Origin of the sequence: Terriglobus saanensis SP1PR4 (assembly GCF_000179915.2) — a bacterium.
GTDB classification, from domain to species: Bacteria; Acidobacteriota; Terriglobia; order Terriglobales; family Acidobacteriaceae; genus Terriglobus; species Terriglobus saanensis.
On sequence record NC_014963.1, the window covers coordinates 3,451,514 to 3,566,856 of the forward strand.

Sequence of the window (115,343 nt, forward strand, 5' to 3'; positions counted from 1 at the left end):
GCACTATGTTTTTCAACCAAATGTCATCAGCAAAAAGGGAGAATGTTCATGCAGCATATCAAGGTAGAGTGTGGCTACTGTCCACCTGAAAACAAGAAGACTCAGTTTCACGGAACTCATCAGGACTGGGAGATGCATCCGTCGTGGATTGCAGGAGTAGAAGCCTTGAATGCCTATGGTGACTGGGTAAGCTCAGTTGTTTTGCCCATCGCGTTCCAATGGATCGAGGAGCATAAGCCAGAGGTTTATGCTACGGTGCCAGAAGATGTCAAGGACGATGTGGGAGTGGCGATTGCTGCCGCCTTTAAGCTAGTAAAAGAGCTTTCAGCCTACCAAAATGGGATGAAAAAGCGGGCGGCTTATGAAGCGGCCGTGGCCGATGGGACTTGGAATCCGTCAAATACGAATCCAGTGTGGACCGGTATTGTGAAAAAGGTAAGGACTGAGACGGAAGAGGCATTCGCAGAGCAATCATCGCTTCTAGGTGATACACCCCGATAGCAGGTACCTGAATCGTGGCATTCATTGGTGAGGGAATGTAGTGGATTGAAGCTGCATTCCCTCCCAAGGTCCAGCATGCCAGAGAATCTCAAAGCGAAGCACCTACAAACCATAGGTAAGAAACTATCCTTAACAAAATGGCATGTTGGGTTCAGCTGAGACGACGCAATTGCGCCCACTGCTTTTGGCCCGATAGAGAGCTGTGTCGACGACTCGAATCACAGCCTCATACTCATGGTTCGATGTGAAGTTCGAGGCCACGCCGAAGCTTGCAGTCACCTCCAGCATTGTCTCGCCATCCATGATACGCGCCGACTGCACAGCCAGGCGCAGTTCTTCGGCGCGGCTCAGCGCGCCTTCTATGCTGCAACCTGGCAGGATCAGTAGGAACTCCTCGCCGCCGTAACGTCCGCCCCAGTCGTGGGTGCGCAAAGAACTCATAAAGATTGCGCTGAGCTCTTTCAGTACCAGGTCTCCCACTGGATGACCGAAGGTATCGTTGACCTTCTTGAAATGATCCACATCAATCAGGATGACGCTGAGTGGCACCTTTTCGCGGCGCGAGCGTTCCAGCTCCTGGCGCAATCGCTGAACGATGATGCGATGGTTCCAAAGACCGGTCAAACCGTCGTGCTCGGCATAGTGACGTATTCGCTCACTTTCACGCATGAGTTCCACCTTCTCCTGTCTCAGTTTGTCCTGACGACGCTGGTCATCGCGAACGCTGTTATAGACGGCATAGACGATGGCGACAAGGAGGGATGCTCCGACGAGAGTGCGGAGAGAGATTGCGCTGCCACCGATCGTGAAGAGTGGCGAATCGATGCTGGACGCGATGGGCCAATGGGTAAATTGGCGGCCCTGTTTAACCGCGTTCCTAAAAACGAGAAGCATTTCATCCAGGAAAGCCGTAATAGCTACCAGCCAGCGGGTCGAGTCAAGTGTTTTGCGATGGAAAAGCGCATAGCCGGCCAAAATCAGAGGAAAAGCCTCAAGCAGAGTATAGAGAAAGGCCGATATAGCATCGGCGGCCTGGACCATTCCGCTCCACTGCGATCTCCAACTCAAGGCAATCAGTACGCCATCCAGAATTCCGTTCGCGAGGCAAATGCAAGCAAGGATGCGGGTGAGCCGGGTTATCGCACTATTTTCATGGAGAGAGAGAAGCCAGACAAGCAGAAACCAGAGTGATACATCCCGTATGGAGGATAGGACTTGTGCAGCTCCCATGGCCACAACATAAGACCAGTGGAGATGAGCGTTCAGGAGCAGCAGATTGGCCGGTGAAACAATGGCAAAGCCTGTCATCCAGAATAGGAGCCACCGAGTAGGATTTCGCAACCAGAGGAGAAGACTCAAACACGCAACCAGGGCACAGAGGAGGCTATCCCCAAAAACGAATTGCTGGCTGCGCAGCCACTGATAGTCGAGCGCAGCCCTAGCGGTCGCGATGGCTGCGGGACTTCCGATCAGAGGGGCTGACTCAAATCCCCCTGCATCACCGAAATCATCGGAAAGCAGGGGGGCCTTCCAAACGCGCACGGCCAGAACGCCGCGCGACATGTCGCCAAGTTCAAAAACTTGCGCCGACTGAGAGTAGTACCAAACCGGATGGGAGTCGAGCTTGCCGTTACGTCCAATGAGTGAACCGTTCCAATAAATTTCATATGCATCTTTGACATGCGGCACCAAAAGCGAAAACTGCGGAGCGATACCAGGGGCTGGGGTGAGCGAGATGGAACACCGGTACCAGGCAAAGCCTGTGTAGTGGGCGTGACCCTGCTTGCCCCAAGGGCGGTCCGCACGAAGTTGCTCCCAGCGAGAACTGTCAAAAGCGGGAGTCGCCCATGCCGGATCGTCTCCTGGATGGAACTGCCAAGGGCCGTCGAGGCTGGCTGTTCCCTTGCCGAGGCCCTCGATAACGATGGCAGAGATTGGCGTGGTCTCTGCTCCAGCCTGTTTCGCCTGTGAAAAAAGGGCACCGAAGGCAAACACAGCAAGAGCAACGATGCGGGCGAACAAGGAAAAGCATGCAGGCATGTGCTAAGCATACAAATCGCGTTCAGCTTTGCGCGATAGAGAAATTTCGATTCCAGAGCTAAGTCCTTGAAATCTTACAGACCATAGCCATCCTCTGACGGAGAACCTTGCTGCAGAGGACCCTGTTTGAGCTCTCCAGCGTTATTCCCAGACCATCCGGCGACAAAACGCCAAACATTAAGAAAAACAAATTTTCATGACGAGGTTTTTCGTTGTCCTGCGCATATATAGGCAGAGACCAACTTTGATGATTAACCAAGTCACCACTATGCCCGACAGTTTCCATAACGAAGTATATGCAGAAGACGTTTCTCTCCTATCAGCGACGGTCGCCAAACAAAAAAATATTGGTTTGCTGCATTACCGAACTTCCCTCTACAGCTACGCCATGTCGCTGACCCGCAGTCGTGAAGACTCCGAAGACCTCGTCCAAGAGACCTTTGCACGCGCGATTCCCGGTCAGAAGGACCTGCTGGCCGAAAGTAATATGAAAGGCTGGCTCTTTACGATTTTGAAGCACATTTGGTTCAACGAACTCAGGCGCCGACGGAATGCTCCTCAGAGTATTTCAGCTTCACCGGATGCAGATATCTTTGACTCCATTCCTTCCGATTCGCTTGGACCGAGCGAGATCTATATGAAATTATTCGAACGAAAGCAGGTCCAGGAATCCATTCAGGGACTTTCCCCGAGACTGAGGGAGATCATCGTCCTAAGAGAATATGCAGAACTTTCTTATCGAGATATTGCCGCCGTTCTAGGGTGTCCTATGGGTACCGTCATGTCGCGCCTCACGCGCGCCAGGCAGAAGCTTCAGGTCTCATTGTCCGCAATGGCGTAAGCGAAGTGTGACATTAAAGACAACCTCATCGCTGCGGGCCGCCTCAGCGATGAATCCTCTTGGCAAGGTTTGTAGATCTTCTACGAGGGCATGCAAACCTTGCGAATTACGAACTGCGCTTCAGCAAAGCCTGCGCCTGATGCAGCCGGATTTCAACCCGCCGTGCTTCACGGGTGCTCTCGGGGGAAGCAGCGCCTCGCTGTTGCCATTTCCTCCAGATTTGGCTGCTTTGTTCGTAGGAATAGATTGCAGCCTGAACTTCAGAAGTGCGAGCTGTGCCGGATCCAGCTATCTCTCTGGCTTTGCTCAGATGTACGTCCCCCTGAGTCCGCAGACACAAGCTTACGTTCCTCAATACAAGCAGGCTGGGGGAATTCCTGTCATATTGTTGAAGGAGTGGCGACGCATCTTCCGCATAACGGGTCGCTTCCGTTAGATTGTGCGCTTCAAGTTCCACGTCGGCCAACCTGCAGTATGCCCCCATAAGATGGATGAGCCCATGCGAGCTGAAGTTCGCCTGCTCCGCCCGTATGCGAGCATTGTCTTTGAGAAGATTCATCTGCTCGGCGCGCTGTGCATCCGGAAGTACTTCGGCGAGGGCCTCATCGAGTATTGAGATACGGTGCTGAAGTTCTGCCCCATATGCTGGCTGGAGAGTTTTCGTAAGCGACAAAGCGCGCTGATACCACAAAGCAGCATTTGCCGGATTGTTTTGCCTTTCCGCATCTGCCATTGCGGAAAGTGCAGAGATTGTGGTGAAGCTTGATTGGATGTCTTTGGAGTCATGGGAATCCAGCAACTTTGAAAGAGCAAGGGTCTTTTCCGCATAGACTTTTGCCTGCTGACTATCTCCTATATTGATGAAGTCTCTTCCGGCGAGAGTGTTCACCATGGTCCGGTAAGAAAACAGAAGTGTTCCGCGAGCTCTGGAAGAGGGAAATGCCTGAGACAGTTCCGAAGCGATGGAAGCAGCAGTTTGCGTTTCCTCCAGACTTTCCTTGTACCGGCCAAAGTCATTGAGCGCATCCGCCGTACGGAGGTGGAGGTCCGCCAGCAAAAGGTCGTGGTCCAATTTCCCGTTCGGTTGACCGCCAAGCACCTTAAAGCCCATTTCGAAATCGGTGAACGCTATATTCGGCTCCAGACGCCACATGGCCGCATCACCCATACCGGAGTAGACCATCGTCAGCGTTCGCTCACGCTGTGTTGAACTCGGATCCTGCCTCCAATATGGGTAGGCGAGAGACAAAGCCCTTGCATACGTTTTAGTAGCGCCTTCAACGTCTTTTTCGAATGTTTGAATGTATGCGATGTGCAGCAAAGCTTCCACAAGCGCCGCCGTACTCTCGGCGCTATGCAATCTCGCATCTGCCTTTTCTGCAAATTGCAGCGCGCTTTGGTAGCTCTTGATCGCCTCGTCTGTACGACCGAGATTGGACACAGAAGGCAGACCCTCTATATCGCCGACACGGATATGGAGGGAGGACATGGCGAGGAGCAACCGCGGGTCGCTCCCCATGGTTATCTCTAATTGGTTCAGGTACGCAAGGGCGCGCCGGGAGATTGCAGCACGCACCTCGGTAGAGCTTCCGCTCTGCTGAGCATTTTCAGCCATGCTGCCGATGGTGCTTTGCGCCAAGCTGCTGATCTCCTGCACACGGGCCTCTGCGGCGCGCGATCTCCACCTGTAGCCAGCATAGGATGCGGCCAACATGGCGATACATAGAAAAATGCTCACCAGTGTGCCTTTGTGCCGGATGCAGGCTTTGCGCAAGACATAGAGGAAGGTCGCCTTTCGGGCAAGCACGGGCCGCCCCTCGAGGAACCGCTGCAAGTCTTCGGTGAGATGTTGGACAGACTTGTATCGTCTTTCTGGCGCTTTCTCCATCGCCATGAGGACAATCCGGTCCAGATCACCGGAAAGTTCACGCTTGAGCCGCGTGGCAGCCACAACGGCACTGGGTTTGCGTACCGTCTCTTGGAGAACAGTCCGTTCCGCTTCCGCAGGGGTGAGACGCTCCAGGTCGTAGGGCCTGACATCTGTTAGTAACTCGTACAGCAGCACACCCAGGGAGTAAATATCAGAAGCTACGGAGAGTGGTTTACTCTGGAATTGCTCAGGACTAGCGTAGCTGGGTGTGAGCCAGAGTAATGTCTTTGGATTTGCCTCTCCGGCGCCGCTCGATACCGAAGGTCCGAGCGTTTTCGCGATGCCGAAGTCAATCAGCTTCGGATGACCGTCCTTCGACACAAGCACGTTTTCCGGCTTGATGTCGCGATGCAGAATCAACTTCTGGTGAGCGTGATACACCGCGCCGCAAACGGCACTGAAGAGATCCAGACGCTCCGGGGTGGAAAGCTTGTGTTCCATGCAGTACGTTGTAATCGCCTGACCTTCCACGTATTCCATGACAAGGAAGGGATGCCCCTCCAAGGTCTCGCCGCCGTCCAGAATCGTTCCAACATTTGGGTGGTTGAGCGTGGCCAAAATCTGGCGTTCTTCCCGGAAACGGCGCGATACTTCGGGGGTGGCGTACCCTGCACGCACTGTTTTAATGGCAACGATCTGGGAATACTGATCATCGACACGCTGCGCGAGGTGGACGGTACCCATTCCGCCCGAGTTTAACTCTCGCAGCAGCAGATAGGGGCCCAGCCGTGTGCCGGTAGAAGTGGAAGCGCTACTGCCTTCAGAGGCAAACCAATCGTCGAACTGGTGCCGGACAGTTGCATCGAGCACGCTGTCTGCATCCGCCTCCGCGCGCAAGAGAGAAAGAACTTCAAGGATCAGAGATTCGTCTCCGGCCGCGGCAAGCCGCACAAAGTCCTCTTGATCCTTCTTCGGTCGCTCAGTCGCTTCGAAGAAAATCTGTTCGATCGTTTTCCAGCGAGCATCCATCATGTCTTTGCGTGCTTTCCACTCAACTCAAGCCGCAACCATGCCTGGCCCAGACGCAGCTCCCGACTAACGGTCGCCACGGAGATGCCTTCCACCAGAGCTAGCTCCTCATTGGTCATACCGCCAAAGTACTTCTGTTCGATGATGCGTGCCTTCCTTGGATCCAGTGAGGAAAATCGTTCCAATGCTTCATGCAAAGCCAGCAGATCCAGGCGTGGGCCGTCTTGCGCCACAATCTCCGGATGCAAGGTGACTCGTTCCCCGGCCTCACGCTTTTGTGCCATTCGCTTGCGCGCATGCTCGATCAAAACTCGCTTCATCGTGATCGCGGCAATGGCATAGAAGTGCGCGCGGTTTTGCGCGATGAGGGTTGTTTGTTTGGAAAGCCGGAAAAACGCTTCGTGAACAAGTGCACTTGGCTCCAACGTCCGCGCGTAGGACTCATTACCCAGACGGGCTTTGGCTGCTCGTACAAGATCGTCGTAGATTAAAGGCGTGAGTTCGTGAAGTGCGGCCGGGTCTCCGCCTTTCCAACGGGAAATGAGATTCGTCACCGAAGGTTCTTTCGTGTTCACATTCGCCTCACTGGAAGACATTGCGCTATACCGCCCGGAGATCATTGCACTCGTGTACGCATCGAGGCTTGACAGGTGCTGAGCAGCAAAAGTTCGTAGTCAGATTTCGCGGTGTTCTGCGCATATCCCAGTGGAGACCTCACATCGCGGACGCAACTGTCCTATTCCATTATCCCTTAAAGCAATTCCTTTTCCGCATCCGGATCCCCAGGCGAATGCCGTCGCCAGAAGCGCCTTGTGGGGCAAGATTTTCGAAGGCGTAGTAGCTCAAAAGAGGCTTGTCCTGCCTCGTGACACGGAGTATGCTTCGCAACTTACTACTCCACAAAAGCAGGCACACCGTGAAACGGCCAATTGCATCTCAGTCAAAGAAGCATTTTTCGCGAGAGTGAGACGAACCGATGGTTGACCTGTACAAGTTGCAAGATCCCACGAAACAATATCCGAGACCCAAATTTAAACGTCAGCCCCAGAACGTACCGGGCCTGGCGAAGAATATGACTCCCCGCCCCGACCATGGAGAGGAAAGCTATCGCGGAAGCGGCCGCTTACCCAACCGAAAAGCCCTTGTTACCGGCGGCGACTCAGGTATCGGTCGTGCTGCTGCGATTGCCTTTGCTCGCGAAGGCGCAGATGTCGTCATCAACTATCTTCCCAGCGAAGAAGCCGATGCGAAGGAAGTGATTGCGCTGATCGAGAAGGAAGGTCGTAAAGCGTTCGCGATCCCTGGGGACATCAGCAACGAAGCCTTCTGCAAAAGGCTCATTGCTCAAGCTCATAAGAAGTTAGGCGGCCTCGACATCCTTGCTTTGGTCGCGGGCAAACAACACGCGGTGGAGAAGATTGCCAACATCAGTACGGCCCAGATGGAGCAGACGTATCGCGTGAACGTGTTCGGATTGTTTTGGCTCTGCAAAGCTGCGCTTCCGCTGATGCCTCCAGGCGGTTCAATCATCACAACTGCATCGATCCAAGCGACGCATCCGAGCTCGTCGCTGTTGGACTACGCTCCGACAAAGGCCGCTATCCTCGCATTTACACGCGCGCTCGCGAGGCAGGTCGCCGAAGATGGCATCCGGGTCAACTGCGTTGCGCCTGGGCCTGTCTGGACACCATTACAAACCAGCGGTGGCCAGCCGGATAAGAAGATTCCTGCCTTCGGATCTGAGACGCCCATGAAGCGTCCCGGACAGCCAGTAGAGATGGCACCGCTCTATGTTCTCCTTGCGTCGCAGGAATCGAGCTATGTAACGGGCGAAATCTACGGAGCGACGGGCGGCTTAGAGATCTCGTAATTGTTTGCCGGGCACAATCGCCATCAAACGCCGTGCGTGGCGTTGTTTCTCGCTTCGCTCCTGGTTTCCTCTGTAATCCGAAGGCTCATTACATCTCTCCTTTGCTGCCGCTCACACGAAGCAGACATGTCGCCACCAGGGCGGTCCAACCCGTCTGGTGGCTCGCACCAGTACCCCGGCCAGTGTCTCCGCAGAAGTATTCGCTGAAGAGAACCAGATCACGCCAATGTGGGTCATCGATATAACGTCGCTCGTCTCCATGAGAAGCCCGCCGACCAGACTCGTCGCGTGTAAAGAGACCTACAAGACGCTTCCCTATCTCCTGCTGAACCTCAAGAAGCGTTAGAAATTTTCCGCTGCGGGTGGGGCACTCTACTTTAAAAGCATCACCGTACACGGCGTGGTATCGCTCCAGCGCATTCAGCAGCAGAATGTTGACCGGAAACCAAATAGGGCCGCGCCAGTTGCTATTGCCGCCAAACATGCCGCTGTCTCCCTCGCCGGGAAGATACTTGATGACAAGTTTGTGGCCTTCGAGTTCGATTTCATATGGGTGCTCGTCATGATATTTCGATAACGCACGAATGCCGTGATCTGAAAGAAACTCCGTCTCATCCAGGACACAGCGAAGTATGCGCAGCAACCGTTCCTTAGGCACAAGTGCAAGAAACTTTGAGCCTTTAAACTCCGGGTCTTCGGACTCAACATCGGAGACGTAACGCGAGAGTCCGGGGCTGTTCTTGAGGAACCAATGCAGACGTTTGCTGAATCCCGGTAGCTTTTCTATCTGGTCTTGCTTCAGCAGACAGATTGCGTAGAGCGGCACAATGCCGACGATAGAACGAATCTTCAACGCGATCGGCTCCTTGCCTTTTCGTTCAAGTCGATCGAAGTAAAAGCCCTGTTCCTCGTCCCATAGGCCGCCGTCACCCCCATCATTGATGGCGTCAATGATGGCGACATAGTGCTCGAAGAATTTGCTGGCGATGTCCTCATACGCGGGTCGCGTTTGTGCCAGTTCGAGCGCCATCGTTAACATCGCGGCGCAATACAGCCCCATCCATGCCGTGCCGTCGGCCTGATTCAGTGTCGCTCCGTTCGGCAGAGCCATGTTGCGGTCGAAGACGCCGATGTTATCCAACCCGAGAAATCCGCCCCCAAAAAGGTTCTTACCGTTTACGTCGTTATGGTTCACCCACCAGGTAAAATTCAACAGAAGTTTTTGAAAGGCACGCTCCAGGAAGTCGACGTCTTTCTTCCCTTCCTTGCTTTTGGCATCGATCAAATACACATGCATTACGGCCCACGCGTGCACTGGTGGATTCACATCTCCGAAAGCGAACTCGTAGGCTGGCATCTGGCCGTTCGGGTGCATATACCATTCACGCAACAGCAACAGAAGTTGGTTTTTAGCGAAGGTCGGATCGATCTCCGCCATCGGGATCATATGGAACGCGGTATCCCAGGCGGCAAACCACGGATACTCCCATTTGTCGGGAATCGAAAGAATGTCGCGACAGAAGAGATGCCGCCACTGCGCATTCGGTGCATCGAACCTTTCTCTCGGTGGCGATGGCTGCGCCGGGTCGCCCTCAAGCCAGCGTTGCGACACGTAATAGTAGAACTGTTTGCTCCAAAGCAGGCCGCCATAAGCTTGACGTGCAACGTTGCGCTCATCTTCGTTGTAAGCGCTTGGCAATCGAGCAGCGTAGAACTGATCGGCTTCTGCCAGACGTTGACAAAAACATTCGTCAAAGGCTGACGAATCTATCGGTGCGGGCTCATGCTCATCTTCGCGAACAAGGCGCAATCGAAGGACGCGCGTCTCTCCTGCTTCGAGCTTCATGCGAAAGACAAACGCCACCTTGGTCCCGACGTTGTCCCGATTGACGGCGGCAGCATCACCACCCACCAGGTAACGATCGAACGCATCCTTCGTGAAGCCTTGCTTGCCCTGAAAATTATGGTCGAGTCGTCTTATATTTGTATCGTTCTCGGTGAATAAGACCTCTTCGGGCATCTCATTCAAAGGAATAAATCGATAGCGGCCCAGAGTCTTGTGGTTCGCAACAATCGTGTGCGGCTCTGCTTCTTTCAGCCGCATCCATGGACGTGTTTCTTCGCCCGGTTCAATGTTTCGCCATGACCAGTTATTACGCAAAGTCAACGTCGGTGCCACCGTTAGAGTCGCTGCGTCCGGACCACGGTTTGAAATGGTCAGCCGTATGAGCGTGTCCTCCGGAGCGGCTTTGGCATACTCCACCTGCATATCGAAGTAGCGCTCTTCGTCGAAGATGCCCGTGTCGAGGAGTTCATACTCCGAATCGGCATACGTACGATCACGATTCGTCGTTACCAGGTCGTCGTACGGGAAGGCTCGCTGTGGATACTTGTAAAGAGCCTTGGCATAGGAGTGCGTTGGTGTTGCATCGAGATAGTAAAACTGCTCCTTAACATCTTCGCCATGATTGCCCTCAGAGTTGCCAAGGCCGAAGAGGCGCTCCTTTAGGATGGGATCCGCGCCATTCCAGAAAGAAGTGGAATAGCAGAGGCGGCACTCTCGGTCCGTCCAGCCAAGGAGTCCATCCTCGCCCCACCGATAGGCACGGTAGCGGGCCATATCGTGTGTGAACGCCCAAGCATTGCCGTCTGCGGAATAGTCTTCTCTGACCGTACCCCACTGGCGTTCCGGCAGATAGGTTCCCCACCTCTGCCAGTTTTCTTCCCGAGTCTCCGATTTCCGGAGACGTTCCTCTTCCTCACCGAGCTTCATGCCACTTCCTCCTCTATTGATCCAGCCAATTCTCCGCTAACTTTGATTGGATGCATATCTTACAGCGCGCGGAGCAACTTAGAATCGATGCTCAAACAGGGGGCCTGGGCCTGCGACGAGGTGGCTCGCTCCACACAGAAATGCTCGAGCATGAATAGAAATTTATATTTCGAAAGAGGAATACCGGCACCTGGCATGTGTTAGTTAATCGTACGTGTCTTGTTCCTCTAAAATTACGTCGAACGTAAGCCAAAAGAACTACAAACTGTTCGCCAATTTTGCCGTGAACCTAATGGGATTGTCATAGAATTCTTGCGAACCGTTCGATCGGTGCAGAGTGCCCGAGCGGTTCACGAGTGATCCACTGCAATCCCCCCTTCGCATACTCAGAGAATCGTAAGGAGGTTTATCGTGTCCTATCTCTCTTCATTTGTAAGCCGCGCGGCCGCACTCTCAGGCTGCATTTTCATGTTGTCGATCTTCCAGCCGAAGATAAGTCATGCACAGGCGGGAGTATTCACCCAGCATAATGACCCTTTTCGCGATGGAGTGAATGCGAGCGAGACCATCCTGACTCCTGTCAATGTCAACACGACGACATTCGGAATCGTCGCTAAGGTCCAGTTGGACGATCAAATCTATGCCCAACTCCTCGTGGACCCTAGTGTCACCATAGGCGGTGTTAAACGCAATGTGCTCTATGCAGCCACAACGAATAACAGTCTCTATGCACTGGACGCCAACACGGGCGCACAGATCTGGAAAGTAAACCTGGGCACTGCTTTCACGGTGAGCAATAACGGTGCCACCTGCACAGACATGCTTGGCTCGGCTGGCACCATAGGCACGCCCGTGATTAACACAGCAACGAATGCCATTTATGTCGTGGCCCAAACCTGGGACGCGACCACCAGCACCTCTACCCATAAGTTGCATGCGCTCGATCTCTCCACGGGGGCCGAACATACGGGCAGTCCGGTGGTGATCCAGGCAACTGGATTCAACTCCAGAGCGGAGCTTCAGCGTCCGGGCCTTTTATTTGCGAATAATAACATTTATATCGCCTTTGGATCGCACTGCGACCAAGGCACTTATAAAGGATTTCTGTTTGCCTACAACGCCACCTCTCTGGCCCAGATTGGAGTCTTTAATGCAGCTCCAACGACGAATGGCAATGCGTTCTGGGAGGCGGGAACTGGTCCGACGAGCGATGCTGCTGGCAATATCTACAACGTCACAGGCAACGGCACCTTTGATGGAGTGACGAACTTCAGCGAATCGCTTCTGAAGTCCGACGCCAATCTGAACCTGCTCGATTGGGGGACACCCAGTGATTTTTCGCAACTAGACGCGGCCGATCAGGATTTCAGTTCCTCCGGCGCGGTGTATATCCCCGGTAAGAACCTTGTAGTAGCTGGGGGCAAAGACGGCGTGCTCCGCGTCTTCAATGCGGCCAATCTCGGCCATCTCGGCAACAACCTGCAGAATATTCAGGCGACGTCTTCTCATATCCACTCCATCATTTACTTCAATAACAACGCTATTATTTGGGGACAGAATGACTTCGCAAAGATATTTCCTTTCACAGGTTCCACTCTTGCAAGCGCGCCAGTATTTACTGGAACCACGCAGGCAGTCGGCCATCCCGGTGGAAGTTTGTCGGTATCCGCAAACGGAGTTACAAACTCTATTCTCTGGGCCTCCACCAACACCGGTGCAGGACCCGACGGCCAGGGCGCCTGGCACGCTTCGGTCGCTGGCATTTTGCACGCCTATGCCCTCTCCAGTACAAGCATGACTGAGATCTGGAATAGTCAGTTGAATGCCACGCGTGACACGTGCAACTTCTATGCCAAATTCAATGCACCCACGGTTGCGAACGGGATGGTCTACCTGGCTAGCTTCGGAACTGCTCAGACAAAATCAGGACAGGTCTGTTTTTACGGTCTGCTTCCGAACTCTCCGGGCGCGAACCTGATTCCCGATGGTACTTACTTTGTTCAAAGTATTCAAAGCAATCTGGTTCTCGATGTCCCAGGGCTTTCGACAACATCTGGCACGGTGGTGCAACAGTACACACTGAACAACGGAAAGAATCAGCAATGGAAGCTCAAGAATCTTGGAAACAATGTCGTCACGCTGACCAATGTCACGAGCAATCTGGTACTTGATGTTGTTGGAGCTTCCAAGGCGAATAGCGCTTTGGTCGATCAAGCTACTTTAGTAGCCAACCAGACTTCCCAGGAGTGGACGGTCACCGCAACTACGAGTGGCTCATTCGTATTGACCAACAAGAACAGTGGGCTGGCACTGGATGTCGATGGAGGAGGCGTCACCGTTGGCGAGCAGATTGACCAGTTCCCTTACAATAATCACACTTGGCAGCAATGGAGGTTTCTCCCTCTCAGTGCAAGCGTGAGCGCTGTTCAGAAATAACGTTCCGACTACGGACGAAGCCTGACATATGTGCCAGGCTTCGCCAGCACTTTCCAGAGAGAACCTCATGAATTTTTCACGCAGAGATTTTCTCGCCACAGCAGCCATCTCTTCAGCCGCTGTTGCCCTTGGATCTCAAGGCGATGCCCAATCTGTTCCGCCCAATCATGATCATGACCAGACGCTTCATAGCCATCCGAAGCCAACTCATCCTTTCGTGCCAAGGTTGCCCGCGCTCCTTTGCACGCAGGCGGGGACAATAGGAATCGACGCTGCCTTCGAGATGCTGAAGCAAGGGAGTGACACGCTCGACGCCGCGTTGCATGTCACAAAGACTCAAGAGGACGACCCCAATGACTATTCCACGGGCATTGGAGGACTTCCTAACGAAGAATGTGAAGTTCAGCTAGACGCTTGCTGTTTGCATGGACCAACACGTCGAAGCGCAGCCGTAGGGGCGGTAAGCAAGATAAAAAACGCTTCTCTTATGGCACGCGCGGTCATGGAGCGAACTGGATATTCTTCTCTCGTAGGTCTCGATGCACAACGCTTTGCGATCAGCCAGGGATTTTCAAAGGAGAACCTGACTACTGAGCGTACGCGCAGGATGTGGGCTGTCTGGAAGAAGATTCAGTCCCATCCGGAATTGCCAGGTGAAGGTATCTTTGATCCGAACTGGCCAACAACCTTCAGGAAGACACACTTCCTTCCTTCTTCGCCGCAGGACTTAAATCAGTTGATTCGCAAGTTGGAGCCGCTTGCCATTCAAGTAGGTCTCGGGCCTCAATTTACCTGGCGTGCCATTTTTGACGCTCTGCTTCCGGTGTCGACGCCTCTGTATGTCTCCACTGTGAATCAAAAGAAAGAGATTTCGAGCGCAGCCACCACGAGCGGAGTTCCGTGGAGGCTGGCGGGAACAACTAGCGATATTGCGATGATTGGAGCTGGTTGCTATCTGGACCCAGAGGTTGGCTCAGCGGGGAGCACGGGAAGCGCAGAAGCAAACATCAAGATAGCCGGGGCCCGAACGATCGTGGAAAATATGCGCAGAGGGATGTCACCGGAAGAAGCAGGCATGGATGCGCTGCACCGCATTGTGCATTGGTATGGGAGCGACATGACTGCGCTCCGTTTCGTCGAGATGGTGTATTACATTCTGCGCAACGATGGAGTCTATGCGGGCGTCTCGCTCTGGCGCGGTGACAGGACTGGCAACCTGCGGCAATTCACAATCCATGACGGATCGCGTCGCACGGAAGAGTGCAAGTTCTTATTCGATAGCAATCCGTCTAACGGCCAAGCGATCTGAATGCTCTGGAACCCCTCTGCAATTTGGGATCAAGTCTCGTCAGTGTCGCAACCTGTCCGGTAATACGCCAATCTTACCGGACAGGTAACTCCACATCACCAATCAAAGCTAGAAGAGCAGTTTTGCTGCTAGTTGAAGCTGGCGCGATGATCCGGCTGTACTTGTTATTTGTCCAAAGCTCGACGCGGTCGTGAACGCCGATCCAGACAATGTCAGGGAGTTATTCGAAAGCGGAGGGGCAAGGTTAGGGTGGTTGGGGAGATTGAATGCCTCGGCGCGGAATTGGAACGCAGATCCTTCTCGGATCCGGGTCAACGCGAAGTTTTTCACCAGCGAGAAGTCCAGTTCGTTAAAGGAAGGCCCTGATACAGAGTTGCGCTGCTCGTTGCCAAACCGCGTGCCTGCAATCCCTGTAGTGTTTACCGGTACGGCGAAACACGACTGATTAATGTACTTGGCCCAGTTCCCCTTGTTGACCGGGTTGCCGCCGCTACACCCAGTGCCCGTAACACGGTCTGGAAAATCAAGAGGCGAACTGTTTCCCAGGCCGAGTGTGTCACCACCTATGACGACGGTGAACGGGGATCCAGACGAGATCTGGTAGATGCCACCAATCTGCCAACCGTTGACTAAGTAGGAAGCAAAGTTATGGCTCTTGATGAGATCGGGCGATGTCCAGACCGCATTCGCAACGAAGACCAGAGGGATATTGAAGTCGGACACGCCCCGAAGTTGATGGAAGAGGAACCCATTCACCGAGTTGGAATATGGAGTGCCGGAGGTGATCGACGAGCTACCATCGACGCTCTTCTGCCAAGTGAAGGAGCCTTGCCACTGCAGACTTTTGCCGATGCGCTGCTTCAATTCGACCAGCAGACCGCTGTAGCTGCTGTCCGAGAACCATCCACTTCCATAGATGGTTCCGAAGGCCTGATTCGGCTTCTTAGTCGCATTCGATGACGCCAGACAGCTGATATTGACAACGGTTGCGGTCCCGCATGGAAAGACAAGGCTCCCTGGTGTATTCACTACTGGCTGCGGTACATTCGCATCCGACGTGGTCAGTCCCTGATGAACTCCATGCGAGCCGACATAACCTACCTTGAAGCTCATCTTGGCTGGCAATTCCTGTTGAAGGGCCAGGTTGTACTGCTGCATGTAGTTCCGAGGCGGATTGTATTGAATGTAGGCAACGGTCGGCTTGGCTGTCCCGGCTCCGTTGCGGATGTAGTTCCAGGCGGTGGTTGGGAATGGATTGGCTGACCCCGAAGGCAATGTGGAACTGCTTAGATTGATCTGATAGGGAGCCTGCTGACCAAGTTGCAGATTGAACTCCCAGGTAAGCGGGAGCACATCAAAGATGCCGTAGCCACCGCTGATGTTCGTCTTACCGTGGGAGAAATCAGGACTATAAGAGAAGCCAACTCTAGGAGAGAAGTTTTTGCGGGTTGGATTCTGGAAGAGCGGGTCCCCCAGGAACTGTGTGGTGCTGGTGAGATCGCGGATGTTGGCTAGACGTCCATTCTCTGCAGTCAGCACGCTCGCTGGCTCGTAGCGCAGACCTACGGTGACATTCAGGTTACGAGTCACCCGCCAGGTGTCCTCTCCATAGGCACCGAATACGTTCTGGCGAAGATTGATTGGCACCGGATTGGTTGTCGTCACTGTTCCAGTAGAAGGCTTGTTGGTAAGAAAATTAGGGAGCGAAGTAAAGCTGAAGTTCCCGTAGTTATAGTTGGAGAAGGTCATGTTCGAATAAATTCGCTGGTACAGGAAGCCGAATTTCAAGGAGTGCTTACCCTTGATTAGGAACGCGTCGTCGGTGAACTGTGGTGTGCTGAATCCGTAATGCACCGAGGAACCACCGATGACTCCTCCAGTGAAACCGGTGAGTGAGGTGACGCTGATCAGGGGAGCACTAAGACCCGGGGCAGGCCCCAGGCTCGCGTCGGAGCCGAGAGGGTTCGCTCCTGGAATCTTCACGAGCGACGAGGCGGTTTCGTAGTTTGCGCCCATGCGGAACGAGTTATAGAACGAGTTAGAGAACACATGATTCTCTGAGATCGAAAGCATCTGCCGCTTGGTTGTGCTCTGCTGCTGGTTCACATTCACAACATCGGGCTGTACCGTTGAGCCTTTGTCCCAGAGATAGGTCACGTATAAAGAATCCTTCGCAGAAAAGATCTGATCTCCGCGAACCGTGAAGAAGTTTTCGGGCGTGACTTGCTTTGCCGGGAAAACGTACTGACCTGTGTCGCCCGTAATGATGCCGTTCGGGAGGGCCCAAAGGGGCAAGTAGGGTTTGATGGAGGCATCCACCGTTACTGGAGCAGCGGTCACCAGCGCACCGGTGCGCGCCTGGACCGTAGGTACATTCGCGACGGACGTTGAGCTGCTCACATTGCGGAAACCTTCGTAATTCCCGAACAGAAAGGTACGATTCTTCACGATGGGGCCGCCTGCAGTGGCTCCGAATTGGTTCCGGTGCAAGGGCAGTTTCGACTGATCGAAGTAGTTTCTAGAATCGAAGACATTGTTCCGAACGAATTCATACACCGAGCCATGGATCTGATTGGTGCCTGCCCGCGTGATGGCGTTGATGACAGCGCCAGCCGAAAGGCCATAGGAGGCGGAGTAATTACTGGAGATGATCGAGAACTCGCCGATCGCATCTGCACCCAGCGTAAGTCCTGCCGTGCTACCAGGCGTCGAGTTGGCATAATCGTTCACGTTGATACCGTCCAGTCGATAGCTGTTCAACTGAGGACGGCTGCCAGCAATGGTAAGTTGTTGACCGAATCCGCGATTGCCGCGGCTGCTGGGATTGCCCGCCGCTGGCTGGCTGCGCACAGAGGCTGTTCCGGGCTGCAAGGTTGCGATCTGCGTCCAGTCACGGCCGTTCAGAGGCAGTTCCCGAATCGTCGAGCCCTCCACCACGGTGCTGATCGCCGAGTTGCCGAGTTCCACGCTGGAACCAGTGTCTTCAACCACAACGGTTTGATCTGCCGAAGCAACTTGCAGCGTGAAGTTGATCGTCGATTGCTCGCCTACGCTGAGGGAGACACCCTTTCGGAGTTCGGTACGAAAGCCGTTCGCCTCCACATGAATTTCGTAAGGGCCTGGAACGAGATTGGGCGCCGAGTACTCACCGGAGCGATTCGTAGCCAGTGAGCGTGCGACGCCCTGAGAGATATTTGTGAGAGTGACCTTTGCACCCACGATGACGCCGCCACTAGAGTCTTCCAATTTTCCGGAGACCGTGGCGCCCACCACTTGAGCACCAGCTGACGAATGCAAAGTACATAGGATTATGAATAGTCCTGCTAAGAACATCAGAACATCGACTCGAAACATCTTTCGCATCGTCGGCCTCTCAATAGGTACTGATTTCGTGAAATGGTGGTGCGCCCTGTAGAGACCGCAATCGGCTCAGAAACAGTCCACAGTACTAATATGAGTATTGAGAGTGGATATTATCCGCACAAAATACACTTGTCAATTAGATTTTTGAATAGACTGTGAATGAAGTCTAAGCTACATAAAATGAAATATTTAGACGGATTTCAACATTGTTAGAGGTAAAAAACGAGTGAACGCTGCGGAGCGATATCCGCGCTCAGTTCTGCGCTTTTTCAGAAAATTTTACGAAATAAACTGCTCAAAAATTATCAGATCTCGTATCAGGCTGCCCGGATCGTGATTTGTCTTCGCGGCGATCCATAATACAATCACATCCATTCAGAGAGACGGGATACCGTTCTCCGGAAAGATGGAATGACCAACAAAATGCGTAGCCGAAAAGCTGCGCATCGTTTGCTCTCGATCATTGCTGGTTGTTTTCAAATGCTGCAAGAACGCGACTCGCGATCGCTATGTCCTGCACAGCTACGCCGGTAAGGTCCGCGATCGTAATATCCTGTCTGTTCTGGCGACGCAGAGTTTCATTTTCAATCATCTCGCCTATCTCCGTCAGGTCATGGATCGCGATCAAATTGCGCGCCAGAGCAAACGAAGAATCTCCATAGGCCGAGCATTGGCTCCGACTATCCACGATGCGGAGTTTTGCCAGAGCGAACAACTGTGGGTCCAGTTCCTGCTTTTCGCCACCGTCGGCGCCGACCGCAGTGATATGTGTTCCCGGCGATACATCGCCAGCAAAAAGAAGGGCCTCCGTGGATGCCGTTGTAGTGATGATCAATTGCGAGTTTCTCGCAACGTCCTTCACCGTGGGACAGACCTCAATCTCGAACCCATCTACATGGAAGGCGCGCGCTCGGTCATTAGATCTCGCCCAAAGTTTTACTTTGCGGCAGGAAGTGATACTGCGTAGATATTCGAGTTGAAGCTTTGCCTGAATGCCAGCGCCAACCATTCCAATACATTCGATAGGAGAAGGCGCAAGATATTTTGCTGCCACCGCACCTGCGGCAGCGGTGCGAACATTCGTGAGGTAGCCTTCGTCCTGAAGAATTACGAGCAGCTCCCCCGTCAGGCGGCTAAAGACCAGAACCACTCCGTTACTCGAAGGAAGACCAAGTCCGGGGTTATTCCAAAAGCCCGTGGCTACCTTAATCGTAAAGGTAGTTCCATGCTTCAGATAGCCATATTTGATGTGGCAATCGCCCGGGGGATCTTTGAACAGCATTTCTCCGACAGGGGGCACAACGGCCTCTCCACGAGAGTACGCAACGAATGCTTCCTCCATCGCAACGATGACATCTTGCGGGTCAAGCAGCGCCTCGATCAGGGCACGTGAATAGACTTTTGCCATTAGATCGCCTTACGAGCACGCGCAGAAAGATTACCGCCGCAGATAACAATGGCTACTGTCTTGCCAGCATAGTTTTCCACGGTCTTGATAAAAGCGGCTAGAGCCACGGCAGCTGCGCCCTCGATGATCCAGTTCTTTTCTCTATAGGCCAGACGCATCGCATTGAGGATCTCTTCCTCGGTCACCAAGACCATCGAATCCACGACACTGCGAGCAACTTCAAAGGTGATTGAGCCTTCCTCAACGCCGCCAGTCGTACTTTCTGACAAGGTGTCCTTCTCTTCCATCGAAAGAATATGACCGGCCTTGAGCGATTCATACAGCACGCGAGATCCCTCTGGCCAGCAGCCAACCACCTCCGTACGTGGCGAAGCATATTTCAGATAGGAGCCTATGCCGCCGATCAAGCCGCCGCCGCCCACGGTGACAAAAACAGCATCCAGATCTGGAATTTGCTCCAATAATTCCACGGCAACGGTACCCTGACCTGCCAGGACGTCCCAATTGTTATAAGGCGAGATGAAGATACGACCGGATTCGGACGCGTGTTCGCGGGCTGCGAGCTCTGCATCTAAAGGCCCCGCGCCCACACGGCGAATACGCGTGCCATACCCTTCGATCCGCGTTGTCTTCTCCGGTCCAACCGGCATTGAAACAAATACTTCAGCCGAAACGCCTGCTTGTTTCGCTGCAGAGGCAATACCCAGGCCGTGGTTTCCATTCGATGCCGTCGTCACTCCCTTGACTCTCTCATCGTCAGTGAGGCACAAGATCCTATTGGTGGCTCCACGTAGTTTGAAAGAACCCGTCTCCTGGAGGTTCTCCAGCTTTGCAAATACTTTCGCGTTGCTTCCCGAAAACAGGTTAGAGATATCTTCGATTTCGGTGCGTACGACCGAATCCTTGATGCGGTTATACGCCTCGACCACTCGAAGGCCACGGGATTCCCTGCCAAGGTCCAATGTTGGATCTACTGTTGCCATAGAAGCCTTCCTTTATGAGCGCGCGTCGGGATCGGATTTTTAAATGTGTGTTCTTAAGAGAGCAGCTGCGATTAATCTCTTGCAAGCGTCAATAATTGTTCTTTATATCACAAAGACCAATTTTATGCTTTCCTATAGGGCTTCCTGAGAGGCCTTGACCCAGGCATTATCTTCCGCACAGGGATTGAGTTTCGAATTGTAACCATTGATCGAAATCGCGGCCATGGTGTAAATTGCATTTATTCGATCTAAAGTTCAATTAAATCCATCACGTCCATAAAATATGGAGCCATGGAATTGATTTTGCCGTCGCAACACGTTGCATTTGAGCATGTCTAGCGGTCACGTTTCATGAGGGGAAGAACACCGATGCTGCAATATGTTGCCAAGCGGTTGCTGCTGACTCTCCCCACGCTTTTTCTTGTATCGCTCATCGTCTTCACGCTCATACGGCTCGTTCCAGGCGATCCGGCTCAGGTGCTCCTCGGCGACGATATGAATAAAGCATCGGTCGCCGCGATGCGCGAGGAGATGGGACTGAATCGCCCTCTGCCAACACAATACGTCACGTGGCTGTCGCACGGGATTCGCGGCAATCTCGGCGTGTCCATCAGCACTGGCGAACCGGTCACAAGCCTCATCTTTCAGCGCTTCCAACTGTCTGCGGTAGTAGCTTTGGTCGCTGTCATTCTGGCTACCTTGATCGCCATCGGTGCAGGCATGATCGCGGCATGGAAACAAAACAGCTCGATCGATATAGCCGTTGTAGGCGCCGCCTCGCTGGTTCTCGCAATCCCAAGTTTCTGGCTTGGCCTTCTTCTGTTACTGGTGTTTGGTCTCAAATTCGGTTGGCTGCCGGTCGTGGGTTACATTCCGTTCGCTGAAGACGCATGGCAATGGGCGCTCTTTCTTGTGCTTCCCGTCCTCACGCTTACGATCGTCGAAAGTGGCGTACTCACCCGCATGATGCGCGCTTCCTCACTCGACGTCCTGAAGATGGAGTACGTTACACATGCACGAGCCAAGGGCCTTTCCGAACTCAGAGTTCTTACCCGCCATGTCTTCCCAAACGCCTTCGCTCCAACATTGACATTGGTCGGTCTTACGCTTGGTCAACTGATCGGCGGCATTGCAGTCATCGAAACAGTCTTCACTTTGCCTGGCCTTGGCCGCCTCATGGTCGACGCGATTATGGCGCGCGATTATCCAGTCGTTCAGGGATGCCTTCTTTTCACAGGCCTGGTTTATGTCGTGATCAATCTAGTGGTGGATCTCTGCTATCCCTTCTTCGATCCTCGTGTGGCGGCCAACTGATGCGTATTGGCCGTCATCACTTCCGCCTCAATGCACTCATTGGCTGTATTTTTGTTGGGATACTTCTGCTGTCCATTGCTGTAGGTTTCGCATGGATGCCGTATGATCCGATCGCAATCGACCTCGACCACACGCTGGCACCGCCATCGATGGCCCATTGGCTAGGCTCTGATGAGTTCGGCCGCGATGTTCTCAGTCGCGCCATGTTGGGCGCGCGCATCAGCGCCTCGATCGCCTTCGAGGCGACTTTAGGTGCCCTCGTCATCGGCGCGGCCCTGGGTATCCTCACCGGCTTCGTTCGTGGCTGGACGGATCGTCTCGTCATGATGGTCAACGATGCGATGCTCGCGCTTCCAGGAATTTTGCTTGCTCTCGGTTTGATCGCAGTGCTTGGCTCTGGTCGAAGCAGCATCGTTCTCGCCCTTACGCTCGCCTATCTCCCCTCGGTAGTCCGGGTGATCCGTGGAGCCGTCCTGTCTATTCGTCAGCGAGAATACATCGAGGCTTCCCAGGTTGCCGGAAACAGCACGCTTTACACCATGGGGCGTCACGTTCTACCCAACGTTTTACCGCCGATTATCGTATTGGGTACGAGCGTCTTCGGATGGGTGGTCTTATCGGAGAGCGCCCTCAGCTTCCTTGGCGTTGGCGTGCCGCCACCAGCGCCAACCTGGGGCGATATGCTCTCCTCCTCTCGGCCGTACATGGAAAATGCCACATGGCTCAGCATCGTGCCGGGCCTCTGCATCGCTTTCACATTGCTTGGGATAAACCTCTTTGGCGATGCGCTGCGCGACTGGCTCGATCCTCGAAACAAGGAAAGTGCATGAACGAGACTACGACGGGCCCGCCCCATCTCCTCGAAGTGGAGAACCTTTGCATCGAGACAGCTCCCCGTCACGGTAATCCACGCAGTCTGCTAGAAGATCTCTCCTTCCACATGGTGCCGAATGAATTCCTCGCGATTGTGGGCGAATCGGGCAGCGGCAAGACCATGGCCGCCCGCGCGATTCTCGGGCTCCTGCCCCCGGGAGTTCGCTTGGCCGCAGGCGCTATTCGTCTTGGTGGCCGGGATCTTACACAACTCACCTTGCCTCAACTACGCGCCGTGCGGGGTTCACAAATCGGCATGGTCTTCCAGGAGCCAATGGTTTCGCTCAACCCCGCACTCACGGTTGGCCACCAGCTCGCCGAAGGGCTGAAGTTGCATCGCGGTCTAGGCGCCGAAGAGACCCGCGAACTCTGCGTGAAGATGCTCTCTCGGGTCCGCATCACCGATCCAGAGCGCTGTCTTAAGTCCTTCCCTCACGAGTTTTCTGGAGGCATGCGGCAACGAATCATGCTGGCATCGGTTCTGTTGCTGAAGCCGAAGCTCCTGATTGCGGACGAACCCACCACGGCGCTCGATACGCTTAGTCAGCGCGAAATATTGGAGCTCATGGTCGAGCTTGCCCGCGACAACGGAGTCGCAACCCTGCTCATCACACATGATCTTGGGCTCGTCTCGCGTTACTCCGAGCGGGTGATCGTCCTCGAAAAGGGCAAGCTCATCGAAAGTGGTGATACGAGCCAAGTATTGACGCAACCAGCCCACAGCTATACGCGGCGTCTCGTCTGCTCGCGACCTCAGCGTTCGCAGAATAAGCAAGCACCTGCTCCTGACCGCGAAGTCCTTCTTCAAATAGACCAGGCCTGCATCTCCTACCCTGGTCGGCCAGGTCTCTTCGGACCCAGCGCTGTGAAGCCAATCGTGCACAACATAGACCTGACACTACGCGAAGGTGAAATTATGGCGCTCGTGGGCGCGAGCGGATCCGGCAAGACCACGCTTGGCCGTGCAGTGATGGGACTCAAGGGTCTTGACTCAGGAGCGATCCGCTTCGATGGCAAAGATATCGCGAAATTATCCAGAAAAGAGATGCGGACCTTCCGCGCCCAGGCCCAACTTATCTTCCAGGATCCCTTCTCTTCTCTCGACCCACGCATGCGCATCGACGACATCATTGCAGAACCCTTACGCCATGCACCTGGAACGACTGCGGAACATTTTAGAAGAGTCCAGGAAGTTCTCTCCGAAGTAGGTCTGACCGACTTCGGTAACCGGTATCCCCATGAGATGTCGGGCGGCCAACGGCAGCGAGTCGCCATCGCCCGTGCCATCGTCTCGCGTCCGCGCCTCGTTGTCGCTGACGAGCCAGTCTCGGCACTCGACATGACCATCCAGGCGCAGGTGCTCGCCCTACTTCAACGCCTGCAGGCCGATTACGGATTTGCCTGTCTCTTTATCACGCACGACCTTTCGGTCGTGGAACAGGTTGCCAACCGGGTCATCGTAATGTCTAACGGACGCATCGTCGAGTCAGGCCTTGCCGATGAGGTCTTGAGAAACCCTCAGCACGGCTACACGCGCGCCCTGCTTGCAGCCACCCCAAGCTTGCCGCAATTGACCTACACAGAGATCAGTTTGCCTTGAAGATCCGGATCCTGCCTCGCTCCTGAGTTCACGTTCACTCTCCGCGATACAGTAATTCTGTCTCCTGCAAACCGGCATACGACCGTATCTCGAAAAGTTGTTTCTGGAAAGATCCAGTTCAGTTCCAGAGTATCCGAGTCTAACCATCGTCCTCCCGCGACGACGCGTAGGGGCGTTAGGTTGTAGCCATGGTGCAAACGCGCTCCCGGCATATCTGTTTCACCTTCAAGCCAGTTGCCGATCCCGGCAGTCACGGCGTACTCACCCTCGTTGTCGATGAGGCGAAAGGTACATACCGCAGGAGAGGTATCGAGGTGCAGAGCCTTCACCCCGAACGGATTCTCCTCAACGTTGTAGATGAGTATGCTGGCGTGCTCAAACCGAGATTCAACCAGTGACATCAGCTTTTCAACTTCCGTCTCTTTCTTCAAACGCGCTTCCAGCCGAGCATCAGCAACATCCTCAGCATTCAACGTATGCTTCGGGAAGAGACGTGACAGATACCTGTGAACCAGCGGGACCAGATGTCCGGAGCAAGCCATCGAATCGTTGATTGCGCTCGTGAACGTTATCACCGCGTCGTAGGCGGGAGAGATCAGAATCAGTTGCCCAAAGAGCCCCATGGCATAGAATTCTCCCTCCGGTCCTGTAACCCAGTGGTAGCCATAGTTGCTGTCGCCATATGCTCGCGTCGCATCGTCGACCCACGTCTCGGGCAAGACCCGTTTGCCTTTCCACATACCCTTCTGCAGATGCAGAACTCCAAGCTTCAGTAGATCGACGACCTTGCAGCTGAGGCCATTCCCTCCGGGATTAATCCCCTCCGGCCCCATGTCCCAGATTTCTCCCTCGATATCCAAGGGTTCAAACAAACGCGGCTTCAGATAATCATGCATCGTCTGGCCTGTAACTTTGGTGACGATCGCCGAAAGCATGTAGCTTGCCGCGCTGGTGTAGACGTAAACAGTTCCTGGCTTATGCACTACAGGAATTTTGAAGAACTCCGCAATCCAACTCGTCTCAATCGCGCGCCACCGCGACCCGGAAGTCTCCTCCACGTGTCCGGTTCGCATTGTCAGCAAATCCTGAATGGTCATTGCCGCGAGGTTCGCATCGACTCTCGCCGGGAGATGCTCGGGGAAAAAACTTATTACCGTGTCGGTGAGCGACAAACGCCCTTCTTCCAACGCCAACCCAATCGCACACGCGGTAAAACTCTTGGTCACCGAATGACTGATACGAGGCCGATCCGAGCGATACGGCCACCGGTAAGCCTCTACGGCCAGATGCCCGCTACGGTATACAAGCAAACTATGCACGTCTAGACCGGCATCTTTTGCCTCATCGAGTAAGGCTGCAACCGCATCCGCGTCAACGCCAACCTCTCTGGGGCGCACACGCAGCAACCCATCGGCCGGATTGACCTTCATTTCAAGCTCCCAAATAAAGCAGCTGGCACCAATACATTTCCTTCCATCAGACGCCGTGCACTTCGGCTCATCACCGCCTTAATCAACACCCATGTTCCATTTCTCTGCTCGGCCACAGCACCTGCCATCATTACACCGGAAGGATGTCCAAATCTCACCCCGCTCATCGTCTTGCCCAGAAGGCGATGAATTACCGTGCCGGGTATCGCAGCCGCGACCCCGAGCGCAATCGCGCCTGTCCCTGTCATCGCATGATGCAGTTTTCCCATCGACAGGATCCTCGCATTGAGATCGATCATCGTTGGGTCGACCATCTTTCCGCTCGAAGCCTTGTATCCCAACGGGGGCGATACGAAGCAAAGCTTTGGCGTATGCAGTCGCCGCAACGTCGCCTCTTCCACGGTTGCGGCAAGTCCCATGCGCACTGCTGCATGGGCTCGGACCGTCTCTAATATTGCGAGCAACTCCAAGTCCTCGTTTACATCCTTCTGCATCTCATCGCCGCGCATGCCAATCTGTGCGGCATCGACAAAGACCGCGGGATTACCGGCGAAGATCATCGTCGCTTCCACGTCTCCCAGCCCCGGCAGCTTCAGCACATCCATCGCATTGCCCGTCGGAAACATCCCATGGCCTTGTGACTGCGCTTCCGACTCCAGAAATTCGACTCGAATCTCGGCCGCCGGAAATGTGACGCCGTCGAGTTCATAGTCTCCGTCTTCGACGACATCGCCGTCCATCATCGGGATATGGGCAACGATTCTTGCATTCAAACTCGTGTGCCTCATGCGCACACTGGCGATTCCGCTGGAAGGAGCACCCACGATTCCTTGCGCAATCGCAAATGGCCCCACTGCCGACGTCAGGTTTCCGCAGTTGCCCGACCAGTCGATGATCGCTTTATCGATTGCGACCTGCCCAAACGAATAATCGATATCGCAGTCTGGCAGTGAGGACGGTCCCACCAACATCACCTTGCTCGTACTCGAGGTCGCCCCACCCATCCCGTCGATCTGCTGCCCGTACCTATCCGGGCTTCCAATCACTCGCAGCAGGATCCGGTCTCTCAACTCAGCGTCCTCTGGCAGGCTATCGGTGCGGAAGAAGACTCCCTTGCTGGTGCCGCCGCGCATATAGACTGCGGGGATTTTAACTTGATTCATTCCATCTTTCCTTCTGCGAGAGGGAAGCCTCGCCACCACAAACGCCTGAGTTACAAAAAGCAACTTTCTTAGCCCCTTTGCAGATTCCCTCAGAACTTACGACTTTCTCCATTCCGGCAGGTCGGAGGAAGATTTGTTCTCGATTAGTGGGAACCGTGACACAAAAGCTGCATAATTGTATTTTATATAAACTAAGATCAAAATGATGCTTTTGTCGATCTACGATTTTATGGTCTATGTCTCAGTCCATCAGGTCGGCACTCGTGCCAATGGAGACCTATGAATTCCAAACATCCGGATTCCTTTCAAGCCGCCTCCACCCTGATCTCTGGCGATCAGAGAGTGCACTTTTTTCGCCTGCACGCGCTGGCAGATGAAGGCATCAACCTGGATCGTCTTCCATTTGCGCTTCGCATTCTGCTCGAAAATCTTCTTCGCTGCGAAGACAACCGCACCGTCACCGCGGAGGACATCCGCTTTCTCGCCCACTGGGACCCGAAGGCCGAAGCGTCCCGAGAGATCGCCTTCATGCCCTCCCGCGTCCTCATGCAGGACTTCACTGGCATCCCTGCCATCGTCGATCTCGCCGCGATGCGCGACGCTATGGTTGCCCTCGGCGGCGACCCAAATAAGATCAACCCACTCCAACCGGCTGAACTCGTCATCGACCACTCTGTTCAGGTGGACGAGTACGGAACTAAAAACGCCTATGACATCAACACTGCGCTGGATTTTCATCGCAACCGTGAGCGTTACTCCTTCCTCAAGTGGGGACAATCATCCTTCGATAATTTCTCCGTTGTGCCCTCCGGCATGGGCATCTGCCATCAGGTCAATCTCGAATATCTCGCCGGTGTCGTCTTCACCGGTACACCGGACGCCGAAGGTAACGTCACGGTCTATCCCGACACGCTCATTGGCACCGACTCCCACACCACGATGATCAACGGTCTTGGAGTTCTTGGCTGGGGTGCTGGCGGCATTGAGGCTGAGGCGGCCATGCTTGGACAGCCAGTCTCCATGCTCATCCCGCAGGTCGTAGGCTTTCGCCTCACGGGCAAGTTGAAGGAAGGAACCACTGCAACCGACCTCGTCCTGACGGTGACCGAGCTGCTTCGCAAGCACGGCGTTGTCGGCAAGTTTGTAGAGTTCTATGGTCCCAGCATCTCCGAGCTGCCGGTCGCTGATCGTGCCACTATCGCGAATATGGCCCCTGAGTATGGGGCGACATGCGGGCTCTTCCCTGTCGACGCAGAGACATTGCGCTACCTGCGCCTGACCGGTCGCACCGACGAACAGATCGCGCTCGTTGAGGCCTACTATCGCGAGCAGGGTCTCTTCTACACTGCCGATACGCCCGAGGCCGAATACAGCTCTGTGATAGCACTGGATCTTGGATCAGTGGTGTCCAGCGTGGCGGGACCTAAGCGCCCGCAGGACCGTGTCGCTCTCTCGGCGACCGCAAGCTCTTTCGAACACCAACTCCCCGGCCTCCTTGGTCCAAACGCTAATCGATCCAGCATTCGCCAGATTCTCCGCTGGGAGGGCGAAGGTGGGCACGCCAGCTTAGAGGGAGATGTCACCCATAGCCTCGGCGCACCAATCGAACCGGTATCGCCCAGGACTTCCGTACGTAGCCGGTTCGGTATTGATCCAGAGCCTTATCTGCATCACGGCTCCATCGTGATCGCGGCTATTACCAGTTGCACCAGCACCTCGAACCCGTACATTATGATGGCCGCAGGTCTGCTTGCAAAAAAAGCAGTCGAAAAAGGTTTGAAGACACCGCCCTGGGTCAAGACCTCACTCGCACCCGGCTCGCGTGTCGTCACGGATTACTACGTCAAGTCGGGCCTCATGCAGTATCTCGACGCACTCCGTTTCCATGTCGTCGGCTACGGGTGCACCGTCTGCATAGGTAACGCTGGCGCTTTGCTCACGGACGTATCGCAGGCTATCGAAGACCATGGGCTGGTCGCCGTCTCGGTCCTCTCTGGTAATCGCAACTTCGAAGGCCGTATCTCACCCGAGGTTCGCGCCAACTATCTCATGAGTCCCCCTCTTGTCGTCGCGTATGCTCTCGCCGGGCATATTGGACACAACTTTGATACGGACCCCATCGGTCCCGATCAAGAAGGTGCACCTGTTTTCCTGAAAGACATCTGGCCCACCCAGGCCGAGGTCTCCGAGGTCATCGCTTCTTCGATCAACTCATCCATGTTTCGCAAACAGTACAGCACCATCTCCGACGGCGATCAGAACTGGCAGCGCCTTCAATTTCCCGTCGGTCAGACCTATGGTTGGGAATCAGGATCGACCTACATCCGCAAAGCTCCTTATTTTGAAGGCATGCCATCACAGCCAGCACCGGTTCAAGATCTGCAGGGAGCACGCATTCTGGCTTCCTTAGGCGACTCCATCACTACCGATCACATCTCGCCTGCGGGCTCTATCAAACCGAACGGGCCAGCTGGCAAATACCTCACCGATCACGGTGTCAAACCAGCAGACTTTAATAGTTACGGCAGCCGTCGCGGCAATCACGAGGTGATGGTCCGCGGCACCTTCGCCAATGTGCGCCTGCGCAATAAGCTCACTCCTGACACGGAAGGTGGCGTCACACGGCTGCTACCCGAAGGTATGTTCACAACGATCTACGAAGCCTCCGTGGCCTACGCTCAACGCAATACGCCTTTGGCCATCCTTGCTGGCAAGGAATATGGCTCCGGATCTTCGCGTGACTGGGCTGCCAAGGGTCCGCGTCTGCTCGGTGTCCGCTTCGTCATCGCCGAGAGCTATGAACGTATCCATCGCTCCAATCTGGTCGGCATGGGCATTCTGCCGTTGCAGTTCCTTCCCGGCCAGAATGCAGAATCACTCGGTCTGACCGGTGAAGAGATCTACTCCGTCGGAACTGCTCCAGGCCAGCTTCGCGATCTACTCGACACTCAATTTACAAGTGGAAAGACAATTACTATTCGCACTGAATCGCAACCCGGCATTTTCATCGAGTTTCCGGTCACCGTCCGTATCGACACTCCGCAGGAGATCCTCTACTACCAGCACGGCGGCATCCTGCAGTATGTCCTGCGTCAGTTAGCAGCTAGACCATAGACCTTTCAATACGACAGGACGACCGTCCTCATTCACAGAACTCTCACGCAGGGCTTCATCGAACTCCATTTCATCGGACGAGGTTCTATGGGCCGCTCAGCGTATCAAGTCCGTTATCGAGCATGATTCGAAATGAGTTTGCACCTAAGTGTCAGAAAATAAATCCGCGAAGATGCCGAGGCCACATATGTTTGAAGCGCACCGATCCGACACCCCCCCTGGAGTCGCCGATCACCTTCGGCCAGCAATATCAAAGGTATACCGGTGGCAAAAGAAGCGCTTTGTTGGCGCTGTATGCGTGGGGCTGATTGCGTTGGCGCTTCCTGCTGATTCCGCTGGAGAAACGGTTCTGCGAGGTCGCCTCGCCGCGGATATCCTTTCACTTGATCCCGGGACATTCCGCGATGCGAATACGGATGCGGTCGTGCTCCATATCGTTGAAGGTTTGGTTGCATCGCGGGAAGATGGATCGCTTGGTCCCATGCTCGCCAGCCGTTGGAAGATCTCTGACGAGGGCAAAACCTACACGTTTACGTTGCGCGAAGGCGTGGTCTTTCATAACGGTGCTCCGTTCACATCCGATGACGTGCTGTGGTCGCTCACCCGCTATCTGAAACCCAAGACGCACTGGCGGTGCCGTTCCGATTTCAGCCAGGATGGCATGACGCAAATCCTATCGATCCTCACGCCTGATCCTCAAACCGTCGTGATTCGACTCAGCAAAGCAGCCCCACTCTTTCTCAAAACGCTCGCCCGCTCCGATTGCGGGGGCACCGGCATCCTTCAACGTAATTCGGTGGGACCAGATGGTATCTTTCGTACGCCGATCGGTACGGGACCATTCCAGGTAGGGGTCTGGAAGCGTAACCAGTACATCGAACTCGACCGCTTCCCTCGCTACGCTTCGTTGCCGGGCCCGCGTGATGGAAACTGCGGTGGTAAGCAAGCTTTGGTAGACAAGGTACGATTTCTCATCATTCCCGACGGATCGGCAGCACGGGTGGCACTGCTGCGAGGTAGCCTGGATGTTCTTGACGCTGTAAACGCAACAGAACTGGCCAGCATAAAAGGAAAGCCTGGCATCCGCATTGAGATGAACTCAGAGATGGATTTTTACGTACTCCTTTTTCAGACAAAGGATCCAGTTCTGCAAGATGTCCGCATCCGGCGTGCAATCGCTCTATCCATCGACGGCATAGGGTTGACCAGGGTAGTAACGATGGGCACAGCTCAGCCCGACAGCTCACCTGTCCCAAATGTCAGCCCGTTCCATGGGCCGGTAGAATCTGCAATCCTGAAACAGAATTTGGATATGGCGCGTCGCCTCGTAAAGGAAAGCGGCTACCACGGCCAGCCCATTCAGATCATCACCAATCGCCGCTATCCACAAAATTTTGACTCCGCCGTTCTTATCCAAGCAATGGCGGCTCGTGCAGGAATCAACCTGCAAATCGAAATCCTTGACTGGGCCACGCAATCCGACCGATACGCGTCCGGTTCGTACCAGACGATGGCGCATTCCTTCTCCGCCCGTCTCGATCCATCGTTCAACTTTCTCGTCCTCATCGGTGATAAATCCAAAGAGCCGCGCAAAACCTGGGATACGCCGTACTCCAAGCAGCTGCTTCAGGCATCGATGCAGATTGAGGATCCTGCAAAGCGTCAACTTGCGATTGATGCATTGCAGCGACAGTTTATTGAAGATGTGCCCGCCGTCGTCCTCTACAACTCGACACGGATAGCCGCCGTACGAACGAACGTCATCGGCTACAGAGGTTGGCCCGCCGACCAGCAGCGTCTGTGGAGTGTCGGCTTTAAATAACAACTCAGCTCGTATTTGAGCTGAGTTGTTTTATTCAATCATGCATCCTTCACGGCAGTTCTAACGCTGATTGACACAGCGATAGTTCTTCGCCTCATCCGAGCTACCTTTGCCGTTCCACCTCGCAACCTTGGGATAAGCGCACACAGGAATGGTGCGTTCGACCACTCCGTCCTTACGATGAGCGGCAATCATCTCCTCCGGGGAGGCACCCTGGCTGACCCAGCGGTCGAGGGCAATCAACATATCGTGTTCCGCATCTGGATGCGGCCACTTGGGTACACCGTCTGGATCATCGACGCCACGCGCGCCACCAGCCAGTTCATAGCCCTGGCCCCCATTGCAATGCGACATCCCCGGAACGATAAAGAGTCGCATGAAGTCCTGCACCTTGGAAGCGCCTCCCACCACGTGCTCTACCTTATCGTAGTAAGCAATTGCGTCTCCAGGAGGCCCAACCGGATCAACCCAGCCGTGATACATCATGAGCTTGCCGCCATGTGCTTTGAAGGCTCGCAGATCGCCGCTGCTGGCATTTACCTCCGCCATTCTGGCGTCTCCAGTCGTTACATCGTGGTCATAGTCGAAGGTATGCCAATCCCAGTCAGGATTGTTGAAGACCCAGTACTTCCAAACGTCGAGCCGCGATGGTTCCTTCGGTCCGGTGATGAAGTTTTTCCAGCCCGTATAGTCACCACCAGTAATCACCTCACTGCCCGGAGCATAGCCGGCGATGATCTGTTCGCCCGTCCGAGAATTGCGCGGTCCCGCATAGATCTTCTTCGTCGCCTCTACTTGCGTCGAGGTCAGGCACGCAGCCGTCTCTGGCCCTTTACACAGCAGCACCGCGGGATCGAACTTGCACGCGAGGGGATCTTCAAGGATGCCATCCTTGACACCATCTTTTGCATCGCATGCATCGATCGCCGCCTTGTGAATCAACGGCAGTTTGTCGTCCGGCAAAATCAGTTGGCCGTCAGGATGCACCGCAGCGAATCCCCAGAGAAAGCCAACGTTGAGGTGAACGCGATCGTTCCCGGCATCCCCTGCGAGAATGCCATCGTAGTCATCCGGAAAGCGCTGCGCCTCCTGCAGAGCCTGGTGTCCACCGGTGGAACATCCATTGAAATAGGAATGTACCGGCGGCGCCCCGTAATACTTGTTCAGGATCAGCTTTGCCGCTTCGGTCGTCACATGCACCGCGCGGTAGCCCCAGTCAGCTATCCTCTCCGGATGACCAATGGCAAACTTTACATCGCCACCTGTATGTCCTGTGTCTGTGCTGGTGGCCGCATATCCCAGGTTGACCGCATTTTCCAACGGTCCGTAGCTGATGCGTCCGTTATAGGCGCCATTGCCAACACCTTGCAGCCGATGGTTCCAGGCTGCGGCCACAGGCAGCCAAACCTCAAAGCCAATTGTTGACTCCGCCACCGGATGAATCACGCCCACCACGCGACAGAAGGCTGGTACCGCCGCAGGATAGATCTTGCGCTCTGAGGTCGACTTCTCGTATGAGGGAATAAAGGTACCCGCGGCGACTTCGACCGCCGATGTAATCGAAGTATTTGGAAGTTGCAACGAACCCAGTTCCCCACAGGTACTGCCAAAAGCGCGCAGTGGCGCAACTGCGGCAGCTCCTAGTAAAAATGCAGACAAACCAATTCGGCGATTCAAGTTCTTCATGATCGATATCCTTTGGGGTCAGATTGTCTGCTCGATTGCATAGAGAAATACTTTTATCGGTGAGCCAGCTCTCGCTCAATGGCTTGATTCACGAGGGGCTCCATCTTTTCGTACCCGGCGTGGTTGGGATGAAGACCATCGATCGTAAGGGACGTCTGCAATCGATCGTGCCCATCTGTCATCGCTGCGTAGTAATCGACATACTGGACGTGCCTCTCAGCCGCATGGCTCTTCAACCATGCATTCAGCCGAAGGATGTCTTCGGGATGACGATCCGTCGTCTGCGGACGGAGCGCATCGCTGACTGGCAGCACGGAGCAAAGAATGATGCGCTCATGGTTCGCTTCTGCGAGATCCACGATGGAGCTGATCGTCTGTTCGATGAAGGCGACCGTATCGGAAACCTTGAAAGCGACGAGATCATTGGTTCCGGCCAACAAGACGACTACCTTCGGCTTCAGGGCCAGAACATCGCTCCTATAACGAAGCAGCATCTGACCCGCATTTCCACCGTTGATACCACGATCAATATAGTTCGGCTTGTCCTGAAACAGGCTGGAGTACTTTGCATCCTGCCAGTGATTCGTAATGGAGTCACCCAGAAAAACCACTCGGGGCAATGTGATGGGCAATGCGGCTAGCCGCTTATTCTCTGCTTCGTAGACTCCAAGCCGAGCCCAGTCTTCAAGAGGCGGATGGATATTAGTATGCGTCAAGGGTGCAGCCGATGACACAGTGGCTGGCGTCGTCTGAGAAATCCCTGCGGAAGCCAGAAAGAAAGTAAAGAGCAGAGCGGACAATTTCATCTTTCGTCTCCTGGTCGTGATATCTAGGCGTGCACTGGCTCCAGTTCGAGCAGTTGTCGTAGAACATACGGCAGCAGTCCACCGTGTCGAAGATATTCAACTTCCATCGCAGTCTGCGCGCGCAGCAGAAGTCCGATCTCTTCGACGGCACCCGTTTGACGGTGAATACGCAACGTAACAACCTGCGAGGGCATCAAGTCCTGACTAAGACCCAAAAGGTCGAAGCTCTCCGTGCCATCGAGCCTCAGCGAGTCCCGCTTCCTACCATCGAGAAACTGCAGCGGAAGCACTCCCATGCCGATCAGATTCGACCGGTGTATGCGTTCGAAGCTCTCCGCTATCACAGCACGAACTCCCAGCAGAGCCGGTCCTTTGGCGGCCCAGTCCCGACTCGAGCCACCCCCATAGTCACTTCCGGCAATGATGAGAAGCGGCGTCTGTCGCTCACGATAGCGCAGGGCCGCCTCGTAGACGGAGAGTACGTCACCTTCGGGTTGCAAAAGTGTTTGCGGAATAGAACTTTTGTTTGAAGGTAAGAGCTCGTTGCGCAATCGAGGATTACTGAACAGTCCACGCAGCATTACCTCGTGGTTTCCACGACGCGTTGAATACTGATTGAAGTCTGTAGGAGCAACGCCGCAAGCAGCCAGGTAAACTCCCGCAAGGCTATGCTGCGGGATTGCGCCTGCTGGCGAGACATGGTCTGTCGTAATCGAGTCACCCAACAACAGCAGAAGTCTGGCTCCATAGATATTGCTCCGCGGAACAGGAGAGTTTGCCACGTCATCGAAGTAAGTCGGTTGTCGAAGATAGGTAGACTGCTCTCGCCACTTGTAGGTTTGGCCTTCATCGCTAAGAATCTTCTGCCATGCCTCGGGCCCCGCGAAAACAGTGCCTGAGCGACCGCGAAAGACGGAGGGTGTAACAAACTCAGCAAACACCTCTTCTATCTCCTCATCCGTTGGCCAGATATCCGCAAGATAAACAGGAACGCCAACCGTAGTGATACTCAGGGGCTCGGTGGCAAGATTGATGAGTACCGAACCGGCAAGCGCATATGCGACCACAAGCGCCGGAGAACCCAGGTATGCCGCACGCACGGAGGGGTTAATCCTGTCTTCAAAGTTACGATTGCCCGAAAGCACAGCAGTCCCCACGAGTTCGTCCCGCTGCGCCAGCAGAGCCAGTTCGTCGTCAATCTGACCGGAGTTGCCGATGCAGGTCATGCATCCGTAGCCGACCAACTGAAAGCCAAGCTCGTCGAGAGGTGCCTGAAGCCCGGCGGCAAGAAGGTAGTCAGACACGACATGAGAGCCGGGAGACAGTGAGGTCTTCACCCAGGGAGGCACGCTAAGCCCGTTGCGCCGCGCGTTACGCGCCAACAAACCAGCCCCAATCATCAGTGCGGGGTTCGATGTGTTCGTGCAGGAGGTGATGGACGCGATGAGTACCGCACCATCCTGGACAGAATAGGGCTGTCCCGGAACCACGATGGAACGCGGCTGTTTCACCTCAATCGGCGCCGCGGCAAGCATGGAAAGGAAGCTATCTCGTACCTGCGAGAGAGCAACGCGGTCCTGCGGCCTCTTCGGTCCCGCCAGACTTGGCTCTACTGTAGCAAGATCAAATTCGACCACTTCGGTAAACATCGGTACATGGTCGGGAGTATGCCAAAGCCCCTGCACCTTCGCGTAGTCCTCAACGATCTCAACGTGATGGGCGCTCTTGCCAATCAGTCGCAGATACTCCAGGGTACGTTCGTCGATCGGAAACAAGGAGGATGTAGCACCATACTCTGGAGCCATATTCGATACTGTAGCGCGGTCTGCAACATTCAGAGAGGTGATGCCGGGACCAAAGAATTCAACAATTTTTTCGATAACCTGGACGCCTCGCAATACCTCGGTCAACGTAAGGGCCAGGTCCGTGGCGTTCACTCCGGCCCGCAGGCGATTGACCAGTCGAATACCGACGACCTCTGGTACGCGCAGCGCGATGGGCTGACCAAGCGCAGCGGCCTCTCCCTCGATTCCGCCGACACCCCATGCGAGGATCCCGAGCGCATTGATCATCGGGGTATGGCTGTCGGTCCCTACAAGCGTATCGGGAACTAGCATGGGCGGGCCGGAAAGTTGTGGCACAACACGCACCACCTCGCTCAAGTGCTCCAGGTTCACCTGATGCAGTATCCCCGTGGCCGGCGGCACCACACGAAAGTTAGCCAGGCTTTGCTGTGCCCAGCGGATAAAAGAGTAGCGTTCGGCGTTTCGCTCAAAGTCTCGATCAAGATTGAAGAGGAATGCGTCCGCCGATCCTGCGCGGTCCACCATGACCGAATGATCAATCACAAGATCGACTGGAATCTGAGGGTTAACGATCGCCGGATCTCCGCCACGCTGGACGACAGCGTCTCGCAACGCCGCGATGTCCACCAGCGCTGGCACACACGTCGTATCGTGCATCAATACACGAGCCGGATAAAATTCGATCTCGGCATGCGTGCGTCCGCCACCCGCGAGCCAGGACTGAAAAGCGTTGAGCGAGCCAGGTGACCGGCGGGCAGCATTCTCGGCCAGAATCTTCAAGGAACAAGGCAAGCGGCGAAAATTCTCGTCGCCCCATCCTGCCGAGACAAGAACGTACTCCACATTCGCAATGAGCAGCTTCGTTGTTCGTGCGTAAGTTGTGTCATTCAGCCGCTCTTTCATTGGGGCGTCTTACCGCCACGCAGCTCGTAGCTCATCCGGTTTATGTCACATCTAAGCATTGGATTATTCGTATTTTATACCAATAAAAAACAAATAGTACAAAGTACAATCATCGTGGTTTGGATTCATACCGTTACTAGGTCGCCTGACACGGTAGCCGATCCAGGATTTCGCATCTACTGCAGGAAAAGAAGGTTCGGAATTGAAGCGTAAGCAGAGCCGTTCAGAAACGGAATCATCCGCGTTGCCAACGCAACTCGCCTCACAGATCGTAGAGTTGCTCCGCACTACGAAAAGGAAGGCCGAAGAGCATCTGGCGGAACAGGAGTTCGCAGATGCGTTTAGGGTCTCCAGGACTCCGGTGCGGGAGGCGTTCCGACTACTCGAAGAGATGAACGTTCTGGAGAAGCGGCCGAATCGAGGTTATTTTCTGCTGCGCGACGCTGATGCGTTTGAACATCAGCATCTGCAGGCGGGAGAAACAGACGATAGGGTGTACTTCGACATTGCGGCCGACCGTCTTTCGGGAGCGCTGCCTGAACGTTTCACTGAGAACCAGCTCATGCGCCACTACGACGTAAGTCGCAGCCGGCTGGTCAAATACCTCCTGCGCATGCAGCACGAGGGCTGGCTCGAGAGGCTTCCGGGCCACGGCTGGGAGTTTCAACCCACTCTAAGTTCGCCTGAAGTGTACGAGCAAAGCTTCCGCTTCCGACTGCTCATCGAACCGGTCGCTCTGCTTGAGCCCGGTTATACATTGAGTACCGATGCAATCGCGGATCTCCGCAATCAACAGCAGGCGATGCTAGACGGCGGAATCTTCAGCTATAGCCGCAGCCATACTTTCCAGATCGGCGCTGCGTTTCACGAAACACTTGTAGCGGGAGCTCAGAATCCCTTCCTTCTGGAATCCATTCGGCGCGTGAATCGTTTGCGTCGCCTGATGGAATACCGCCTTACCGCCGGACGCTCGCGCATGATTCAACAGTGCAAGGAGCACCTTGCTCTGCTTGACTTGGTTGAGAGTGGAGACTTACAGGCGGCCTCCGCCTTCTTACAGAAGCACCTTGAGGGTGCGCGGACACAGAAGATAGGGCTGGCACAAAAGGCTGGATCAGCGCTAACAAGAGTTACTTCTAAAGACCTCTAACCTACGCCTGGCGCAGTGCCGTTAGGTCATTTTTTCTGCGATTACTCCGTCCAATCATCAATACGATCACACCGCTCAGCGCAAGGAATCCACCCAGAAATACCAGCGTCAACGCATAATTGCCCGTAGCACCGCGCACCCACCCGGTCATGTAGGGACCGAAAAAGCCTCCCAGGTTGCCAACCGAGTTGATCAGCGCAAATCCAGCGGCAGCCGATGCACCTGAGAGAGTCGCAGCTGGCATCGTCCAAAAGATCGTGTTGGAGCACCAGATACCAGTCGCGGCAATGCAAAGTCCAGCCATGGCGAGGAACGCATTTCCCGAATACGCCGCGAGAATGAAACCAGCCGCTCCAAAGAACGCTGGAAATGCAATGTGGCGCGGCCGTTCCCCTGTCCGGTCCGACCTGCGGCCCACGTAAATGCTGCCGACTGCCGCGCAAAGATATGGAATGGCAGACACGAAGCCCGTCTGTAGAGTTGTCAGATGGCCGATTGATTTCACAATCTGCGGCAGCCAAAGTGCAATCCCGTAAAAGGACAACAAGACACAAAACTTCGAGGCTGCAAACGCCAGCGTCGGCCCATGCAGAAAGACCGCACTTGCTGTTGCTGGAGACACACACTCGCGCTCTTTCGATTCAGAGCGCAGGATCGATGCGAGCCAGGCGCGCTCGTCAGGGGCCAGCCACTTCGCCTCTTCCGGTCGATCCGTCAACCACCAGATTGCAAGAATGCCCAACACCATTGAGGGCAATCCTTCCAAGAAAAAAAGCCATCGCCACGCCGCGAAACCTAGCATATTGCCGAAGGAAAGCAACGTCGTTGAAAGCGGCGCACCAAAGATAATCGCGATCGGATTGCCAATCATGAAGATCGTGATGGCCGCAGCACGTTCCCTGGCTGGAAACCAACGCACCAGGTAAAGCATGATGCCGGGGAAAAACCCGGCCTCTGCCGCACCTAACAATAGTCGTCCAGCGTAAAGCGAGTGCTTATCAAAAATAAACGCGTTTGCCGCAGCAATGATCCCCCAGGTAATCATGATGCGCGACAACCAAATCCGCGCACCCACCCTTTGCAGGATCAGGTTGCTTGGCACCTCAAGTCCTGTATAGGCCACAAAAAGAATGCCCGCCGCAAAACCATAGATCTGTGGAGTCAGATGCAGATCGTGATTCATCTGCAGTGCGGCAAAGCTGATATTTACGCGGTCCAGAAAGTTCGCGCAGAACATGGCGATCATGAATGGAATGAGATGAGCACTCACCTTTTTCATCGTGCGTTGCCGTAGTTGCTCTTCTTTGGTCGAGATCGGGATCCGGGCAGGCTCACTTCTAATTTCAGCTAGGTTGATCGACATCAGTGCGGGCGCTCCAATTCTGAAAGCAGCGATAGTACGGGTGTAACGGGACCAAAAGACTTGTGCGGATACTAGGGCTGCACTCATGGCCTTGTCAATAAATTGTATTTTGATGTACTAATAATCAAAACGGTCTGAATACAAGGCGCTATCTCTGAGGTGCACACGGTCCCTCTCCAAACTTCATTCCAGTCACTTGCTTGAGAGGAATTTGATGAAGATGCGAAGCATTCCAACCGCCGACCTTATCGATGACTATAGCGACCTTTGCGCTTCCTGTGACGTGCAGTTTTTGCAATTTGGCCGACGTTCATCCTTCCACGGCCGGATCCGCACGGTTAAATGCTATGACGACAATGTACTGGTACGCCGTGCCCTCGAAGCCCAATCGGACGGTGAAGTTCTGGTCGTCGACGGTGCAGGCTTTCTAGGCTCAGCTTTGGTAGGTGATCAGATTGCGTCTCTTGCGATCAGCAATGGCTGGGCAGGCATTGTGATCTTCGGTGCTCTGCGCGACTCAGTTGCACTGAGGGAGATGGAAATCAGCATCAAGGCGCTCGGCAACAACCCCAGGAAGAGTGGGAAGAATGGAATAGGCGAATCTGATGTGGCCGTTCGGTTTGGTAACGTCGTCTTTCGCCCTGGGGATTGGATCTATAGCGATGAGGATGGCATCCTCGTCTCCCAGGAGAACCTGCTGCAAAAGAAGAATGCATAACCACATCGGGCGCCAATCTAATGACATAGCGTGGATGACGATTGGAGGCACATGCTGACGGACCAAACGAGTCGCCCTGATCGTCGAACTGCTGCAAAGAGCAAGTCGCAGCCGCAGAACCGCTCACTTCTTCTCGCCGTCCATCTTTGGCTTGGCTTGAGTCTCGGGGCTCTGCTGGTCTTAATTGGTCTGTCCGGTAGCGCGCTGATCTTTCGTTATGAACTCGAAAGGCTCATCTTCCCTTCCCTCACCCACACTTCATCACACACACCAGCAACAGATCCAACCGCAAATCTTGACCTTTGCGTGAGCACAGCCCAGGCCGTCAATCCACTCAAGACCGTACGCAGCGTACGCCTGCCCGTCCATCCCGATGGAACCCTGGAGTGGCTCACGATCCCAATGGGCTCAACAACCAAAGAAGAAGCAACGACCGTATACACCGATCCGCAAACTTGTTCCGTCCTCGGCACAAGAGGTCCGCGTAAAGATGTGATGAGCTTTGTAGTGAACTTCCATCACGCTCTGTTCCTTGGCAAGAACGGCGCATACCTGCAGACCTGTGTAGCCTTTGTGGCCATTTTCATGGCGTGCAGCGGGCTGATTCTGTGGTGGCCGAAGCGTTGGACCTCGTCTCGATTTCGCCCCCGCGCCAATGCCCGTCCTTTACACTATGCTATTGGATTCTGGGCAATGTGGCCGCTCCTGGTCATCGCTTCAACGGGTTGTTATATGGCGTGGCGCTCCACCATCAACAAGGCGCTTCTTCCAGAAACAATACCGCAAGCCTCTTCCGCCATCAAACCGCTTTTAGGCAAGGCCGCAATGACACGGTCAGATGCGGAAATTAAGGCGAAGAAACAACCTTATCCGCTCTCGTTGAACGCCATCGTTGCTACTGCCCATGCAGCGGAGCCTGATGCGGAATGGCGGATTCTTACCCTCCCCCAAAAAGCCAAAGAACCCGTAACCATCACCTATCAACTTCCCGGCGAATATGGCCGCAGCGGGAACAATCAAATTCAGATTAAGCAGACTGATGATGGGACGGTGCACGTCGTCAAGGTAAGTGAACTAAAAAGCGGCCCTGCCATGAAGCGATTTCTTACGGGCCTCATGCAGATTCACTATGGAGAATTCGCTGGAGTCGCCTCGCGCCTTGTTTGGTGCGCCACTGGCTTGATGCCTGCAGTTCTATTCTGCAGCGGATTTCTCATGTGGAGACGACGAATTAGAGTGCGTCTTATCGCGGAGAAAGCTCTTCTCGGAAGATCCCGTTGAGTCGCCGCAATCGTCTGCGCCGATTCAATCCAAGCGTTGTCGCAAGCAATCATGCAATCCGGTTGGAGGCAGTATGCAATCAGTCTTTCAAACCATTACGCAGGTCATCGGCGCCATCGGAGACGATGAATTTCCGGTTGTTGCTGCGAATGCGCTCTGTTGTTTCTCCGGGTTTGATCTTGCGACGATCGTGATACACCGCTTTGATGAAACCCCAAGGCTCGTGTTTGACAACTTTGATTCAGTCGATTGCCGCCAAGGCATAGAAAATTACATCTCTTTTACTCACCGCCTAAATCCAGTCCTCAAGTGTCGAAATAGTCTTGGCGCAGTCCGGGTGCGCGACTATAAAGCTATTCCCCAACCTGACGAGCGTACAGGATCATACTTTCAACTCTCGCCCGAAGAAGAGCTCGGGTTCCGAACGATTGGCTGGCCAACTCGGCTTGAGGAACTTGGCCTCTACTTTGTTGCGTGTGGTGGTGTCGTAGAGTTCAGTATTTACAGGAAACTGACGCGATCCCTGGCTTCTAATACAAAGCTTGCCGACCTGGAAACGCTTTGCGGGCCAATAGCCGAAGCATTTAGCCGACATGACGCTCTTTCTGGAATGCGAATCGCCGGAAGGTTTCCTGAAGCTGCTCTTCTCTCCTCACGCGAACAGCAGATAGCAGATCTGCTGTTGATCGGTTGCACGTCTGAGGCGATTGCACTGCGATTGGAGATTAGCAGACACACCGTAAGAGACTATCGAAAACAGATCTTCCGAAAACTTCAGATCTGCTCGCTTGCTGAACTATTTGCTGTCTACCATGGTCAACGCAATCAAATTGGGGCTTGGAATAATACAAACGCGCCCAGATCAACTCACTAACGTTTGCCTGCTCCATCTCCCCGGATGAGACCCCCACATCAGGGGGGTGTCCAGATGAAGTCAGAAGCGATATGTTTCTCGAATACACAGGGAGGTTTCAACCATGCAATACGTGAGAATGCCGATTGAGGTGGAGTCACCTGAAGAATTTGGCTATGGCCGCATCCGTTACAACCTGTCGGAGAGTTCGATCACAGATCAACGCCTATCCGATTTCAACCTGGAAATTCCCGATCTCGCTCTGATTTACAACGAGCATCGCGGTAGCGAAGCATTGCGCAAATTGATTATCGAAGAAAACCCAGAGCTGTCAGTCGACGATGTTCTGATCACCGCGGGCGCTGCAGGCGCGTTATTTATCATCGCGACCGCTCTCCTGTCGCCTCAAGATCATTTGGTTGTGGTCCGTCCGAATTACGCAACGAATCTAGAGACGCCGCGCGCCATTGGATGTCAAATCACATTTGTCGATCTGTCGTTCGAGAATGGCTTCAAAATCGATCTGGAAGCGCTTCAAGCCTCTGTGAGACCCAGCACCAAACTCATCAGCGTGACCTGTCCACACAACCCTACCGGAGTGATGATGAGCGAGGGCGAGCTTCGACAGTTAGTGCAACTCGCACGCAAGCATGGTTGTTATCTTGTCGTAGATGAAACCTATCGTGATCTATCGTTAGGTGGTGCTCTCCCCTTGGCCGCCTCGCTGGGGTCGCATGTAATCAGCGTCTCCTCCCTCTCTAAAGCATATGGAGTACCGGGAATCAGACTTGGATGGCTGATTACTTCAGACAAAAATCTTCAGGAGATCTTTCTCGCTGCCAAAGAGCAGATCAGCATCTGCGGTAGCGTACTTCATGAGTGGATAGGCGAGAAAATTCTCGCGAATCGTACTGCAATTCTTGGCCCCACACTTACGGAGATGCGTCGCCGTTTGGGAATCGTAAGCGACTGGATCAACAGCGAAGAACTCTTAGAGTGGGTTCGGCCATCCGGAGGCGTTGTGTGTTTTCCACGTATGAAGAGTATCCCTAACGGGGGGACGGCCAAATTTTATCAGCGTCTCATGGAACAGCATGGCACCTACCTGGGTCCTGGGCACTGGTTTGAGATGCCAGATACATACTTCAGGCTAGGATTTGGATGGCCAACATCCGAAGAGTTTGAACGCGGTCTCGAGGGGATTTCAAAGGCTTTACGCGGCTGAACGACCACCGATCACGATGGAAGCATCGTCTGGCGGATCAAAGCATCGTACAAGGCTCTGGATCCGCCAGACATAAGCCACATCGGACATACTATAGACATGCCGTATCAAGTACGACCATCGACGCTTACCCGCAGACGCTTCGGTCAAGTTTTCGGACTGGCTGCAGGCTCGCTATTGCTGCCAGAAATCGCCCGTGGAGCGGCCGGTTCGGACGTCAAACTGGAAATAGCACCCTACACTCTCGAAGCCTCGCCCAGACATCACATCCATACTCTCGCCTATAACGGGCAGGTGCCTGGACCGCTGCTGCGAATGCGACAAGGGCAAGAGCAAACCGTTGCAATCCGCAATCTAACCAGTGATCCGGAGGTGGTTCACTGGCATGGCCTCTTCCTGCCCTCCGATATTGACGGTGCAATGGAAGAAGGGACACCGATGATTGCTCCCGGCGGTTCCGCCCGCTATGTCATGAAACCAGATCCGGCGGGATTCCGCTGGTATCACACCCACACGTTCGCGGGTAAGAATCTGATGAAGGCGCAGTACAGCGGACTTCACGGATTTCTTATGATTGAACCCCGTGAGAACCCAGCACCTTATGACCGCGAGGTTTTTCTGGCGCTGCATGATTGGGCAGGACACTTCATGGGCGGCGACGATGGCTCCATGAATCCGGTATACGACGTTGCTACCATCAACGGTAAAATGCTTGGCTTCGGAGATCCCGTGCAAGTGAAACAGGGTGAGCGAGTTCTCTTTCATGTACTCAACTCCAGTCCGACTGAGATTCACTGGATCTCTTTTTCGGGTCATCACTTCAATGTCATAGCGCTGGATGGCAACACCGTACCGAAATCACAGTCGGTCAGAATGCTAAGGTTGTCACCCGCCGAACGTGTTTCCGCCATCGTCGAAATGAAAAACCCCGGGGTCTGGATTTTGGGCGAAGTCCGCAAGCATATTCAGGCTATCGGCATGGGAATCGTCATCGAGTACGCAAACTCAAAGGGCAAACCTGTATGGAACCAACCACAGGAACTCGTTTGGAACTATCAGCAGTTTGCTGGAGACGCCGCAACAGCAACCAGCTCTCCCGATGCCAAGCAGATCGACCTTCTCTTCGATTCCAAGTTTCAAGGCCATGGGAACGAAGAACTTTGGAGAATCAACGGCCAAAGCTATCCACAGAATAATTCCCCTGTTCTTCAGACAGGCCAGAGGTATCGACTCGTCATGAAGAACAAGAGTACCGACGATCATCCAATGCATCTCCATCGACACACCTTTGAGGTCCGGCGCATTGACGACAATGCGGAGTTGCACGGACTGCGTAAAGATGTCGTGCTGGTTCGTGCTGGAAGTACCACGGAGGTCGAGTTTGTGGCCGACAATCCCGGTAAGACTCTCTTTCACTGTCACCAGCAGGATCACATGGACCGCGGATTCATGATGGTGTTCCACTATGCCTAAGTCAATTACTCGACAGTGCGTGAAGATGCTGATGCTTGCCTTTGCTCTCTGTGCGGCGCATCCCGCGAAGGCCCAGGGCAACTACGAAATTCAGGTCTACGGTGCAGATACTGTTCCACCCAAAAACCTGATGGTTGAACTCCACTCAAACTTTACTCCTGAAGGCCAGAAGAATTACATCGGCAAGGTCATTCCTACAAACCACCAGGAACATGAGACGCTCGAACTTACCGAGGGGATCAACAGTTGGTCGGAGATCGGCTTCTATATCTTCACCAGCGAACAGGACGGGCACGGCATCCAATGGGTGGGAGATCACATACGACCACGGGTGAGAGCACCAGACAGTTGGCATCTTCCCGTTGGTCTAAGCCTTTCGACGGAAGTCGGCTACCAAAGGGCTATCTACTCGCCGGACACCTGGACTTGGGAGATACGGCCCATCATCGACAAGACGATTGGTCGCTGGTACTTTGCCATCAATCCAGCGCTGGAGCGCACGTGGCATGGCCCAGACGTGAATCAGGGCCTCGGATTCTCTCCGGGGGCGAAGATCAGTTATGACTTCACACGAAAAGTGAGTGGTGGCCTCGAATACTATGCCGACTACGGCCGACTCGGTGGGTTCGATACACTCCATAACCAGCAACAGCAGATCTTTGCCGTCACAGACTTAAACGTCTCTCCAAAGTGGGAGATTAACCTAGGCATTGGCGTAGGACCAACTTCCGCAACTGACCACCTGATCGTGAAAGGAATTTTAGGCAGACGTTTCGACTGGGGAAGGCATTCAACTGTCGAGTAGTAAAGAAAGAGATAACAGCAAAAGCTTTTTTCTGCATTCGATGCCAACTGGCAATTGGTGATCTGCTCTGGGTGTCTCTTCGCTTTGGCGAATTATCCTTTCAACTTTCCTGCTATGAGGCGCGCTAAGACTCCATCCAGAGCGCGATCCAGTTCAACGAGTCTGCCATCAGGCAGTAAGGCTCTGAATACCTGCTCATTCAGCCCTCCGGGCGTCTGGTGATCTTCCACCATCTGCGCAAACGTACGGTCGGGAGCAACGGTGGTTGCCGCGGCCAGGCCGCGCAACATCTGTCCCACAAATGCGTGGGCCTTTTGCGGTGCAACTCCTTGATGTTCCATCCAGGATGCCGTCGTATCCGCGAAGCCAAAGTAAGTAGACATAATAGAGGTAGCGGTTGTGAATGCGTCGAATTCTGCTTCGCTCTCAAGCTCGATAACTATGCCGAGTTCATCGAATAAAGCTTTGATCGTCGGGTTTGGCGGATACATAGCGGTAGGCGCCTGCCTGTAAGCGACGGCTGGCAACGGAACAGCTCTTGTAACGATACTGGCCGGCGCTGTGACCGATTGCAGATACTTCAGAGACACCGCAGCAATCAGGCTAACGACATGATGGTCGGGCCGAAACCTCAACGACGTAAGAACCTCATGCGCTATTTGGGGACGTACCGCGAGTATCACTGTGTCGCTGGCATCGAGCACTGCCTGATTTGTGGCTGCAATCTGCGCGTTGGCGTACCGCTCAGCCAACCGTCTGGCTATCTCAACATTGCGAGGCGATAAAAAGACGGGACATTTGGCCGGACTCGCTTGAAGACCTTTCACGATAGCGGCCGCGATTGTGCCAGTTCCGATGAATCCTAGTTTCATTCTCTGTCCATCCGTGTTGAGCGCTTACATTGATCAGCCTGTTATAGATTGGCATCCCCCACGATAAGCTCTGCAATGGTATTTTCCGTTTCGGAGCGGATTGTAGCTTTAATGTCATTGAGATGCTTCCACTCTGGATCGTTACGTAGCGGTCCGCGCACCTTGGCTACAGTCTCTTCACGTTTGCCAAAATCTTCTAAATCCCGATACTCGTAGATGAACAGAGCATCCCAGGGATCGCCTACGGAATAGCGGTTTAGATAAATCGAATAGCGACTTAGAACCCCCTCCTTGATCCAGCCTTGCACCTGCGGAATGACATAGCCATCGACATAAGCCTTGTACTGGTCGAGGGAGTTGTAGTTGTAAGGAATCACATAAAAGACTCTCTTGCTTGCAGATCCAGGTGCTTTATCACTGCCCTCCCATTCGAGATCAGCGGAATAGGTCTGGATTGGTTTCGCCAGTTTCAGACCTGCTGCCGAGAGACCACCGGGAGACTTGCGCTCTATCTCCTTCCATCGCTGCGTGGAGGCATAGTTTGAAAAGTTGAGGATCGTCATCGCATCCCAGGTACCAGTCGTGACGAAAGGGTTGAAGAGAATCTGATATCCCTTTAGAACTCCTTCACTCTTCAACTTCTCAAGCATTGCCCCTTCCTGGTCTTGAAGATAGCTACGGAACGCGGGGCGGTCGACCGCAGCACAGCGATACGTAATGAGTAGCTGCCGAGGTCCACCCTCCGAACCAGCAGCCAAGCCGGATGCGGTCGACAGTTGAAGGACTCCAACAAAGAATAAGAGGAGACGAGCCTGCCAGAGACGCGTCATGCAGTGACGCGCCCTCAACCCTACTCCCACACATAGCTCTAAACAGGACGCGACTGCCATGGGTTCTCCATTCGCTCTTGCAACGGTTTTGATGAGAGATTGTATTTCTTGATGATATATTGTCTTTTATCAAAACAAAAGCCATTTAAGACGACGGACACGTACCAACTTATACAAATTCTGAGGCCGGTTATGAATCGAGTTAAAAGCAGTGGAACCAAGCTTCCTTATGCCAGCTCTATTCTGGCACTGACGGTCTTGCTTGCTGTGTTTGCTTCTGCACAGACAACCTCCAGCACAGCTGACAAATTCCGGCCAACCCGAGCGCCGGTCCCACCGCCCGAATGCAAAGCGCGGGTTGGCTATGACCGCGACCTGGTCTTGCCGGGCTACCTACTGCCCACGCAGGCCAGCCCAAAGACATGCATCCCTTTCACATCCGTTGCAGCACAGCCGCCCGAAGGTTACCGCGGCGACTTCTATGTCGACGAGTTTACAGACGCCAAGCTGCGTAGCCGCTGGGAAGATTGTAAGAAAGAGAAGAGCTGCTACGACCGTGTCTATAAACAGGTCCTCTCTCGACATCCACCCAACAAGGAACACAGCCTCACCGATCCACACAGCCGTTTCCTTCTGGGCAAGATAGAAGAAAAGGGCAGCAACACCGATCTGAAGACGATTCGACGCCCCGCGTTCTTTGCCAGGGCGCCTTACAACGAGCAGATCGCTAAGGTTGACTCGAAGACTTACACCGTCGAATTCTCCGCCCCTCCAGAAGCCTACGAGCGTCTGCACATGCACGCACCGGACGATATTAAGATCCGCGGCTGGTATATCTGTGGCGATGGCGTCAAGAATGGTCACGGTGGCAAGGTGCGGTCGCTGATCATTATGAGCGGCGGCGGAGGTGACAGAATCACCGCAATCGATGACCCTTCCGACAAGGCCTATACGATCGATCCAAAGACGGGGGAAACAATCCCCAACGACGATTGGCCCAACGCTACCACCGGCGTGAAAGGCGAAGCGGTTTGGCGGCAGGTCTGGTATGAACTCCACGAAGCCGGCTTCGATGTGCTGGCGATAGATCGGCGTGGTGTTGGTATCTCGGGTGGCTACAGTGACACGAACACGCTCCAGCAAGGGCATGACCTATTAAGCATTGTCGCCAGTCTGCGAACGGGCAAAGGCATACGCGCGCTCTCCGCGACTGGTGGGCTGAGTCAAGATCGAGACGCCGCGTCAGCGATCCGTGGCGGGACACCCGATGCTGGCATGCCGGTGATGTTTCTCGGCAGCTCGCGAGGTACGATGGCGAGCGGTTGGGCCATGACGATCAACTTCGACAAGGACTGCAGCTATGATCTGCCGACGATCACCTGTGGGCAGCCAGTACATGACAACAATATCAAGGGTGCTCTCCTGATTGCCGAATTTTCAAGCGGCGTCGGCTATCTCGAATCACAGACGACTCCGAAGGACGATGGACGAGGGCCGGGGCGGGATCGTGGACTCTTCATCGGTGGGATCGAGATCGAAAACAATATCGTGTTCTTTCCAAGTTCCGCAATCCTGGCAGGGATGAGCAAATGGCCCAGCGTCTTCCTCGCGCGAGGTCTTTGGTGTTATGCGGATGGCCTGGAGGGTTCAATGGATTCTTACAGCCGGGTCAATGGTCAAAAAGACCTCGTTGTGGTGCGTGGCCCACACCCCTACGAAACCTGGCCCGACCAGGAAAAACGCCGGGTGAAGGAACGTATGATCGCTTATGCTCAGGCCGTGGTCCTCGGCCGCAAAACTATCCCTGGACGTCGCACCTGGTCGAATATGAAGGAACTCGTAGGAACAACGAGCGATGTATGGGAACCATCAACCCAGCCGCAACTCAGCCGCCGATAGGGGAAAAAGAAGGTCAAGACTGTTGCGCTTAGGTTCTACGCCGTAAGGAAGACGACCGCATCGGTAGCGCCTCTTACCTTAGACGATCTCGACCGCAAAGTTTGCGGGGCCAGGGCAAGAACATGCTTCTGTGATTTAGTCGATGCAATATTGAAGGGTTGGTCGTCATCCCCGCACGCACCGGTAAGGCCAAGTCTCTTCTAATGAGCCATGAGTTCGACCGTCTCCCGATCGTAGCGCTCGACCGCCCCATAGAAGGGAGCCGCTCCGACCATCTCACCTCACGCTAGACCTCAAAGCGTAGGGGTATCCCAATGCGCAGATTATCCCAGAAAACACTGATGATAAATCAGTTCTGCATCGGCCTGCTCAATCGATCTAGGGTTGTTCTTTAGAAGTCTCGTCACAGTCATGGCGGATCGAGCCAGACGTGAAATATCTCCTCTCGTAACGCCGTGACGGCCCAGATCGCAGATGAGGCCGCAAGCCTCGGCCAATTGAGTCAGGAGGTCGGCACCCAAGGCTGCAGTCTCTTCGTCGGGTAGACCTGCGGGCGCACCGAGGGCCCGGGCCACATCCGCGTGACGGTCCGGTGTGGACTTGGCGTTGAAGCGAAAGACTGCAGGTAAGAGGATGGCGTTCGAGAGCCCATGAGCAAGATGGAACTCGCCGCCCAAAGGGTAAGCCAAAGCATGCACTGCAGCGGTGTTCACAGGGCCGAGGCAGAGGCCACCATAGAGACTGACAAGAGACATTCCAATGCGGGCTTCAATATCATGTCCATCCTGAACGGCCATAGCCAGGTATTTCGCACAGAGCGTGATTCCCTGAAGAGCATACAAGTCAACGAGGGGGTGGGCAAAAAGGTTCGTGTAGGCTTCGACGCAGTGGGTCAGCGCATCCAGGCCAGTGGATGCAGTGATCGAGGAAGGGAGGGAGTAAGTAAGTTCGGGGTCGATGAAGGTAGCATCCGGCACAAGAAACGTACTGACAACGCCTTTCTTCAAAGCGGCTTCTTCATCAAGCAAAATAGCATTTGGGGAGACTTCACTGCCGGTTCCTGAAGTACTGGGGATGCAGACGAGATGGCAGTCACGCGACTTGAGAAGTCCGATGCCGAAGGTTTCTTGAACCGCCTGCTCGCTATATGTAAAAGCCGCTATGAGTTTGGCAACATCAAGAGGACTGCCACCGCCAATTCCGAGAACGCAGGTCGGTCCGGCCGCACGGGCATACGCCAAAGCCTTCTCGAACATCGAGATCGTGGGTTCAGCGGTGACACTAAGATCAAACGTTACCTTACATCCAAGTTCCTGAAGAGAAACTCGGAGAGTATTTATAACCGTCGTCATGGATGGAGAAGAGACGATGTGAACGCGAGGTTTGCCAAGCGCTGCGATGTACGCAGTGCAGTCTGTAATGCAACCTGGACCGAAGGTTAGGCGCCTGGGTTGAAGGAACGTAATGGTTCTCATAGACATCGCTTTCTCTAGCCCTCTCCAACCTCGACGCGATGGTGCGAATGCACCTTCTCCATGGCCGCCTGAGCAATAGCCTCAGCCGCGGCCTTCAGGGCCAACTGGGCTCCCGTCCGGAGACAGACAATATCGTTCGTCGCGAAGAGCAGGTCGATTCCGAGACGGGTCCAGTGGATGTAATCAGCCGCGCCACAGGCCGTGACGATCTTCTTTCCGTGGCTGCGGGCAACGCGGACGATCGTCGAAGCCGCTTCAAGGACTGCAGGATGCGAAGTCTGTCCGGGATATCCGAGGCTGGCAGCCAGGTCTGCTGGGCCAATGAAGATATCAACTCCCTCGACCGCACAGATCTCATCAATGCGTGCGAGAGCTTCCTTGCTCTCGATCTGGGCTAGAAGCGAAAGGTCCTCATTGAGTTTCTGCTGTTCAGCTGGAACATCGTCGACAAGGCCGTACTTCAGCGCCCGTGAGACGCTGAAGAAACCACGGGCGCCAACCGGGGCGAAGCGTGCATAACGGACAAGTTCTTCCACGCTGCCCACGTCATCTGCCATGGGAATGTCGATCATGTCAGGCCCACATTCGGCGGCCTTCAGTACATTGTTCCGGCTGGTATCTGCGATGCGGATCATGGTGAGCATACCGCTCCCTGCTGCCATCCGACAAAGATCGGCAGCCTCTGCAAAGGTAATGGCGGCGTGCTCCATCTCGATCCAGATCGCCTTGAAGCCGAGGTGCGCTGCCATTTCCAGGAAGATAGGGTCGTAGAAATATACAGCAGCGCCAAGGATGGGTTTGCCCTCTGCGAGTTCGATGGCGCGGTGGAGACGGTTCATACTTATTCTCCTCAAGGAAGTACTTGGGTGGCTGTTGCGGCGGTCGCTTCCGATTGGGTTCGGGAGAGACGAAGCTCTCTCCATCCCCACAAGGTGAGATCTTCCGCAATTGGTTTGGAGCGTGGGAAGAAGAAGCTAAAGACGACGCCGAAGCCGAAGAGGATCAGATGTCCAATAGCGCCAATCATGTAGTCATGCCACGGAAAGTTGAAACGGCCGAGGTTAATGGTCTTGCCGCCAAGTGTAAGAGTGGCCCAGATTGTGAAGAGAAGATTCGCGAAGATTCCTGCCAGGGCGCCTACCCGGTTGGCTTTGCGGATCAGAAAAGCGAGCAGGAAAAGTCCGGCCAAGCCACCGGCGACGATGGCTGTAATCGTGTAATAAAGCGATAGAGCGCCCCCCTGGCTGTGAGCCAGGCGAAGCGCAACACCGCCAGCAGCAAGGCCGCTGAAAACCACGATCAAGCGGCCCATTCTGAGTCTTTCTTTGTCCGTGCTTTGTGGGCGTGCCAAAAAATAAAAGTCCTCAACGCCTATCGTCGAGAGGCAATTCATATCGGACGCAAGCATCGCCATGGCGGAGCCCAGCAATGCGGCAACAAACAGACCCGCTAGTCCGGAAGGAATGTGAGTAATAAGAAAGTGCGGGAAAACCTGATCCGGGCGAGTCAGATTCTTGGGGATACTTTCGCCGGTGAGGCGATAGAAGCTCCATAGAAGACTGCCGATAAGCATGAAGGCGGTCCATACCGGCAAGCACAACGATGCGCCCAGAAACATGCCACGCAGAGCACTCCGATCGGTCTTAGCGATCAGGTATCGTTGGACCACCGTTTGATCTGCCGTGTACTTCTGCAGGTAGAAGAAAAACCCGTAGATCGCAAGTACCAGAATCGTGGGCTTGTCGAGGTTCAGGCTCGTGCTGCCAAGACTCATCTTGCCGTGCGACCACGCGTCGGCAAGAACAGCGTGCGGCCCTTGCCTCGGAAGGAAGAGAAGATAAGCGATGGAGACGATAATGCCTGTCCAGAGGACAAAGCCTTGGACAACATCGCTCCAGACGACGGCCTCAACACCGCCGAGCATCGTATAGAAAATAGTGATCAGAGCGGTGCCAATGATGACAGTGTTGACGTTCCAGCCGGTCATGCTGGAGATGGTGAGTGCAAGAAGATAGAAGACAAAGCCCATCTTGGAAAAATGGCCGATGGCAAAAGCTAAGGACGAATAGAGCCGAACGATCTTTCCGAAGCGTCGGCCAAAGTATTCGTAGGTGCTCATGTGAACCACGTGCCGAAAGAACGGGACGACGACCGAGCCGATCAAGATGAGAATCGCCACGAACATGATACCGGGAACAAGGAGCGACCAATCGCCTGCATAGGCCGCGCCCGGATACGCGATAAAAGTGACGCTCGTGATGATGGTGGCGAGCAGAGACATGCCCATTGCCCAGCCGGGGATACTGCGGTTCGCTGTAAAGTAGCTCTCTGTGGTCGTCTGTCGACGCGCAAAATGAAGGCCAATGCCTACGAGTGCGGCCATATAGATTCCGAGAACGACGAGATCGAGTGGGCGCACTTAGGACACCTGAGCAGATTCGGATTTGAGGATGCGATGCGTGGCCATGGTGACGGCCATTTTCATCGCGGCGAGCATATTGCCTTCACCGGCGATGTTCTTGCCTGCTATGTCGAAGGCTGTACCGTGATCGACAGAGGTGCGAATGATGGGGATGCCAAGCGAAGTATTGACGGTAGCTTCAAAGTCAAGAAGCTTCATGGGGATGTGACCCTGATCGTGGTACATAGCGACGACGAGATCGTGCGACCCTTTTGCCGCTCGGAAGAAAATAGTGTCTGGTGCGGCGGGTCCTTCGCAATCGATTCCTTGGGCTCGGCAGGCTTCTACTGCAGGCTTAATGAACTCTTCGTCCTCGGAACCGAAGAGACCATGCTCACCTGCATGGGGGTTGAGGCCACAGACCGCGATGCGCGGCTTTACGTGACCGAGGAGCTTCATTGCCTCATTACCAAGATGGATGGTGTGGATGATGCGCTGGGTATCGAGATTGCAGGCCTTGCGCAGGCTGGTGTGCGTGGAGACGTGAACGACACTGAGCTTTACTCCGGCGAGGAGCATGCGAGATTCGGTGGCCCCGCAAAGCTCAGCAATGTATTCGGTGTGTCCGGAGAACGACATGCCGCTCATCGTTACGGCTTCTTTGTTAAGCGGAGCCGTGACCATGGCATCAGCGCTGCCGTCGAGACACATAAGAGTGGCGTCATGAACGTAACGGACCGCCGCCGCGCCGTAGTCCGCCCGAAGTGCACCGAACGCAATTGGCTCTTTCGTATCGAGCAACGCTGCATCTCGGAAGTCAACGCCTAGCGCCACAAAATTTACACCGGTACTTTTTTCAGCGGCAGCAATGGAGGGCCCGTCTCCAAGCACGATCCAGTTTGCGGAAGCACGAACTTCTTCCTTTGCGAGAGCCTTGAGGGTTACCTCGGCACCTACTCCAGCCGGGTCACCAAGAGTAAGAACTACGGTGGGGATGCGTGATGCAGTCATTGGGCTGATCTCATTTCCTGGGTGGATAAGGTTTGGACGATGCGGGAGAGAACGCTTTCGTCGCCGAAGCCGCCGGACTTAAGCATGAAAGTGATCCCGTCCAGGAGGCCTCCGGAGATGCGGGACTGGGGAAGACCGCGCGCGAACTCGGATTGAATCTGAAGACGTTGAATTTTCATCGCCCGGCAGACAGCAAGAGCAGTGTCTCCACCAGTGGCAAAGAGACACGAGATGCCTTGTGACAGGTAAGGAGCAATCTGCTCCCGAAGCAAATGATCTGGAATGCCCCGCGGGACAGGGAGAATCACTGCGTTTGGCTCAGAGGATTTCAGATGTTGGAGCTGGCTTAGAGTGACAGGATGGTCGCTGCCCACAACAAAGACAACTTTGCCTCCTGGAGAGATAGAAGAGGCTTCGGAAGACGACGGCATGAAAGCAGCAGCCAGGGCATGAGCGAGACCGCCGGAACCTATCCACAGGACGCGACCGGTATTGGCCAGTCCAAGAGTTGTTTGAACCACGGCAAGGAGATCGTTTTGTGTGTCGCTGTCACAGAGTAAAAGTTTGTGCCCGACTGCAATTTCAGTGTGGTGGGTGATCACCTTTGGATCTACTCCGGCTTTGCGGAGGTCTTCCAAAATAGGGAGGGCATGTTCGCCTGAGAGGTCACGGTGATGCAATTGGCTTTTTATAATCATCCGACCGAGTTCCGGGAAGGCTGGTGCAAGGATGGCCAGGTCGTGAGGTACCGACGAGAGAATCGCGGCGATTTCGGTATAAGTATTGCCCCTGAAGACCGAATCCACCTTCTTGAAGATGTGATGACCTTGCTCCAAATCCAGGCGGCTCACAGCCTCCGTAACACGGGCGATGGATGCTTCGCGCGAGATATCCCGACTTTCGGTATTGAAGGCAATGACCTCTGCGTTCGACGGCGTAAAGAGGTTCCAGCAAGGCTCAACCTCAGTCTTCATGCCAGCGCACGCGAAGGCTACTGCCGCATCGCATGCGCCGGTGAGATCGTCCGCAATGATACGAACGGATGCGGGTTGGAGCAATTTCCTCATCTTGCTGGCTTGTAGACGCCGACGGTATTTCCTTGCCTAATCCATGACTCATCGAAGAGGACTGCCTTGATGGCAACACGGCGATATGTGTAGGCGACGAGGATTTGACCGGAAGGATTCTGCAGAATGGAAGGATAGCTGTACTCCTCTTCACCCGGAAACTGAATAGTGTCGCCCACTCCCGGAGAGTTGACAACCGACGCCCTGACAGCCGCATCGGGAATCTCGAGGTCGCGAACAGACGTCCAAGTGAGCCCTGCGTCGGACGATAGAGCGACGGAAAGAGGTGCGCGTGGGCCCGTTTGCGGCTCGTGAGCGGCCAGCTTCTCAGGCGATTTTCCCTGCGTGTTGTCAAAGGCGATCGCAATGTGGCCGTCTTTGAGGAGTGTCGCCTGGATAGATGCATTGTTGTTCGGGAGAACGGTCTTAGTCGGCGCAGTCCATTCACAACCATTCGTCGAGGTGGAACGATAGATAAAGTCCGCATACCTGCTACGAAAAAAGGCAACGTAACTCTTCGGACGAAGCTTCACGATGCTCATTTGGACAAGCCCATTGGACCCCGTAACGCGGCACTCGCGCCAGGTTTTGCCAGCGTCTTTGCTTACGTCTACTACCGAATAGTTCGTATCCGCACCGTTCGTGATGCCGCTGCTGGTCGAGTAGTAGATGGGAAGCAGGAGTTCACCGTTCTCTCCCATGACCGTGGGCTGACGAAGATAGGAACCGGCCTTGTCGAATACGACTTCTGGCTTGGACCAGGTTTTGGCTCCATCATCGGAGTAGACCTTGAGTACCTGTGAATCGGCCTGGCCTTTATTCGCGCTCTGAGAGGTGTTGTAAAGCCAGATACGGCCATGCGCATCTTCGATAGGGACCGGATTCTGGTAAGACTTTCCTTCCTCACGGTCAACGAGGACGGCCGGTTCCCAGGTCTGGCTTCCCTTAGGCAGGCGTGAAACAACAATGGCAACATTCGAATCCCCCTCCCTTGTTCCTGAAAAGGAAAAACAGAGGATGTCTCCATTGCGAAGGAGAAGAAGGTTGGCTGCATGCGACGAGGAAAACAGAGTCGGAAGTAGCGCCGACCTGGAGCCTGCGGTGAGACCTGCGGAAGGTCTAAAAGTGTAAGAGGCAACAGTCTGCGCCCGGGCAGAAAACCCGATGCAGTTGACGAGTAATCCTGCAGACAGCAAAAGATGGCAAGAGCGAACACTAAAAGTCGTGTAGATCACAGTGGTCCTTCAAAGAGCTAAATTCGATCGCGGAGTGAGTTTAGAGCTTAACTTTCATATTTGGCAAGTAATAAAAATTCCTACCGAGTGCTTTTTGCTTGAAACGGCAGGAAGCAGGACGTTCCGATCCTGTCATGTTAATCGGCACGTCATTTTCATTGCCTGCGTTAGACTTGCGACACGATGCGCTTTGCGCACACAGATCGAATGAATCCTGGGACACAGATGCCGAAGAAACTCACCGCTAAATTGGAAAGCCCACGCAGACGCAGGCCACAGTGGGCCACGGCAGCTGAGATGTCGGATCTGAAACCGGAGCTGCAGTCAGAGCGCTACCACTCCCGCACAATTGAACGCGCGCTTGACGCGTTGGAGGCCTTCGACTCGAGCGCATCGGCTTTGTCCCTTAAAGAATTGAGCAGCGCCATTGGCCAACCCGAATCATCGTTGTACCGCGTGCTGACGACCTTACAGAAGCGCGACTATCTGCTGCAAAATAGAGATGGCACCTACCAACTCACGCGTAAGGTTCTCCACGGACGACTCTACGAACGAGCGGAATTACTGAAAACAACGGCACGTCCTTTTATGGAAGAGCTGAGTCGCCAGTTCGACGAAACCGTTAGTCTTTCCTATCTGTTTACCGAATATATCCAAGTTTTGGACACGATCGAAGCCTTCCATCCGATTCGCGTCACCAATCGCGCCGGTCGCATTATCCCTCCCCACTGCAGCTCGATGGGAAAAGCGATTATGGCCCATCAGAGCAGCGAGGTTGCCGACCGCATGCTCGAAACATACGGTCTCGTCAGGCGTACCGAACACAGCATCGGCGATCGGCAGACATTGCGTCTGGAATTGGAAGCGTCGCGTAAATCCGGTTTCGCGGTAGATCGGCAGGAATCCATGCTGGGTGGTATTTGCTATGGGGCCCCGATTCATTCTTCCGCAACAAGCGTAGTGGGTGCGATAAGCGTATCCACACCGATACAGCGACTGGATGTCGATCGCGAGGCGGCGATTCGCGACGCCGTAGTCGATGCGGCGAAAGCAATTTCAAAGACCTTCATTGATGTTTTGCGGTTCACTTCGACTTCAGCTTAGCGCCCCGCTTCAACTAAACGTCAACTTTGCGGCCTTTCGGGTGGCCTTGGCCCTCCACGGCTTGCCAAGACAAAGACGTTTCTGACGATTGCATTTGGTCTTCATTATTTCCATATTTTTGCATGAATGAAATTTATGTATTGACTTTGGAAACATGGGGTTGATATACGTGTGCGTCCTTAAAACCCACCCACACGGAGTTCCGTAAATGCGCAACCCCCTTTTCGGCAACCGCTCTGCACACGCAGCGATCTCTTTCCTCCTGGCTCTTTTTTTTGGTGGAATTATTGCCTACTCCCAGGTCAGCACGGCCAGCGTTGGAGGCACGATCACGGACCCGTCTGGTGCCCTGGTTCCAGACGCCCAGGTCGTTTTGAAGAGCGATGCAACCGGGCTCGAACGCAAGGGAGGAACGAATTCGGATGGCGCTTACTCCTTCGATTTTGTGCCGATCGGCGAATACAGTCTTGAAGTAACCGCGCCTGGCTTTCAGGGGCAGCGCAAGACGAAGATAACCCTGAATACCGCGGACAAGGATCGGCTCGACTTTCAGCTGACTCTGTCCTCGGACACGATGATCGTCCAAGTCTCGGCGGATTCCGTTACGCTCGATACAACCTCGCCGCAACAGGTCTTCAATTTGAGCAGCACGGCGATCACTGAACTGCCGGTATCTCGCCAGGATTGGACCTCTGTTCTACAACTCGGCGCAGGTATCACCACGAATGGCGGCGGTCCTTCGCCTGCTGGCGCTTCCCTTTCCATCAACGGATTACCGCCTGCCGGCTTCAATCTCACGGTGGACGGTACAAATGCTACTTCCGATCCGGAGACGCCTGCGTTTGGCTTCTACCAGGGCCCCAATATCATCAACACGATCAACAACGACGCGATCGCCGAAGTCAGCATCGTCAAGGGCATCGCGCCCGCGACGGTTGGTGGCACTATGTCGGGAAATGTAAACATCGTCACGAAGTCCGGAACGAACCAATTTCACGGCAGCTTATATGAAATCAATGAAACCAGCGCCCTCGATGCCCGAAACCAATTCCTTACGTTTAAGCCTCGTCTGACTTTCAATGAGTTTGGAGGATCAATCGGCGGACCCATTTTCCCCAAGAAAATCTTTGGCTTTGGAAGCTATGAAGGCGCGCGAATTTCCGCATTTCAGGCGGTCTCTGCAACAGTGCCAACGCCTTATCTGAAGAGCATTGCGCCTCAGTATGCAAACGTTCTCAATGCGTATCCCACAATCGCACAACCGGCTGATCCGACCGCGATCAGCGCGCAATATTTTGGCGTGGGAGCTTTGAAGCAGAGCGACGGGAATGGTGCAGCCCGTATCGACTACAACCCGAATGAAAATAACCTCATTTACGTTCGTTACATTCGTGCGCGTCCCTTCAAGATCAATCCAGATGCGATCAGCATCAATGCTCGCACCACGACGGGACACGCGGATGCGATCAACGCCGGATATACCCACTCAGGCCACAACTGGACCTCCCTCACGCGGTTCGGCTCCAATCGCATCCGCCTGCAGCGTCTTGACGGTGGATTCAGCAGTGATCTCGAAGAGCTCGTCGTGGGTGGAATCGACTCGGAGGGTTCGGAACAGTTTGTGAAGAGTGGTCACTTCTATTCCTTCGAACAGCAGTTTGCTAGAACCCTCGGCAAACACTCGCTTACGACAGGTTTCATTTTGCAATGGCAAAACGCTGGACGTACCGACTTCAACACAGCGACGCTAAAGTACGGTTCCACCTCTGACTTCGTGAGAAATCTTCCGAATCAGGCGGTCATCACATTTGATCTGAGCCCGTTCAATCTTCGTTCCTATCAGTACGGTGGGTTCGTGCAGGATGACTACAAGATCACCTCTGATCTCACCCTGAATCTTGGCGTCCGCTATGACTACTTCACGATCCCCAAAGAGAATAGCGGACGAGTCTTCAATCGTGGAGTGGATCCAGCCAACCCACAGCTGGGACCTGGCTTCGGTGCATATCTACCGGCAAACTCAATGTATAGCGGCGACTACAATAATTTTCAGCCTCGAGTCGGTTTCACATTGGCACCTGGCGGCGCGAAGAACACAGTGTTACGCGGCGGCGCTGGCGTCTTCGTGAGCCCACACCCGATCTTCGGCGGTCCGATCGAAGAAGTTCAGGACTCGGCAAGCACACCATTCCGTATCACGTTGACCGGAGCGCAGGCGACGAACTCCGGCCTCAAATATCCTCTGCCGCGTGCAAGCTACAAGGATGCGCTGGCGGACTTACAGGCCCGCGGGATTGTATCTACACAGGTAGTCAACACGGCAATCAACAGCAACTTCCCCAATCCGTATAGCTTGCAATGGATGCTGGGTATGGAACAGACTCTACCGTTTTCGCATCGGCTCGAAATCGATTACGTAGGCAATCGCGCCTCGAAACTGAATATGACGGAGACCAGAAATCTGCCGAACAGGACCACCGGCATTTTGCCCGCACCTAACTTTCCGCAGTTCCGCTATTACTATGCGGGCGATGCAAGCAACTACAACGGATTACAGGTTCAACTCATTAAGGCTCCCTGGCATGGACTCAGCTATGGAGCATCGTATGCCTGGTCACGCAATATGTCCTTTGCCGACGCCAATCTTCTGCTGCAGACAAACCCTCAAGACAATGACAACATAAAGGCCGATTACGGACGCACCCCGTTTGACGTACGCCAGAGATTTCATAGCAACTTTCTTTGGGTACCGGACATAGCCGGGATCATGGGAATGCACTCCCGCCGATCCAAATTGCTTCTGGATGGCTGGCAGATTGCCGGAATCGTGAGTGCTGAAACAGGAACGCCGGTCGTCGTCCGGAACTCCAATTCCTCGTATCCTTCAGACCGTCCCGATGTCGTCAATGGAGTTAGCCCATATCTCTCCAACTCACGCAGCACGAGACTGTATTTGAATGCGGGGGCATTCGCTGCCGTGCCAATTTCGCCACTCAGTCTTGCGCAGGTTCGGGGTGGAAATCTTCGTCGCAACGAAATCTCGAATCCTGGTCTAATAACGTTCGATGCGACTCTTGGGAAAACCTTCGACTTTACAGAAACTCTGAAGTTTCAACTGAAGGCCAGCGCCTTCAACGCATTCAATCACACAAACTATAGCGGCCTGCAAGGCAACGTAGCTTCTTCACAATTTGGACAACTGACGACAGCAACACCGAGAACAGTGCAGCTTACGGGTCGACTCACCTTCTAAAGCTTCAATACTTGGACCGTTCCGATAATAATCGGAACGGTCCAGCATTTTGGCCGACGGCAAGCGAAGCTTCTGCAGCTGCCGAAAAGAAACTTGACCTACTCGAGATCGCCGCCGAATTATGGCAAAGTTTCGCGCAGTGCGGCGAAGATCATGCGCACCAAATCGTTCGATGCCAATTTGTGCTGTCGACAGTTGCACGACCAATCGCGCCGCCCATTCATTCAAGCTGCCCCAGCCACCTTGCGGCCCTTATACGCGGAGCGAAACAGCTTTCCTTCCACCAATGCTGCTGCTGTGCGTCCTCAGCAAAGAGAACAGCTCATCAAGCGCCTTCATATAGCTGCTGCGAGCATTCGGCGATGTGAAAAAGCAATTACCGCCAAGTGTTCTGACAGATCATGGAATAAAATGCAGTCGACGCGAATTCAAGAGTTTTGTCAATATGCAACCTGCGATGACAGCTATAATAGAGAGGAGGAATTCTGTGCTTTCTACTTCGATCGATTCGTACCGGCCGATGAAAGTAATCGCATCCAGTGCCGACCTTCCATGGGAGGGGTTCGTTGTCGAAAAGAGCATCAGCTCTCCCGGAATTCTGGTTCCGACGTCTTTGGATAAGCATTCTATTTGGCAGATGGTGGGCCCTCTCTCGGCCCGTGGCGAACGAAGTACGGGACGTGGTGGCTTTACCTCCTATGCAAAGGTGCCAGGAGATATCACGATCGTGCCTGCAGGGCCCGTCCCCGATGTACGCCTGTTTCCTGCGACGGAGTTGATCTGCTGTACGTTCGATAAGAGCTTCACCGAGGGTATTTCTGGCGAGATGGATCGTCGAGTATCCGATGCCCCTGTATTTAGTCTCTCGGTGCGCGATGCCACCACCACTCGCCTGCTGGACTTACTTACGGAAGAGTTGGAAGCTGGCGCGCAGTCAGGCCAACTGTATGCGGAATCCCTTGCGCAAGCGCTAGCCGTTCGCTTTTTGACAAGCGCCTCCGCTCTGTCCAGGAGACTTCACGCGCGGGTTTCCCCTCTGCCTCCAGCAATACTCCGAAAGGTCAAAGACCTGATAGAAAACAACTTCACTCGGAAATTGTCTCTGAAAACGCTTGCGTCAGAGAGTGGATACAGCAGAGCTCACTTTCTTCGCATGTTTTATGCATCGTGTGGAGTAACCCCGCATGACTATCTGGTAGATCGTCGTCTCAGCCATGCAAAACATCTGCTAAAGCGGGCGCGTTCGCCGATAGCCGCCATTGCGCTGGAATGTGGATTTTCAAGCCAGGCGCACATGACGAGCCTGTTCCGCCAGAAATTGGGAGTTACCCCCGGAGACTTTCGCAGAAGCTCTTAGAGCGACTGAAAATCTACCCAATTCAAGCTGAGTGGCTTACCAAATCGCACTGATCTGAAAACCTGCGCCCTTTTCTGAAATCTCATTTCGTCACCGTTGCTCAAGCATAGAGAGCAAGGAGCGATATGAATAACCAGGATCAGGGAAACGGATCAGAAGTATTTCTTAATAAGGTCAAAGCCAATCAGGCGAATCTGAAATCGAACCTGCGGTCCTCCTACGACTTTATCGTCTGCGGTTCTGGATCCTCTGGTTCGGTAGTCGCCCGCCGACTCGCCGAGATAGAAAACGCCAGTGTCCTGTTGTTAGAAGCGGGTGGCCTCGACGAAATTGCAACGGTCTCGGAACCCAACCAGTGGCCGCTCAATATCGGATCGGAACGCGACTGGGCCTTTGCGGCTCATCCCTCTCGCCATTTGAACGGCAGATCGATGGGACTTCCCATGGGCAAGTTACTTGGTGGTGGGTCAAGTATCAATGCCATGATCTGGTCGCGCGGGCACAAGAGTGATTGGGATTTCTTCGCCGAGGAATCGGGCGATCCATCCTGGAGCTACGAATCCATACTCCGCACGTATCAACGCATCGAAGACTGGCACGGCTCGCCGGATCCGAGTTATCGGGGAACGGGAGGAACCGTGTTCGTACAGCCTGCGCCAGACCCTCACCCGATGGCGCTCGCCATGCTGGTAGGTGCTAAGAGTGTCGGAATCCCTGTCTTCGACAGTCCCAATGGAATCATGGTGGAGGGTGCAGGCGGCAGCTCTATCGTCGATACAAGGATCCGAAACGGAAAGCGTCTCTCCATCTTCCGTACCTATATCTTCCCCTACATGGATCGTCCAAATCTGACGGTCCTTCCGAACACGCTCGTGAGCAAGGTTCTTTTTGAAGGCAAGCGTGCAACGGGCGTCGAGGTCGTTCATGAAGGGAAGACGATCCGCATCGGTGCTGGCCATGAGGTCATTCTGTCGTTGGGAGCCTTCAACACACCAAAGGTGCTGATGCAATCCGGTGTAGGAGATCAAGCGGAACTACAACGGTTTGGTATCCCGCTCGTTCAGCATCTGCCGGGTGTGGGACAAAACTTCCAGGATCACATCGCAGCAAGCTGCATCTGGGAATCTGAGCAGGATATCGTGATGCGCAATAATGGCTGCGAAGCAACGGTCTTCTGGAAGAGTGACCCATCACTTCCTGAACCCGATGTGCAACCCCTTCTGCTGGAGTTTCCTTACCCGAGTCCCGACGTAGCCGGCAGCTATCCACCGCCTCAACGAGGCTGGTCATTATTTGCGACACTTATCCGGCCGAAAAGCACAGGATACATCCGGCTGACAGGACCGGCGCCGTCAGATCCACTGGAAATTCACTCGAATACGTTGGCACATCCTGACGATGTACGAGCGTTGATTCGAAGCGTGGAACTCTGCCGTGAGATCGGCAACTCGGCCGCCCTTCGCCCATTTGCTAAACGCGAAGTCGTCCCAGGAAAGCTCCCAGCAAGCCAAATGGATCAGTTTGTTCGGAATGCCGCCGTGAGCTACTGCCACGAGACCTGCACATCCAAAATGGGGCGAGACGCCATGTCGGTTGTGGACAGCCACTTGAAAGTCTATGGAGTGGAGAATCTTCGCATCGCCGATGGATCGATCATGCCCCGCATAACAACCGGTAACACCATGGCGCCGTGCGTCGTCATCGGAGAACGTGCCGCGGAGATCATCAAGACCAGGCACCGGGCCAGCTCCGAAGCCATATCTGCTGGGATACCCCGATAACTTATCCATAAGTAATGACTGTTCACATGCTCAATGACATGGAAGGAACTTGATGGTAGTCGGTATTGAATCACGTCGCGTCGCTCGCATACGACTACTCACAGGTCCAGCGAGGAATGAGCGATAGACACCAGTCCGCCCACTTATCTCTCCAGAAAATTGGGCGGACAGATCTTTTCGCTTGCTGACGCAATATTGGTTCCCCCATCGCGAGATAAAGACGATCACCTGTAGCCGTTATCTACAGTAGGCGGACATGATGTTTTGAATAACAACAGTCGGGCTAGGAGCTGTCTGGATATGATTTCGAGCGGGTGGCTGCCTCAAGAAATCGCTTACAAAAAATAACTCTTGCCGATCTGGTTGGCCAGGCCGGGAAAGGGCTAATCAGCTTTTTGAGTTGAAATTACAGGAGCGAAGAAATGATCAGCGGAATGCAACGAGCCGCCGACGAGCAGGCAGAAAATAAGGGACGGCGAATCGTTGGACGAGGATCGACGAAGTTGTGGGTTGCCGTTGGGATAGCGGCGACAGTTCTTGTGGGTGCATGGCTCAGGTATGCGCCTGACACAAGTGGAAGATCTGTCGAGGCTCACCCCACCCCATTTCCACAGGTCGTGGTCAGCAAACCGCTCATTCGCGAGTTCAATACACGGATAGGTTTTCTGGGGCAATTTTCAGCGGTAAACCAGATCGAGCTTCGTGCTCAGGTTGGTGGCAAGCTTACAGGAATTTTCTTCAAAGATGGAGATATCGTCCACAGCGGCGATCTTCTCTTCACCATTGAGCCGCGTCAGTATGAGATCAAACTCGCGGAGGCGACCGCTCAACTTGATGTAGCGACAGCTCGCCTCTTGTTGGCGGATCAACAACTTGGTCGCGCCAAAGAGTTGGAGCGTGGCGATGCCGGGACTGTCGAGAACGTCGATCAACGTACATCCGACCAACAAACCGCGCGGGCTTCAGTCGAAGGTGCTAAAGCCTGGGTTCGCGATGCGCAATTCGATCTCGAACATTGCCGGATTAAGGCTCCCTTCACGGGGCGCATCGGTACGCATCTCGTTTCCGTAGGCAATCTCATCTCTGGTAGTCGTACAGCGGCAAGTCCCACAACCTTGTTAGCGACCCTCGTCTCGCTCGACCCCATTCACTTGGATTTCGACATGAGTGAATCCGATTTCCTAGCGTTCTCAAAGCATCGCTCGCTTGCTAAGAACGGCCCTTTGCACGAAAAGATCGACATAAGTTTGGGCAATGAAGACCGATACGCGCGGCAAGGTGTCCTGGACTTCATGGACAACACTCTTGATCGATCAAGTGGCACGATCCATGCCCGAGCTACCGTTAGAAACCCGATCTCTTTATGACACCCGGCCAGTTCGCACGAGTTCGTGTAATCGTCTCCGCTCCTACGCCCAAGCTTCTGGTACCGGACGCAGCAGTGCTGCCTGACCAATCGTTGCGCATCGTCATGACGGTCTCACCAAACGGAATTGTCACGCCAAAGCCGGTCGTAACGGGCGAGATTCGCGACGGGTTACGAGTGATTCAATCGGGACTGACCCCGAACGACCGAGTAGTTATTGACGGACTTTCCTACGCGGTACCTGGAGCGAAAGTTACCACACAGGACGGCGAGATACGCCTCGTCCCCAGCCGAGACTAAGGACGGAGCCAGCAACATGCGCCTGACACATTTCTTTATTGACCGTCCGCGCTTCGCGACGGTGCTCAGTACGTTCATAACATTGATAGGGCTCGGTGCACTCGCCGTTCTGCCGGTCGCGCCATATCCTGAAGTGGTTCCACCAACAGTGCAGGTCACGACAGCTTTCCCGGTGCGTCGGCGGCAACAGTCGCTCTTACGGTAGCGACACCGCTTGAGCAGGAAATCAACGGCGTTGAGAACATGCTCTACCTGAGCAGTCAATCAACGGGAGATGGCAGGCTCACCATCACCGTTACCTTTCGGATTGGCACTGACTTGAACGTGGCACAGATGCTGACCCAGAACCGGGTTCAGGATGTGCTGCCCCGACTGCCGGTAGACGTCCAGAACCTCGGTGTTCAAGTCAGGAAAGCGACGCCCAGCATTCTCCTGGAGATTAGTCTCTTTTCTCCAGACAAGTCGCGGGACACTTTGTACTTATCCAATTACATGACTCTCCATGTGAAGGATGCGCTTGCACGACTGCAGGGCGTCGGCGACGTGCAGTTCCAGGGCGGACGCGAATACGCGATGCGCATCTGGCTTGATCCGGACAAAGTCGCGGCGAATAACCTGACTGCCAATGAGGTGCTCACAGTGCTTCGCGCGCAGAATTTGCAGGTGTCTGCGGGCATTTTGAATCAGCCTCCCTCCCCGGGAGATCAGGCCTATCAGATTAATGTGGAGGCGCTTGGTCGGCTCTCCACACCCGAGCAGTTTGCCTCAATCGTTGTGAAATCGGACGGCCATGGACGGATAACGCGTGTGGGAGATATTGGACGCGTCGAAGTGGGCGCTGCAGATTACGGCTCTACTGCTTTCATAGATCGTTTAAACGCTGCCGCGGTGTTGATGTATGCCGTGCCTGGCGCCAACTCGCTCGCCGTTGACCGAGAAGTGTTGTCTACGATGAAAAATCTGAAAAAAGATTTCCCTCCAGGTGTCGACTACGCGATCGTCTATGATCCCACAATTTTCATCAGTCAATCGATCAAAGAAGTCGTCATAACAATCTTCATTGCCGTTCTGCTCGTTGTCGGCGTGGTCTTCCTGTTTTTGCAGAGTTGGAGAGCGACCATCATTCCAGTGGTTGCCATTCCCGGTATCGCTTGTCGGCACGTTTTCGGTCCTCGCGCTACTTGGAATTTCTATCAACAGCCTATCGTTATTCGGTCTGGTACTTGCGGTCGGTATCGTTGTCGACGACGCGATCGTTGTCGTTGAGAATGTTGAACGCAATATCCAATCCGGAATGTCGCCGCAGGAAGCTGCCCATCGGACGATGGACGAAGTGGGTGGCGCACTTATCTCAATTGCACTCACGCTTTGTGCAGTATTCGTTCCATCAGCTTTTCTGTCGGGTATCTCCGGCCTGTTCTTCCGTCAGTTCGCGGTGACCATCGCTGCATCTACCGTCATCTCCTGTTTTGTATCGCTGACCTTGAGCCCCGCCCTATGCGCCACGCTCTTCAAAGCGCACAACCCGCACTTCGCCTTGCAGGCCGGATTCGTGCAACGCCTGCTTCACAGAGGATTTAACCGTTTCAATCGGAGCTTCGATTGGCTCTCCGTTCGCTACGCGAATTTTACTCGACGTCTAGTCCGCGGAATTGCCATGGTCTTCGTTGTCTATGTCGGTTTGATCGTTGTTGCTGGCGTGGAACTCTTGCATGCGCCGACCGGCTTCATTCCCGAACAAGACCAAGGCTACCTCATCACCATCGTTCAGTTACCGGCCGGAGCAACCCTGGCCCGGACAGAAGCACTCGTCAAAAAAGTGATGGACATTGGTCTGAAGACGCGAGGCGTTGAGCATATCGTGTCTTTCGCAGGCCTTGACGCCATCACATCGACGGTAGCATCGAACTCAGGAACAATCTTCTCCGGCTTGCCTGCACTCTACGATCATTCACTCCCAGGGGTGTCGGCTAACTCTGCGCTGGCTGACTTTCAGAAGCGCCTCTCGGGCATCAAAGAAGCATACGTCCTGACAGTTTTGCCACCTCCGGTGCAGGGGCTTGGTAGCTCCGGTGGATTCAAAATGATGCTGGAGGATCGCGCAGGGCTTGGTCCTGAGGCCCTTGTAAAAGCTGCCAACACACTGGCCGCGGCCGCTAATAAGGACCCTGACTTCGGAGGCGTATTTACGCTGTTCAATGCCGGATCTCCATCCATTTACGCCGACATTGATCGCGTGAAAGCTGAAAAGGTAGGCCTCACACCAACGGACGTGTTTTCAACGCTGCAGGTGTACCTCGGCTCACAATATGTAAACGACTTCAACTATCTCGGCAGAACCTACAGGGTCGTTGCCCAAGCTGATGGGCAATTTCGGCGTACGCCACAAGACATCGCTCGCCTGAAGGCGCGTAATTCCTCTGGCGAGATGGTGCCGATCGGAACAATAGCGCAACTCAAGGACAACACGATTCCTTATCGTGTACCACGGTACAACCTGTATCCGGCTGCTGAGGTTCAAGGAGTCGCGGCGCCGGGCGTGGCGTCCGGGACCGCTCTGGTCCGGATGGAGGAACTTGCACACCAGGTTCTTCCGGCGGGTATCGCCTTCGAATGGACCGAGCTTGCCTACCAGCAACAAGAACGTGGGACGCCGACTTTCATCGTTTTCGGTGCGGCTGCGCTGTGCGTCTTCTTGGTGCTGGTCGCACAGTACGAAAGTTGGAAGTTGCCTCTGGCAATCGTCCTGATCGTTCCAATGTGTCTGCTTGCGTCCGTCACCGGCCTGCTTATCCGCGGTATGCCTATCGACATCCTGGCCCAAATTGGCTTCGTTGTTCTCATTGGCCTGGCAGCGAAGAATGCGATCCTGATTGTTGAGTTCGCGCGTCAGAAGCAAGATCAAAATGGTGCCTCTCCCGGTGAAGCCGCCGTGCATGCAGCACATACGCGTTTGCGCCCGATTCTGATGACCTCCTTCGCATTCATTTTGGGGGTTGCTCCGCTCGCGGTAGCGACGGGAGCAGGTGCGGAAATGCGCCGATCCCTTGGCACGGCGGTGTTGTTCGGAATGTTGGGCGTGACTTGCTTCGGTCTTCTCTTCACGCCGGCCTTCTACACGTTCATCGGAAACCTAAGCCGCAAAGAAGAGAGCAAGAAAGCGGTATGAAAGACACATCTGTGGATGAATGCCGAGGTTACAAGTTGGAAACTACCAATAGCGAAAAGCCGCGATTCAGCCTTACTGTAGTAAGCCTTTTCCTCGCTCCTGGGCGCAACGGGCTGCGCCGTGGGCCCGAAGTATACGAAGCCAAACATCCAGCTTGCTCCGTTTCACAACTTACCTGCGGTCGCCACTCAGAAAACGGCTAAACCGGCACCTCACCTCGAGACCTGGTGGACCGGCTTCGATGATCCGATACTCGTCACAGTCGTTCAACGTGCGCTTGACCAGAATCTTGATCTTGCGGCTGCGTTTGCCCGTGTTCGTCAAGCGCGGGCTGCTGCGGCGGCGGCGGGTGCCCAACTTAAGCCGACAGTCGATCTCGGGGCAACGGGTACAGCTTTACATCAAAGCGTTGTGAATAATTTTGGCTCTGTTGCGAATGGACTTCCAGGTTATAAACGCGACGAACGAGAATATATCTCCGGAGCAGCGGCGAGCTGGGAAATTGACGTTTCAGGCGGGCTGCGCCGCGGGGCAGCCGCGGCGGCTGACGAACTGCAAGCCGCCCAGGCTGAGCAGCTTGGCACCCGAATCACGGTGGCTGCGGAAGCAGCCGATACGTATCTTCAGATTAGGGAATTCCAGGCGCGACTTCTCGTAGCTCAGCAACTCATCGACACCGACACACATCTTCTGGGGTTGGTGAGGATCCGTCGACGCCTGGGAGTTGCAACCGAGCGAGAAACTGCACAAGTTGAGGCGCTTCTCAGGCAAGCCAGATCCACCGTACCTCCTTTGAGGGTCGCTCTTGAAGCACAGCTCAATAGACTGGATGTGCTTATGGCGGCTCAGGCGGGAACCTATGCCGAGGAGCTCTCTAAGCCAAGCGCAATTCCTAGAATTCCTGCAATCGGCGGAGCCGACCAACCTCTCGACGCCCTGCGTCGACGGCCCGATATCATCGCCGCCGAGCGCCGTCTGGCCGCTTCTAACGAACGAATAGGTGTTGCGGTTTCCGACTACTATCCTAAGATTTCACTTTCCGGCGTTCTGGGTTTTGACAGCATTAACGGAGGCATTCTTTTCAATGGGAAGGCTTTTCAGGCTGCCGGGACGGGAGCATTGCGATGGCGACTCTTCGATTTCGGCAAGATTAATGCCGAGGTCGCACAGGCGCGTGGCGCTTATGCTGGCGCGCTTGCAGAGTATCGGCAGGCAGCGTTCAAGGCAACAGAAGATATTGAGAATGCGCTGATGGAACTTGCGCAAACGCAACTTCGCTTAGAAGAACTGCAGGGCGAGGTAGTTTCTCTCACGAGAGTTCGCGACCTTTCGGAGCGGGCCTACAAGTCCGGCGCAATTCCACTGAGTGACGTTCTGGACGCAGATAGTCAACTTCTTGTTGCACGCAATGATGTCGAGAGCATCCGGGCGGAAGCAGCTCGCGCCGCAGTAAGCACCTTCCGCGCACTTGGCGGTGGATGGGACGTGAGCGGGAATCGGAATTTGGTCATACCAGCAGCCAAGCATTGAACAACGGTAAAGGTACTCCAATCATCGCTTCGACTTGTGATCGAGAAGATCGAATGCTTCGTCGATGTAATGCGTTAGCGGGTGAGCCGCATCTTCCCGCAGCCAGTTCTCTCTGGCAATTCGAAGCGTACCCATGGCCATCATGGCGTCCATGCGTAGAGTAGGGCGCCGAGTTTGATCTGGCCACAATTCGTACATCGCATTAGCCAGTACTTCTTCCGCCTGAACAAGAAGCGCCTCTTTGCGTAGGCGAAGCGTTTCTATCGATCGGAGGATTTGGTCCGCGACGATGGACTCTTTGGTCTCATACGTCGAAGCAAGGGCCAGGAATGTCTTCCGTGCGGCGGCGATTGGCGATTGCTTCGGCGATTGCTTGAGAAATGTAGGACGCAGGGCGGGAGCGAACTTGCCGCTATCATGCGCCAGCAAAACATCCTCTTTTGACTTCAAGTAGTAGAAGAACGTGCGGCGCGATATTCCCGATGCCGCCGCTATCGCATCGAGCGTCGTCGTCTCATAACCATTTTCAACAAAGAGTTTCAGACCGATTTCGGCAATCCGGTCAAGCGTCAACTGGCGTTTGCGTTCGCGTAGGTCGTTCGGGATTTTTTCTATCTTAGCCACCTGTGTTCAGTCTGACGGCAGAAGAGTTTCGTTGACAAGTTTGCACTCAGTGCGATAATTTACATCCAGTGCGATTTTACAGCATAAGGAGCTCTATTATGTCGTCGTCAAAGGTCTGGTTCATCACTGGTGCTTCACGAGGGTTTGGCCGTGTCTGGGCGGAGGCGGCTCTCAAACGCGGCGACAGGGTTGTCGCCGCGGCACGAAACCCGGGCGATCTCGATGAACTCGTCAAGACTCACGCGGATGCAGTCCTGGTCTTACCACTCGACGTTACGGATCGCGATGCCGTCTTCAAGGCGGTCGCTCAAGCGTTCGTACATTTCGAGCGCCTGGATGTCATTCTGTGCAATGCCGGTTACGGTTACATGGGGGCAATCGAGGAATTGGAGCCCGCGCAGGTCAAAGCCAACTTTGAAACCAATGTGTTTGGGACACTGTCCGTCATTCAGGCAGCGCTGCCGATCTTACGGATACAGGGCAACGGTCACATCATCACGGTGTCGAGCATTGGGGGCATTATCGGTTTCCCAACCGGTGGAAGTTATACCGCCAGCAAATTTGCCATCGAAGCCATGTCGGAAGCACTGGCGGGTGAGGTGGCTCCTTTTGGAATCAAAGTTACTATCCTGGAACCGGGCCAATTCGCCACCAAATTTCAATCAGCGGTGCAATCTCCGCCGGCCATTGAGGCCTATGATCCGATACGTCAAGCGATTCGTTCGTCATTCAAACCCGGAGAAGTTGGTGATCCGGCAGCAACCACAGCAGCCATCTTCGAAGCAGTGGACGCTACTGAGCCGCCACTTCGCTTGGTACTCGGCTCGAGTACGATCCCAAAGTTCCGGGCGGTCTACGCGAAGCGGCTGAGCAACTGGGAGAAATGGGAAGCTGTATCGAACGCAGCGCAAGGCGAGCAACATGCTTAGAGCGGCGTAGTCTTGGCCTCTCAGTGCAGACCAAGATCACGCCTTTCTTACCCTGGCAATTCGCAGAAGCTGCCTGTATCGGTCCACACAAACCGACACCGACGCTGCTGAAGGGGATGAGCACCTGTGAGAAGACTTTTTCGGGATGCGTGGAAGGGAGATACCGAAGATGAAATTGCTACTGCTGGGTGCTACAGGATCGGTGGGAGGCCGAACATTAGAACTCGCTCTCTCCAATGATGCCTTTTCCGAGGTGACTGCGCCAACACGGAAACCGTTGGCACCGAACGGCAGACTGGTTAACCCGATCACGTCGCGCCTTGAGGAACTCGCTCCAGCTTTGATGGCGCGCAGGCCGGACGCTGTTATTTGCGCGCTGGGAACCACCCAGGCAAAAGCAGGCTCGAAAGAAGCGTTCCGTTACGTTGACTACGAACTACCTATCGTATTTGGCAAAGCCGCACACACTGCAGGCGTAGGAACATACGCGATTGTGAGTGCCATGGGCGCATCTCCGGGTTCCATGAGCTTCTACTACAGAACGAAAGGAGAGGTGGAGAGGGACATCCAGGAGATCGGCTTCCGATCCCTTACGATTTGCAGGCCCAGCCTTATCGGCGGGAAGCGAAATGAAGCAAGAGCTGCTGAGGGAGCGGCGTTGTCGCTTCTTCGACTCTTAGCTCCGATCCTGCCGAAGAAGTTTCATGTCAATCCAGCAGATGTCATTGCTGCTACGTTGCTCGAATCAATCATCGTTGCAAAAAGGGGATGTCACTGGATCTACGCTGAGGAAATGACCTGAGAACGCAGGCCAAGACTTTCTCCCAAGAACAGCGGTCGAGAAGGGCTCAAAGTGTAGGCTGTGTAAACCAGTCGCACGCATGAACGTCACTGCATACCGAGAGAAGCGTGCACCAGCCTCTGTTCAGGCTGCTCTCAGTGTGCCCGGATTGGAGTCCGCATAGGACCACCTGCAGTCTAATGGGCGTTCTTAAGAGAGTTATTCTCGGAACGCGCTTGCTTCAGGATCGGCTCGTTCTGATCTGCATCTTTCCAAAGTGCTAAAAACTTCTCGTATTCATCGCGACTTTCACCGGCCTTATGTTCTGCCGCGAGGGAACGAGCAAGCCCAAGGTGGGCCAGAGGGTAGAGGTAGGAAAGAGGATCTATCCCTGGGTGATCGATGATTTTGTGAAACTCGCGTTCTGCAGCTTCAGGTTGATGGGCATTGAGGTGGGCTGTTCCGCGCATGAAAGGCGTGTCGAATTCGCGAAGATCATAGGCCATAGCGGGGCGCAAGGCTTCGACCGCTTCCTCTGGCCTATGCCGTGCCAGCAGGATCGCCGCTCGAATTTGCGGACCCTTGAGATTTGTCCACATCGTATCGTCCGGATGTTGTGCCAATTCTCTTCTAAGTATTTCCTCTGCGCGGCCCTCCTCACCTGTTTCGGCCATAGCCACAACCGGATCTGTCATGCCGGGCACAGGCGGCAGCGAATCAAGATATCTGCGCGCCTCCTGCGGGTGGCCCGTCTCAGCCAGGATGCGTGTTCCTGCCTCCAGATAGAAGGTATGGAGTTGAGCAAGTCCTTGTCGTTTGTAAGAGATCGAGATTGCTTCCATGGTCTCGCGCCCCTGCTGTAAACGGCCTTGGGCCGCAGCAAGGAGCGCCTCATTCAATCGCATCCGTGTCGCCGAGGCATGACCTCTTCCCCAGGCAATTTGCGCCTCCACTCCGTTCGCGTCGTGCAGCGCGAAATCGACCTGCATCAGCAACGAATGCAGATCGTCACCATCCAGATCCTTCGCTATAGCCTGCTCGCAGACGAACTTGGCGGCATTCAGTTGCCCAGCATGCATGAGCGCGCGGCCAAGCACAACGTAGCCGATAGCATTCTGGGGATTTAGCTCCAGGGAGCGTTTGGCTGGCACGATGGCTAGCTCTGCCTGCCCCAACCTTATATAGAGGTCGGCCATGTTAACCCAGGCAGCCGTGTCCCGCGGATAAATATTCGTCCACGTCTGATAGTTACGCAGACCTTCATCCAGGTCGCCGGTCACACTATCGTGGTACCGGGCGATGATAAACAAGCGGTCACGCTCGTTGGCCGAATCACGCAGCTCATAAGCTTTCTTGAGATTCTCTGCCTCCATGGCGCGTTCGCCCACATTGCGATAGCTGGCAGCCAGGTCTGCATAAGCTATGGTGAATTTTGGGTCCAGTTCGACCGCTCTCTGGAATAGGGGAATCGCATCGCTGTATCGTCCGTGCGAACCAAGATGGACGGCGTTGGAGTAGTTTCTCAACGCCTCGAATGAGCCGGTATCCGCCGCGAAAAGTGGAGTCCCGAACCGACGAATCGACGCACGTGACTCTCCAAGCTTCCTTCTCATCTCGTCTGCCACGGCATCGATAGCATGTGGAATTTCATCCGTGTCAGCCGCCTCGGCTTTGCTACTGGCCAACGCGTCTCCCGAAACACACTCGGTGGCATCGAGGGTAATAAGATACCTCCGACCGAATTTCGCTACAACGCCCCTTAGCATTACCTGTGCATTGTTCCGAAGGCATACTTCCCGTGCCAGAACCGGCGTAAGGGGGGTATCTTTCTGTTGCTGCATCTGGGACAACGTCTCCTGCACGTGCACCGCGGAAAGAAAATTCAGATATGGCGACTGTTTCAGATCAGTGGCAACCGCACTGTCCAATACCTGACTCAGACCCGCTTCACCGGTTACGTTTTCAAGATCCGCAATGACGACCAATGGCGGCGGCTGAGTTCTGTGCCAATTTCGCCATGCTAGAAAGACGCCAAGGATAGCGGCAAGAAGCAGGATCGCTCCAGAGATTCCCTGGACGCGAAACCGATTGCCGGAGACGAACCGAGGATTGCCGAGTTCTTCCTCCTGGATAGCGTCGCCGGTTCGTTTCGTGGCTTCCTGATAAACAATTCCATTCGAGGGACCTTCCTGCCTACTTGCTGGCGGAGGCTCTACTTGCCGAGCCTCCGAACTCAGAGAACGAACCGGACAGGTGAATTGATAACCACGTCCGGCTACGGTGAGGATGTAGCTGCCCTCTCCGGGCTTTTCAGCCAAAGCCTTACGAAGAACCGAGATGCTCTGGGCGAGACTGTTCTCGTCCACGAAGGCATCGGGCCAGACGTTTTTGAGCAGTTCTTCCTTGGTCAGGACCCGGCCGGGGTTCCGGACCAGGTAAAGCAGGACGTCAAAGGCACGCCGAGTCAGGAGAATCGTAGCTTGACCCCGCTTGAAAGTGCGAGAAACAGTATCGACCTGATAATCCCCGAATTGGAATATCTCCGTTATTTTCATTCAATTGAAGGATTGCTTTCAGCTTGTCAGATCTCGTCAGATCTGGTCACTGGTATTTGGAAGCAGCAGGAACCATTCTGCTGACTAACACCCGCCAGTGGAACAGTGACTCGACTTTATCAGTCGCGATAAAGGACAGCAATTTGTCCACGGCACGACCCTCCGGTTTATTGGCACGAACATAAACAGGGAGAGGTGAGACGAAGGGGATCGAAAAGTGAAGCGACACAGGTTAATGAAAAAGTTCAAGCTGCTTGGAGTGGTTCTGATTATCCTCTCTACAACCATCAGCACCACCACGCTGGCACAAATGGGCGCAACATTCGGGCCGCTTTCGCTTCGCGCAAAGGATCCGGGCCCCCGGCCGAATCCTGCAACGACGATTCCCAACCCCGTACCCGGGCTCAACGCGAATGAGATGGCGCTTTTTAATGAAAGCCTTCTGCGCGTCTCCGAATTGGAAGGAACATGCGACACCTGCGTTCAACAGCCACAGGGGGTTGCTCCCATCGATCCCGATCCCAAAAACCCATTTTCGCCCTTAAAGCTGATCAACTCGGCGGGCATGGGGCCGGTGTTTAATGCAGACCAGTGCTTCACGTGCCACTTCCAGCCAACCATCGGTGGCAGCGCTACCCGGAGCAATGCTGCGCATATCGTTGCTCACAGAATGGGCGCAACAAACGTTGTACCGAGCTTTGAAGAACCAAATGGCGCATTCCGTGAGGTCCGTTTCAAATTCAACCGAGACGGAAGCCGTGACGGTGGTGTGCATAGCCTCTTTACACTTCAAGGACGTTCCGACGCACCCGCCTGCCGTCTGGAGCAGCCCGACTTCGAGAAAGAAGTTCAGAAGCGAAATACCGCATTTCGCATTCCGCTCCAGCTCTTTGGCCTGGGTCTGATTGAAGCGATTCAGGACTCCGCCATTCGAGCGAATATGAATGCCGACCGGGAGATGAAGCACGCTCTTGGCATCGAAGGTCACCCAAACATCGTTCCCAACAACGGCACCATCAGCCGTTTCGGATGGAAGGCGCAAAACGCTTCCCTTACCTTATTTGCCGGTGAGGCATACAACGTGGAGATGGGAATCAGCAATGACCTGTTCCCTGCCAGCCGCAACGAAAATACCGATTGCAACCTATCTTATGCACCCTTCGACGTCCCGCGAACCGACGATGTGTCTTACTTCAACCCTCTTAAAATTATGCCTGCCTGGCTGATGTTCACGGAATTCATGCGCTTCGTCGATGCGCCACAGCCCGCGCCGCTGTCTTCGAGTGCGAATCGAGGCAAACATCTTTTCAATGAGGTCGGTTGCGCCATGTGTCACACTCCGTCGTTCAAAACTCCAGGAATGGCAAACCCAATCAGCCCGTCGGATGAAATCGGCGCCAAAACGGTCGCGCTGCGCGGACAAACCGTAAATCTCTATTCCGACTTGCTCGTACATCATATGGGAGCAACTTTGGCGGACAACGTCGTGCAGGGCAACGCCGGGCCAGATGAATTCCGCACAACACCTCTCTGGGGCCTCGGGCAACGCTTGTTCTTCCTGCACGATGGGCGCACACAAGACCTGATGACCGCAATCCAGGATCACTTCTCCTTTCCGGGGTTCGATGGCGGTGACAATCCTTCGAAGGACCGCGACTCCCAAAAGTATGGATGGTCAGAAGCTAACGAGACAGTCAAACGCTTCAACCGACTCCCAGAAACTGACAAGCAAGCCATCCTCAATTTTTTGCGATCCCTTTAGTTGAATTACGAATCCAGGAGCAGATATGAGAAAGCTTCGATCTACCTTCATCGCGGTGTTGTTTCTATCTCCAGGGATGCTGCGTGCAGCGGACCCGTTTCTAGGCAAGTGGAACCTTGACATCAAGAGATCAAAATATCCGGCGCCATACTGTCCAGCACGGATGACCATCGAAATGACCTCAGCTCCAAACGGCGTTCACTATCATTCCGAGACTCATCTAGCGAACGGGGCTTCCTTCAGTGCAGACTACGTCGCCCACTACGATGACCATCCAACGATGGTTGCGGGTGCGAAGGGAGTTCTCTTGCCTGTCTCCCTTCACAGAGAGAGTTCGAATGTCGTGATTGCGAGATACGTGAGCGGCTTGGAAACCAGGGCGACAAGCCGCAGGATCGTCTCCGCCGACGGGAATACCATGACCGTAACAACGACTTCGCGGGACGGATCCGGCAACGAATTCACCAACGTAGGCGTGTATAAGAAGGCAAACTCCTCGAGCACAGGCGAATTCGATCTGTCGAGGACCAAAACCGACCGTCTTGTTCCCAAGTAACCAATATCTTGCCCTGTGACAAGCAGATAGAGCCGAACGCAGCGCGGTCTGCCCAGGCTGCAGCTTGCTGCTGTCTACAAGGCCCACGAGGCTGTGGTGCATGGCTCGTTTGCTGCCCCGCGCCTCCTTAGGCCTGGAAGTCCGAATCAAGTCACGAGAAGCCAGGCTTTATTGAGAGAACAGCATGTCGAAGAGCTTTCCGGCGATCTTCCGCACTGCACTCGAGTCCACGGTGTTTGGATCGAATTTGCACTCCAACTGCAATGCGGTCAGCATGGAAAAGCCCGTATGGACCGCAAGTGTGCGGCTAATAGCTTCTTTACTCTTTGAAGCGGGGCCGAGCAGAGCCGAATAGGATTCCTCTTCGTTCACGGGAAGAATACTCTCGTAGACTTTTCGGAAATGCTCCTTGGAGTCTGGATTACGCACGGAGTAAAGCCTAAATTCCAGCAGAAGAAAGCCCCAGGTATCGTCCGCCGCAAAGTCGAGAAAGTATTTTCGGAAAGCGTCGAGGTTCCCCTCGATGGTTGATGAGTGCTCCATGAATTTCCTCATGATTGCTCTGCGTCGCAAGGCGTGGTCCTGTACGAGCGCAAGGAAGACATCCTCTTTGCTCTTGAAGTGCGCATAAATTGCGCCCTTGGTGCGTCCGGCAAGTCGGGCAATCTCCCCGAGCTCAGCTCTCTCGTATCCATCACGCACGAAGATGCGTTCTGCTGCACGAAGCAAAAGCTCCCGAGTCTCTTGGGTTTTCATCTCATGTTTCGTGAGCTTGCCCGTGTCTTCGTTTTTCTTCACACTGTCGGGCAAAGCGCGGTACTGAATCTGCGAGTTGAAACTGACGTCTGGAGAGGAATGTCTGGCGGTTCGCATGGTTCCTTTATTGTGCTCCTTCGGGGCAAGACGGATAGACAGAAAACTACAGAACAGCAGGAGGGGTGTTTCGGTTTGCCGAGACACCCCTGTTGAATTCCTTAAGATCATTTGCGTAGAGCTTGGCCAGTCTTTTGGCGACGCCGTCCGCGATGGTGAGGCTTTCCGATTCGCCACGCACCTTAGCTTTCAGTGGCTCCGTCTTGTTGAGGCGTCCCGACGCATCTGTGATGGTTGCGTTGAAGACCATCTGCGTTGTCTTCGCGAAGAAACCGATCGGCCCCATGGAGGCGCGGGCCACCTGGTTGCCGGGCTTGAAGCTGACGACGGAAATAGCGATGGTGAATTGCGGACATACCGGCTGGGTGTTCGACTCTCCGGCACGGTAGACATGACTTACGCCTTGCACCTTCTGGAGGCGGTTGATGATGTGCTCATAGACGGCGGCACGATATGCTGCCGGCACGTCGGCTTCAGTCCATGTAGGAGGTGAGACAAGCACTGCCCCCGTAAGCCCGCTCGCGTCCTGGCAGGAAATCGACGGCGTAGCCGGTGGGGCCATAGAAACCTGATCCTTCAGTGAAGGCACTGCCTGCGTAGAACTCCTCATCACGTGCGCAGCATCATCGCCCGGGAGGAAAAAAATGGCCCCGTGATACGCTCCCCGAACATCATGGAACTCCACCGTAAGCTCGTTCACCTTGTGGTGCATGACCGTGGCCGCGGCAAGACCTCCGCCGTTCGGAATCACCATGCGCACGATACGTCCCGTCGTGCCCCAGAGTTCGACACGTTCGGTTCCGTTGCTGATCGCAGCGATCTCGGCCCAAGGGATGTCGTATCGTCCCGACTTCCCGTTGAAGGTTATGCCGCGATTGTTCACTGTCATTGATCCTTTAGATTTCGGCTTCAACTCGGGCAAGCCATACGCATGCTGAACGTTCGCGGCGGTCCAGGAGGGGATGGAGACCTGTGCGGATGTGTACGCGAGTTCGGCTGTCTGCGTGCTCTGTGCGATGCCCATAGTCGTTGTGACAGAAAGGAGGAGTGCGGCTAGTCGGCTTATATACATAATACACCTCGTTGATACGTACTGGTAGGTACTGCAATTGGCGGTTTGTTCCGATCAAAAAGGACTTTCTGGTCAGGCTTCTTCAGGAGAGATCGCGACGGTGGCGTTACTTCAGGGCTCAGGACGGGTCAAAAGCTGAAAACGACGCCCGCTGTTGGTACTAGAGTCTGGGCGTATTTATCCAACTTTGGAGCGCCAGATCCAAAGTCGGGTGCCTTGTACAGGTAGTTCTTGCCCTGCAGGCGAAGCGCCAGGTGCCTGCTGAATGGGACGTCGACTCCGCCGCCGAAGGCGATCACTGAAGCCATCTGCGACTCAAAGGACGTCGCATTGGGTTGGACAAAGAACATCTCTCCGCCGCCGACGTACAGGAATGAATTGAACCGTTTTGTCAGCGGGTTTGGCAGATTGATGACAGCGCCGCCCGTCAAGGTATGAACATCGGACTTGAGGCGAAAGGTGCTTGTCGTGGTCAGGAACTTCTGGGAGTTGCGAAAGTAATCGTAGTCTGCCTCAACGCCGATCCAGTGATTGAAGTTGAAGCGATAGCTGCCTTCAGCCAAACCGGCAGATGTTGGATCGTAAGTCAACCCGTCGTGGGTGATCTTGCGCGTGATGCTGCCGCCCACGCTGACGGCCATTTGCTGACGCGCGAGCCGCTCGGCGGCGTACGTGGCCTGGGCTTGCACGGCAGAGCAGGAAAGAGTCAAAGCGACAAAAGCGAAAAGTTTGTTGAGCATGTAGGATCTCCGTGTTTCCAATTGAGAGTTTGGGTTGCAAATGCACCAGTCGACTCCAATATAAAGTCGTACTGGTAGGTATTAGGTGTACCGATCCAATGATTGGATTCAAAATTCGGCAGATTTTTAGCTTCGGAGCTTCAAGTGCAAGGCACTTTCTTTGGATGACGGCGGCAAATTCCCAAGGAATTGGTGAATCAGAGAAATCGCTATGCTGCCTTCGCCAACTGCACTGGCTACACGTTTTACCGAACCATGGCGCACGTCTCCGGCACAGAAAAAGCCAGGAAGGCTGGTTTCAAGGTGGAATGGTTGCGCGCCATCCGTGCAGTGGCCGGCTTCCGTCAAGTCACGCCTGGTCAGGACAAATCCATCCTCGTCCCGTTCTATGGAGGTCGGCAACCAGTCCGTCTTCGCCTCGGCGCCGATCATGACGTACATGGCATCGACGCGGCGCTCCACTTCGTCGGCGGTCACGCTATTGCGTGTCCAGACAGAGTGCAAGCGAGCGCCGCCTGACACGGCATAGACAATTGTGTCGCACTCAATAGCAATGTTTCCTCTGCTGACGATCTGTCGTACGAGGTATTCCGACATGCTTGCTTCCAACCGCGAGCCACGCACTACCAGGGTCACACTCTTTGCATACCGGGAGACGTACAGCGCGGCTTGACCGGCGGAGTTGCCTCCACCGACGATGAAGACCGTCTTTCCCGTTACTTGCGGTGGCTCAATCGAACCGCTCCCGTAGTAGCATCCTCGACCCACTAGACGGTCCAGCCCTTCAGCTTCTAACCGGCGCCACTCTACTCCCGTTGTCAGCAACACAGAGCGCGCTTGAATGGAATCTTCACCATCAAGACCAATGCAAAAAGGAGCATTGTCTTCTTTACGTATTTGCTTCACCTTCCGGGTAAGGACGATCTCCGCGCCAAAGCGCCGTGCCTGCTTGTGAGCCCGCTCACTCAGATCATCACCGGAGATCCCGCTGGAAAAGCCCAGATAGTTCTCGATGCGCGAGGACGTTCCCGCCTGGCCGCCTATGGCGTGCCGTTCGATCAGCGCGACAGATAGTCCTTCCGACCCGCCGTACACCGCGGCCGCTAAGCCCGCCGGGCCACCACCGATCACCACCAGGTCGTAAATAGGCTCGGCGGGCGCTGTCCGTATTGCAAGCGCCTTCGCGAGTTCTCGCGGAGAGGCCGTGCAAGGCATCCACTTGTCTCCATCCACGACGACGCAAGGGTTGAGGTAGCTTGCAGGGATGCAGGGCGGGACCGCGTCCGGATGTCTGTTACGGTCCACCCATGCATAAGGGATACGGTTCAATTTCAGAAAGGTTCGAAGCTCAGCCAGATCGGTGATGAGGCCTGCGCCAACAAGCACAACGCGCGCCGATGGCAGATCCCTCGCGTATTGCTCACTGGTGAGGAGCCGTTCCTTCAACGTCCTAAGGATCGTGACGCCACATTGCGATGGGCCTTGTACTAGCGCCTGTAGCAGTTGCGAAGAGAACTGGGCCACGCGGCTGGGTCCAACCGCCCGAATAGAGGAAAGCGAGGGTATCTGAAATAAAGCACCCGCTTCGCCAAAGAATTCTCCAGGACCAAACCGCGCGACGCGCACCTTCTGACCGAGCACTTCCTTCGTCAGTTCGAGTTCGCCCTCCAAGACGACAAAGAACTCCAAGGTCTCACCTTCGCGGACCAGCCACTCGCAGCCATCCAGAATCACGTCCGCCGCGCCTTCGGCCAGTTCGCTAAGGCTATCCTCATCCAGCTCGGCGAAGAGGCTTAAGCTCTTCAGAACGTTCGTGTGAATCATGGGTGTATCCTCCTCTTATTAATATATACCTACCGGTACGTACTATACTAAGCCATGTCCATCCTCCACAGGAGGTGCTCCGACATGACGAAGTGGCTTGATCAGCTAGAAGAGCGCGCAGTAGAGTTGCTTGTTTGACGAGGGCCGAGCTACGTTCGAAGCATTAGACGTCGAGGTCGATAATGCGGGAATAATGAAGATGGCTACTCGCGGAGACGGATGACGATCTATCCGATAGTCAGATCGTTATCCCTTTGATGGGGCACCTACACTCATCGCGAAACTGGCCGGACGACTAACCGATGGGAGCCGGAACATAAATCTTTGACCACGTGGACAGTGCAACGAATTCACTTCTTGATCGAATGGACAATCTCTTGAAACTTCATATCTAGATCTTTTACAGGTCGTCTATAGACGCCGGTAAAAGCATTCCAACGGATGAAGGCTATATCTTCCAGCATCTTAATTCCATCCTTCAAATAGCTGATTCGAGATCGTTCATCGTGGCCCCAAGTTACTGGCACCTCGCGAATGGAGTATCCGCGCTTGATTGCGATGAACAATATTTCTGGATCGAAGCCCCAGCGTTCAATGCATTGCAGTTGAAAGATAGTCTGGGCTACTTTGCGTTTGAAGGCTTTGAATCCGCACTGGGTGTCAGCAAAGGGTAGTCCGACAATCAATCGGGTAATCGCATTAAAACAGCGTCCAAAAAACTGCCTGTACAGGGGCTGGTGAAGAGTCTGCCGCTTGCGATCCAGCCAGCGCGAGCCAATCGCGATATCGGCGCCCTCGTTGATCGTTGCAAAGAGCAGTTCCGCCTCTTCCATTGGCGAGGATAGATCGGCATCTGTAAACATCACGATGTCGCCAGAAGCATTCAGAATCCCGTTGCGTATGCTGTACCCTTTACCACGATTGCCGAGGTTTTCTATCAGTCGCAGGATTGGATCACTCGCGGCGAATCCTTGCACGATCAACGCGGTATCGTCACGAGATCCATCGTTCACCACAAGAACTTCAGCATTCCAGCCTTTTCCGTGAACGCACTTCAGCACATGCTCCAGAGTTTTTCCGATACGTGCGCCTTCGTTATAGGCAGGAATAACAATGCTGTAGTCGGGGGACAATTTTGGATATTCGTCGTTTCCTCGTTTTGATGTCAAGGTATCTGATCTCATTTCTGGAGAAACCACTACTGTACCCTTTGGGGATTTCGCGTAGACGCTTTCGTTAAATTGACCTTGCCGGTCTGTCCCAAGTTCTATCTCTCCGGACTAGACAAGACGTGCCGGCCGAAGAAAGATAATTTCACCTGAAGTTACTCCTTTCATTTCACCAATGATGAGGAGGGATCGGTCAATGGATTTTCCGGAGGAAACCTTTGAAATTCGGGATGAACCGTCTGGTAGATGTGCGTTGCGATTTGGTATTCACGCGTCGCATTATCCGGCTGCTTCTTTTGCGCATAGAGGGATGCGAGCATCTCGTGCGTCAAAAGAGCTTCTGGATCAAGGCGCTCAGCAAGATTTAATTCGAAAAGAGCCGCATCGACTTGTCCCTGATGAGAGAGACGACTGCCCACTACGAAATGGCTGAGGGCGGAGATTTTGTTTACTTTAAAACTACCGTCGAATTCCAGAATTTCCCCTTGCAGGACGGTTGACGGGTGGAGATTTCTAAATTGGTCATAAGGGTTCAGATCGTCCGGCCCGAAATCGAACCCCGTCATCTCATTCGATCCGATAAACACCGGGCCATCAATCTTTTCCGGAACCACGCCCTGTGGCTGTTGCGCAAGCCACGCAAAGAATGTGGGCATCGGCGAACATGGGATGTGATAGTAGGCCGGGTTGACGATCCCATCATAGGCAAACCAACAATGCGTTATATGGTGCTGGTCGAGATAGCTTTGCAGGACTTTTAGACCGCTTTCCCAACCAACATTCGCATCCGACACCACTTTATAGGAACTCGACGGCCCGCCAAAGGCCTCGTTTGAATAAGGCAGATAGTTGGGAAACGCCCATAGAGAAGAGGCTGAGTGAAGGGCTAGCAGAGTGATAACAACGTAAAGCCAACGCTTCGATTGTCCGACGAGCATCCACGCAACGCCGCCTACCAGCACCATGAGGAAAGGATAAATGGGGAGAATATGACGGAGCCCGAGATTCAGCTTCGAAGTCATAGCGATGGCGAACCAGATCGTCGCTGGAACAACAAGGAAGACGAGCTCTCTGCGATATTCACGGTGCCAGATTTTCTTTGCGGCAACAGTTAACGCCAGCAGGATCATGAACGCTAGCGTCGACTTGATCACAAATACAGCGGGAAAATAAAACCAGCGACCAGTTGGATAAAGGTGCCCCAACACGAATGCAGGCCGTCCCTCCCTGCTGATCGTCAGGACATCAGTCAAGCCATAAAGGTAGGCTTCCGGAAGCCATCGCTGTTTCTCCAGGAATCCGATAGTGCCTGCCTCCAGCGGATTCTTAAGGCTCTTCAGATATATGGCAGCCGGGGGTGTCATCGCGAGGTTGTCTGGACGCGCTTTGTAACGAAATCCGTAGAAGGCCCAGAGAATGAGCAACGAAATAACCGTGATACTTGCGAGAGCGCTTAACAACCGAAATGTCTTGCGCTCGCGGGTTTCCGATGTCTTCGGTTCAGAACCTCGACGTCGCGCAATCTCGGTTATTACCAGCACCAGAAAAACAGGAAGCAGCAGGATAGTTGAGTGTTTTGCTGCCAAAGCCAGTCCCGCAGCCAGGCCACCCATAGCGAGTCTCAGAACAGAAGGTTTTTTGCAATAAAGATAGAACGCATATACCGTCGCAAAGACGAGACAACTGGCACCCATATCGGTGGTGATCAGAGCTCCATTTGCCAGAATGTTTGGTTCAAAAACAAACAGGGTGAGCGCAAACAGACCCGCGCCAGCGCCGAACATTTCATAACCTGCCAGAAAGACCAACAGCGCGAGAGATAAAGTGAAAAGAGTGACGATTGCCCGCGCGCGAAATAAAAGCGTGTCGGCATCATTGGAATAGAGAAATTGAATCCCACCCATGCCTGAAGCTATCCGAAAAAAGACCTCAGGAGGAGATTGAACCGGCAACTGCAGCGGCAACAGCGGAAGTGCAGCGATGAGCTTCACCAATGGAGGATGTTCAGGATTGATGCCGAAGTCCCCACGCTTTAGATAGGAATACCCTGCGTAGAGGTGGGCGCTTTCATCGAAGGTTTGAGACTCTTTTCGAACCGACAAAAGTAGCTGTGCCTCGAGAATGATTAGCAAGATTGAGGCAACCGCAATTATCCAATGTTTTCTGCTTAATTTAACGGACGTTGTGTCCTCTGGCCACGGCTTCCTATCGGATGAAATGGCAAGATCCGGGAAGTCATTTCTGGAATCCTGTTTGTTGGGATCCTGAACGCTTGATGACATGGCTATATGCTCCTTTGTCTTGCTGCTAATAAGAGACACATGGGCCATACGATTATTCCGGATTACGCTTGCTATCCTCCTCTCCTCGACCCAAAGTCCTAAGCTACCTGTGATCATTTAACGCAATGTTCCTGCCCATTTCATCTAGAGGAATAGTTGGGGTCACTTTTCGCGATATACCTTTGCGACGAATAGAGATAGGAGTCGAGTGCGAGTTCTTGAGAAAAAACTGCGTCGGCAAAATCGAACGACATGACTATGCAAATCCTGTCGCGGCTGCTTGAGACAGTTCGTACGCTATGTAGGCACCGATCTCCGCGCATGATTACGAGTCGACCCGACTTGGGCGCAATTACGCACTTGCGCCCAAGTCGAAGAAATATGCCAAATCGGAGCAAGCGGTCTACATAACCCTGCAGTCTAGATGACCTTGCCCCTTTTAGAAGAAAGCGATAGTCGGGGTAGGCTTCGATCTCTCCACCATCTACTTCATTCAAATAAAGAACCGCAGTTACCGCGTTTCGATCGTAGTGCCACCGATATGCTCCCCCAGGAGGGGTGAAGTTGATATTTACCCCGACGACGCGATTTTTCAAAGGTACGATGTTCTGATTCGTTACGCCTTGCACAGTTGGAAGGATACTTTCGTAAAGCTTCTGAATTGTCGGCAGTCTCTTTTGAATATCTTCGCCGTTGATGACTCTGTACTTGAGAGATCGTTTACGCTCCGGGCGATATATCAGTGGGATCTCATAAGATTTTCTATACTCTTCCAAGGAGATAATGAACGCATTGCATTCCTCCGGTGAAAGAAAGCCCTCTATTAGCTGTAATCCAGGAACATTTTTCAACGCGGATTGCACCAGCGCCTCCTTTTGACTAAGTAACTTCATCCATGATGACTTCTCGCTCTCTGTCCTAAATATAGGAACCAGATAAGCTCTGATCGGCGACTGCATCTCCAGTATTTCGCTATCAGTGAAACAATCCGCTGCCCTTGTTATTCCCACAGGTCAGAAAATGGCAGCGCATTGGGATCATTGTGCCCTGGCATCCTGCCCATCACGTCACTTCTCACGACAATCATTGCTGTCTGCCTTCCCCAAAAGGCACTGGTGCAAATAGCGTCCACACCAGCTCTATCATCTGGTGGGCGTGGGATTGAAAAGCTTCCAGAGCGACGCGGAATCAGTATCTCCTCTCTTCTCCGGAGAGGGCGACGTAAGAATCACGGCTGCGAACGAAAACATTTTGCTAGGGGATACTGCCAATCTGTTGCGATAGCGCATCGAGCAGAAGAGCTTGTTTGATGCGAAGTACGTTCCGTGCTCTATCGAGTGAGAACCACTCACCGCGATCCAATTGCCCATAAACAGCTATGCTGTTGCGTATGAAAAAAGCTCATGCTCTTGTCACCCTGAGTGTCATTCTAGCCGTCTCCTTGGCTTCCGCACAGAAGGCAAACACACTCACACCGAAGGAAAAGGCCGAGGGCTGGCGGCTGCTCTTTGACGGCAAGACGACCGAGGGCTGGCGCAGCGCGCGCGGTAGGGGCTTCCCTACAACCGGCTGGGCGGTGAGAGACGGCACCATCATGGTGACCGAGGCGGGCGGCGAAGAGTCCGGCAACGGCGGCGACATCGTCACGGCGCGCACCTACGCGGACTTTGAGCTGTCGGTGGACTTCAAGACATCTCCGGGAGCTAACTCCGGGATCATGTACTTCGTGGATCTGAACCTGATGCCGTGGAAAAACGGTCACGGCTCACCCATCGGCTTTGAGTACCAGGTGCTGGACGACGCACTGCATCCGGATGCGAAGCGAGGCATAAACGGCAACCGCACGGTTGCTTCGCTCTACGACATGATCCCCGCCGCAGCCGGCAAGCGGATCAAACCCGTCGGCGAGTGGAACACCGCTCGCATCGTGGTACACGGCAAGCACGGAGAACACTGGCTGAACGGCGTCAAGGTACTGGAGTACGACCGTGACTCGCCGAAGTTCAAGGAAATTCTCCCGGAAAGCAAGTACGACGTCTTCCCAAGCTACGGTCAAACGGCGAGCGGATACATCTTGCTGCAAGACCACGGCTTTCCTGTGTGGTTTCGAAATATCAAGATTCGGGAGATTGCGGGAAGCACGTTGGCGAATTAGACCAAGGTGAAAGACATGCTGAATCTCCGCCTGGAATATCTCCGAGACGCCGTTCAGGAAGCTAATTTTTGGATTGCTTCACGCCCATCCTTGCACCCCGTGGGAAGCTCGAACGCCGGCCCTTGCCAGGCATAATCACTAGCTTCGAATTTTCTGCGGTTCTCCCTCGCGATCTCTCGGAATAGACGGAGCGCGCTGCGATCATCCATGCCGGATCTATCCCGATTCAAATGCTCGCGCAAGAGATCGCAGCGGAAGGTGCGAACGGTACTGGGATCTGAGAACGCGGCATTCATCTCACCATTTCCGAAGAGTGAAAAGCGGTGCAAATTACACGAGCCAGATCGCGGCTGGCCGCGATCTGGCTGAACAAAATAGTCCGAAAACTAACCCAGTAACTGGTATCTAAAAACCAGGCCCATCAACTGGCCGCGGCCAGCTTCAATGTCACACCCTATTCCAGTACTGTTTCGCCACCTGTTCTCGACCACGGGCTGTCAGTCTGGCATCTATGATAGCCTGTTCGATCTTTCCTAAAGCCTTTTGTGCGCACAATCAACTTCTAACATTCAGATCGAATGACAACCTATTGAGATATCGCACCTAGAAGGTAAGTCGCGCGCCGAACTGAATCTGGCGCGGAACATAGATATTGTTGTTATTGGAGTTGGTGACAGCTCCCAATGGCGTAGAGTTGGCCGTCAAAGTATTGACGGTTCCGGTTGTGCCGATTGCGTATGTTGTTCCATTTTCGGCGGTAATATTTTGTCGATTGATAATATTGAACGACTCCGCAAAGAGCTCGATCGTGTAACTTTCGCGGAAGGTGAAGCGTTTGGAGCCGCGCAGATCCAAGAGTACTTCATTCGGGAGACTGTAGGTGTTGCGAGGTATGAGCGGAATGCGGTTTGCTCCGCCGGATCCGTTATAGGAGCTAGTTGAGGTGCCCGGAGACTTGACACCGTTGACGTACTCAGACGCAGAACCGTTCGTTGTGGCTGAGAAGGGGTTGCCGCTTTGTGCAGAGAAGCTGGGTGCCAATTCGAGACCGTTTACGAAGTAGCTCATCCAACCATTTCGATGCCACGGCGATGTTGCGATACCCGAGACAATGGCTCGGTTGCGGACGTCCTGATTGGATCTACCGTACTCGCCACGGAGGTTCGCTGGATCGAGAAGGGAGTTTGAGTTAGTGAAGGTCGTGTTATTTTCTCCATAGTCCAACGCATGGGCCCATGTGTAACTCGCCTGGAACTGCAAGTGGTGGCCCATAGAGTGATTGAGTTGAACGGCTAGCGCATGATAGTTAGAATTTACGCCGCTGAAGATATTTGTAATCGTCGAATAAGAGGAGTTTGGACGGGCACCCGTGTAATAGGAGGTTGGAATAATGGATCCATCCGCTAGCGGAGCGTTCGCGACTCCGTTGTTGACGACGGTGTAGGTGATTTGCTGTGGCACAGGGAGATTGGTATCAACAAAGCTAGGTAGCTCGCGACCAAGCGCACCAAGATAGCTCAGGCTGAATACGGTTTTGAAACCCAAATCCTGTTGCAAGGCCAGATCAAATTGCTGGATCTGAGGCAACTGAAAATGACGGTCGAAGAAGTACACCGTGGGAGCAGCAGCGGCCCCGGTGGGAGCGGCGAGGATGACAGGAAATGCAGGTGCTCCTGCCGCGGTGGCCTGAATGGACGGCACGGATTGGGCACCAGGCGCACCGGTTTGAGCGATGGCGTTATAGATGGTGGAGTTGATCAAGCGTGCGTTGAACAGGCCCCATCCGCCACGTAACGCCGTTTTGCCGTTGCCGAAGACGTCGTAAGAGAAGCCAATGCGGGGAGCGATGTTATTACGGTCGTCCGGGAACGCAGCAGTAGAAGGAATTGCGGCGTTGGCGAGTTGAGGCGAGGGAAGTTGCTCATATTCATAACGCACGCCGATAGACAATGTGAGACGAGGAGAAATCTTCCACTCATCTTGAACGAATCCGGCGTAATCCGCAGTGGTGAATTGGAAGCCTAGAGGACCGAAGCCTTGGGCATAGGAGCTGTAGTGCTTTGCGGAGGCAGCGGTCGTGGCGCTTTGAGCAAGGAAGTAATCAGTAAGATATGTGGGTACGCCAGTGTAGCTGTACGCGCCGAAGACACTAGTAAGATTCTGGCTGAGATCGTAGGTGTGAACATAGTCCACACCAAATTTGATGTTGTGCTTTCCTTTTTGTATGGCGGCGGTATCGGTTACTTGCCAGCGACGTTCATCGGGGTATGCGGGACGGTTGTAGAAGGTCGGCGTTCCGAATTGGAATCCGTTTGTGATATTGACGTTGGGTGGAATCTGATATGGATTCGTGTAGCCGGTTACTGTATTGTCGAAAGTCGCATTTTCGTACGCTGTCGGGGTCTCGTTCTGTCCAAAGTTGAAATCTCTGCCATATTGATAACGGATTTCGTTGCTGAGGTTGGGAGTCAGAAAACTGTCCAATTTCGCCACGCCCCAGGTTGTGCGTACGTAAATGTTGCCGACGCTCTGAGTGCCATAGCTTGCAGTTGCATTGGTCTGCTGCCCGCCGGGCGAAACGAAACGAAGGCGGTTGACCTCGAGGCTCAGATGATTTCGTGAGTTGATCTGGTAATCCAGCTTGGGGAAGAAGATCGTCTGGCTCGCATAGCGGGGAGCCTGGCCGAGCAGGCCGCTGAGCGAAGACAAGCCCGACGTATATTTCGGAACGGCCGCAGCGTAGGTCGGCAGGCCAAGATTGGTTTGGAGTGTGCAAGCCCCGCTATCACCCGTGTAGTTGGTGTCGTTTGCAGTAGTGATGGTTGCACAGGTGCGCCCTGGCGGCAGGGTAGGATTTGGGATCGCAAAGAAGGTGGTAGGGGCGGAAGCGACGGTTACGATGGGGAAGTAATGGTAATAGTCGTCAAATGCAAAGAAGAAGAAGACCTTATCCCGCAGGATCGGGCCGCCGACTGCGAAGCCCATCTGCTTGCGAATGTCAGTTGGCTTGAACTTGGTCGCAACAAATTGACCGGCCGCGTTAAGAACACTTTGGCTCGTGTAGTTATTCTGCGCTGCAGTGGCTGAATCTCGATCGATGAAATAACCCTCACCGTGGAATTGGTTGCTGCCACTCTTTGTGATGGCATTGACCACGCCCCCTGCGGCGCGTCCGTATTCGGTGGTGTAGTTAGAGGTATTGACCTGGAATTCTTGCACGACCGGTTTGGGTAGGGAATATCCCACCGTGGTGCGTCCGCGCTCTTCGGAGAAGAACGCTTGGTTGTTGTCTGCGCCGTCTACGGTGACGTTATTCAGGAGAGTGCTCTGCCCGCGGAAGCTCAGCAGACCAAAGCCACCCCCTTCCACCACACCGGGCGTCAGGAGGGCGTAGCTTGACCAGCGGTAGTTGTTAACTGGAAGGTCGCTGAGTTCAATCTGGGTTACGACATTGCTGAAGTCTGGGGAGGAGGTGTTGATGAGGGGCGCCTCTTCGGAGACGCTGACCTCCTGCGCCGCTAATCCAACCTTCAGCATGGGACGGACGGGCGTGAGTTGCCCCACCTGCACGACAACATCGGTCGACGTGAAATCTCCAAAGTCGTGGGCGACGACCTTGAGCGAGTAGACGCCTGGCTGCAGGTGAATGACACGGAAAGCTCCGTCTGATCCGACATTGACGGTCTGCGTAGCCGCAGTCGCTCTACTGGTTACTGTTATAACTGCCGAGCCAACAGCGGCTCCGCTGGCATCTTCAACCGTGCCACCGATAGCGCCATCGACGGCGGTTTGAGCCAGGACGTGTTTACCGCCGAGCAAAACGCTAACTAGAAAAGCTGCACGTATGAATGCGATAGGTCGCATGTTTTCTCCGAAATATCGTTTATTGTCGCGATTCAATGTTGACCTCGGACGTTCCGGCATAAGCGAACGTGCTGGATGAGGCAGCAGTTTATGTATGTGGGTCTGCGGTGCCGAGATGGAACGCAGACGTGAACGGTGGGACATCAACGAACATTAAGCGGCGAGAGCTTGGCCGCAGGCAGCGCAATAGAAAGAAGCTGGGCGATGGTTGGAGCAATCTGACGCATATCGACTACGCCGAGGTTACGACCGGCGGCGATACCTTGCCCCTGGATCAAAAACGCTGACCACATGGCCGGTCGCGAAGGCAGGTAGCCGTGCATACCTGTTGAGGGCGCGTCTTGAACAACGGCACCGCTAAACGCATTGCCTGGATCAAAGCCATCTCGATAGTCCACCAGGAAAGTTGCGTTCGGAAAGCCTCCGCGGGCCACGATCTCGTCATGTGTCAGGATCGTGGCGATGCCGTTAGAAGGATCTGCTTTTGCAGCTTCGAGCACCTGCCTAACCCGTGCAACAAGTACAGGGTCATTTGGATGACTTAATACAATGGCGTTCGATCCGCCCGCGGGCCAAGCCTCAGCCTGCCAGCTCGTGATCGTTGGCTTCTTGGTGCCGGCCTTTATGGCACCCACCTGAATGAGACCCACGCCCGCCAAGAGCACATTGAGGTTCACGCGGTGATCTACAGATAGAAAGCCGTGATCCGAGACCACGACCAGGATTGCTCGCGGGTCTGCAGCAAGTGCGGCATCGCGAATCTGCCCGATCTGTCGATCCAGCCCCTCCAACGAGGCGTTTGCCTCCGCGCTGAAGGGGCTGTGCTCATGCTCCTGATGATCCATATCCGTTAGGTGCACCAGGGTCAGGTCAGGCTTGAATTTACGCAGAATCGCCACAGCCTCCGCAGTCTTTGTCACATCCTGATCGGTCTCTTTTACGAGGTGAATGTCAATCTGTTCGAGAATGTCAGCGGGATGGTAGGGCGAGCCGGAGGGTCTATCCGTGTGCTCGGACTGTGTACCCTCTGCGATGTTGTAATCAATGGGCGCTCCTATGGTCACCGGCCAGCCTACGTTTGCCGTCTTTAACCCGGCAGCGTCGGCGGCTGTGTACAACGTCGGCACCTTAATATCTGCGAAGTCCCAGTACCAGGTGTTCGGGTGCTGCTGCAATGGGTCGAAGACTGTGTTGTCTAACACGCCGTGCTCTGCGGGCCACACCCCAGTGACCATGGTGGTGTGGCTGGGATAAGTCACGGTAGGTACCACGCCGACAACGCCAGTAGCGTATGTTCCCTGCGTGATGAAGGTGCGTAGCACCGGTATCCGCAGATGGTGCGCGTCGGCTTCTATCACGTACTCCGGCTTCATGCCGTCAATGGAAATAAGCACTACTGGTGCTGACCGTGTCTGGGCGAATAGGCTGCCCGCGAGCAGACATGTGGAGGCAATTACAGTCGACAGAAATAAATACCGCATGTGCTTCCTCCCTGGTATTCCATAAGCGTGTGGCGTTAGCGAGTAAATCGAATGCAAGTTCGGTTCACATTGGTCGTATACGGACGTGCGACGACGCGACTCTGCGGTGAAGTCGAAGACAGGCGCACGTAGCTCCGGTCCATCTAATTCGCGCTTAGCGCTTGTTAGGAATAGGATCGGCCGACCTCAGCCAGGCTGTGTAGATGAGATCTCTTAGCTCAGTCGCTGCCGACGCCAGTTGCTGGACGGCGAAGCGCTTGCCCTCTTTGCTTCCAGGACCATTGAAGGCCCCTTCTTTTTCCAGCCGATACGTGCTTTCCACCAGAGCATGAGACTGCCTTAGGTAGCCCATATATTGATCGAAGACATCCCCAATCACCGCAGGCTGCTTGGAAACCAGCGGAGCAATCTCTGACTCCTGAACATTCTGGTGCACGAACTCGCTCTCAAAACGGGAATGAATTTCATGCTCAGTCGTATAGTTGTTTGGATTTGGGCCGACCCATCCATTGGGCTTATTCGAGGTATGGAGCGGCATGGAGCCATCTCCGATGTAGTGACCAAGCCATCCTGCCAGAAAGACAACCTCCTGCTCGACCGGCTCCGTATCTTCCTTGTGAGCCACAAGATCCCGATAGTCCCGCATCGCGACCTTCAGGCGCTCCCAGACCTCATCCGTCTGATAGGGCTGCATCCCAAGCTTTTCCGCTGTGATGACCATGTCAGGATGTGACGCCTGCGCCACGGCCAACGCTCGCACATAGTCATAGCGCTTGCGCGGCAATGGCGTGAGCACATGGTCGACTGTTTCCAACTGTATGAAGTGCTCCGGAGCACTTGTACTTGCAAGCTCCGGCTCCATTACTCCTCGCCAGTGGTCCGGCAGAGGAGCATAGTAGCCCATTGCAGCCATGCTTTTGGAACTACGAAGGAATGTGGGAACATCGGCGGGAAGACTGGAACATGCGACCCGATTAATCATGCGATGACCATCTACTCCCCATGCGAAGGTTGGCGGAGTAGCGATCAAAGCTTGGATGACGAGCACGGAACAGATTCGAAACAGCCGGGATTGCATCATGTTTTTCCTGAAGGGCCTCGAAATGAAAGTAAGGAACTTCTGTGAAAGCCATGAGAACAGGAGATGACCGGACGATGAATTTAAGACAGACGTCTGACCTCTGACATTTATCGGTCGCCATTTTCCACAGAGCTGGCATAATGAAGCATCATGGTGGACTCAACGGAGAATATGGACGCGACCAGAGGCCTCTCGGATCGCATATGGAATGGTGTTCCGCGACAGAACCTCACGACGCGGATTGCGAACGCTATTCGGGAACAGGTTCGTTCCGGCCAGCTACAGCCTGGCGTACAACTACGCGGCGAATTGGAGTTTTCGCGGGAGCTCGGTGTCAGCCGACAAACTCTGCGCGAGGCAACTCGTCTCCTGACCCGCGAGGGGCTACTGACCATTCGCCACGGCGTAGGTACCTTCGTCGCGGAAAGCCCCGTATATCTGAGCAGCCCGCTGAACTCCATGCACTCGATGTCGGCTCTGATCCGTGAGACGGGTGGAGAAGCTCGCGTTGAAGGTCTAAGGATTCGCCGAGGCTCAGCCACCACCGAGGTTTCGACAGCACTTGGAATACCGGATGGTTCGCCCGTAGCCGAGATCTTTCGCCTACGTCTGATCGACACAAAGCCCTTGGCTGTTGCCTACGACTACATTCCTCTGCTGGAGGATGCCGCATGGAAGTTACCCCTCATCAAGACCTTCGACGGAGGATCGATCTATGAATTCATGGCGACTAAGCTTCAACGGCAGTTGATGTCGAGTGAGTCGGCTCTGACCGCCGTTACAGCGGGTAAAAGGCACTCTGAGCTACTGCATGTCAAAGTGGGCTTCCCTCTTCTGCTGATGCGCGAGGTTCAATTCGATGGGCAACGCCGTCGCGGCCTCTACAGTACGATCTTTCACAACTCCTCCATCATGGGCTTTACGCTGGTACGACCAGGGGAAGGAGTGTGACCTCCGGGCCTGCGATCTACGGCAATTTCACCATTGACGACCTCGTTTATCCAAATGGATCTACGCGCTGGGGGGTTCCAGGAGGCAGCGCTGTATATGCTGCGATGGGGGCGTTGCTTTGGACAAAGGTCTCGAGTATCGTCGCACCGCTTGGAGCAGACTATCCGATCACATTGCTGGATAAACGCATCGACCTCTCCCGCTGCCGATCGATCCCGAAGACAATGCGAAACTGGGGACTTTACGAAGAAGATGGTCGGCGACACTTCATCTCCCGCAACGAAAGCAGAGATTGGACTTACTTTAGTCCAGCGCTGGCTGACGCGGCATCCGGCTACCAGGCAGCGGCTCATATTGCACCATTGCCTTTCGAAGCTACTAAACAACTCATAGAAGAGCTCCGCGCGGGTGGGACGAAATCTATATCGCTCGACATGGATGATCATGACCTTCTCGGCAATCGAAGCTTGAAAAAGATGATGGAACTGGTGAGTACGGTGGATCTATTCATGCCAAGCCAGCAGGATGTTCTCGCACTGTTTCCCGGTAAAGGCCCGCTGGAGGCAATGCACCAGCTCCGAAGCCTAGTTCCCGAAGTAGCTCTCATTGCCATCAAATGCGGCGCTGGGGGCACTATAGCCCATCTCGCAGGATCTGAAGAGTACCTCAGAATTCCCGCGGTACACGTTGAGGTTATTGATCAAACGGGCGCCGGAGATGCCTTCTGTGGAGGTGTGCTGGGTTCACTTGCAAGACAAGGGGATCTATTAGAAGCCCTGCTCTGTGGTGCTGTGTCGGCGTCATTCTGCATTGAGGGGATGGGGTTTTCCAGTCTTTTGGAAGCGACGGGTGAGGCCGCAAACAGCCGGTTGGAAAGGCTGCGACAACGCGTCGAACGCGCCCCCTGTAAGTGAAATTCACCGGCTCCCAAAGACGCATAAGTAGGGATCTTTAAATAAACCGTCAGAAATCGTAGTTAACGATCTTGAATCTTGGAATGGTGGCCTGCATCAAGCAGCGACTGATCTTCGTAAGTGACCAGATGCACGTCTGCTGCAATCTGTGCTGCTCCGGCGCCGCTGCGTCCTTCGGCTTCAGTATGCTCGATCTGTTGCCACCACCGTGCGATTGGTTATAGAACTACGGCAGATATTCCATGCAAATGGTCATACACGACGGCGGCTTCGCCACGTTCGGCGATCTGTGAGAGAAGCTGGCGGATCGACCATTTCCGAGCCGTTCTTCAGACGCATACCCAACGTCGTTACGGCGGAAAATCTCTCGCTCGTAAAATCGGTGCCAAGGACATCGCGGAAGACGAAGATATCTTCCTTCATCACCATGCTGGGCCAGCACCACTTCGCTTGCACTCCGATCTCGTTGAATGCGCAGAAGCTTCTCTAATTCCTTCTGACCGATGTCGGATCCTGCCAGCGGTGGCGCTGACAGGATCCGTTCGATATGTAACTCTTCAGGTTAAAAGTAGAAAGGTGTTTTCTGCGATTTGCCCGAACAGAAGTGATGTTGCCAGAAGACAGAGAGCCAGGATGAGCCGGATATGTAAGCGGAGGATCCTCATTGGTCCTGGTTAAGATTAATAAGTGAACCTGAGAGAAAACTCCAGGACGCGAGGTGTTCCGCTTCCCACAAGCCCGGCGTTATTGACCGTTGAGGTAATATGCCCAAAGTTCGAAGGCACCGAAAGAGTTCTTACTCCGCCCACCGTCGCAATGCTGAGAGCCGCCGCCGGACTTGCATACTGTGCGCGATTGAAGAAGTTGAATGCCTCCGCGCGAAACTGAAGATCGTTGCGCTCTCTCACACGGAAATGCTTTTCCACCGCAGAGTCGTTCTGCCAAAGGGCAGGTCCGTTTGCAATATTTCGCCCTGAGTTGCCCCATGTGCCAACAGCAGGCAAAGCAAAGGCAGCCGGATTGATCCATTGCGAGGTGCTGCGATTGGGAAGGTACAAAGCTACACCGGCAACGCGGTTGGGGCGTTGTGCCTGATTGTTCCCATCAGGTAGTTCAGTGGCGCCGCGGGCCAGCGTAACGTTGAGAGGAAATCCTGCGCGTGCCGTAAAAAGGGTGGTGACAGACCATCCACCGACGAACAGATCCGTTACTTTGCTTGAATCGCGGAGATAGGTGCGCCCGCGACCAAAGGGTAGATCGTACACCCCACTCATCGTGCCTGTGTTTCGCGAATCAAAATCACTGCTGGCATACTCGCATCGGAAGCAGGAAAGGTTCTGGGCTGCATCACCATCGCCTCCACCCACAGACCCATCATTCATCGCATGGGAGTACATATAGTTTCCTCCAAAGAAGAGGCCATTGTGGAAGCGCCGAGACAAGCTCACAACGCCGGAGTTGAACGACGACATTCCTTCGTTGTACTTCGTGTCGATCTGGCTTGGAAACTGTGGCAACGGACGCGAGTTTGTCGCGGGGTTGATCAGGTTGGTATAGCTCCGACGAAAGAGATGCACTCCGTGTGAACCAAGGTATGTGAGCGTGAGAGCCGTCTGCCCGAGAAGGGCCTGCTGGACCGAAGCGGTCCATTGCTCCACGTATGAATCTGGATGATGAAGCGCCATGGAGCGCGGGGTAAGCGCCAAGCCGGTCGAAGGCGTGAGTGCAGGGGCAACCGGATAGCTGTATTGCACCAGCGCTCCATTTGACTGGATGCCGCTCGTAAGAAGAGTAGAAGGCTCGTTATTGACGGCCGGGCTATCCTCATCGCCCAGTTGCACCTCACCGTGGTAAACGCCAAAACCGGCACGGAAAACAGTCTTTCCTTTGAGCGACTCTGGAGAGAAGGCCACCGAAGCGCGCGGATCGAAACTTAGGTAGTTGGGATGGTAGAACTGTCCTCCAAACTGGCAGTACCCTCCACATTCGGCGATATCAAAGGCGATGGCGCTGTTGTGTGCCTCAGTGAAAGGCGAAAAATAGTTGTACCGCAAACCATAATTAAGCGTCAGGCCACGCGATACTTTCCATTCGTCCTGGGTATATCCGGCTACGTGAAACTTCCGCATGCCTTTGTCAGGAAGGGCGGCCGTCGTCAAAAACGTGCTGAGCTGATTGGCGAGGAACGCAGCGGTGTTCAGAAACGTTGCAGTTCCGTCCACGGAGTTCTGTTCATTGAAGCGAAGAAGTTTCAGCTCCGCACCGAACTTGAAGGTGTGGTTGGATCTGGTCCAGGTCACCGTATCATTCAACGACTCTGATTGCCCGACCTGTTCCTTGCTATAGTTTTCGTTCAGAGAGGTCAGTCCAGTGATAGCAAAGTTGAACGGCAAGCCTGTCTGCTGAGCCTGGATATAGGTATTTCGATTGAATCCAAGCTGGATTTCGTTGATGGCATGGGGGCTGAAGATGTGAGTTTCTTCCACCACAAAATTCTGAATACGCGATGTCACGTTGATGGCTTGCGACAGAGCATTCAATGCGCTCGCAGAAACGCCGTCGTCGATGTTGTAGCGAACGTAGCCGGAATCATTGGAAGAAAATCTGTGGTCGATACGGACCGTTCCTGTATTTTCGCTACTCGGACTAGCAACGACGCCGGTGTACGAATAGATATTCGGATCGGTGGTGGCAGCAACCCCCGTAGGATAAGCATTTACTATGAAAGCCAGCGAGGGCTGAGCTGCCGTTACCTGAGCACGAAAAGCAGGACTTGGCACAAAGCCAGTCTGTGGCACGCCTCCGAGATGCTGCTTGAATCCTTCGTAGTTCACAAAAAAGAAAGTTCGGTCCTTGAGGATGGGACCGCCAAGACTTCCACCAAACTGGTTCAACTGGAACACCGGCTTTTTCACTGCCGACTTGATCGGCCCGTTCGCGTCGAAGTAGCTGTTTCGGAAGTAATCAAAAACACTGCCATGGAACGTGTCGGTCCCGGACTTGGAGATGAGACTCACCTGTGCTCCGGCCGATCCGCCGGTATCTGCGGTATATGCTCCCGTGTCTACTTTGAACTCGGCCACAGCCTCGGTCGAAAACTGCAGACGCAGTGCGGATTTGAGCGAGGCGTGGAAGACGCCGCTGGCATCCACACCGTCCAGGCGGAAGTTGTTGTCGTCCGTTCCGTTTCCAGCAAAGCGGATAGACGACTGTGCACCCGAACCAGAATCGATGGCCCCCGGCGCCAGCAATTCCAGGTTTGTAATATTCCTTCCATTCAGAGGCAAGCGCGACACCTGAACCGATTGCACCGTACCTCCGACGGTGGCATTGCTCTTATCGAGTTGGGCGCCCTCACGATCGGCTTCTACGTTTACAGCCTCACTCACCGAACCTACGACGAGCTTGGCATTCACAGTTCGCGTGTCGCCAGAGTGAAGGTCCACATCGCCCACACGTGAATCCTGAAAGCCCTCATGGGTGAAGACGATGGAGAAGCGACCGATAGGAAGCGACGAAACCACATATTGGCCACTGCTATTCGTCGTCGTCCGACGTGTCTGGTTGGTACCTTCCTGGGTGATAGTGACAGATGCCTCCCCGACTCCTGCACCGGTCGCGTCCGTGAGAGTTCCATTCAATTCTGTACGGTCGATCTGGGCGAAAAGCGAGCAGGGAGAGAGCAGTGCGGTACATACGATCGCCGCATAAAGGATGACAAGTCGTCGGAACATTTATATCTCCACGCTTCTAGGTTGTTTTGGGCGACAGATTTCCTGCCGCAGTCAAAGAGCGACTACAGTGGGCATGAATAAACCGATTGATTATTTTTGAAGTGGAGCGAAAAGGAACATCAGATCGGGAATCTTCGAAGCCAATTCAGTCCTAATTTGATCTGCCTTCTGCGCAGCATCCTGCTCACTGGTCGCATCCGTACATGCAATCTCCATGACCAACAGCCCGATCTTGCGCTGTTGAGCATCGAACATCGGCATCTTCATGTTGTAATATTCACCGTCTGCAATACGCGGACCGTAAATCTTGCCGTCCTTGATTGCTGCGAAGTCACCCTCTGAAGTATGGATGCCGAGTCTCGTCTCATTTCCGTTTGCAATGAGGATCATCGTTTGTTGTCCTGGCGGAATCACGTGCAGTCCTATGCGCCGAAGCAGCGGATGCTTAGCGAGCTCTTCCAGCACGATCTTTTGGGCGACCGGCGCATTCACTGTTTCTTTTGGGTCGGCAAGGGGGGCGCGAGGTGGCTGCGTATTCGTGGGCTCGAAGACAAGGACACGCGCGGAAGAAGTACCTTGCTTCGGAACGGACACGAAGAGACGATTCAGTTCCGGAACAAAGCGGGCTGTCCTTGCCTTAACCCCTGTCTCCACGCTCGTACGCTGTTCATAGTGGTTCAGATCGGTCTGATCAAACACATCGAGAAAGCCATCAGTGCTCGCATAGAGTCTGCGGCTCACTGGATCGTAGATCAGATCATCAACGCCCGTGTGAATCTTGAGCGTCTGTAAAAACATCCCCGTATTGCTATCCAGAATTTCGATCTGCCCGTTACGGCAGCCGACAAAAAGTCTCTGACGCTGTTCGTCCAACGCAAGAGCCACATTGTCCTTGCAGGTATGTAGGGCCCAGCGCGAAGTAAGTACATTTTGGAGACGATTCACTACGACGATCTCCTGGGTGGCCTTATCGTTTAGGTACAAACGCGGCCGGTATGCATCAAGGGCCATTGCCTCCAGGGTGTCGCCATCAATCTTGATGTCTTGCAACTTCTCGTCACGCGTGGTGTCCACTACGCTCAGCATGGAAAACTTCTGGCCAGCGTCCCCACCGCCATTGGCGATATAAAGCAGCTTCCGTGACGGGTCAAAGCCGATTGAGTCTGCGTCTTTTTCGAGACCGATGCGTTTCATCGGCACATACGAAGCTCCATCGAAGATACGCAGGGATCCGTCTATTCCGTCTGTCACATAAAGACGGTCGAGGTCTGCCCGGAAAAGCACAGCGTGGGGTCGTGTAACCGCTATCTGGTTGATCACCCTAACCGTCGCGAGATCCAGTACGAGAACTTTTTTGAAGTCCTCAGGCGTCACGAACAGTCTCTGACGCTTAACATCAACTGCGAGGTGGTCAAAATTTCCCTCGATTGCTGCAGGCAACTCTAGATCCGCTATCTTTTTCATCGCCGGTACTGGATTTGCTGGGATCGCTTGCAAGGGAGTCTGTCCGACAGAGTTTCCGCCGAAGCAACAGACCACCATGAAGATTGCCGTGAACCGAGGGAGCATGAATTTTCCTAAATTGACGTTATATTTCTGAGAGCATCGTCAGCATACGACGGCCCACTGGCATGTGGCGTGAAAGATAAAACAATTGAGACTCAGGCAATCTTCAGGTTAGGCGGTCATCTGAGCACACCCTTGCTTAGATAATTTAGAACTTGTAATGCACGCTGAATTGAAACCGCCGTGCTGGCATTGCTGCTGTAGGTTGCTCAAAAAAAGCAGAGCGAACATTTCCGACAAAAGTCATATAACTGGTTGTGTTTGTAACATTGAATGCGTCCACGCTGAAAGCGAGGCCGGACTGCACATCGCCAACCTTGAGCGGGAGCCTGAGCTCCTTACCCCATCGCAGGTCCAACTCAGTAATCTTCGATCCTTCTAGGCTATTACGAGCAACCCCATTTGGCCTAGCGTTCAAGAGGCCGGTGTGGAATACGTCTACTCCTGCCATCTCGTTGTAAGGTAGTCCCGAATAAAGCTTTGCGGCAAAACCTAAATTCAGCCAGTGCTCTTCGTTAACGGTGCCGAGCAGGTTGAAACGATGACGTTGATCGAGATCCGAGCGAGCATATTCCCCCGAGAGAGAATATTGGTTTGCTGGAAACCACATGATTCCCCCCGTGTTATTGTCCGTTCTACTCAAAGAGTACTGAGCCACCCCTGAGAACCAACGGCCAGCTTTTCCTTGGAGAGTCAGGTCCAACGCGTTTCCCAGCTGCCGCCCTTCCGATTCAATCTGGCGTATCACTCCATAACGCGGGTCTGGACGGTTTGTGTACGACGGCGGCAACGGCGCATTGACATCGCGCGATCGAAACATCGCGACACCCACGGTGCCACGATAGGTAGCCGCGAACGTTACACCGGAAATCAGTTGGCGTTCCACGCCAGCACTGAAGTTCGTGATGTAAGGGATTCGACCGCCCGGCCCAAGACGCACCAGGTTTGTCGGAAAGTTGGAGATATCTGTACCGATTGGGAAAGGATTGGAGATCGCAGGATTCAGAAGCGTCACGGAGCGAATTATGAAACCGTTATATCGTTTCAAATCTGCGATAGGCTGTGCGCCGGATCTGTCGTAAAACAACCCGGCTCCAGCGCGTAACACCAGCTTGTGGTCATTGCTGCTGTAGGCGATGGATCCCCGAGGCGCGAAATCGTGGAAAGACTTGAAATAGGTCTGCCAGTCGTAACGAAGTCCGATGGCGATCTGAAGATTCCGGCTGATCTGGATCTGATCCTGGAAGAAGGTGCCCAGTTCATTCATCCAAAAGACGGAGCGCCCAGGTCCGGCCTGCTGTGTGAAGGAATAAGGCGTTCCATTTGCATAGTCTGCAAGACTGGCAAAGCTGTAGGTCCCAAGGCGGTTGGATTGATCTTCCCAGGCACGGCGACTCAGGTTGGGAATGTTGATACCAAACTTTACGTAGTGACGTTTGTGCGTCCAACTGACGATGTCGTTGATCTTGAGGTTATTTTCCGTCTGTAAGATGTCTCCCTGAGCACCGCCATCCGTGAAGCTACCGTCAACGATCATTTTCTGCTTCTGAGTTGCACTCCGAATCGGATCACGGTCTTTCTCGTAGAACAATTGCAGCTGATTCAACAAAGATGGCGAGATAATAATTCTGTCGTTCAAGATCACATCGTCTTCGCGGCTCTGTGTGTTTAAGCCAGCGGAACCAAGCACAAGGCCCCCCACTCCCTGGTTCCGTGTGACGACATCGGAGACGTTGTATTGCAGAGACAGGCGATGAGAGGCGCTGAACTCATGGGTTATCCGCGTCGCAAACTCAGTATCGTGAATAGGAGTGGCGACGTTATTGTTGATCAAGCCTGACGGTGTGACCGCATGCACAATGGATTGGAGATTGTCTTCGGACCGGGAACCGGATAGCAGGAACATCGTGTGCTGGTCGATCGGAACGGGTCCGGTAATGGAGCCTTCATAGATGCGCTTTTGCTCAAACGGCTTGCTCACAGCGAAGTAATTGATAGCGTCTGTCACCGAATCGCGAAAAGTAAAGTTCAAACTGCCATGCAGTTGAGCTGTACCGGGCTTGGTAATGATCTCAATGCGACCTCTGCCCGGACGGCTGGTTTCTGAGCTGTAGGGGTCGCTGTTAATGCGCACTTCCGAGATCGCCGATACCGATACTCCAGTTCCCTTCATCTCTACGCCGTCGACAACGATACTAACTCCGCTTGTCGCCAAGCCTGTTTGATCAAGGAAGGGAGTCAGAGCGGCGATATAGTTCTGATCGAAGATGGGAACGTGCTCAAGCAACTTGCTGTCTGCATGAATCTGATCTCGGTTATCTGCATTATCCAACGAAAGTTTCTCCGTCTCTGGTCCTACTGTCACGTCCTGTGAAACAGAGGCCAGTTGGAGTTGTACTTGGAGAGTAGCGGTGCTGCTGTTCCCGATGGTTATTTCTGTCGAGTACTCGTCGAAGCCGTTCTCTGCTGAAACGTGCACAGCATATTTTCCTGGCGGAAGGTGCTGCAAACGAAACTCACCTTCCGCGTCAGACACTGCGCGAATCGAATCAGAGCCGGAGCGCTGGAGACGAATCTCGGTTTGTGGAACGGCAGCACCGTCAGGATCGCTCACCCTTCCAGTGACGGTGATCTGTGCATAGATCGCGGTTCCAAGAAGCAGTTGAAGGCAAGCAGCGGGTAAGGCGAAGTGAAATGGTATTTTCGGCATCATCGGGTTTCAAGATAACTGCGAGATCCTGAATTTCCCATGAGCGAGGAATCATTAGACTGTCGAAAATGATTTCAAGGGCAGAGCAGCGAAATCGGCTGCGGCAAACGAGATCTCGAAACTGGAACCTTGTCCGGGCTCACTGTCCAGATGTATGGAACCGCCATGTAATTCGACGAGGCTTCTTGCAATAGCCAGACCCAGACCGCTACTTCCGTCCCCGTGTGTTCGGGCGGTATTCACTCGATAAAATCTTTCGAAGACACGGCTGTGGTGTTCGCGAGCGATGCCGATACCTGTGTCGCTGACTGTGTAGCCACAGCGTTGCCCCTCCGACCATGTCTTAACCACGATTCTTCCGCCTGAAGGTGTATAGCGAATGGCATTATCCAACAGGATCATCAGTACCCGCTCCACAACCACTTGATTACCGTGAATGGGGAGCAACTTCTCGACGGGGTCCACATCGAGTCGTATCTGCTTCAGGTCTGCCTGGATGGTAGCTCTGGAAGTCATCGCTGCAACTGAAGCCCCTAGCTCGAACAGCTCTCTGCCTGCCGTGTTTTCCTCTAGCCCGTTCCGTGCGAGGGTCAAGAGATCGGCGATGAGGCGTGTCATGTAATCGCTCTCGGTCAGAATATCCGTCAAGCCGCGACGCACTCTCTCCACATCCGCCGCATCCATCATAAGGAGCTCTGCAGTCGACCTTACAAGCGCTACCGGACCGCGCAGTTCATGCGAAGCATCTCCCGTAAACTGTGCGATGCGGTCGTACGATGCGGCGATACGGTCCAACATACTGTTGATCGTGATCGAGAGTTGATCGAGCTCATCCCCATTCCCCGAAAGTGCCAGGCGCCTTTGAAGGTTCTTCGCATCGATCGTGTTTGCGGTCGCCGTGATGAGGTGGACCGGCGCGAGCACACGGCCGCTCATCCAATATCCCCCTGCCGCCGCCGCACAGGCAGCAAGTGGTATGCAAAAGAGGAAGAGCAGGGCTAAACGTTCCATCAACTCTCCATAGCCAGTCTGGTCTACTGCCACCTGGAGAGAGAAGACATATGGACCAACGTGAGCCATACGACTGATGGTTTGATAGTTGTGGCCAGCTGCTGTCTGACTCTCTTTATGAATGCCGGTCGGTGGAGGCTTCACATCTTTGACGGCAGCCATTGCGTCCGGCTGATAAAGAACCTTACCGTTGGCATCTCGGACACGAAACATCTTTCCTCGCGGCATTAAGGCTGAATGCTCCCTCAGTTCTTCCCCCAGGTCGTTCATCTCGTGAATGGCCAATTTATGGTGGAGAAATGTGTCGATGCCGTCCAGGCCTGAGATCAACTCTACGTCTGCGGCTTTGCGCAAACCCCAAGCGGCGGCTATGTACACAGTCGATCCAAGCAAGATAATCGTGAACGCGACAAGTGTGGCATACCAGACCGTAAGTCTAAGACGGATGGAAGAGACCCTCATTGATCCCCCGCTGAAAGCTTAAATCCGAATCCGCGGACAGTGCGAATCAACTTTTGTTTGTGCTCATTGTCCACCTTGAAGCGAAGCTGCTTCATAAACGCGTCCAGGGTATTGTTCTCGACGGTCGTCTCGTAACCCCAGACAGCATTGATGATGGCATCCCGGCGAAGAACTACATTAGGACTTCGCATCATGAACTCCAATAGCAAATGCTCAGTTCGGGTTAGGGAGAGGGCCCTGCCGGCCCGTGTCGCGGTGTGCGTGACAGGATCCATGCAAAGATCGCCTACTTCATATTGCATGGTGTGCGGAACCATTCGCCTTCGCGCAAGCGCACGAAGACGAGCGAAAAGTTCTTCAAATGAAAACGGCTTCGTAAGATAGTCATCCACTCCACTGTCGAGACCGCGAACGATGTCTGAAGTGGAGTCGCGTGACGTGAGCATCAGGATTTGGGTAGAGATACCGCTCTGGCGAAGCGACCGGGCGACCGAGAACCCGTCCATCTCGGGCAACATCGCGTCCAAAAGGATGAACTCAAATTCGAAATCTATTCCCAGCGCTAAACCTTCGCTGCCCGTATAAGCAACCGTCACCCGGTATGCCTTCCTCTCGAGCGCATCCCGCAACACTGAGGATAGTTTCAGATCATCTTCCACGATCAGAACTCGCATGATGAAACAGTCGCTCCGAGTCCAGATTAGCGATCCAAGCTGAATTTAGCCTGAAGATTCTGCTGTTGCAATCTTGCTTCGCAATGAATCTCAACGATTTCTTAGCCCTCTGGGCGAACAAGAGGCGAATTGTTTAGATAGCAGGGAGAGCCTATGGATCGAGAATCGCGAATGCAACTGAGCTTTGCGGCCCTGTCCTACTCGCGGGTCCACGATAGAGCTAGTGGGATGCTCAATTCGTTAGGAAGCAACTAGAGCGTTGGACCCGGCGAACTTCTCTTTACGACGAAAGGTGAGTCTGGTACGAAGCTTGGGTTGTGGGTGACGTATCAACTTTTCGCAAAATACGGTGATTCCGTGCAGGTATATATAGCTCCGCACGACCTGACTCCACCGGAGAGGTCTTTCGAGTGTGCTTTGCTGACTCCGATAGGGTGGTCCCTGATATTGCAGGAAGTGGTTCGGCCAAAATGGTGCATCACGCCCAACAGCGGAAGGCCGAACGATAGGATGCCGAAGCTCCAGATAAAAAACCTTAAAGATGATGCGCTGACTGGCTATACCAGTCCAAACTGCGTTAACTTCTCGTAGAGAAGTCGACGATGGATTCCCAGCCTGCGAGCAGCGTCTGACTTGTTGCCGTGAGAGGCCTTCAGCGCCAGATTGATGAGATGGCGCTCCCAACTTGCTACTGCATCATGGAATGGCAGTGCGACTGCGGCTTGAGTATCAAACACACCTGGTCCGGCACCCTTCTCTTTCGCTAACTCTTCCTGGATCTGTTCGGCTGTAATGGCGCGTCCGCCGGCTTTGACGGCAGCTCGTTCGATCAGATGCTCCAGTTCCCGCACATTGCCTGGAAAGGAATAGTTTTGCAGGGCTACGATGGCATCGGCAGTAAGGCCAGTCAAGGCGAGTTGATTTCGTTGAGCGTAGCGCGCAAGGAAATACTCCGCCAATGGAAGTATGTCGGACTGGCGCTCTCGAAGTGGCGGGAGCCGGACCGTAAAGGCATTCAGACGATAAAACAGATCAGCACGAAAAGTCTTCTGCTCGACATCATCTTCCAGCGGACGATTTGTAGCAGCAATCACCCTGACATCGGCATGGATGGAGGCCGTTCCACCAACCCGCTCGAAGGTGTGCTCCTGTAGAACACGCAAGAGCTTCGGTTGAAGCGACAGCGGTAGCTCTCCGATCTCATCCAAGAAGATTGTGCCTCCATCGGCGGCTTCAAACTTCCCGCGTTTCTGGGCCATCGCTCCGGTAAAGGCACCGCGTTCGTGTCCGAAGAGCTCAGACTCCAGCAGTTCGGGAGGTAAGGCTGCACAGTTGAGAATGATCAAGGATCGACGGCTTCTGGCGCTATTTTGATGGATCGCGCGGGCAACGACTTCTTTGCCAGTGCCTGATTCTCCCAGTAACAAAACTCCCACGTCGGTAGCGGCGACTCTGCCGATGTTCTTAAAGACCTCAATCCACGCCGGCGAGTTGCCGATGAGCTGAGGCTTCGACTCCTCCTCAGATTCATTGAGGTTTTTAAGAGAGCGATCTCTGAACCTCTGCTGTCTTAGGAGTTCGACCTCGCGCTGCAATTCCATGTGCCGGATTGCGCGTGCGACGGTGGCGAGGGCCAAGTCAATGTCGAGAGGCTTTGTAATGAAGTCATAGGCGCCAAGCTGCATCGCCTGCATTGCATTCGGCCCCGTGCCGTGGGCAGTGAGGATGATGACAGGCATGGTGGTCAACAACCCTTCGGATTGGAGGCTCTTGAGAAACTGCTCCCCTCCTCCGCCGGGCATCTTCCAATCGCAGAGCGTAAGGTTGGGAGTCGTAGTCTGAAGCAAGGCGATCCCTTCTTCTGCGTTCGTCGCAATGCGGGTTAGGTATCCCGCATCCGACAGCAGTTCCCGTAGCGTCTCTCGAAAGTTATGATCGTCATCCACGATGAGCACTTCAAACATCTTGTCCGGCCTCTTGTTCCGCAATTCTTAGGGTATCCCGATCATTGCAATCCAATGGCAGTTGGAGGGAAGCTACGGCTCCGCCGCCCTCGCAGTTGGCGAGAAGTAATTCGCCTCCGTGAGCCTGCACTATCTCAAACGAGATGGAAAGTCCGAGTCCTGTTCCCGTGTCTTTCGTGGTGTAGAATGCGTCCATCGCATGACGCAAGGCTGCTGGCGTAAATCCTCGCCCGTTGTCCATGATGTCTATTTGGGCGAAGTCAGCATCAAGTGCCGTGCTGATCATTACGCTTCCACCTTGCGCGGTGGATTGCGATGCCGAATGGAAGGCGTTATCCATAAGGTTGTCGAGCACCTGCAACAGTCGGCCTCGGTCTGCCAGAACTACGCTGTGGGACGTTGCCTTGCAGATAATCTGGATACCTTTTGCCGTTTCTTTTTCCGCCCATGTCGAGGCCGTAACCGCGCATAGATCATCAAGCGAGACGGGCTGAAGTTGAAGCTGGATCGGTCTGGCGAAATAAAGGAGGCGGCGAATGATTGTGTCCAGACGGTCGATCTCTTCGAGGATCACGGCGCTGCTTCGTTTAGCCGCTTCCGCATCAGTGGATCGCTGCCACATCTGCGTCCGCATTCTGATCGTTCCAAGCGGATTTCGGAGTTCATGCGCGATGCCAGCGGCGAACTGGCCCAGTGCAGACAGTCGTTCATTGTGGCGGACCTGAGATTCAAGCGTCCGCTCGTTCTCGATCTTTTCCTGTAAAGCGAGCGCCAATGAGTCGATACCGTGCAGGACGCGATCAAATTCCTCCAGCGGCGGACGGCCCTGCATCTGCTGACTCGCGGCCGGCAAGCCACCCTCCATCGAACCAAGCCGTTGGAGAACAATATTGACTCCACTCCGAATCTCCGTCGTCACGAACACAGCAAGTAACGCAGTAATCAATGCAGCGATGCCAAACCCAACGCTTCCATAGAGTAGTTCTCGATTCTGTCCGCCCTCGATTCCGGGGAGACGCTCCATGAGCCAGGCAGCGCCAGTAACTTCCTCGCTAGCCTTGACGGTCTCATCTGTCCGTGACGGCTCATGGATGGGAGCCGCTACAAAGAGAATGGCATCATGCGGCCCCTCAAAGCGAAAGGTCTTGGTAGCGTTTGCCGTTACCGCTTCTCGCGCAAGATTCTCGATGGTAGGACGTTCTCGCTCCGGCATACCCTTCTCCGCCCCTGGCCCCTCGTGGGTTGGGAAGGCGTATCCAATCAGCGCATCAGCTCTGGCCGCGTAGAAGCCCCCCTCTACGCCGTCCTCGTGCTGCAATGTTTCTGCCGTGAGCCCTTTGAGGAGATCAGGTTTTGGATGCGGTGGTCCGTCGCGCTCAGGGTGCGGTGGTACCGGAGGAGCAGGAGGAAGGGGAGGAGGCGGTGGCGGCCCCGGCTTGATCGTTCGGAGAGAATTATCCGGGGTCCGACGGTCGGCATAGTTTCGCGCGAGACTGGCAGCCACGCTGACAAGATGATGCTCGGTGAGGGAGAGCGTTTCCGCATGGCGATTGCGGAGAAACGTAAACAAACTGATGGCAGCGGCCGTCAGGAAGAGAAACGTTAGAACCACGAGCAACAGGATGCGGGAGCGAAGACTTCTCCAAAAGATCTTCGGCATTCGGCTCCTCTCTCTCGTCGTGCTTCTTTGAACTTCTATCAAGTCGCTGTCGTTATGGTATGCAACTTACCCGCCAACCGGAATCATGCCGATCTTGGCAGTTGTTATGGAGATCAGATACTACGAGCCTGCGCTATCGCGAACGATCTGTACACAATCAGCACAGCGTATGAGCGAATTGCGGTCAGGCCGGGGGCTCCTAAAGCTTCTGATCTCCGAAACGTATAGCGATTACGAGACTTCGGCGGTTTCGAGGAATGGCATGCCGCTTGCCTTATGACGGGTAGAGGTATTGCCAATGCACATTCCATCTTCTCTAAGAATCACAACTCTCGCGCTCGCATTGAGCTCTGTGGCATTTGCACAGAGCCCGGCTCCCGCACCACCAACACCTCCGGCTGTTCCATCGGCTGCTGCGTCTGCGCCTATCCCACCGCAACTCTCCATGGTCACCCAATCCTCTCGCGTCCGCGCTTTCAACGCTGGTTCCAGCGGAGAGGTACGCAGTTTGTACCTCCAAAACGGCAGTGTCGTTCATCTGGCACCCGGACTCGGCGGGCAGGTTGGCACCGCCGTCCGAAAGGGCGAAAAGATAACAGTGACCGGTACGAAGTCAGAGATCAATGGACCATCTTTAGTCGAAGCGGCAAGCATCCGGCTGAACGATCAAACCTTTTCAGCAAATGCGCCAGCTCCAGGGCCACTGGCTGAAGGGGTGGCACCACCCCCACCGGCAGTACCGCTGGCACCTCCCGCACCCGCACCTCGACGCAGAAACAGAGCCGCCTCACCCGCACCTTGTGGAGCGACTCTTGATACCCCTCCTCCACCGACAGGCCCAGACGGACCTCCGCCGCCGCCGAGCGGAGCAGCACCACCCCCGCCGCCGGACGGAATGGCTCCTCCACCGCCGCCTCAAAACTGAGACTGCCTCTGATTTGCGCTCTATCCCAATCTTGACCGGATGCGCGGGCACTCTATGCCCACGTATCCGCTCGGGAGCTATAACGACCAGTTTGTGATAAATAGAGCTGCCTGTTCGATGAGCCGAACCCCAACGGCATCGAACTCTGTACCAAGAGAAAGAGAGGACTGCTTTATGCCACCTCCGAAGAAGGCAGTGAAGAAAGCTGCGAAGAAGGCCGCCAAGAAAACTGCTGGTCATCACCACGATAAGCATCACCAGGCAAACGACCTACGCCGCGCTTATGAGCACATGGGCCGGGTAGCAGTGCTCCGACAAAGCTCAAAGTCGTCTGCGACGGATGCCGTTGCCGAACTGACCGAGTTAGCTCAGCGGGCAATCAAAGACGGACACAGCAAATACGCTGCCGATCTGCTCCGAGCATCGGAGCATCTCAGTTTCACGGTTCTGGCTGACGATGGCTCTGGGATCGTTCGCGTATCCGCCGAACTCAAAGAGTCCATCACGGAACAGTTCGATGAGTTGATGCAAAGGGCAGATGAGCACTGGGAGGAAGAAGAGCAACACTCCAGCATCCTGACCGGGATATATCAAAGCTCCCGCGACAGCGCTACCAAAGCGTTCAAGGTTCGCGCTTACCACCAAGGACTTGAGTTTGCGCGCGCCGCGGAAGCTCTTGCTCATGTGAAGCAGTATGGTCCTCTCAAGCTTGAGAGAGGCCACAAGAACCTTCAACTCAAGAGCGCTTAGTTCCGAGAAAGTTGCTACGAATGGTCAACTCTACGGAAATCGATCCCGGCAAGAAACGAAGTGTTCACGCCCTGGAGGCGACGAACTTCTTTCTAGCCGACGTGCAAACCGGCCTTGGGCCATTTCTCGCTGCCTACCTGGCGGGAGCCGGTTGGGAACCGGGGCGGGTCGGCATGGCGTTGACCATCGGCGGCAGTATCACAGTTGTTCTACAGGCTCCGGCTGGCGCGATTGTCGATCAACTCAGATCGAAGAGACTGATCCTCGTACTTGCCTCTGCTGTGCTCGCGGTAGGAGCTGTCCTGCTCAGTATCACGGCTGCACCTTGGGCCGTATACACGTCCCAGGTCCTGATCGGAGGCGCGGGGCCATTCCTGGGACCGACACTCGCGGCGGTCACGATGGGAATTGTGGGCATGACGTTCTTTGATCGCCAGTTTGGGAAAAACCAGTCCTTCAACTCGGCGGGCAACGTGGTGTGTGCGCTTCTGATTGCAGGCATGAGTCACTTTTTCGGAAACCGAGCCATCTTCATCACGGCTGCAGTACTGACCATTCCCACTGTGCTCGCGATTCGAGCAATCAGCAGCAAGGATATCGACTATGACCTCGCCCGTGGCGGAGCCATTCAGGTAGACGGTAAGGAAGTCGCTGCGAGAGTCTCCGTGATGAAAACACTTCTTGGAGACCGAACTCTCTTGATCTTTCTCGCCTGCGCTTTCTTATTCCACTTTGCGAATGCGGCGATGTTGCCGCAACTCGGCGAGATGCTTTCTCATGGTTCGCGGGCAAGCGCTGCTCCGTTCATGTCGGCCTGCATCATCGTCACGCAGGTTGTCATCATGTGCTTCGCCCCAGCTATCGGACGATTCGCCAACCTGCATGGCCGGAAGCCGTTGCTGATGGTCGGCTTTGGCGTCCTTCCCGTCCGCGCGCTTCTATACACCTTGACCCACAACACGGAGAGCCTGATCGCTATTCAACTGCTGGACGGGGTGGCGAATGCCATCTTTGGAGTGGTGTCGATCCTCGTTGTGGCGGATCGAACTCGTGCCACAGGCCGGTTCAATCTCGTTCAAGGTAGTCTCGCAACAGCGGTCGGGCTTGGCGCAGCTCTCAGTACGACGTTTGGCGGGAAACTCATTCAGCACTTCAGCTACCGCATCTCTTTCCTATCTCTGGGAGCTATCGCCGCCCTCGCGTTTGTCCTGCTGTGGACCGCGATTCCCGAAACGCTTACGAGCGCGAACGAACCAAATAAAAACACATCCGCCCCAATTAGTCCCCAGGAGCTTCCAGCATGAATACGCTCGCACCCAAACGTCTTTTTCAACCACAACCGCCCGACCCTGCCGGTGTCGTTAGTTGGGTCCACTTTGGCGATCTCCACATGACGAAGGTTGGTGAGCAAAACCTCCTCGACCTAGCGGGAATCGTGGATGAGGTCAATCAAGCCTTCGCCGACTCTGTAAGTTTCGTCTTCCTGCCTGGAGACGTGGCCGACGACGGTAGCCGCTCTGCCTATGCAGTCGTGCGCGGCGAGCTCGACAGCCTGGAGGTATCGTGGTGTGCCATCATTGGCGACCACGATGTCCATGAAAAGAGCTTCGCAAACTTCAAGGAAGCGATGTCCGAGCAAACCCACTATGCCTTTACGGTAGGAGAAACGCGGTTCTTGGCGATGAATGCCTTCGATGTGCCTGAGCCTCCTTCGTTCACTGTGTCGGAAGAACAACTGCGGTGGGCAGAGGAGGAGTTGAAACTGGCGACGAAGAAAGGCCAGGCCAAAGTTATCTTGTTGCACTGTTACCCCAGCGATCTGAAGGTTGGCGGAGAAGAGGTGAGCCGTCTCGTCCGTGAATACGATGTACGTTTGATCGATATGGGCCACACGCACTACAACGAGATCGCCAACGATGGCCGGACCCTCTACTTCGCCACACGTTCCACGGGGCAGATCGAAGAGGGGACAGTCGGCTATTCAGTCACCAACATCGACGGCAACGTAGTGAGTTGGCGATTTATAGAGCTGGGCAAATTGCCCGTTGTCATCATTACTTCGCCGAGTGATGAGCGGCTTCTGACAAAGTCCAGTGAGATACCGCAAGAAACGTTGAAGGTTCGAGCGAAGTTCTGGAGCGAGGCCGAAGCCATAGAAGCTACCGCACATCTGGACGGGCGGGCGCACCCGATGAAGCGCGTAAACGACAGTCACGTTTGGGAGGCTGAAGTGCTGACGCCCCATGAAGGAATCCACCCATTGAAGGTGTCCTTCAAAGATGCGCACGGAAAGTTCGCGAGCGACAAGATTCGTCTCGCTGTGGGACAGCGCACGGAACGGGAGTCCGAGCAGCGCGATCAAGACAACGCACTGGAGGCTTGGCCGGAACATGGGCTGCTCGGAACCCAACTCGGACCGAACAAGAACGGAAAGAAGTGGTGATGATTCCGATAGAGATTGCTCACGTTGTACTGCCTCTAATTGTCGCCGTCAGCATCGCTCTGATGTTGTCGCGTCCGCGCGGGATTCCCGAAGTCTGGTGGATCTCCGGCGGAGCGCTGCTGCTGATCGTTCTGCATCTTGTGCCGCTGAAGTTAGCTGGGCAGGCGGTAGCCAAGGGCAGCGACGTTTACCTGTTTCTCATCGGCATGATGCTCCTCAGCGAACTTGCGAGGGAACAGGGTGTCTTCGACTGGGTCGCATCCGTAGCGGTTCGCGGGGCTCAGGGAAGCTGCTCACGTCTGTTCCTTCTTGTCTATGGAGTGGGGACGTTAGTGACCATCTTCATGTCGAACGACGCTACCGCAGTCGTTTTGACGCCGGCGATTCTGACGGCAGTGCGTAAGGCGAAGGTCTCGCCACTTCCATACCTGTTTGTGTGTGCCTTGATCGCAAACGCTGCGAGCTTCGTACTCCCCATCTCAAACCCGGCAAACCTGGTGGTCTTTCATACGGGTATGCCCCCGCTCGGCACATGGCTCGCAGACTTCGGCATTCCATCAGTGCTTTCAATCCTTGTGACATTTTTCATCATGCGCTTTCTGTTCCGAGACGATCTCTGCAAGAGCATCGAATGCGAGGTCGAGGATATAGAGCTGACCGGCAACGGCAAGCTGGTTCTTGCTGGTCTAGCCCTGATGATTGTGGTCCTCCTGACGGCCTCCGCCTTGAAGAAGGATCTGGGTCTACCGACATGCCTCGCTGCGCTTGTGATTACTGCTGTGGTCTCCATCAAGACAAAAAGCAATCCCATCAAGCTTGCACGCGAGATTAGTTGGGCGACACTGCTGCTCGTCGCCGGTTTGTTCGTCATGGTCGATGCGGTCGAGAGTCAAGGAGCTTTGAACCTGACCCGGCAGTGGCTCGCCTGGGCATCCCATCTGGGGCAGAACCTTGGCGCGCTGGTCGTCGGCTTCGTCGTCGGAATAGCGAACAACATCGTGAACAACCTGCCGCTGGGATTAATCGCGGGCGGCACTATCCAGGCCGCTCATACGAAGGGGTTGATGGCTAATGCCGTTCTGATCGGCGTAGACCTCGGGCCGAATCTCTCCGTCACCGGTTCGCTGGCTACGATTCTTTGGCTGCTTGCACTTCGCAAAGACTCGGACGAAAACACAGGCGGAGAGAAGCTCGACGTGAGCTTCTGGAAGTTCTTGAAGGTCGGTGCGGTGGCAATGCCTGTCGCGCTGTTTGCCGCACTCGGCGGAGCAATCCTGATGAACATACTGATTGGGCAACGCTAAACATGGAGGAGAGTCTCATGGATGCGAACGCCGGATGGATTATCCCTTTCATCATCATCGGAGGTGCGCT

79 protein-coding genes and 2 pseudogenes (1 of these 81 cut by a window edge) are annotated in these 115,343 nt (G+C 54.3%); 39 read left to right on the forward strand and 42 right to left on the reverse strand.

The window, feature by feature from the left end:
* The first annotated feature begins 48 nt into the window (after positions 1-48).
* The gene (locus ACIPR4_RS13850; protein WP_013569289.1) at positions 49-501 is read left to right on the forward strand and encodes a hypothetical protein; all 453 of its coding nucleotides are present in this window, start codon (positions 49-51) and stop codon (positions 499-501) included.
* Positions 502-630: 129 nt separating this feature from the next.
* Here the strand turns inward: ACIPR4_RS13850 and ACIPR4_RS13855 are convergent, their stop codons facing one another.
* A complete protein-coding gene (locus ACIPR4_RS13855; protein WP_245536341.1) occupies positions 631-2,523 on the reverse strand; it encodes a GGDEF domain-containing protein in 1,893 nt (630 codons plus the stop codon).
* 265 nt (positions 2,524-2,788) lie between these two features.
* Between ACIPR4_RS13855 and ACIPR4_RS13860 the strand changes: the two genes are divergently transcribed.
* Positions 2,789-3,382 (forward strand): RNA polymerase sigma factor, encoded by a 594-nt coding sequence (locus tag ACIPR4_RS13860; protein WP_013569291.1) that lies wholly within the window; start codon positions 2,789-2,791, stop codon positions 3,380-3,382.
* A 106-nt stretch (positions 3,383-3,488) separates the two neighbouring features.
* Here the strand turns inward: ACIPR4_RS13860 and ACIPR4_RS21750 are convergent, their stop codons facing one another.
* Both ACIPR4_RS21750 and ACIPR4_RS13870 read right to left on the reverse strand, forming a co-directional pair.
* Positions 3,489-6,284, reverse strand: coding sequence for a serine/threonine protein kinase (locus ACIPR4_RS21750; RefSeq protein ID WP_013569292.1), 2,796 nt, complete (start codon positions 6,282-6,284; stop codon positions 3,489-3,491).
* Positions 6,281-6,856 (reverse strand): ECF-type sigma factor, encoded by a 576-nt coding sequence (locus ACIPR4_RS13870; RefSeq protein ID WP_245536342.1) that lies wholly within the window; start codon positions 6,854-6,856, stop codon positions 6,281-6,283. The genes ACIPR4_RS21750 and ACIPR4_RS13870 overlap by 4 nt, the downstream gene beginning before the upstream one ends.
* A 401-nt stretch (positions 6,857-7,257) precedes the next feature.
* Here ACIPR4_RS13870 and ACIPR4_RS13875 point away from each other — a divergent pair, with 401 nt between their 5' ends.
* Positions 7,258-8,151 carry an SDR family oxidoreductase gene (locus ACIPR4_RS13875; protein WP_013569294.1) on the forward strand — a complete coding sequence of 298 codons (894 nt, stop codon included), beginning with the start codon at positions 7,258-7,260 and terminating at the stop codon, positions 8,149-8,151.
* Between the two features lie 88 nt (positions 8,152-8,239).
* Here ACIPR4_RS13875 and ACIPR4_RS13880 read toward each other — a convergent pair whose 3' ends face one another.
* Complete coding sequence (locus ACIPR4_RS13880; RefSeq protein WP_013569295.1) at positions 8,240-10,924, reverse strand: MGH1-like glycoside hydrolase domain-containing protein; 2,685 nt, start codon at positions 10,922-10,924, stop codon at positions 8,240-8,242.
* A gap of 411 nt (positions 10,925-11,335) precedes the next feature.
* Between ACIPR4_RS13880 and ACIPR4_RS13885 the strand changes: the two genes are divergently transcribed.
* Positions 11,336-13,360 carry an RICIN domain-containing protein gene (locus ACIPR4_RS13885; protein ID WP_013569296.1) on the forward strand — a complete coding sequence of 675 codons (2,025 nt, stop codon included), beginning with the start codon at positions 11,336-11,338 and terminating at the stop codon, positions 13,358-13,360.
* 67 nt (positions 13,361-13,427) lie between these two features.
* The gene (locus ACIPR4_RS22180) at positions 13,428-14,669 is read left to right on the forward strand and encodes an isoaspartyl peptidase/L-asparaginase (protein ID WP_013569297.1); all 1,242 of its coding nucleotides are present in this window, start codon (positions 13,428-13,430) and stop codon (positions 14,667-14,669) included.
* A gap of 108 nt (positions 14,670-14,777) precedes the next feature.
* On the opposite strand, the gene ACIPR4_RS13895 is transcribed toward ACIPR4_RS22180, so the two are convergent.
* The 3 genes from ACIPR4_RS13895 to ACIPR4_RS13905 all read right to left on the reverse strand — a co-directional run bounded on the left by ACIPR4_RS13895 (position 14,778) and on the right by ACIPR4_RS13905 (position 20,423).
* The gene (locus ACIPR4_RS13895; protein WP_013569298.1) at positions 14,778-18,032 is read right to left on the reverse strand and encodes a TonB-dependent receptor; all 3,255 of its coding nucleotides are present in this window, start codon (positions 18,030-18,032) and stop codon (positions 14,778-14,780) included.
* A 460-nt stretch (positions 18,033-18,492) separates the two neighbouring features.
* Positions 18,493-19,440 carry a Rossmann-fold NAD(P)-binding domain-containing protein gene (locus ACIPR4_RS13900; protein WP_013569299.1) on the reverse strand — a complete coding sequence of 316 codons (948 nt, stop codon included), beginning with the start codon at positions 19,438-19,440 and terminating at the stop codon, positions 18,493-18,495.
* On the reverse strand, positions 19,440-20,423 hold the full coding sequence (locus ACIPR4_RS13905) for a threonine/serine dehydratase (protein ID WP_013569300.1): 984 nt from the start codon (positions 20,421-20,423) through the stop codon (positions 19,440-19,442). The genes ACIPR4_RS13900 and ACIPR4_RS13905 overlap by 1 nt, the downstream gene beginning before the upstream one ends.
* A 369-nt stretch (positions 20,424-20,792) precedes the next feature.
* Between ACIPR4_RS13905 and ACIPR4_RS13910 the strand changes: the two genes are divergently transcribed.
* The 3 genes from ACIPR4_RS13910 to ACIPR4_RS13920 are packed head-to-tail and all read left to right on the forward strand — an operon-like array spanning position 20,793 to position 24,210.
* Entirely contained in the window at positions 20,793-21,737 is a 945-nt protein-coding gene (locus tag ACIPR4_RS13910) for an ABC transporter permease (RefSeq protein WP_013569301.1), read from the forward strand.
* The gene (locus ACIPR4_RS13915) at positions 21,737-22,567 is read left to right on the forward strand and encodes an ABC transporter permease (protein WP_013569302.1); all 831 of its coding nucleotides are present in this window, start codon (positions 21,737-21,739) and stop codon (positions 22,565-22,567) included. The genes ACIPR4_RS13910 and ACIPR4_RS13915 overlap by 1 nt, the downstream gene beginning before the upstream one ends.
* Complete coding sequence (locus ACIPR4_RS13920) at positions 22,564-24,210, forward strand: ABC transporter ATP-binding protein (RefSeq protein WP_013569303.1); 1,647 nt, start codon at positions 22,564-22,566, stop codon at positions 24,208-24,210. The genes ACIPR4_RS13915 and ACIPR4_RS13920 overlap by 4 nt, the downstream gene beginning before the upstream one ends.
* Here ACIPR4_RS13920 and ACIPR4_RS13925 read toward each other — a convergent pair.
* Positions 24,186-25,640 (reverse strand): serine hydrolase domain-containing protein, encoded by a 1,455-nt coding sequence (locus ACIPR4_RS13925; RefSeq protein WP_013569304.1) that lies wholly within the window; start codon positions 25,638-25,640, stop codon positions 24,186-24,188. The genes ACIPR4_RS13920 and ACIPR4_RS13925 overlap by 25 nt on opposite strands.
* Positions 25,637-26,803 carry a 2-methylaconitate cis-trans isomerase PrpF gene (gene prpF, locus ACIPR4_RS13930; protein ID WP_013569305.1) on the reverse strand — a complete coding sequence of 389 codons (1,167 nt, stop codon included), beginning with the start codon at positions 26,801-26,803 and terminating at the stop codon, positions 25,637-25,639. Before prpF ends, ACIPR4_RS13925 begins: the two co-directional genes overlap by 4 nt.
* 279 nt (positions 26,804-27,082) lie before the next feature.
* Between prpF and acnA (ACIPR4_RS13935) the strand changes: the two genes are divergently transcribed.
* Positions 27,083-29,917: an aconitate hydratase AcnA gene (acnA, locus tag ACIPR4_RS13935; RefSeq protein WP_013569306.1), complete on the forward strand. Its 2,835-nt coding sequence runs from the start codon at positions 27,083-27,085 to the stop codon at positions 29,915-29,917.
* 298 nt (positions 29,918-30,215) lie between these two features.
* Positions 30,216-31,739 carry an ABC transporter substrate-binding protein gene (locus ACIPR4_RS13940; RefSeq protein WP_041586100.1) on the forward strand — a complete coding sequence of 508 codons (1,524 nt, stop codon included), beginning with the start codon at positions 30,216-30,218 and terminating at the stop codon, positions 31,737-31,739.
* A 60-nt stretch (positions 31,740-31,799) separates the two neighbouring features.
* On the opposite strand, the gene ACIPR4_RS13945 is transcribed toward ACIPR4_RS13940, so the two are convergent.
* The 3 genes from ACIPR4_RS13945 to acnA (ACIPR4_RS13955) are packed head-to-tail and all read right to left on the reverse strand — an operon-like array spanning position 31,800 to position 36,939.
* Entirely contained in the window at positions 31,800-33,425 is a 1,626-nt protein-coding gene (locus ACIPR4_RS13945; protein ID WP_013569308.1) for a tannase/feruloyl esterase family alpha/beta hydrolase, read from the reverse strand.
* A gap of 53 nt (positions 33,426-33,478) precedes the next feature.
* Entirely contained in the window at positions 33,479-34,231 is a 753-nt protein-coding gene (locus ACIPR4_RS13950; RefSeq protein ID WP_013569309.1) for a GDSL-type esterase/lipase family protein, read from the reverse strand.
* 23 nt (positions 34,232-34,254) lie between these two features.
* Positions 34,255-36,939 (reverse strand): aconitate hydratase AcnA, encoded by a 2,685-nt coding sequence (gene acnA, locus ACIPR4_RS13955; RefSeq protein ID WP_013569310.1) that lies wholly within the window; start codon positions 36,937-36,939, stop codon positions 34,255-34,257.
* Between the two features lie 244 nt (positions 36,940-37,183).
* On the opposite strand from acnA (ACIPR4_RS13955), the gene ACIPR4_RS13960 reads away from it, so the two are divergent.
* Positions 37,184-38,089: a GntR family transcriptional regulator gene (locus tag ACIPR4_RS13960; RefSeq protein WP_144312438.1), complete on the forward strand. Its 906-nt coding sequence runs from the start codon at positions 37,184-37,186 to the stop codon at positions 38,087-38,089.
* A 1-nt stretch (position 38,090) separates the two neighbouring features.
* Here ACIPR4_RS13960 and ACIPR4_RS13965 read toward each other — a convergent pair whose 3' ends face one another.
* The gene (locus ACIPR4_RS13965; RefSeq protein WP_187290185.1) at positions 38,091-39,359 is read right to left on the reverse strand and encodes an MFS transporter; all 1,269 of its coding nucleotides are present in this window, start codon (positions 39,357-39,359) and stop codon (positions 38,091-38,093) included.
* 307 nt (positions 39,360-39,666) lie between these two features.
* Here ACIPR4_RS13965 and rraA point away from each other — a divergent pair, with 307 nt between their 5' ends.
* The 6 genes from rraA (at position 39,667) to ACIPR4_RS13995 (ending at position 45,807) form a co-directional block, all read left to right on the forward strand.
* The gene (gene rraA / locus ACIPR4_RS13970) at positions 39,667-40,170 is read left to right on the forward strand and encodes a ribonuclease E activity regulator RraA (protein WP_013569313.1); all 504 of its coding nucleotides are present in this window, start codon (positions 39,667-39,669) and stop codon (positions 40,168-40,170) included.
* Between the two features lie 51 nt (positions 40,171-40,221).
* Positions 40,222-41,451 carry a PepSY-associated TM helix domain-containing protein gene (locus tag ACIPR4_RS13975; RefSeq protein ID WP_013569314.1) on the forward strand — a complete coding sequence of 410 codons (1,230 nt, stop codon included), beginning with the start codon at positions 40,222-40,224 and terminating at the stop codon, positions 41,449-41,451.
* Positions 41,452-41,524: 73 nt separating this feature from the next.
* Positions 41,525-42,325 (forward strand): LuxR C-terminal-related transcriptional regulator, encoded by an 801-nt coding sequence (locus ACIPR4_RS13980; protein ID WP_013569315.1) that lies wholly within the window; start codon positions 41,525-41,527, stop codon positions 42,323-42,325.
* Positions 42,326-42,428: 103 nt separating this feature from the next.
* Positions 42,429-43,529, forward strand: a complete 1,101-nt coding sequence (locus ACIPR4_RS13985; protein WP_013569316.1) for an aminotransferase class I/II-fold pyridoxal phosphate-dependent enzyme — start codon at positions 42,429-42,431, stop codon at positions 43,527-43,529.
* A gap of 177 nt (positions 43,530-43,706) precedes the next feature.
* Positions 43,707-45,002 carry a multicopper oxidase family protein gene (locus ACIPR4_RS13990; protein WP_245536343.1) on the forward strand — a complete coding sequence of 432 codons (1,296 nt, stop codon included), beginning with the start codon at positions 43,707-43,709 and terminating at the stop codon, positions 45,000-45,002.
* The gene (locus tag ACIPR4_RS13995) at positions 44,995-45,807 is read left to right on the forward strand and encodes a hypothetical protein (protein WP_013569318.1); all 813 of its coding nucleotides are present in this window, start codon (positions 44,995-44,997) and stop codon (positions 45,805-45,807) included. Before ACIPR4_RS13990 ends, ACIPR4_RS13995 begins: the two co-directional genes overlap by 8 nt.
* A gap of 92 nt (positions 45,808-45,899) precedes the next feature.
* Here ACIPR4_RS13995 and ACIPR4_RS14000 read toward each other — a convergent pair whose 3' ends face one another.
* Both ACIPR4_RS14000 and ACIPR4_RS14005 read right to left on the reverse strand, forming a co-directional pair.
* Entirely contained in the window at positions 45,900-46,679 is a 780-nt protein-coding gene (locus tag ACIPR4_RS14000) for a pyrroline-5-carboxylate reductase (protein WP_013569319.1), read from the reverse strand.
* A 41-nt stretch (positions 46,680-46,720) separates the two neighbouring features.
* Positions 46,721-47,509, reverse strand: a complete 789-nt coding sequence (locus ACIPR4_RS14005) for a hypothetical protein (protein ID WP_041586102.1) — start codon at positions 47,507-47,509, stop codon at positions 46,721-46,723.
* 192 nt (positions 47,510-47,701) lie between these two features.
* Between ACIPR4_RS14005 and ACIPR4_RS14010 the strand changes: the two genes are divergently transcribed.
* Positions 47,702-49,408, forward strand: coding sequence for a hypothetical protein (locus tag ACIPR4_RS14010; protein WP_013569321.1), 1,707 nt, complete (start codon positions 47,702-47,704; stop codon positions 49,406-49,408).
* A gap of 323 nt (positions 49,409-49,731) precedes the next feature.
* On the opposite strand, the gene ACIPR4_RS14015 is transcribed toward ACIPR4_RS14010, so the two are convergent.
* The 6 genes from ACIPR4_RS14015 to ACIPR4_RS14040 are packed head-to-tail and all read right to left on the reverse strand — an operon-like array spanning position 49,732 to position 56,597.
* Positions 49,732-50,889 carry an iron-containing alcohol dehydrogenase gene (locus ACIPR4_RS14015; RefSeq protein WP_013569322.1) on the reverse strand — a complete coding sequence of 386 codons (1,158 nt, stop codon included), beginning with the start codon at positions 50,887-50,889 and terminating at the stop codon, positions 49,732-49,734.
* A gap of 8 nt (positions 50,890-50,897) precedes the next feature.
* Positions 50,898-51,722, reverse strand: a complete 825-nt coding sequence (locus tag ACIPR4_RS14020) for an HpcH/HpaI aldolase family protein (RefSeq protein ID WP_013569323.1) — start codon at positions 51,720-51,722, stop codon at positions 50,898-50,900.
* An 11-nt stretch (positions 51,723-51,733) separates the two neighbouring features.
* Entirely contained in the window at positions 51,734-53,302 is a 1,569-nt protein-coding gene (locus ACIPR4_RS14025) for a sodium:solute symporter family protein (protein WP_013569324.1), read from the reverse strand.
* The gene (gene pdxA, locus ACIPR4_RS14030) at positions 53,303-54,295 is read right to left on the reverse strand and encodes a 4-hydroxythreonine-4-phosphate dehydrogenase PdxA (RefSeq protein WP_013569325.1); all 993 of its coding nucleotides are present in this window, start codon (positions 54,293-54,295) and stop codon (positions 53,303-53,305) included. It lies immediately after the preceding gene.
* A complete protein-coding gene (locus tag ACIPR4_RS14035) occupies positions 54,292-55,362 on the reverse strand; it encodes a four-carbon acid sugar kinase family protein (protein ID WP_013569326.1) in 1,071 nt (356 codons plus the stop codon). Before ACIPR4_RS14035 ends, pdxA begins: the two co-directional genes overlap by 4 nt.
* The gene (locus ACIPR4_RS14040; protein WP_013569327.1) at positions 55,359-56,597 is read right to left on the reverse strand and encodes a sialidase family protein; all 1,239 of its coding nucleotides are present in this window, start codon (positions 56,595-56,597) and stop codon (positions 55,359-55,361) included. Before ACIPR4_RS14040 ends, ACIPR4_RS14035 begins: the two co-directional genes overlap by 4 nt.
* 225 nt (positions 56,598-56,822) lie before the next feature.
* On the opposite strand from ACIPR4_RS14040, the gene ACIPR4_RS14045 reads away from it, so the two are divergent.
* From ACIPR4_RS14045 to ACIPR4_RS14075, 9 genes and pseudogenes are all read left to right on the forward strand, one after another.
* Entirely contained in the window at positions 56,823-57,701 is an 879-nt protein-coding gene (locus ACIPR4_RS14045) for an IclR family transcriptional regulator (RefSeq protein ID WP_013569328.1), read from the forward strand.
* Between the two features lie 208 nt (positions 57,702-57,909).
* On the forward strand, positions 57,910-60,954 hold the full coding sequence (locus ACIPR4_RS14050) for a TonB-dependent receptor (RefSeq protein ID WP_013569329.1): 3,045 nt from the start codon (positions 57,910-57,912) through the stop codon (positions 60,952-60,954).
* Positions 60,955-61,441: 487 nt separating this feature from the next.
* Positions 61,442-62,311: a helix-turn-helix domain-containing protein gene (locus ACIPR4_RS21760; protein ID WP_013569330.1), complete on the forward strand. Its 870-nt coding sequence runs from the start codon at positions 61,442-61,444 to the stop codon at positions 62,309-62,311.
* Between the two features lie 125 nt (positions 62,312-62,436).
* Positions 62,437-64,092 carry a GMC family oxidoreductase gene (locus tag ACIPR4_RS14060; protein WP_013569331.1) on the forward strand — a complete coding sequence of 552 codons (1,656 nt, stop codon included), beginning with the start codon at positions 62,437-62,439 and terminating at the stop codon, positions 64,090-64,092.
* A gap of 422 nt (positions 64,093-64,514) precedes the next feature.
* Positions 64,515-65,459 carry an efflux RND transporter periplasmic adaptor subunit gene (locus ACIPR4_RS14065; protein WP_222829230.1) on the forward strand — a complete coding sequence of 315 codons (945 nt, stop codon included), beginning with the start codon at positions 64,515-64,517 and terminating at the stop codon, positions 65,457-65,459.
* The gene (locus ACIPR4_RS22950; protein ID WP_222829231.1) at positions 65,456-65,758 is read left to right on the forward strand and encodes an efflux RND transporter periplasmic adaptor subunit; all 303 of its coding nucleotides are present in this window, start codon (positions 65,456-65,458) and stop codon (positions 65,756-65,758) included. The genes ACIPR4_RS14065 and ACIPR4_RS22950 overlap by 4 nt, the downstream gene beginning before the upstream one ends.
* A 16-nt stretch (positions 65,759-65,774) precedes the next feature.
* Positions 65,775-67,024, forward strand: a pseudogene (locus tag ACIPR4_RS22960) (efflux RND transporter permease subunit).
* Complete coding sequence (locus ACIPR4_RS14070; protein WP_245536530.1) at positions 66,951-68,927, forward strand: efflux RND transporter permease subunit; 1,977 nt, start codon at positions 66,951-66,953, stop codon at positions 68,925-68,927. Before ACIPR4_RS22960 ends, ACIPR4_RS14070 begins: the two are co-directional and overlap by 74 nt.
* 99 nt (positions 68,928-69,026) lie before the next feature.
* Positions 69,027-70,457 carry an efflux transporter outer membrane subunit gene (locus ACIPR4_RS14075; protein ID WP_049780937.1) on the forward strand — a complete coding sequence of 477 codons (1,431 nt, stop codon included), beginning with the start codon at positions 69,027-69,029 and terminating at the stop codon, positions 70,455-70,457.
* Between the two features lie 21 nt (positions 70,458-70,478).
* Here ACIPR4_RS14075 and ACIPR4_RS14080 read toward each other — a convergent pair whose 3' ends face one another.
* Entirely contained in the window at positions 70,479-71,081 is a 603-nt protein-coding gene (locus ACIPR4_RS14080) for a TetR/AcrR family transcriptional regulator (protein WP_013569333.1), read from the reverse strand.
* Positions 71,082-71,179: 98 nt separating this feature from the next.
* Between ACIPR4_RS14080 and ACIPR4_RS14085 the strand changes: the two genes are divergently transcribed.
* Together ACIPR4_RS14085 and ACIPR4_RS14090 are read left to right on the forward strand one after the other, a co-directional pair.
* Positions 71,180-72,010 carry an SDR family NAD(P)-dependent oxidoreductase gene (locus ACIPR4_RS14085; protein WP_013569334.1) on the forward strand — a complete coding sequence of 277 codons (831 nt, stop codon included), beginning with the start codon at positions 71,180-71,182 and terminating at the stop codon, positions 72,008-72,010.
* A gap of 169 nt (positions 72,011-72,179) precedes the next feature.
* Positions 72,180-72,812 (forward strand): NAD(P)H-binding protein, encoded by a 633-nt coding sequence (locus tag ACIPR4_RS14090; RefSeq protein ID WP_013569335.1) that lies wholly within the window; start codon positions 72,180-72,182, stop codon positions 72,810-72,812.
* Positions 72,813-72,988: 176 nt separating this feature from the next.
* Here the strand turns inward: ACIPR4_RS14090 and ACIPR4_RS14095 are convergent, their stop codons facing one another.
* The gene (locus tag ACIPR4_RS14095; protein ID WP_245536345.1) at positions 72,989-74,776 is read right to left on the reverse strand and encodes a tetratricopeptide repeat protein; all 1,788 of its coding nucleotides are present in this window, start codon (positions 74,774-74,776) and stop codon (positions 72,989-72,991) included.
* A 330-nt stretch (positions 74,777-75,106) separates the two neighbouring features.
* Positions 75,107-75,346 (reverse strand): annotated as a pseudogene (locus ACIPR4_RS23535) (winged helix-turn-helix domain-containing protein); the annotation flags it as partial.
* 235 nt (positions 75,347-75,581) lie between these two features.
* Here ACIPR4_RS23535 and ACIPR4_RS14100 point away from each other — a divergent pair.
* Together ACIPR4_RS14100 and ACIPR4_RS14105 are read left to right on the forward strand one after the other, a co-directional pair.
* Entirely contained in the window at positions 75,582-77,108 is a 1,527-nt protein-coding gene (locus tag ACIPR4_RS14100) for a di-heme oxidoredictase family protein (protein ID WP_013569337.1), read from the forward strand.
* Positions 77,109-77,133: 25 nt separating this feature from the next.
* Entirely contained in the window at positions 77,134-77,664 is a 531-nt protein-coding gene (locus ACIPR4_RS14105; RefSeq protein WP_013569338.1) for a hypothetical protein, read from the forward strand.
* A 168-nt stretch (positions 77,665-77,832) separates the two neighbouring features.
* Here the strand turns inward: ACIPR4_RS14105 and ACIPR4_RS21765 are convergent, their stop codons facing one another.
* The 7 genes from ACIPR4_RS21765 to ACIPR4_RS14140 all read right to left on the reverse strand — a co-directional run bounded on the left by ACIPR4_RS21765 (position 77,833) and on the right by ACIPR4_RS14140 (position 86,517).
* The gene (locus tag ACIPR4_RS21765) at positions 77,833-78,537 is read right to left on the reverse strand and encodes a TetR/AcrR family transcriptional regulator (RefSeq protein WP_013569339.1); all 705 of its coding nucleotides are present in this window, start codon (positions 78,535-78,537) and stop codon (positions 77,833-77,835) included.
* A gap of 46 nt (positions 78,538-78,583) precedes the next feature.
* Positions 78,584-79,609: a hypothetical protein gene (locus ACIPR4_RS14115; protein ID WP_013569340.1), complete on the reverse strand. Its 1,026-nt coding sequence runs from the start codon at positions 79,607-79,609 to the stop codon at positions 78,584-78,586.
* A 128-nt stretch (positions 79,610-79,737) separates the two neighbouring features.
* Entirely contained in the window at positions 79,738-80,349 is a 612-nt protein-coding gene (locus ACIPR4_RS14120) for an outer membrane protein (protein WP_013569341.1), read from the reverse strand.
* A gap of 126 nt (positions 80,350-80,475) precedes the next feature.
* Positions 80,476-82,173, reverse strand: coding sequence for an FAD-dependent oxidoreductase (locus ACIPR4_RS14125; protein ID WP_013569342.1), 1,698 nt, complete (start codon positions 82,171-82,173; stop codon positions 80,476-80,478).
* A gap of 350 nt (positions 82,174-82,523) precedes the next feature.
* Complete coding sequence (locus ACIPR4_RS14130; RefSeq protein ID WP_013569343.1) at positions 82,524-83,357, reverse strand: dolichyl-phosphate beta-glucosyltransferase; 834 nt, start codon at positions 83,355-83,357, stop codon at positions 82,524-82,526.
* Between the two features lie 149 nt (positions 83,358-83,506).
* Entirely contained in the window at positions 83,507-85,624 is a 2,118-nt protein-coding gene (locus ACIPR4_RS14135) for a tetratricopeptide repeat protein (RefSeq protein WP_013569344.1), read from the reverse strand.
* A 140-nt stretch (positions 85,625-85,764) separates the two neighbouring features.
* The gene (locus ACIPR4_RS14140) at positions 85,765-86,517 is read right to left on the reverse strand and encodes a 2OG-Fe(II) oxygenase (RefSeq protein ID WP_013569345.1); all 753 of its coding nucleotides are present in this window, start codon (positions 86,515-86,517) and stop codon (positions 85,765-85,767) included.
* 497 nt (positions 86,518-87,014) lie between these two features.
* Here ACIPR4_RS14140 and ACIPR4_RS14145 point away from each other — a divergent pair, with 497 nt between their 5' ends.
* On the forward strand, positions 87,015-87,779 hold the full coding sequence (locus ACIPR4_RS14145) for a 3-keto-disaccharide hydrolase (protein WP_049781140.1): 765 nt from the start codon (positions 87,015-87,017) through the stop codon (positions 87,777-87,779).
* A 603-nt stretch (positions 87,780-88,382) separates the two neighbouring features.
* Here ACIPR4_RS14145 and ACIPR4_RS14155 read toward each other — a convergent pair.
* The 3 genes from ACIPR4_RS14155 to ACIPR4_RS14165 form a co-directional block, all read right to left on the reverse strand.
* Positions 88,383-91,643: a TonB-dependent receptor gene (locus ACIPR4_RS14155; RefSeq protein ID WP_013569347.1), complete on the reverse strand. Its 3,261-nt coding sequence runs from the start codon at positions 91,641-91,643 to the stop codon at positions 88,383-88,385.
* Between the two features lie 143 nt (positions 91,644-91,786).
* Positions 91,787-93,124, reverse strand: coding sequence for an alkaline phosphatase family protein (locus ACIPR4_RS14160; RefSeq protein WP_013569348.1), 1,338 nt, complete (start codon positions 93,122-93,124; stop codon positions 91,787-91,789).
* Between the two features lie 154 nt (positions 93,125-93,278).
* Positions 93,279-94,205: a S1/P1 nuclease gene (locus ACIPR4_RS14165; protein ID WP_013569349.1), complete on the reverse strand. Its 927-nt coding sequence runs from the start codon at positions 94,203-94,205 to the stop codon at positions 93,279-93,281.
* A gap of 171 nt (positions 94,206-94,376) precedes the next feature.
* Between ACIPR4_RS14165 and ACIPR4_RS21770 the strand changes: the two genes are divergently transcribed.
* Positions 94,377-95,156: a GntR family transcriptional regulator gene (locus ACIPR4_RS21770; protein WP_245536348.1), complete on the forward strand. Its 780-nt coding sequence runs from the start codon at positions 94,377-94,379 to the stop codon at positions 95,154-95,156.
* The gene (locus ACIPR4_RS14175; RefSeq protein ID WP_013569351.1) at positions 95,153-96,070 is read left to right on the forward strand and encodes a carbohydrate kinase family protein; all 918 of its coding nucleotides are present in this window, start codon (positions 95,153-95,155) and stop codon (positions 96,068-96,070) included. The genes ACIPR4_RS21770 and ACIPR4_RS14175 overlap by 4 nt, the downstream gene beginning before the upstream one ends.
* Before the next feature lie 252 nt (positions 96,071-96,322).
* Here ACIPR4_RS14175 and ACIPR4_RS22765 read toward each other — a convergent pair whose 3' ends face one another.
* From ACIPR4_RS22765 to ACIPR4_RS14210, 8 genes are all read right to left on the reverse strand, one after another.
* Positions 96,323-96,526 carry a hypothetical protein gene (locus ACIPR4_RS22765; RefSeq protein ID WP_187290186.1) on the reverse strand — a complete coding sequence of 68 codons (204 nt, stop codon included), beginning with the start codon at positions 96,524-96,526 and terminating at the stop codon, positions 96,323-96,325.
* A 224-nt stretch (positions 96,527-96,750) separates the two neighbouring features.
* Entirely contained in the window at positions 96,751-99,804 is a 3,054-nt protein-coding gene (locus ACIPR4_RS14180; RefSeq protein ID WP_013569352.1) for a TonB-dependent receptor, read from the reverse strand.
* Between the two features lie 90 nt (positions 99,805-99,894).
* On the reverse strand, positions 99,895-101,373 hold the full coding sequence (locus ACIPR4_RS14185) for a YncE family protein (protein ID WP_013569353.1): 1,479 nt from the start codon (positions 101,371-101,373) through the stop codon (positions 99,895-99,897).
* Positions 101,374-101,518: 145 nt separating this feature from the next.
* Positions 101,519-104,083, reverse strand: a complete 2,565-nt coding sequence (locus ACIPR4_RS14190) for a TonB-dependent receptor (RefSeq protein ID WP_013569354.1) — start codon at positions 104,081-104,083, stop codon at positions 101,519-101,521.
* Between the two features lie 51 nt (positions 104,084-104,134).
* On the reverse strand, positions 104,135-105,304 hold the full coding sequence (locus ACIPR4_RS14195; protein ID WP_245536349.1) for a HAMP domain-containing sensor histidine kinase: 1,170 nt from the start codon (positions 105,302-105,304) through the stop codon (positions 104,135-104,137).
* A 245-nt stretch (positions 105,305-105,549) separates the two neighbouring features.
* On the reverse strand, positions 105,550-106,212 hold the full coding sequence (locus ACIPR4_RS14200) for a response regulator transcription factor (protein ID WP_245536350.1): 663 nt from the start codon (positions 106,210-106,212) through the stop codon (positions 105,550-105,552).
* A gap of 572 nt (positions 106,213-106,784) precedes the next feature.
* Positions 106,785-108,191, reverse strand: coding sequence for a sigma-54-dependent transcriptional regulator (locus tag ACIPR4_RS14205; RefSeq protein ID WP_013569357.1), 1,407 nt, complete (start codon positions 108,189-108,191; stop codon positions 106,785-106,787).
* Entirely contained in the window at positions 108,184-109,851 is a 1,668-nt protein-coding gene (locus ACIPR4_RS14210; RefSeq protein ID WP_013569358.1) for a sensor histidine kinase, read from the reverse strand. The genes ACIPR4_RS14205 and ACIPR4_RS14210 overlap by 8 nt, the downstream gene beginning before the upstream one ends.
* Before the next feature lie 1,099 nt (positions 109,852-110,950).
* Here ACIPR4_RS14210 and ACIPR4_RS14225 point away from each other — a divergent pair.
* The 5 genes in view from ACIPR4_RS14225 to ACIPR4_RS14245 are tightly spaced (at most 20 nt apart) and all read left to right on the forward strand, a layout consistent with a single transcriptional unit that may run on beyond the window.
* Complete coding sequence (locus ACIPR4_RS14225; protein ID WP_013569360.1) at positions 110,951-111,526, forward strand: hypothetical protein; 576 nt, start codon at positions 110,951-110,953, stop codon at positions 111,524-111,526.
* 20 nt (positions 111,527-111,546) lie between these two features.
* A complete protein-coding gene (locus ACIPR4_RS14230; protein WP_013569361.1) occupies positions 111,547-112,830 on the forward strand; it encodes an MFS transporter in 1,284 nt (427 codons plus the stop codon).
* The gene (locus ACIPR4_RS14235) at positions 112,827-113,969 is read left to right on the forward strand and encodes a metallophosphoesterase family protein (protein WP_013569362.1); all 1,143 of its coding nucleotides are present in this window, start codon (positions 112,827-112,829) and stop codon (positions 113,967-113,969) included. The genes ACIPR4_RS14230 and ACIPR4_RS14235 overlap by 4 nt, the downstream gene beginning before the upstream one ends.
* Complete coding sequence (locus ACIPR4_RS14240; RefSeq protein ID WP_013569363.1) at positions 113,969-115,273, forward strand: arsenic transporter; 1,305 nt, start codon at positions 113,969-113,971, stop codon at positions 115,271-115,273. Before ACIPR4_RS14235 ends, ACIPR4_RS14240 begins: the two co-directional genes overlap by 1 nt.
* Before the next feature lie 17 nt (positions 115,274-115,290).
* A protein-coding gene (locus ACIPR4_RS14245) for a DMT family transporter (protein ID WP_013569364.1) crosses the window boundary here: on the forward strand, positions 115,291-115,343 show its start. The gene runs 400 nt beyond the window's last position; the window shows 53 of its 453 coding nt (coding positions 1-53); its start codon is at positions 115,291-115,293; the stop codon falls past the right edge of the window.

Coding starts and splice junctions, on each gene's coding strand:
- ACIPR4_RS14185 (WP_013569353.1), bottom strand. CDS start 101,373: ATGCTCCCTCGGTTCACGGCAATCTTCATGGTGGTCTGTTGCTTCGGC.
- ACIPR4_RS21770 (WP_245536348.1), top strand. CDS start 94,377: ATGGACGCGACCAGAGGCCTCTCGGATCGCATATGGAATGGTGTTCCG.
- ACIPR4_RS14005 (WP_041586102.1), bottom strand. CDS start 47,509: ATGACGCGTCTCTGGCAGGCTCGTCTCCTCTTATTCTTTGTTGGAGTC.
- ACIPR4_RS13910 (WP_013569301.1), top strand. CDS start 20,793: ATGCTGCAATATGTTGCCAAGCGGTTGCTGCTGACTCTCCCCACGCTT.
- ACIPR4_RS13875 (WP_013569294.1), top strand. CDS start 7,258: ATGGTTGACCTGTACAAGTTGCAAGATCCCACGAAACAATATCCGAGA.
- prpF (WP_013569305.1), bottom strand. CDS start 26,803: ATGAATCAAGTTAAAATCCCCGCAGTCTATATGCGCGGCGGCACCAGC.
- ACIPR4_RS21750 (WP_013569292.1), bottom strand. CDS start 6,284: ATGATGGATGCTCGCTGGAAAACGATCGAACAGATTTTCTTCGAAGCG.
- ACIPR4_RS13905 (WP_013569300.1), bottom strand. CDS start 20,423: ATGGCAACAGTAGATCCAACATTGGACCTTGGCAGGGAATCCCGTGGC.
- ACIPR4_RS14050 (WP_013569329.1), top strand. CDS start 57,910: ATGCGCAACCCCCTTTTCGGCAACCGCTCTGCACACGCAGCGATCTCT.
- ACIPR4_RS14020 (WP_013569323.1), bottom strand. CDS start 51,722: ATGAACCGTCTCCACCGCGCCATCGAACTCGCAGAGGGCAAACCCATC.
- acnA (WP_013569310.1), bottom strand. CDS start 36,939: ATGAAAGAGCGGCTGAATGACACAACTTACGCACGAACAACGAAGCTG.
- ACIPR4_RS13950 (WP_013569309.1), bottom strand. CDS start 34,231: ATGAAATTGTCCGCTCTGCTCTTTACTTTCTTTCTGGCTTCCGCAGGG.
- ACIPR4_RS14155 (WP_013569347.1), bottom strand. CDS start 91,643: ATGCGACCTATCGCATTCATACGTGCAGCTTTTCTAGTTAGCGTTTTG.
- ACIPR4_RS14135 (WP_013569344.1), bottom strand. CDS start 85,624: ATGTCATCAAGCGTTCAGGATCCCAACAAACAGGATTCCAGAAATGAC.
- ACIPR4_RS13850 (WP_013569289.1), top strand. CDS start 49: ATGCAGCATATCAAGGTAGAGTGTGGCTACTGTCCACCTGAAAACAAG.
- ACIPR4_RS13915 (WP_013569302.1), top strand. CDS start 21,737: ATGCGTATTGGCCGTCATCACTTCCGCCTCAATGCACTCATTGGCTGT.
- ACIPR4_RS14210 (WP_013569358.1), bottom strand. CDS start 109,851: ATGCCGAAGATCTTTTGGAGAAGTCTTCGCTCCCGCATCCTGTTGCTC.
- ACIPR4_RS14090 (WP_013569335.1), top strand. CDS start 72,180: ATGAAATTGCTACTGCTGGGTGCTACAGGATCGGTGGGAGGCCGAACA.
- ACIPR4_RS13895 (WP_013569298.1), bottom strand. CDS start 18,032: ATGCGAAAGATGTTTCGAGTCGATGTTCTGATGTTCTTAGCAGGACTA.
- ACIPR4_RS13860 (WP_013569291.1), top strand. CDS start 2,789: ATGATTAACCAAGTCACCACTATGCCCGACAGTTTCCATAACGAAGTA.
- ACIPR4_RS13920 (WP_013569303.1), top strand. CDS start 22,564: ATGAACGAGACTACGACGGGCCCGCCCCATCTCCTCGAAGTGGAGAAC.
- ACIPR4_RS14035 (WP_013569326.1), bottom strand. CDS start 55,362: ATGAGGAAATTGCTCCAACCCGCATCCGTTCGTATCATTGCGGACGAT.
- ACIPR4_RS14100 (WP_013569337.1), top strand. CDS start 75,582: ATGAAAAAGTTCAAGCTGCTTGGAGTGGTTCTGATTATCCTCTCTACA.
- ACIPR4_RS14240 (WP_013569363.1), top strand. CDS start 113,969: ATGATTCCGATAGAGATTGCTCACGTTGTACTGCCTCTAATTGTCGCC.
- ACIPR4_RS13880 (WP_013569295.1), bottom strand. CDS start 10,924: ATGAAGCTCGGTGAGGAAGAGGAACGTCTCCGGAAATCGGAGACTCGG.
- ACIPR4_RS13925 (WP_013569304.1), bottom strand. CDS start 25,640: ATGAAGGTCAATCCGGCCGATGGGTTGCTGCGTGTGCGCCCCAGAGAG.
- ACIPR4_RS14230 (WP_013569361.1), top strand. CDS start 111,547: ATGGTCAACTCTACGGAAATCGATCCCGGCAAGAAACGAAGTGTTCAC.
- ACIPR4_RS13900 (WP_013569299.1), bottom strand. CDS start 19,440: ATGGCAAAAGTCTATTCACGTGCCCTGATCGAGGCGCTGCTTGACCCG.
- ACIPR4_RS14165 (WP_013569349.1), bottom strand. CDS start 94,205: ATGATGCAATCCCGGCTGTTTCGAATCTGTTCCGTGCTCGTCATCCAA.
- ACIPR4_RS21765 (WP_013569339.1), bottom strand. CDS start 78,537: ATGCGAACCGCCAGACATTCCTCTCCAGACGTCAGTTTCAACTCGCAG.
- ACIPR4_RS14225 (WP_013569360.1), top strand. CDS start 110,951: ATGCCACCTCCGAAGAAGGCAGTGAAGAAAGCTGCGAAGAAGGCCGCC.
- ACIPR4_RS13945 (WP_013569308.1), bottom strand. CDS start 33,425: ATGAAGAACTTGAATCGCCGAATTGGTTTGTCTGCATTTTTACTAGGA.
- ACIPR4_RS14115 (WP_013569340.1), bottom strand. CDS start 79,609: ATGTATATAAGCCGACTAGCCGCACTCCTCCTTTCTGTCACAACGACT.
- ACIPR4_RS14065 (WP_222829230.1), top strand. CDS start 64,515: ATGATCAGCGGAATGCAACGAGCCGCCGACGAGCAGGCAGAAAATAAG.
- ACIPR4_RS13985 (WP_013569316.1), top strand. CDS start 42,429: ATGCAATACGTGAGAATGCCGATTGAGGTGGAGTCACCTGAAGAATTT.
- ACIPR4_RS13975 (WP_013569314.1), top strand. CDS start 40,222: ATGCTGACGGACCAAACGAGTCGCCCTGATCGTCGAACTGCTGCAAAG.
- rraA (WP_013569313.1), top strand. CDS start 39,667: ATGAAGATGCGAAGCATTCCAACCGCCGACCTTATCGATGACTATAGC.
- ACIPR4_RS14140 (WP_013569345.1), bottom strand. CDS start 86,517: ATGAAGTTACTTAGTCAAAAGGAGGCGCTGGTGCAATCCGCGTTGAAA.
- ACIPR4_RS14010 (WP_013569321.1), top strand. CDS start 47,702: ATGAATCGAGTTAAAAGCAGTGGAACCAAGCTTCCTTATGCCAGCTCT.
- ACIPR4_RS13995 (WP_013569318.1), top strand. CDS start 44,995: ATGCCTAAGTCAATTACTCGACAGTGCGTGAAGATGCTGATGCTTGCC.
- ACIPR4_RS14045 (WP_013569328.1), top strand. CDS start 56,823: ATGCCGAAGAAACTCACCGCTAAATTGGAAAGCCCACGCAGACGCAGG.
- ACIPR4_RS14160 (WP_013569348.1), bottom strand. CDS start 93,124: ATGCGGTATTTATTTCTGTCGACTGTAATTGCCTCCACATGTCTGCTC.
- ACIPR4_RS14130 (WP_013569343.1), bottom strand. CDS start 83,357: ATGAGATCAGATACCTTGACATCAAAACGAGGAAACGACGAATATCCA.
- ACIPR4_RS22180 (WP_013569297.1), top strand. CDS start 13,428: ATGAATTTTTCACGCAGAGATTTTCTCGCCACAGCAGCCATCTCTTCA.
- ACIPR4_RS14125 (WP_013569342.1), bottom strand. CDS start 82,173: ATGATTCACACGAACGTTCTGAAGAGCTTAAGCCTCTTCGCCGAGCTG.
- acnA (WP_013569306.1), top strand. CDS start 27,083: ATGAATTCCAAACATCCGGATTCCTTTCAAGCCGCCTCCACCCTGATC.
- ACIPR4_RS14180 (WP_013569352.1), bottom strand. CDS start 99,804: ATGTTCCGACGACTTGTCATCCTTTATGCGGCGATCGTATGTACCGCA.
- ACIPR4_RS14000 (WP_013569319.1), bottom strand. CDS start 46,679: ATGAAACTAGGATTCATCGGAACTGGCACAATCGCGGCCGCTATCGTG.
- pdxA (WP_013569325.1), bottom strand. CDS start 54,295: ATGACTGCATCACGCATCCCCACCGTAGTTCTTACTCTTGGTGACCCG.
- ACIPR4_RS14120 (WP_013569341.1), bottom strand. CDS start 80,349: ATGCTCAACAAACTTTTCGCTTTTGTCGCTTTGACTCTTTCCTGCTCT.
- ACIPR4_RS14060 (WP_013569331.1), top strand. CDS start 62,437: ATGAATAACCAGGATCAGGGAAACGGATCAGAAGTATTTCTTAATAAG.
- ACIPR4_RS14205 (WP_013569357.1), bottom strand. CDS start 108,191: ATGTTTGAAGTGCTCATCGTGGATGACGATCATAACTTTCGAGAGACG.
- ACIPR4_RS14195 (WP_245536349.1), bottom strand. CDS start 105,304: ATGTTTCGTGTCCGAGATGCCAACGGTAAGGTTCTTTATCAGCCGGAC.
- ACIPR4_RS22950 (WP_222829231.1), top strand. CDS start 65,456: ATGACACCCGGCCAGTTCGCACGAGTTCGTGTAATCGTCTCCGCTCCT.
- ACIPR4_RS14015 (WP_013569322.1), bottom strand. CDS start 50,889: ATGTCTATGAGAACCATTACGTTCCTTCAACCCAGGCGCCTAACCTTC.
- ACIPR4_RS13980 (WP_013569315.1), top strand. CDS start 41,525: ATGCAATCAGTCTTTCAAACCATTACGCAGGTCATCGGCGCCATCGGA.
- ACIPR4_RS14145 (WP_049781140.1), top strand. CDS start 87,015: ATGAAAAAAGCTCATGCTCTTGTCACCCTGAGTGTCATTCTAGCCGTC.
- ACIPR4_RS14085 (WP_013569334.1), top strand. CDS start 71,180: ATGTCGTCGTCAAAGGTCTGGTTCATCACTGGTGCTTCACGAGGGTTT.
- ACIPR4_RS14190 (WP_013569354.1), bottom strand. CDS start 104,083: ATGATGCCGAAAATACCATTTCACTTCGCCTTACCCGCTGCTTGCCTT.
- ACIPR4_RS14105 (WP_013569338.1), top strand. CDS start 77,134: ATGAGAAAGCTTCGATCTACCTTCATCGCGGTGTTGTTTCTATCTCCA.
- ACIPR4_RS14235 (WP_013569362.1), top strand. CDS start 112,827: ATGAATACGCTCGCACCCAAACGTCTTTTTCAACCACAACCGCCCGAC.